111 protein-coding genes and 1 tRNA gene (1 of these 112 running past the window's edge) are annotated in these 115,343 nt (G+C 38.7%); 26 read left to right on the top strand and 86 right to left on the bottom strand.

Annotated elements, in window-relative coordinates; translation table 11 throughout:
* From purF to GQR52_RS13090, 10 genes are all read right to left on the bottom strand, one after another.
* Window positions 1-1,007, bottom strand: the 5' portion of a protein-coding gene (gene purF, locus GQR52_RS13135; RefSeq protein ID WP_007580920.1) for an amidophosphoribosyltransferase. The gene continues 520 nt to the left of window position 1, outside the view; 1,007 of the gene's 1,527 nt are visible here — the first part of the coding sequence; the start codon lies at window positions 1,005-1,007; its stop codon lies off the left edge, out of view.
* 18 nt (window positions 1,008-1,025) lie between these two features.
* On the bottom strand, window positions 1,026-1,520 hold the full coding sequence (locus GQR52_RS13130; RefSeq protein ID WP_007376853.1) for a CvpA family protein: 495 nt from the start codon (window positions 1,518-1,520) through the stop codon (window positions 1,026-1,028).
* A gap of 195 nt (window positions 1,521-1,715) precedes the next feature.
* Window positions 1,716-2,357, bottom strand: a complete 642-nt coding sequence (locus tag GQR52_RS13125) for an SPOR domain-containing protein (RefSeq protein WP_165725402.1) — start codon at window positions 2,355-2,357, stop codon at window positions 1,716-1,718.
* Between the two features lie 11 nt (window positions 2,358-2,368).
* Window positions 2,369-3,634 (bottom strand): bifunctional tetrahydrofolate synthase/dihydrofolate synthase, encoded by a 1,266-nt coding sequence (gene folC, locus GQR52_RS13120; protein WP_165728735.1) that lies wholly within the window; start codon window positions 3,632-3,634, stop codon window positions 2,369-2,371.
* A gap of 25 nt (window positions 3,635-3,659) precedes the next feature.
* Window positions 3,660-4,535, bottom strand: coding sequence for an acetyl-CoA carboxylase, carboxyltransferase subunit beta (gene accD / locus GQR52_RS13115; protein ID WP_007376856.1), 876 nt, complete (start codon window positions 4,533-4,535; stop codon window positions 3,660-3,662).
* Window positions 4,536-4,675: 140 nt separating this feature from the next.
* Window positions 4,676-5,473, bottom strand: coding sequence for a tRNA pseudouridine(38-40) synthase TruA (truA, locus tag GQR52_RS13110; protein WP_007584098.1), 798 nt, complete (start codon window positions 5,471-5,473; stop codon window positions 4,676-4,678).
* A 148-nt stretch (window positions 5,474-5,621) separates the two neighbouring features.
* Window positions 5,622-10,424 carry a FimV/HubP family polar landmark protein gene (locus tag GQR52_RS13105; RefSeq protein ID WP_165728734.1) on the bottom strand — a complete coding sequence of 1,601 codons (4,803 nt, stop codon included), beginning with the start codon at window positions 10,422-10,424 and terminating at the stop codon, window positions 5,622-5,624.
* A gap of 354 nt (window positions 10,425-10,778) precedes the next feature.
* Window positions 10,779-11,795: an aspartate-semialdehyde dehydrogenase gene (locus GQR52_RS13100; protein ID WP_007586655.1), complete on the bottom strand. Its 1,017-nt coding sequence runs from the start codon at window positions 11,793-11,795 to the stop codon at window positions 10,779-10,781.
* Window positions 11,796-11,843: 48 nt separating this feature from the next.
* Window positions 11,844-12,965 carry a 4-phosphoerythronate dehydrogenase gene (locus tag GQR52_RS13095; protein WP_165728733.1) on the bottom strand — a complete coding sequence of 374 codons (1,122 nt, stop codon included), beginning with the start codon at window positions 12,963-12,965 and terminating at the stop codon, window positions 11,844-11,846.
* 265 nt (window positions 12,966-13,230) lie between these two features.
* Complete coding sequence (locus tag GQR52_RS13090; protein WP_024594059.1) at window positions 13,231-15,453, bottom strand: TonB-dependent receptor; 2,223 nt, start codon at window positions 15,451-15,453, stop codon at window positions 13,231-13,233.
* Window positions 15,454-15,861: 408 nt separating this feature from the next.
* Here GQR52_RS13090 and GQR52_RS13085 point away from each other — a divergent pair, with 408 nt between their 5' ends.
* Complete coding sequence (locus tag GQR52_RS13085) at window positions 15,862-16,452, top strand: LuxR C-terminal-related transcriptional regulator (protein ID WP_010553852.1); 591 nt, start codon at window positions 15,862-15,864, stop codon at window positions 16,450-16,452.
* Here GQR52_RS13085 and GQR52_RS13080 read toward each other — a convergent pair.
* The 6 genes from GQR52_RS13080 to GQR52_RS13055 form a co-directional block, all read right to left on the bottom strand.
* The gene (locus GQR52_RS13080) at window positions 16,442-17,293 is read right to left on the bottom strand and encodes a hypothetical protein (protein ID WP_165728732.1); all 852 of its coding nucleotides are present in this window, start codon (window positions 17,291-17,293) and stop codon (window positions 16,442-16,444) included. The genes GQR52_RS13085 and GQR52_RS13080 overlap by 11 nt on opposite strands.
* Window positions 17,283-19,691 (bottom strand): fimbrial biogenesis outer membrane usher protein, encoded by a 2,409-nt coding sequence (locus GQR52_RS13075; protein WP_165728731.1) that lies wholly within the window; start codon window positions 19,689-19,691, stop codon window positions 17,283-17,285. Before GQR52_RS13075 ends, GQR52_RS13080 begins: the two co-directional genes overlap by 11 nt.
* Window positions 19,692-19,693: 2 nt before the next feature.
* A complete protein-coding gene (locus GQR52_RS13070; protein WP_231609639.1) occupies window positions 19,694-20,335 on the bottom strand; it encodes a hypothetical protein in 642 nt (213 codons plus the stop codon).
* A gap of 74 nt (window positions 20,336-20,409) precedes the next feature.
* Window positions 20,410-21,108: a molecular chaperone gene (locus GQR52_RS13065; protein ID WP_165728729.1), complete on the bottom strand. Its 699-nt coding sequence runs from the start codon at window positions 21,106-21,108 to the stop codon at window positions 20,410-20,412.
* A 56-nt stretch (window positions 21,109-21,164) separates the two neighbouring features.
* Window positions 21,165-21,641: a hypothetical protein gene (locus GQR52_RS13060; protein ID WP_024594053.1), complete on the bottom strand. Its 477-nt coding sequence runs from the start codon at window positions 21,639-21,641 to the stop codon at window positions 21,165-21,167.
* 53 nt (window positions 21,642-21,694) lie between these two features.
* Window positions 21,695-22,165 (bottom strand): hypothetical protein, encoded by a 471-nt coding sequence (locus tag GQR52_RS13055; RefSeq protein WP_024594052.1) that lies wholly within the window; start codon window positions 22,163-22,165, stop codon window positions 21,695-21,697.
* Between the two features lie 454 nt (window positions 22,166-22,619).
* Here GQR52_RS13055 and GQR52_RS13050 point away from each other — a divergent pair, with 454 nt between their 5' ends.
* Window positions 22,620-23,750 (top strand): porin, encoded by a 1,131-nt coding sequence (locus tag GQR52_RS13050; protein WP_165728728.1) that lies wholly within the window; start codon window positions 22,620-22,622, stop codon window positions 23,748-23,750.
* 12 nt (window positions 23,751-23,762) lie between these two features.
* Window positions 23,763-24,170 (top strand): phosphate ABC transporter substrate-binding protein, encoded by a 408-nt coding sequence (locus tag GQR52_RS13045; RefSeq protein WP_024594050.1) that lies wholly within the window; start codon window positions 23,763-23,765, stop codon window positions 24,168-24,170.
* Window positions 24,171-24,610: 440 nt separating this feature from the next.
* Here the strand turns inward: GQR52_RS13045 and GQR52_RS13040 are convergent, their stop codons facing one another.
* The 8 genes from GQR52_RS13040 to rlmE form a co-directional block, all read right to left on the bottom strand.
* Window positions 24,611-26,236: a methyl-accepting chemotaxis protein gene (locus tag GQR52_RS13040; RefSeq protein WP_165728727.1), complete on the bottom strand. Its 1,626-nt coding sequence runs from the start codon at window positions 26,234-26,236 to the stop codon at window positions 24,611-24,613.
* Between the two features lie 198 nt (window positions 26,237-26,434).
* Window positions 26,435-26,519: transfer RNA gene (locus GQR52_RS13035), tRNA-Leu, on the bottom strand.
* A gap of 81 nt (window positions 26,520-26,600) precedes the next feature.
* The gene (gene secG, locus GQR52_RS13030) at window positions 26,601-26,954 is read right to left on the bottom strand and encodes a preprotein translocase subunit SecG (RefSeq protein ID WP_165728726.1); all 354 of its coding nucleotides are present in this window, start codon (window positions 26,952-26,954) and stop codon (window positions 26,601-26,603) included.
* 1 nt (window position 26,955) lies between these two features.
* Window positions 26,956-27,705, bottom strand: a complete 750-nt coding sequence (gene tpiA, locus GQR52_RS13025; protein ID WP_165728725.1) for a triose-phosphate isomerase — start codon at window positions 27,703-27,705, stop codon at window positions 26,956-26,958.
* A gap of 71 nt (window positions 27,706-27,776) precedes the next feature.
* Window positions 27,777-29,126 carry a phosphoglucosamine mutase gene (gene glmM / locus GQR52_RS13020; RefSeq protein WP_007586638.1) on the bottom strand — a complete coding sequence of 450 codons (1,350 nt, stop codon included), beginning with the start codon at window positions 29,124-29,126 and terminating at the stop codon, window positions 27,777-27,779.
* Window positions 29,123-29,971: a dihydropteroate synthase gene (folP, locus tag GQR52_RS13015; RefSeq protein ID WP_010553862.1), complete on the bottom strand. Its 849-nt coding sequence runs from the start codon at window positions 29,969-29,971 to the stop codon at window positions 29,123-29,125. The genes glmM and folP overlap by 4 nt, the downstream gene beginning before the upstream one ends.
* A gap of 78 nt (window positions 29,972-30,049) precedes the next feature.
* Entirely contained in the window at window positions 30,050-31,993 is a 1,944-nt protein-coding gene (ftsH, locus tag GQR52_RS13010; protein ID WP_165728724.1) for an ATP-dependent zinc metalloprotease FtsH, read from the bottom strand.
* A 66-nt stretch (window positions 31,994-32,059) separates the two neighbouring features.
* Entirely contained in the window at window positions 32,060-32,689 is a 630-nt protein-coding gene (rlmE, locus tag GQR52_RS13005; RefSeq protein ID WP_165728723.1) for a 23S rRNA (uridine(2552)-2'-O)-methyltransferase RlmE, read from the bottom strand.
* A gap of 88 nt (window positions 32,690-32,777) precedes the next feature.
* Here rlmE and yhbY point away from each other — a divergent pair, with 88 nt between their 5' ends.
* Complete coding sequence (gene yhbY / locus GQR52_RS13000) at window positions 32,778-33,074, top strand: ribosome assembly RNA-binding protein YhbY (protein WP_002963153.1); 297 nt, start codon at window positions 32,778-32,780, stop codon at window positions 33,072-33,074.
* An 80-nt stretch (window positions 33,075-33,154) separates the two neighbouring features.
* Here the strand turns inward: yhbY and GQR52_RS12995 are convergent, their stop codons facing one another.
* The gene (locus GQR52_RS12995; RefSeq protein ID WP_165728722.1) at window positions 33,155-33,658 is read right to left on the bottom strand and encodes a histidine phosphatase family protein; all 504 of its coding nucleotides are present in this window, start codon (window positions 33,656-33,658) and stop codon (window positions 33,155-33,157) included.
* Window positions 33,655-34,809, bottom strand: a complete 1,155-nt coding sequence (locus GQR52_RS12990) for a serine hydrolase domain-containing protein (RefSeq protein WP_165728721.1) — start codon at window positions 34,807-34,809, stop codon at window positions 33,655-33,657. Before GQR52_RS12990 ends, GQR52_RS12995 begins: the two co-directional genes overlap by 4 nt.
* Before the next feature lie 113 nt (window positions 34,810-34,922).
* Here GQR52_RS12990 and GQR52_RS12985 point away from each other — a divergent pair, with 113 nt between their 5' ends.
* The 6 genes from GQR52_RS12985 (at window position 34,923) to GQR52_RS12960 (ending at window position 40,913) form a co-directional block, all read left to right on the top strand.
* Window positions 34,923-35,726: a hypothetical protein gene (locus GQR52_RS12985; RefSeq protein ID WP_007586622.1), complete on the top strand. Its 804-nt coding sequence runs from the start codon at window positions 34,923-34,925 to the stop codon at window positions 35,724-35,726.
* A gap of 429 nt (window positions 35,727-36,155) precedes the next feature.
* A complete protein-coding gene (locus GQR52_RS12980) occupies window positions 36,156-36,938 on the top strand; it encodes a MipA/OmpV family protein (protein ID WP_010553867.1) in 783 nt (260 codons plus the stop codon).
* On the top strand, window positions 36,928-37,311 hold the full coding sequence (locus tag GQR52_RS12975) for a DUF3019 domain-containing protein (RefSeq protein WP_007586617.1): 384 nt from the start codon (window positions 36,928-36,930) through the stop codon (window positions 37,309-37,311). The genes GQR52_RS12980 and GQR52_RS12975 overlap by 11 nt, the downstream gene beginning before the upstream one ends.
* 25 nt (window positions 37,312-37,336) lie before the next feature.
* On the top strand, window positions 37,337-38,041 hold the full coding sequence (locus tag GQR52_RS12970; protein ID WP_024590954.1) for a response regulator transcription factor: 705 nt from the start codon (window positions 37,337-37,339) through the stop codon (window positions 38,039-38,041).
* A 19-nt stretch (window positions 38,042-38,060) separates the two neighbouring features.
* Window positions 38,061-39,353 (top strand): ATP-binding protein, encoded by a 1,293-nt coding sequence (locus tag GQR52_RS12965; protein ID WP_101216201.1) that lies wholly within the window; start codon window positions 38,061-38,063, stop codon window positions 39,351-39,353.
* Between the two features lie 204 nt (window positions 39,354-39,557).
* Window positions 39,558-40,913, top strand: a complete 1,356-nt coding sequence (locus GQR52_RS12960; protein WP_165728720.1) for a sodium-dependent transporter — start codon at window positions 39,558-39,560, stop codon at window positions 40,911-40,913.
* Window positions 40,914-40,992: 79 nt separating this feature from the next.
* Here the strand turns inward: GQR52_RS12960 and GQR52_RS12955 are convergent, their stop codons facing one another.
* The gene (locus tag GQR52_RS12955; protein ID WP_165728719.1) at window positions 40,993-41,442 is read right to left on the bottom strand and encodes a GNAT family N-acetyltransferase; all 450 of its coding nucleotides are present in this window, start codon (window positions 41,440-41,442) and stop codon (window positions 40,993-40,995) included.
* A 74-nt stretch (window positions 41,443-41,516) separates the two neighbouring features.
* Window positions 41,517-42,260 (bottom strand): sporulation protein, encoded by a 744-nt coding sequence (locus GQR52_RS12950; protein WP_007586609.1) that lies wholly within the window; start codon window positions 42,258-42,260, stop codon window positions 41,517-41,519.
* Window positions 42,261-42,525: 265 nt separating this feature from the next.
* On the opposite strand from GQR52_RS12950, the gene GQR52_RS12945 reads away from it, so the two are divergent.
* Complete coding sequence (locus GQR52_RS12945; protein ID WP_007586608.1) at window positions 42,526-44,100, top strand: cation:proton antiporter family protein; 1,575 nt, start codon at window positions 42,526-42,528, stop codon at window positions 44,098-44,100.
* Window positions 44,101-44,450: 350 nt separating this feature from the next.
* Entirely contained in the window at window positions 44,451-44,675 is a 225-nt protein-coding gene (locus GQR52_RS12940; RefSeq protein ID WP_007586607.1) for a DUF3820 family protein, read from the top strand.
* Window positions 44,676-44,764: 89 nt separating this feature from the next.
* On the opposite strand, the gene GQR52_RS12935 is transcribed toward GQR52_RS12940, so the two are convergent.
* The 6 genes from GQR52_RS12935 to ilvY all read right to left on the bottom strand — a co-directional run bounded on the left by GQR52_RS12935 (window position 44,765) and on the right by ilvY (window position 50,455).
* On the bottom strand, window positions 44,765-46,012 hold the full coding sequence (locus GQR52_RS12935; RefSeq protein WP_165728718.1) for an ATP-binding protein: 1,248 nt from the start codon (window positions 46,010-46,012) through the stop codon (window positions 44,765-44,767).
* Window positions 46,013-46,037: 25 nt separating this feature from the next.
* The gene (locus tag GQR52_RS12930; RefSeq protein ID WP_007584133.1) at window positions 46,038-46,730 is read right to left on the bottom strand and encodes a response regulator; all 693 of its coding nucleotides are present in this window, start codon (window positions 46,728-46,730) and stop codon (window positions 46,038-46,040) included.
* 14 nt (window positions 46,731-46,744) lie between these two features.
* Window positions 46,745-47,125, bottom strand: coding sequence for a DUF3019 domain-containing protein (locus tag GQR52_RS12925; RefSeq protein WP_197116694.1), 381 nt, complete (start codon window positions 47,123-47,125; stop codon window positions 46,745-46,747).
* Between the two features lies 1 nt (window position 47,126).
* Entirely contained in the window at window positions 47,127-47,939 is an 813-nt protein-coding gene (locus GQR52_RS12920) for a MipA/OmpV family protein (RefSeq protein ID WP_165728717.1), read from the bottom strand.
* A 447-nt stretch (window positions 47,940-48,386) separates the two neighbouring features.
* Window positions 48,387-49,433 carry a GGDEF domain-containing protein gene (locus tag GQR52_RS12915; RefSeq protein ID WP_206017489.1) on the bottom strand — a complete coding sequence of 349 codons (1,047 nt, stop codon included), beginning with the start codon at window positions 49,431-49,433 and terminating at the stop codon, window positions 48,387-48,389.
* A 116-nt stretch (window positions 49,434-49,549) separates the two neighbouring features.
* The gene (gene ilvY / locus GQR52_RS12910; protein ID WP_165728716.1) at window positions 49,550-50,455 is read right to left on the bottom strand and encodes an HTH-type transcriptional activator IlvY; all 906 of its coding nucleotides are present in this window, start codon (window positions 50,453-50,455) and stop codon (window positions 49,550-49,552) included.
* 138 nt (window positions 50,456-50,593) lie between these two features.
* Between ilvY and ilvC the strand changes: the two genes are divergently transcribed.
* The gene (gene ilvC / locus GQR52_RS12905) at window positions 50,594-52,066 is read left to right on the top strand and encodes a ketol-acid reductoisomerase (protein ID WP_024589917.1); all 1,473 of its coding nucleotides are present in this window, start codon (window positions 50,594-50,596) and stop codon (window positions 52,064-52,066) included.
* A 192-nt stretch (window positions 52,067-52,258) separates the two neighbouring features.
* Entirely contained in the window at window positions 52,259-54,178 is a 1,920-nt protein-coding gene (locus GQR52_RS12900) for a methyl-accepting chemotaxis protein (RefSeq protein WP_165728715.1), read from the top strand.
* Window positions 54,179-54,266: 88 nt separating this feature from the next.
* On the opposite strand, the gene GQR52_RS12895 is transcribed toward GQR52_RS12900, so the two are convergent.
* On the bottom strand, window positions 54,267-54,596 hold the full coding sequence (locus GQR52_RS12895) for a GIY-YIG nuclease family protein (RefSeq protein ID WP_165728714.1): 330 nt from the start codon (window positions 54,594-54,596) through the stop codon (window positions 54,267-54,269).
* 107 nt (window positions 54,597-54,703) lie between these two features.
* On the opposite strand from GQR52_RS12895, the gene bamE reads away from it, so the two are divergent.
* Entirely contained in the window at window positions 54,704-55,063 is a 360-nt protein-coding gene (bamE, locus tag GQR52_RS12890) for an outer membrane protein assembly factor BamE (protein WP_004335706.1), read from the top strand.
* Between the two features lie 133 nt (window positions 55,064-55,196).
* On the opposite strand, the gene GQR52_RS12885 is transcribed toward bamE, so the two are convergent.
* Both GQR52_RS12885 and GQR52_RS12880 read right to left on the bottom strand, forming a co-directional pair.
* Window positions 55,197-55,520 (bottom strand): RnfH family protein, encoded by a 324-nt coding sequence (locus GQR52_RS12885; RefSeq protein ID WP_007584122.1) that lies wholly within the window; start codon window positions 55,518-55,520, stop codon window positions 55,197-55,199.
* Window positions 55,517-55,957 (bottom strand): type II toxin-antitoxin system RatA family toxin, encoded by a 441-nt coding sequence (locus tag GQR52_RS12880; protein ID WP_007584120.1) that lies wholly within the window; start codon window positions 55,955-55,957, stop codon window positions 55,517-55,519. The genes GQR52_RS12885 and GQR52_RS12880 overlap by 4 nt, the downstream gene beginning before the upstream one ends.
* Before the next feature lie 147 nt (window positions 55,958-56,104).
* Between GQR52_RS12880 and smpB the strand changes: the two genes are divergently transcribed.
* Both smpB and GQR52_RS12870 read left to right on the top strand, forming a co-directional pair.
* Window positions 56,105-56,584 (top strand): SsrA-binding protein SmpB, encoded by a 480-nt coding sequence (gene smpB / locus GQR52_RS12875; RefSeq protein WP_010553883.1) that lies wholly within the window; start codon window positions 56,105-56,107, stop codon window positions 56,582-56,584.
* Between the two features lie 747 nt (window positions 56,585-57,331).
* Window positions 57,332-59,923, top strand: coding sequence for a TonB-dependent receptor (locus GQR52_RS12870; protein WP_024608153.1), 2,592 nt, complete (start codon window positions 57,332-57,334; stop codon window positions 59,921-59,923).
* Between the two features lie 59 nt (window positions 59,924-59,982).
* Here the strand turns inward: GQR52_RS12870 and GQR52_RS12865 are convergent, their stop codons facing one another.
* Both GQR52_RS12865 and fadR read right to left on the bottom strand, forming a co-directional pair.
* Entirely contained in the window at window positions 59,983-60,588 is a 606-nt protein-coding gene (locus GQR52_RS12865) for a peroxiredoxin C (protein ID WP_007378637.1), read from the bottom strand.
* A gap of 364 nt (window positions 60,589-60,952) precedes the next feature.
* Window positions 60,953-61,666 carry a fatty acid metabolism transcriptional regulator FadR gene (gene fadR, locus GQR52_RS12860; protein ID WP_004335692.1) on the bottom strand — a complete coding sequence of 238 codons (714 nt, stop codon included), beginning with the start codon at window positions 61,664-61,666 and terminating at the stop codon, window positions 60,953-60,955.
* 543 nt (window positions 61,667-62,209) lie between these two features.
* Between fadR and dsbB the strand changes: the two genes are divergently transcribed.
* Both dsbB and GQR52_RS12850 read left to right on the top strand, forming a co-directional pair.
* On the top strand, window positions 62,210-62,728 hold the full coding sequence (gene dsbB, locus GQR52_RS12855) for a disulfide bond formation protein DsbB (RefSeq protein ID WP_165728713.1): 519 nt from the start codon (window positions 62,210-62,212) through the stop codon (window positions 62,726-62,728).
* Between the two features lies 1 nt (window position 62,729).
* On the top strand, window positions 62,730-63,032 hold the full coding sequence (locus GQR52_RS12850) for a DUF6170 family protein (protein ID WP_165728712.1): 303 nt from the start codon (window positions 62,730-62,732) through the stop codon (window positions 63,030-63,032).
* 24 nt (window positions 63,033-63,056) lie between these two features.
* Here GQR52_RS12850 and GQR52_RS12845 read toward each other — a convergent pair whose 3' ends face one another.
* Entirely contained in the window at window positions 63,057-63,353 is a 297-nt protein-coding gene (locus GQR52_RS12845; protein ID WP_165728711.1) for a helix-hairpin-helix domain-containing protein, read from the bottom strand.
* Window positions 63,354-63,665: 312 nt separating this feature from the next.
* On the opposite strand from GQR52_RS12845, the gene GQR52_RS12840 reads away from it, so the two are divergent.
* Window positions 63,666-63,983 (top strand): YebG family protein, encoded by a 318-nt coding sequence (locus GQR52_RS12840; protein ID WP_165728710.1) that lies wholly within the window; start codon window positions 63,666-63,668, stop codon window positions 63,981-63,983.
* A gap of 274 nt (window positions 63,984-64,257) precedes the next feature.
* On the opposite strand, the gene putP is transcribed toward GQR52_RS12840, so the two are convergent.
* The gene (gene putP, locus GQR52_RS12835) at window positions 64,258-65,736 is read right to left on the bottom strand and encodes a sodium/proline symporter PutP (protein ID WP_165728709.1); all 1,479 of its coding nucleotides are present in this window, start codon (window positions 65,734-65,736) and stop codon (window positions 64,258-64,260) included.
* Between the two features lie 332 nt (window positions 65,737-66,068).
* Between putP and GQR52_RS12830 the strand changes: the two genes are divergently transcribed.
* On the top strand, window positions 66,069-67,295 hold the full coding sequence (locus tag GQR52_RS12830) for an HDOD domain-containing protein (RefSeq protein ID WP_007584100.1): 1,227 nt from the start codon (window positions 66,069-66,071) through the stop codon (window positions 67,293-67,295).
* A gap of 262 nt (window positions 67,296-67,557) precedes the next feature.
* On the opposite strand, the gene GQR52_RS12825 is transcribed toward GQR52_RS12830, so the two are convergent.
* The 10 genes from GQR52_RS12825 to ccmA are packed head-to-tail and all read right to left on the bottom strand — an operon-like array spanning window position 67,558 to window position 75,281.
* Window positions 67,558-68,289, bottom strand: a complete 732-nt coding sequence (locus GQR52_RS12825; RefSeq protein ID WP_007585858.1) for a VacJ family lipoprotein — start codon at window positions 68,287-68,289, stop codon at window positions 67,558-67,560.
* Window positions 68,290-68,298: 9 nt separating this feature from the next.
* Entirely contained in the window at window positions 68,299-69,555 is a 1,257-nt protein-coding gene (gene ccmI, locus GQR52_RS12820) for a c-type cytochrome biogenesis protein CcmI (RefSeq protein WP_165728708.1), read from the bottom strand.
* Window positions 69,556-70,017, bottom strand: coding sequence for a cytochrome c-type biogenesis protein (locus GQR52_RS12815; protein ID WP_165728707.1), 462 nt, complete (start codon window positions 70,015-70,017; stop codon window positions 69,556-69,558). It lies immediately after the preceding gene.
* A complete protein-coding gene (locus GQR52_RS12810; RefSeq protein WP_165728706.1) occupies window positions 70,017-70,586 on the bottom strand; it encodes a redoxin family protein in 570 nt (189 codons plus the stop codon). Before GQR52_RS12810 ends, GQR52_RS12815 begins: the two co-directional genes overlap by 1 nt.
* Window positions 70,583-72,553 carry a heme lyase CcmF/NrfE family subunit gene (locus GQR52_RS12805; protein ID WP_024592754.1) on the bottom strand — a complete coding sequence of 657 codons (1,971 nt, stop codon included), beginning with the start codon at window positions 72,551-72,553 and terminating at the stop codon, window positions 70,583-70,585. The genes GQR52_RS12810 and GQR52_RS12805 overlap by 4 nt, the downstream gene beginning before the upstream one ends.
* Window positions 72,554-72,555: 2 nt before the next feature.
* Window positions 72,556-73,035 carry a cytochrome c maturation protein CcmE gene (ccmE, locus tag GQR52_RS12800; RefSeq protein ID WP_007585848.1) on the bottom strand — a complete coding sequence of 160 codons (480 nt, stop codon included), beginning with the start codon at window positions 73,033-73,035 and terminating at the stop codon, window positions 72,556-72,558.
* Window positions 73,032-73,235, bottom strand: a complete 204-nt coding sequence (gene ccmD, locus GQR52_RS12795) for a heme exporter protein CcmD (RefSeq protein WP_007585846.1) — start codon at window positions 73,233-73,235, stop codon at window positions 73,032-73,034. The genes ccmE and ccmD overlap by 4 nt, the downstream gene beginning before the upstream one ends.
* 2 nt (window positions 73,236-73,237) lie before the next feature.
* Entirely contained in the window at window positions 73,238-73,975 is a 738-nt protein-coding gene (locus GQR52_RS12790) for a heme ABC transporter permease (RefSeq protein ID WP_007585844.1), read from the bottom strand.
* A complete protein-coding gene (gene ccmB / locus GQR52_RS12785) occupies window positions 73,975-74,661 on the bottom strand; it encodes a heme exporter protein CcmB (protein WP_024608159.1) in 687 nt (228 codons plus the stop codon). The genes GQR52_RS12790 and ccmB overlap by 1 nt, the downstream gene beginning before the upstream one ends.
* Window positions 74,661-75,281 carry a cytochrome c biogenesis heme-transporting ATPase CcmA gene (gene ccmA / locus GQR52_RS12780; protein ID WP_165728705.1) on the bottom strand — a complete coding sequence of 207 codons (621 nt, stop codon included), beginning with the start codon at window positions 75,279-75,281 and terminating at the stop codon, window positions 74,661-74,663. The genes ccmB and ccmA overlap by 1 nt, the downstream gene beginning before the upstream one ends.
* A 113-nt stretch (window positions 75,282-75,394) precedes the next feature.
* Between ccmA and GQR52_RS12775 the strand changes: the two genes are divergently transcribed.
* Window positions 75,395-77,854: a flagellar hook-length control protein FliK gene (locus GQR52_RS12775; RefSeq protein ID WP_165728704.1), complete on the top strand. Its 2,460-nt coding sequence runs from the start codon at window positions 75,395-75,397 to the stop codon at window positions 77,852-77,854.
* 2 nt (window positions 77,855-77,856) lie between these two features.
* A complete protein-coding gene (locus GQR52_RS12770) occupies window positions 77,857-78,165 on the top strand; it encodes an EscU/YscU/HrcU family type III secretion system export apparatus switch protein (protein ID WP_024589934.1) in 309 nt (102 codons plus the stop codon).
* A gap of 31 nt (window positions 78,166-78,196) precedes the next feature.
* Here GQR52_RS12770 and GQR52_RS12765 read toward each other — a convergent pair whose 3' ends face one another.
* From GQR52_RS12765 to GQR52_RS12615, 31 genes are all read right to left on the bottom strand, one after another.
* Window positions 78,197-78,598: a DUF2802 domain-containing protein gene (locus GQR52_RS12765; RefSeq protein WP_024589935.1), complete on the bottom strand. Its 402-nt coding sequence runs from the start codon at window positions 78,596-78,598 to the stop codon at window positions 78,197-78,199.
* A 17-nt stretch (window positions 78,599-78,615) separates the two neighbouring features.
* On the bottom strand, window positions 78,616-79,113 hold the full coding sequence (locus GQR52_RS12760) for a chemotaxis protein CheW (RefSeq protein WP_002959294.1): 498 nt from the start codon (window positions 79,111-79,113) through the stop codon (window positions 78,616-78,618).
* A gap of 24 nt (window positions 79,114-79,137) precedes the next feature.
* Window positions 79,138-79,932 (bottom strand): chemotaxis protein CheW, encoded by a 795-nt coding sequence (locus GQR52_RS12755; RefSeq protein ID WP_165728703.1) that lies wholly within the window; start codon window positions 79,930-79,932, stop codon window positions 79,138-79,140.
* 3 nt (window positions 79,933-79,935) lie between these two features.
* Window positions 79,936-80,706: a ParA family protein gene (locus GQR52_RS12750; RefSeq protein ID WP_007585827.1), complete on the bottom strand. Its 771-nt coding sequence runs from the start codon at window positions 80,704-80,706 to the stop codon at window positions 79,936-79,938.
* Between the two features lie 12 nt (window positions 80,707-80,718).
* A complete protein-coding gene (locus GQR52_RS12745) occupies window positions 80,719-81,678 on the bottom strand; it encodes a flagellar motor protein MotB (RefSeq protein ID WP_165728702.1) in 960 nt (319 codons plus the stop codon).
* Between the two features lies 1 nt (window position 81,679).
* Window positions 81,680-82,444, bottom strand: coding sequence for a flagellar motor protein (locus GQR52_RS12740; protein WP_024589938.1), 765 nt, complete (start codon window positions 82,442-82,444; stop codon window positions 81,680-81,682).
* Window positions 82,437-83,603 carry a chemotaxis response regulator protein-glutamate methylesterase gene (locus GQR52_RS12735; RefSeq protein WP_165728701.1) on the bottom strand — a complete coding sequence of 389 codons (1,167 nt, stop codon included), beginning with the start codon at window positions 83,601-83,603 and terminating at the stop codon, window positions 82,437-82,439. Before GQR52_RS12735 ends, GQR52_RS12740 begins: the two co-directional genes overlap by 8 nt.
* A gap of 58 nt (window positions 83,604-83,661) precedes the next feature.
* A complete protein-coding gene (locus GQR52_RS12730) occupies window positions 83,662-85,869 on the bottom strand; it encodes a chemotaxis protein CheA (RefSeq protein WP_165728700.1) in 2,208 nt (735 codons plus the stop codon).
* A 15-nt stretch (window positions 85,870-85,884) separates the two neighbouring features.
* A complete protein-coding gene (locus tag GQR52_RS12725) occupies window positions 85,885-86,658 on the bottom strand; it encodes a protein phosphatase CheZ (protein WP_007585814.1) in 774 nt (257 codons plus the stop codon).
* A 17-nt stretch (window positions 86,659-86,675) separates the two neighbouring features.
* On the bottom strand, window positions 86,676-87,059 hold the full coding sequence (gene cheY / locus GQR52_RS12720) for a chemotaxis response regulator CheY (RefSeq protein WP_008132609.1): 384 nt from the start codon (window positions 87,057-87,059) through the stop codon (window positions 86,676-86,678).
* Window positions 87,060-87,099: 40 nt separating this feature from the next.
* Window positions 87,100-87,810 (bottom strand): RNA polymerase sigma factor FliA, encoded by a 711-nt coding sequence (locus GQR52_RS12715; protein WP_165728742.1) that lies wholly within the window; start codon window positions 87,808-87,810, stop codon window positions 87,100-87,102.
* Between the two features lie 26 nt (window positions 87,811-87,836).
* Complete coding sequence (locus GQR52_RS12710; RefSeq protein ID WP_007585809.1) at window positions 87,837-88,697, bottom strand: MinD/ParA family protein; 861 nt, start codon at window positions 88,695-88,697, stop codon at window positions 87,837-87,839.
* Window positions 88,690-90,171, bottom strand: a complete 1,482-nt coding sequence (gene flhF, locus GQR52_RS12705) for a flagellar biosynthesis protein FlhF (protein WP_165728699.1) — start codon at window positions 90,169-90,171, stop codon at window positions 88,690-88,692. The genes GQR52_RS12710 and flhF overlap by 8 nt, the downstream gene beginning before the upstream one ends.
* 21 nt (window positions 90,172-90,192) lie before the next feature.
* Entirely contained in the window at window positions 90,193-92,304 is a 2,112-nt protein-coding gene (gene flhA / locus GQR52_RS12700; protein ID WP_010553901.1) for a flagellar biosynthesis protein FlhA, read from the bottom strand.
* Window positions 92,305-92,376: 72 nt separating this feature from the next.
* Window positions 92,377-93,507, bottom strand: coding sequence for a flagellar biosynthesis protein FlhB (flhB, locus tag GQR52_RS12695; RefSeq protein WP_007585806.1), 1,131 nt, complete (start codon window positions 93,505-93,507; stop codon window positions 92,377-92,379).
* Between the two features lie 9 nt (window positions 93,508-93,516).
* Complete coding sequence (fliR, locus tag GQR52_RS12690; protein WP_165728698.1) at window positions 93,517-94,296, bottom strand: flagellar biosynthetic protein FliR; 780 nt, start codon at window positions 94,294-94,296, stop codon at window positions 93,517-93,519.
* 2 nt (window positions 94,297-94,298) lie between these two features.
* On the bottom strand, window positions 94,299-94,568 hold the full coding sequence (gene fliQ, locus GQR52_RS12685) for a flagellar biosynthesis protein FliQ (RefSeq protein ID WP_002959325.1): 270 nt from the start codon (window positions 94,566-94,568) through the stop codon (window positions 94,299-94,301).
* Window positions 94,569-94,608: 40 nt separating this feature from the next.
* Complete coding sequence (gene fliP / locus GQR52_RS12680) at window positions 94,609-95,349, bottom strand: flagellar type III secretion system pore protein FliP (RefSeq protein WP_165725378.1); 741 nt, start codon at window positions 95,347-95,349, stop codon at window positions 94,609-94,611.
* Between the two features lie 4 nt (window positions 95,350-95,353).
* A complete protein-coding gene (fliO, locus tag GQR52_RS12675) occupies window positions 95,354-95,737 on the bottom strand; it encodes a flagellar biosynthetic protein FliO (RefSeq protein ID WP_007377952.1) in 384 nt (127 codons plus the stop codon).
* Window positions 95,734-96,132 (bottom strand): flagellar motor switch protein FliN, encoded by a 399-nt coding sequence (fliN, locus tag GQR52_RS12670; protein WP_007585803.1) that lies wholly within the window; start codon window positions 96,130-96,132, stop codon window positions 95,734-95,736. Before fliN ends, fliO begins: the two co-directional genes overlap by 4 nt.
* A gap of 20 nt (window positions 96,133-96,152) precedes the next feature.
* The gene (fliM, locus tag GQR52_RS12665; RefSeq protein ID WP_007585802.1) at window positions 96,153-97,244 is read right to left on the bottom strand and encodes a flagellar motor switch protein FliM; all 1,092 of its coding nucleotides are present in this window, start codon (window positions 97,242-97,244) and stop codon (window positions 96,153-96,155) included.
* 9 nt (window positions 97,245-97,253) lie between these two features.
* Window positions 97,254-97,784: a flagellar basal body-associated protein FliL gene (gene fliL, locus GQR52_RS12660; protein ID WP_007585800.1), complete on the bottom strand. Its 531-nt coding sequence runs from the start codon at window positions 97,782-97,784 to the stop codon at window positions 97,254-97,256.
* Window positions 97,785-97,841: 57 nt separating this feature from the next.
* Entirely contained in the window at window positions 97,842-99,938 is a 2,097-nt protein-coding gene (locus GQR52_RS12655; protein WP_165728697.1) for a flagellar hook-length control protein FliK, read from the bottom strand.
* 89 nt (window positions 99,939-100,027) lie between these two features.
* Entirely contained in the window at window positions 100,028-100,474 is a 447-nt protein-coding gene (gene fliJ / locus GQR52_RS12650) for a flagellar export protein FliJ (protein ID WP_024589948.1), read from the bottom strand.
* Window positions 100,474-101,808, bottom strand: a complete 1,335-nt coding sequence (gene fliI / locus GQR52_RS12645) for a flagellar protein export ATPase FliI (RefSeq protein WP_002959338.1) — start codon at window positions 101,806-101,808, stop codon at window positions 100,474-100,476. The genes fliJ and fliI overlap by 1 nt, the downstream gene beginning before the upstream one ends.
* An 18-nt stretch (window positions 101,809-101,826) precedes the next feature.
* Window positions 101,827-102,633, bottom strand: a complete 807-nt coding sequence (fliH, locus tag GQR52_RS12640) for a flagellar assembly protein FliH (protein ID WP_165728696.1) — start codon at window positions 102,631-102,633, stop codon at window positions 101,827-101,829.
* 3 nt (window positions 102,634-102,636) lie between these two features.
* Window positions 102,637-103,677 (bottom strand): flagellar motor switch protein FliG, encoded by a 1,041-nt coding sequence (fliG, locus tag GQR52_RS12635; protein WP_007581881.1) that lies wholly within the window; start codon window positions 103,675-103,677, stop codon window positions 102,637-102,639.
* Window positions 103,670-105,385 carry a flagellar basal-body MS-ring/collar protein FliF gene (fliF, locus tag GQR52_RS12630; RefSeq protein WP_007581880.1) on the bottom strand — a complete coding sequence of 572 codons (1,716 nt, stop codon included), beginning with the start codon at window positions 105,383-105,385 and terminating at the stop codon, window positions 103,670-103,672. Before fliF ends, fliG begins: the two co-directional genes overlap by 8 nt.
* Window positions 105,386-105,405: 20 nt before the next feature.
* Entirely contained in the window at window positions 105,406-105,738 is a 333-nt protein-coding gene (gene fliE, locus GQR52_RS12625) for a flagellar hook-basal body complex protein FliE (RefSeq protein ID WP_007581879.1), read from the bottom strand.
* 156 nt (window positions 105,739-105,894) lie between these two features.
* Window positions 105,895-107,361: a sigma-54 dependent transcriptional regulator gene (locus GQR52_RS12620; RefSeq protein WP_165728695.1), complete on the bottom strand. Its 1,467-nt coding sequence runs from the start codon at window positions 107,359-107,361 to the stop codon at window positions 105,895-105,897.
* Complete coding sequence (locus GQR52_RS12615) at window positions 107,358-108,470, bottom strand: ATP-binding protein (RefSeq protein ID WP_007581877.1); 1,113 nt, start codon at window positions 108,468-108,470, stop codon at window positions 107,358-107,360. The genes GQR52_RS12620 and GQR52_RS12615 overlap by 4 nt, the downstream gene beginning before the upstream one ends.
* A 132-nt stretch (window positions 108,471-108,602) precedes the next feature.
* Here GQR52_RS12615 and GQR52_RS12610 point away from each other — a divergent pair, with 132 nt between their 5' ends.
* A complete protein-coding gene (locus GQR52_RS12610) occupies window positions 108,603-109,199 on the top strand; it encodes a DNA-3-methyladenine glycosylase I (RefSeq protein WP_165728694.1) in 597 nt (198 codons plus the stop codon).
* 285 nt (window positions 109,200-109,484) lie between these two features.
* On the opposite strand, the gene GQR52_RS12605 is transcribed toward GQR52_RS12610, so the two are convergent.
* A complete protein-coding gene (locus tag GQR52_RS12605) occupies window positions 109,485-110,921 on the bottom strand; it encodes a sigma-54-dependent Fis family transcriptional regulator (RefSeq protein WP_165728693.1) in 1,437 nt (478 codons plus the stop codon).
* A gap of 439 nt (window positions 110,922-111,360) precedes the next feature.
* On the opposite strand from GQR52_RS12605, the gene fliS reads away from it, so the two are divergent.
* Complete coding sequence (gene fliS, locus GQR52_RS12600) at window positions 111,361-111,762, top strand: flagellar export chaperone FliS (protein WP_101162758.1); 402 nt, start codon at window positions 111,361-111,363, stop codon at window positions 111,760-111,762.
* An 8-nt stretch (window positions 111,763-111,770) separates the two neighbouring features.
* Complete coding sequence (locus tag GQR52_RS12595) at window positions 111,771-112,070, top strand: hypothetical protein (RefSeq protein ID WP_165728692.1); 300 nt, start codon at window positions 111,771-111,773, stop codon at window positions 112,068-112,070.
* 144 nt (window positions 112,071-112,214) lie between these two features.
* Here GQR52_RS12595 and fliD read toward each other — a convergent pair whose 3' ends face one another.
* From fliD to GQR52_RS12580, 3 genes are all read right to left on the bottom strand, one after another.
* Entirely contained in the window at window positions 112,215-113,645 is a 1,431-nt protein-coding gene (fliD, locus tag GQR52_RS12590; protein WP_165728691.1) for a flagellar filament capping protein FliD, read from the bottom strand.
* Window positions 113,646-113,705: 60 nt separating this feature from the next.
* The gene (locus GQR52_RS12585) at window positions 113,706-114,125 is read right to left on the bottom strand and encodes a flagellar protein FlaG (RefSeq protein WP_165728690.1); all 420 of its coding nucleotides are present in this window, start codon (window positions 114,123-114,125) and stop codon (window positions 113,706-113,708) included.
* A gap of 150 nt (window positions 114,126-114,275) precedes the next feature.
* On the bottom strand, window positions 114,276-115,343 hold a 1,068-nt coding region (locus GQR52_RS12580; RefSeq protein ID WP_165728689.1), incomplete at its 5' end, for a flagellin.

Raw genomic sequence — 115,343 nt, 5'->3', positions numbered from 1 at the left:
GGCATGATAAATGTACGACCAATATAACGGTTTTTAACAAAACCTTGGCGATACGGTAAATCAAGTACACGTGCGATTTCCAGTGCTACATCACATGAAGTTTCTGGGATTGGGATAACTACATCAATGTCTTTATCAGCCCATTCACGTGCAATTTTTTCGCCTAGTTTAGTCCCCATGTTTACGCGTGTTGCGTACACAGACATACGGTCTATTGTTGAATCAGGTCGAGCAAAATAAACAAATTCAAAAATACACGGCGAGTAAGATGCCTTATCAGCACAACTAAGTGAATGGAATTCACCTTCTTCTGTAACATATATAGCTTCACCAGGGGCTACATCACGTACAAACTCAAAACCGTCCGGTTTCAACGCAACGCTTTCTGAGGCAAACATGTACTCAGTACCTTTTTCGGTTTCGCGTTTACCAAATACAAGTGGGCGAATACCATTAGGGTCGCGAAAAGCAACAATGCCGTGGCCGATAATCATAGCAATAGTTGCATAACCACCGCTTACTTTATTGTTTACTTCGGTTACCGCAGTAAAAATATCTTCAGGGTCTAAATGCAACTTATCAGATTTGCTTAATTCATGTGCCATGATATTAAGTAAAATTTCAGAATCTGATGTTGTATTAACGTGACGACGTGCTTCTGAGAATAACTGCTCTTTTAAAGCTTCTGCATTAGTAAGGTTGCCATTATGGGCAAGTGCTATACCAAACGGTGAGTTAACATAAAAAGGCTGTGCTTCAGATGAGCTTGAAGATCCTGCTGTAGGATAGCGCACATGGCCAAGACCAATTGTACCTTGTAGTCGTTTCATATGACGTGTGTGAAAGGCATCTTTCACAAGGCCATTTGCTTTGCGCAAGCTAAACGTATTATTCTCAATGGTAATGATACCCGCGGCATCTTGACCACGGTGCTGCAAAACAGTTAAGCCATCATAAATCGCCTGATTCACAGGGGATGTTCCGACTATTCCAACGATACCACACATGTAATTTATCCTCGCCGATTAACGGTTTACTGAATTTAAAAAGCTCGAGTTGTTTTCTAGGTACGAAAAGAACCATTCAACAACAAAGCCAAATTCTGGAATCAAAATAGAATTGCCCCACCAGTGCGTATTGGGTGCACCAGTAAAAGCATCAAGAAAGAAGAGTAACGCGCTCACGACCAACACGCCTCGTAGAGCACCAAACACTATGCCAAAGACACGGTCGGTACCCGATAAACCAGTACGATGTACAAGTTCACCTAAAATGTAGTTTAGTAAACCGCCTAACAGTAGCGTCGCAAAGAATAATATGGCTATGGCCGCAGCATTTCTTAAAAGGGGTTCAGAAATGGTTGTTAGGAAGGAAGCTAAATATTGGTAAAATAAGCTAGAGATGATAAAGGCGCCAGCCCATACCGCTAATGACATTGCTTCTTTTACAAAGCCGCGTATTAAACCGATGATGGTAGACAATGCAATGATGCCAATAATGGCGTAATCAACCCAGATCATAAGAACCAATTAGTCGCTAATTTGGGGCGCATTCTATACCCAAACATCGTTAGTATGCAAGTTTAAACGGGAGATTACTGGGTTGTAGTCAATACAAAAAATTAACATTATAGAATGGGTATTGTGAGATAAAGATAATGATAAAAACAAATATAAATAAATAAAAAAAGGCTTGTGATACAAGCCTTTTTTTAATTATTTTGTTACTTCGTATTGCGTAACTTTACCATTTAATTTAGTAAGCTCTTTCAGCTGGGGAAGCTGCTTTTGTAATTCATTTTTATCAAGCGAAGGACCAACAAATACCTTGGTTAACGTCCCATTTGGGGTTTTAATCGGTTTAGTAAACGTTTTAAACCCTTCAACTTTTAATTTAGCCTGTAATGCTTTTACATTTGCAACATGTGAAAAACTACCTAATTGAATAACGTAAGCCATACTTGTTAGGTTTTCATCACTTTTACGAGGCGCAATAGGTTTTGGTTTAGCTTGAACCGGTGCCTTAGTGCTCGGTGTAGCTTTGGGTTCAATAGTCGCTTCAACAACTTTATTCTCTACAGCGTAGTCACTCTCATCCATAGCGTTTTGCTGCTCAAAAGCTTCATCGTCAGCTTGAATATCTTCAATTTCATCTTGTTTTAGTGGCTCAGCATTAGCCATGTTTTCATCAATTGACTCTTGAAGATCGATTGTTTTGAACTCAGGGCGATCAGGTATCGCTTTAAAGCCTTCTTTATAATGCACTTTTTCGCCATCGAGTATATTAGGGATAAACACAATTGCTGCGATCACTACTATACTTGTTCCGACTAAGCGATTAATAAAACTTGAGTTCACCGACATCCTCTCTATTTTTTAAAGTAATTAATAGCGCCGGCCACTGTAAAAAATGAACCAAATACAATCAACATAGTATCACTTTGTTGTTTTGGTAAAATTACACTCAGTGCCTGTGCCACACTATCATAGCTATTGATAGTATTATGATGAGATATACCCTGCAGCGCATTTTGTAAATTACTTGCAGTGTCGCCTCGCGGACCACTTAAGCTCGCTAATGACCACTCATCGACCAAGTGACTTACTTCTTTAAGTACACCCACTTTATCTTTATCAGCAAGCATAGCGGCTAATGCATGAATTTTAAAGCCTTTATCTTTATAGCTTGATAACTTATTGGCTAAATAACGCGCCGACTCAGGGTTATGTGCTACATCGGTAAAGACTAAAGGCTCAGCGCTTAACTGCTGAAACCGCCCTTCTACAACTAAATTAGCGAGGCAACTTCGTATGACTTGCTCACTTGGTAATAAGTTTAAAACGCTTAGCGCAGTTAACGCCGTTGCTGCATTTTGACACGGTATTGCTGGCTTATCTATTACAAGATTATGTTCTTTATATTGCCAATTAAAGCTCTCAGTATTCTCTTTGAAAATAAAGTCACTGCCCGACAACGTCATATTGGCATTAATTTCTTTGCCGTAATCAGTCATTGTGTGAGGAATATTTAAATCCCCTATAATAGCAGGCGTATTTTCACGAAAAATACCGGCTTTATCATAAGCCACTAACTCTCGTGTATCACCTAGGTACTCTTTATGATCTAAATCGATAGTGGTGATCACGCTTGCAAAGGGAGTTACTATATTTGTAGCATCAAAGCGCCCGCCTAGACCAACCTCTAGTAATACATAATCGACCTTACAGCGTTTAAAAATTGCCAACGCACCCAAAGTACCATATTCAAAATAAGTCAGAGGAGTGTCTTTACGGCCTTGCTCAAGCTGGTGAAAAGAATCTATATGGAGTTGGTCTGCCAGTTCTTCGCCATTAACTCGTACACGCTCGTTATAACGAATTAAATGAGGAGATGCGTAAGTGCCCACGCTAAAACCTTGCGCTAGTAATAGCGACTCTAAGCAACGTGCAGTGGTGCCCTTACCGTTTGTACCGGCAATAAGAATAATTTTACTTGGAGTGTTTAAAAGGCCAATATTGTTGGCAACATTAGCAACTCGTTCTAAACCCATTGCAATGTTAGCTGGGTGAACACTTTCTAAATAAAAAAGCCAATCATCAAGGCTTGATGATTGGCTAGGAATTGTTTTTGTCATAGCGTGTAATCAGTAAAGCTGAAATTTACGCTACTCTATGCTCTTGTTCCGTAGAAGGCAAGTTCATAAATTTAGCTAAAATGCGTGCAAGGGTATCGCGCATTTCACGGCGGTCAATAATCATGTCAATTGCACCATGTTCTAGCAAAAATTCACTACGCTGAAAACCTTCAGGTAATGTTTCGCGAACAGTCTGCTCAATAACACGAGGACCTGCAAAACCAATTAACGCTTTAGGTTCAGCAACGTTAATATCACCCAGCATAGCAAGTGATGCAGATACACCACCCATTGTCGGGTCGGTCATTACTGAAATAAATGGAAGACCTTTTTCCGTCATTTTTGCAAGTGCAGCACTTGTTTTAGCCATTTGCATAAGCGACATAAGCGCTTCTTGCATACGTGCTCCGCCTGATGCAGAAAAACAAATAAGCGGCATGTTATGCTCTAAACATTGATCAACAGCATCAACAAAGCGAGCGCCAACAACAGAAGCCATTGAACCACCCATAAATGAGAACTCAAATGCTACCGCTGCCACTGGAATACCTTTTAATCGGCCTTTCATAGCGACAAGTGCATCTTTTTCACCACTTGCTTTTTGGGCTGCACTGATACGGTCAGAGTACTTTTTAGAATCTTTAAACTTAAGAATGTCTTTAGGCTCATGTTGTGTACCAAGCTCTTGACGATCACCTTCATCTAAAAAGTGCTCTAGGCGCTTACGGCCACTAACACGCATGTGATGGTCACACTTAGGACATACGTTTAATGACTTTTCTAATTCAGCTTTATATAAAATTGAATCACACGATGTACACTTAGCCCAAACACCTTCTGGGATTTCTTTACGACCTGATGATTTTGTCGTTTTAGGTAAGATTTTTTCTAGCCAACTCATTTGCAACTCTCTTAATACTGTTCTGTGTCGCGAGCCTGCTAATAGCAATTAGCAGACAAATTTTTTCAATTAAAACATGAATTACACTAACGCGGTATAAAAAACTGGTCTTAGTAGTTAAAAGTGCTCATAAAAAGTACTTATACCACATCTATATCAGGCAAAAATAAAGGGCCTAAAGGTGTTTGAGGAATATTAAATTGCTCAGGGTAGTCAACATCCACTAAATACAAACCAGCAGCCTTAGCGGTAGCACTGGCCTTTGCGCGTTCTTTACAATCAAGTAGCTCTTTTATCCATATAGGTTGTTGTTTATGTAAACCAACATCCATTAAGCTGCCTGTGATATTACGTACCATGTGATGTAAAAATGCATTCGCTTTAATATCAATAATAACGTAAGTACCTTGGCGCTGTACCGACAGATGATGAATTGTTCTTGTCGGTGTATTCGCTTGGCAATGTATCGCTCTAAAAGAGGTGAAATCGTGTTTACCTATTAAGTACTGACACGCCTCTTGCATCTTTGTTTCATCAAGATGATGATGAAAATGCGTAACCCCCTCGTTTAATACCGCACCTCGTAGGGGGGAGTTATAAATAACATAGCGATAACGACGAGCTGTAGCACTAAAACGGGCATGAAAGTCATCAGCAACCGGTTGGGCAAAGCGAATAGCAATATCTTTAGGCATTAAAGTATTCATACCTAGTGTAAATGCGACCATATCGCGATCGGCTTGCGTTTCAAAGTGTATTACTTGGCCTGTACCGTGCACACCAGCATCTGTACGCCCTGCACATATAACTTCAACAGGATGATTACAAATACGCGACAACGCTTTTTCTACTTCTTGCTGTACGCTATTTACATGTGATTGACGCTGCCAACCACTATAACGTGCGCCGTTGTATTCAACTCCAAGTGCTACTCGCATAATTACCGTTTTACCTACTGTGCTAATGAACGAGGCATTTTATGCTATCTAACGATGCAATAAAAGGAGACCTGTCGTAATCAAACCAATACACATAAAAAAACCCGTATTTAGCTAAGCTAGATACGGGTTCTTATAAACATTTTAATTATTTTAGTTTAGCTTTTAAGCTAAGTGCTTCCTCTTGAACTTCTTCAGGACCTTTGTTAATGACATCCTCAATAACTTTAAGCGCAGAATCAAAATCATCAATTTCAATATAAGCACGCGCTAAATCAAGTTTAGCTGAGTAGCCACCACTTTCAGCATCAACATCCGTTGGGTTATCACCGGCAAGTAATGCATCAAACTCACTCAAACCGACATCCATATTAACGTCGGTGTAAGGTTCGTGTTCAAGTTCAGCGTCGTCACTTTCTTCTAATAATGAATCAATATCTACAAATTCGTCATTATCAAGTTGCTCAACATCACTACCTTCAACAAGTGACTCTTTTGTAGTTAATGAATCATCTGTCTCTAAGTCTTCTTTTAGCAAGCTGTCAAAGTCAACATCAAATTCACTGCTGTCATCAACACTTAAGTCTTCAGGCTCTGCTAACTCACTAAGTAATGAATCAAAATCAGTTTGCGTCAAATTCGACATAAACTCTTCATCAAGTTCGTCGTCAGAGCTAATATCAGTGCTACCCACTTCATCTAAGCTTGTTAACTGTGCTTCGCGCTCTGCATTTGTTTGCTCTTGCGATTCGTCTGATAACTCATCAGTTAGCGCTTGCTCTAAACTATCTTCGTCAAATTCAGCATCTAATTCAGAAAAATCATTTTCAATTAAAATCTCATCATCAAAATCATTTTCTAAACTATCTAAATCAGCATCTGCCATAAGTGCGTTTGCTAAATCTTGCTCAGCTTGGCTGGAAGCGACTCCCGGTGCCTCACCATCTAAATCATCCCCTTGTAATTCTTCAGGGGTAAATGGCAACTCACTTTCTAATGTTTCTTGAACTTCATCAAGGTTAAGAGGTTTGATGTCATCTTCAATACTTGGTGGTTCAACAGAATCAACCTCATTATTAATTTCTTGAAGTAAATCATCATCAAGCGATTCGTCTACAATCTCAGTTTCTAATTCAGAGAAGTCATTATCAATTAATAGTTCATCATCAAAATCATCTTCTAAGCTATCTTTAAAATTATCTAAACCAGCATCTGTCATAAGCGCATTTGCTAAATCTTGCTCAGCCTGACTAGAAGCTATTCCCGGTGCCTCGTCATCTAAATCATCCCCTTGTAATTCTTCAGGGGTAAATGGCAACTCACTTTCTAATGTTTCTTGAACTTCATCAAGGTTAAGAGGTTTAGTGTCCTCTTTTAAACTTGGTGATTCCGCAGATTCAATCTCATCATTAATATCTTGAAGTAAATCATCATTAAGCAACTCATCTTCAGTTTCTAATTCAGAGAAGTCATTATCAATTAAAATTTCATCATCAAAATCATCTTCTAAACTATCTAAATCACCTTCTGCCATAAGCGCATTGGCGAGATCTTTCTCTGTTTGACTAAGTGCTACTGCATTTTCATCACCCGATGCATCGTCTTTAAGCTCTTGTGGCTCAAACGAAGGCTCATCCTCTAATAATGATTGAGCATCGTCTAATTCAAGTTCAGGGTATTCATCTAACTCTTCACTTGGCGTTACAAGTTCGCTATCAAGCTGCTCTTCAATTTCAGTAAGATCTGAGTCATCGTCGCCCGCTAGCGGATCGTCACCAAGATCAACTTCTATTTCTTCAAGATCATCATCAAGCTCATCTAAAGACCAATCAGGTGTTTCTATATAGTCGTCATCAGTGGCCTGTTGTAGCTCACTTAAAAGCTCATCAACGCTCTTTAAAGTATCATCTGTGTATTCTTCAAGTGCATCTTCAGGATCAAGAAGCGACTCTGATGTGTCTGAAAAATCATCAACCGTTACATCTATAAGTTCTGGCTCTTCTTCAAGCTTAGGCTCTTCTGCAAGCTCTGGCTCTTCTTCAAGTTCTGGTTCTTCTTCAAGCTCTGGTTCTTCTTCAAGCTCAGGCTCTTCTACAAGTTCTGGTTCTTCTTCAAGCTCTGGCTCTTCTTCAAGCTCAGGCTCTTCTAAAGGCTCAAGTTCTTCTTCAAGCTCTGGCTCTTCTTCAAGCTCTGGCTCTTCTTCAAGCTCTGGCTCTTCTTCAAGCTCTGGCTCTTCTTCAAGCTCTGGCTCTTCTTCAAGCTCTGGCTCTTCTTCAAGCTCTGGCTCTTCTTCAAGCTCTGGCTCTTCTACAAGTTCTGGTTCTTCTTCAAGCTCAGGCTCTTCTAAAAACTCTGGCTCTTCTTCAAGCTCTGGCTCTTCTTCAAGCTCTGGCTCTTCTTCAAGCTCTGGCTCTTCTTCAAGCTCCGGCTCTTCTTCAAGCTCTGGCTCTTCTAAAGGCTCAAGTTCTTCTAAAAGCTCTGGCTCTTCTTCAAGCTCTGGCTCTTCTTCAAGCTCTGGCTCTTCTTCAAGCTCCGGCTCTTCTTCAAGCTCCGGCTCTTCTTCAAGCTCTGGCTCTTCTTTAAGCTCAGGCTCTTCTTCAAGCTCAGGTTCTTCTTCAAGCTCAGGTTCTTCTGCAAGTTCAGGCTCATCGTCAAGCTCGGGTTCTTCATTTAATGATGAAGCAAGCGACTCAATATCATCAACATTTAATTCTTCTTGAGCATCTGCTAAATCCTCAACTGAGTCTGCTAATGCATTATCAATTTCTGAATCTCTTACATCTGAATTTTTTAGTTCATCATCAATTAGGTTATCTATGTCGTCTAAATCAAAATCATCGCTTTGTTCAACTAATGAATCATCTACAGTATCTACTGCAGCCTCATCAATTAAGCTATCTATGTCGTCTAAATCAAAGTCGTCACTTTCCTCAACTAATGAATCATTTGCAGTATCCACTGCTGCCTCATCAATTAGGTTATCTATGTCGTCTAAATCAAAGTCATCACTTTCCTCAACTAATGAATCATTTGCAGTATCAACTGCTGCCTCATCAATTAAGCTATCTATGTCGTCTAAATCAAAGTCGTCACTTTCCTCAACTAATGAATCATTTGCAGTATCAACTGCTGCCTCATCAATTAGGTTATCTATGTCGTCTAAATCAAAGTCATCACTTTCCTCAACTAATGAATCATCTGCAGTGTCAACCGCTGCTTCATCAATTAAGCTATCTATGTCATCTAAATCAAAATCGTCGCTTTCCTCAACTAATGAATCATCTGCAGTGTCAACCGCTGCTTCATCAATTAAGCTATCTATGTCATCTAAATCAAAATCGTCGCTTTCTTCTAGAAGTTCATCTTCGTCGAGTAACTCTGCATCAATTGAGTCATCTACCACATCACTTTTTGGGTCATTCGCTTCATCAATTAAGCTATCTATATCGTCTAAATCAAAGTCGTCGCTTGTATCAAGTTCAGCTGAAGTGTTATTTGAGGTATCTAATTCTGTTGATGTTTGATCTAATAATTCATCTATATCAAAATTATCATCATCTGCAAGCTCTTCACTTAATGCCGCCATTTCATCATGGGATTCTAAGCTATCATCTTCTAAAGCTTCGTTTGTTTGCACTGCATCAAACTCAGGTAGACTGTCATCTTCATCAAACAGGCTATCTAAATCGTCATTAGTTAAAATCTCATCATTGTTTATTGGTTCATCAGATACGTCTAAATCAATATCCTCTAAACCTTCATCTGAAGGCTGATCAAACCCTTGCTGCATAAAAATATCGAGTTCATCATCGTCATCGGTATTTTCATCATCAAAAACAATGTCATCACTTAGTAGACTTTCAAGCTCATCCTGATCGAGTAAATTCTCACCACCTGAAAAATCATCTAGGCCGTCATCTAAATCATCATCAGGCAACATATCATTTTCGAGATTATCATCAAGTTGAACACTCAAGTCATCTAAAGGGTCGGGTACAATTGGATCGTCATTTAAACTTGGGCCTAAATCATCATCGCCAGTGTAAATTGGGGTTTGTGGTAAAAAGTCATCATCGTTTTGTGGCTCTTCTTGATTACTTGCTCGTTTGCGTAAAAACATAACAATTGCAAAAATAATCAGTAGCCCAGGAATAAACATTAATAAACCCAGCACTATCGGATTTGAAAATAATGAGCTTAAATCAAACGATTCTTTTGGTACTATCTCTTGTTTTTTTTGTTGTGCAATAATCTCGTTTTGCTTAACAATTAGTTCTTTTAATTGATTTTGAATCTCACTGTCTTGTCCTAACTGTAAGCGTAAGTTTTCGAGTTCGTTTGAAATACCTGATAATTGTTTTTTAAGATTATTATTCTCAACTAAAATTTCTTCTACATTACCTACAGAGTTCTTAAACTGTTGTTGTAACTCAACCAGCTTGGTACTTTGCTCTGTTTTCATTTCATTTAATTCTTTCTGTATTTCTTTTTTAGCATCATCTACGTCAATTTTACGTGCTTGAGTTACTTTGGTTTGCGCTGAGTTAATTTCACTTTGTGTAAGCGTGCCATTTTTTTTCTTTTCCCATAACGCATCATCTTGCTCTGAGCGTTGTTTTGCAAGCTGTGTATTTACACCTTTTATTTCGGCTAAAGTAGGGATTTTTAAATAGGCACCATTTTGAATATGATTAAGATTTTGTTCTAAAAATGAGTTGGGGTTTTTGTTATACAAGGCCTGCATAACTTGATAAATGCTGACGGAGTTATCTGGGCGCACTTTAGCCGCTATACGCCAAAGTGTGTCTGTTGGTTTAATTGGCCCAATAGATCGCCCTTGCGCACCATAGTCAACGCCTTTAGGCCCCTTTAATTGGGTACTGTCTTGAGAGTAAACTGGCGTTACTATCAATGCAGACGCTAATATAATAAGTGTAACTAAACCGCGCATGCTGATCCTTTAATATTTAAATATTAACAAAACACTTAAAGCTTAAGTGCATAAATATTGTTGATTATTGCTGTTATCAGCCAAATGACTGACTCGCATTTATTATTACAATCTATTTTTATTGCAAGCTCTATTCCAATTACAAACTATAAACCAGTTAAGGCTTAATATCCATCGCAACACCTTGAAAATAAATGCCTTAAAACATCTTTATAAATATTAATTTATTGAGTGTTATCAATCAGTTTTTATACTTTTAAAAATAAACGGCAAAAAACTGACAAGCTCTATAAACAAAAAGCGGCAAACAAATAATGTTTACCGCTTCTAAAATGTGTTCAGCGCTATTAACTATTACATGTAATTAGCAATAAGCTCTTCTGCAATTTGAATACTGTTAGTTGCAGCACCTTTGCGAGTGTTATCACTTACAACCCACATGTTTAATCCATGAGGATGAGAAATATCAGCACGTAATCGGCCTATATAAACAGTATCGTTACCACTAGCGTCAGACACTGCTGTAGGGTAATCACCTTCATCATCAATTAGCTCGACACCAGGCGCGTCTTTTAAAAGTTGCTTAACGTGTTCAAAGTCATAAGGCATGCGCGTTTCAATATTAATTGATTCTGAGTGACCAAAAAACACGGGAACACGTACACATGTAGGATTTACTGCAATAGTGGTATCACCCAAAATTTTATGAGTTTCATTTACCATTTTCATTTCTTCGCGTGTATAGCCATTATCCTCAAAGCTATCAATTTGAGGAATAACGTTAAATGCAATTTGCTTCGGAAATACTTTATTATCCATAGGGCGTGCATTCATTAAATTAGCTGTTTGCTTTGCAAGTTCATCAACCGCCTCTTTACCTGCACCCGATACAGCTTGGTAAGTAGATACATTTATACGGTCTATTCCGTACGCATCATAAATTGGCTTAAGTGCTAACATCATCTGAATAGTTGAACAGTTAGGGTTAGCAATAATATTACGGTTTCTAAAATCAGCTAGGCTTGAAGCATTAACTTCTGGCACGACTAAAGGAATTTCGAAGTCATTTCTAAAGTGCGATGTATTATCGATTACAATACAGCCGGCATCAGCAGCAATAGGAGCATATTTTTCAGATACACTACCACCAGCAGAAAACAAACCTATATGCGCTTGGCTAAAATCAAAGCCTTCAACGTCAAGTACTTCAATGGTCTCACCACGAAACTTTATGTCTTCACCTGCGCTGCGGCTGCTCGCAAGTAAAAAAAGCTGATCTACAGGAAACTTACGATCTGCTAGCGTTTCAATGATTTGACGGCCTACTAAACCAGTAGCGCCAAGTACGGCAACGTTATATTTTTGCGACATATTTCTTCCTCTATAAACGACATTAAAACAACATCGTTAGTTAAATAATTATTTAGCTATGCTAAAGCCAAGTTGACTAAGTGCTGCTAGTTGTGGGCTATCACCTTGTAGGAATAAGGTGCTAAATTCTCGCCTTACCGGATAGTTTTTACGTAAACTATCAAAGCCCTCACCTTCTAAATGACGAAGTAAAATTCCGTCATCGCGGCGTACGTCATAAATTAAATGCACCAAACGGGCAATATCTTGCTCGCTTAGGCTTTGCGTAACAGTTGCATTTGTAATAGCAGGTATTGGTAAAAAATCATCCAACGATTTACTCACTTCTACACCTTTTAGGTCACACAATTTTTGATACAACATTTGTGTACCTCGTGCTTTCCCCTCAAGTGTATGCCCTGCGATATGCACACTGGCATAACGCACATGCTCTAGTAATTCAGTTAGAATATTGGGCTCTTTTTCCCATACATCAAGTACTATATCTAAATCAGCCCCAGCTTCCATTACCTCAAGCAATGCTTGGTTATCAATTACATCGCCTCGGCTTGCATTAATTAGCGTGGTTCCTGGTTTAAGTGCTTGTAATCGCTCTTTATTCATCATGTGCAGCGTTTTGTGCTCGCCACTTTTAATAAGTGGAACATGAAAAGTAACAACATCTGATTGCGCTAATAACTCATCAAGCGCTACATGCTCTTGTAGTAAGCCCTGTTCGTGCTTAATTGGATCGCATAACAGTACGTCGACATTTAATACTTTTAATTTTTGCGACAAACACGTGCCAATGTTACCCATTCCTACAATACCAATTGTTTGACCACACAATGGGCGCGCATTTTCTTGGCTTAATGCAAATAAACTACTAATTACATATTCAGCTACAGCGACGGCATTACAACCAGGAGCACTGGTAAAAGCAATATTTCTATCATGTAGTAATTGCGTATCAATATGGTCAATGCCAATTGTGGCAGTGCCCACAAAGCTCAGCTTGTTAGCTTGTGCCAATAGTTCATGATTAACATTAGTCACTGAACGAGTAAGGAGTACATCTACATTTATTAATTGTTCAGGCATTAATTTACGACCATCAAAACGCTCAACCTCACCAAAGTCTGCAAAGTACTGCTCAACTAAAGGCATATTTTGATCGGCAAGAATTTTCATCACTGAGTCCGTTTGGCAATTAAGTGGCGCCATTGTAACGAACAACCAAGCCTTTACACAAACTAAAAAGGCGCATTTTAGCTGATACAAATACTTAAAAGTGGTTATGTTGATTGTTTTAAATCAGCAATTTAAATTAGGGATTTAAATTATGTGGATAATAATTTTACTATTGAATATAGTAAGGCCGAATCACAGCATGATTCGGCCTTTATTATGAAAAATAAACGTCAATTACATTGAATTTTATTTACTTGATTTTAGTTTATAGCTCAAAATCTTTTTTGAATTTCAAACCAAATTCACTGCGGTCATTACTACGCATTACACCAACAAAACCTGATTGTTGTAGGCGACCAACATCGTAAACTTCGTTTAGAACGTTTTCACCATACAGTGTAACTTCCATATCGCCATATGGATTAGTGTACGAAATATTAAAACCAACTAGTTCACGAGAATCAATGGTCTCACTTTGGTTGTAAACTGATTGACCTTGCATTTCACTGCGATACGAATAATTAGCATTAAACGCAAGTGTTGCGCCACTCTCTAAATCCATAAAGTAAGAAGGTGCAACCATGACAGTCCAGCGTGGTGTCAGTGCTGGTGAATCGCCTTTACCTATGCCTTGTACACCCTCAGCCACTTCTGTTATTTCAGAATCTAAATAACCAACTGCACTACGAATAGTAAAGTCATCGGTAATAGCAACGATTGTTTCAAGCTCAATACCTTGCGCTTTAGATTGACCTGCATTTTCTACAATTGTTACAAAGCCACCACCCGCTGTTGGATCTGAAAACGGCAATGCTAAATCGGTGTAATCAGTCACAAATACCGCAAGCATCATAGATACATTTTCGTGTACTTGGCCTTTTAAGCCCATTTCGTAGTTAATCGCTTTTGTTTCGTCAAACGATACAAATTGATCTGGTCCACCAAATGGACGCGGTGGAAAACCACCTGTTTGATAGCCTTTTTGAATCTGGCCATAAACATTCATATTATTGCTAAGCTGATAAGATGCATTTACATCCCACGTAACCGCATCAAAATCTGCACTTACATATTTACGAGTTGGAAATGATGGGAATATAGCATTTGCATCTTTTTCATCTTTTGAATAACGAAGGCCACCACCTACCGTTAAATCGTCAGTTAAATCGTAGCTAGCATTTATATATGCTGCATACGAATTAGTTTCTTGGTTAATTTCAAATTCGCCGTAACCGCCAAATGATTCTGTTACACCATCATTCAACAAGCCATTAGGTGTATTAAATGGGCTAAATACGAACGGGCCTGAACGTGTAAAGCCATCTTCATTAAAAAAGTAAAGACCAGATACAAAGTCCATATTATCGAATGTTGCATTTAGCTGAACTTCAAATGAGTACTGATCAGCACCGCCTTCCTCTGGAAACTCAGACAAGTTTAAAGGTGATGCATCATCATCTAGGCCACCTTCATACTCAGATGTACGGTAGCTTGAGATAAACTTAGTGGTATAAGTATCGTTAATTGCCCAATCGGCTGAAAACGATGTGCCCCAACCTGAGTAAGAGGTAGATTCAATACCCGCAACAGTTGTGCCTAAATCATCAGGGTCTGATGGAATTAAATCTTGAGTCAATAATGGGAAGTCGCCATTAAAAACATCATTTGAGTCTAGTGGGTCTGTCAATTCAATTGTATAAGGCGATTGGCCAGATTCGTTATCAACACCATCTAAAGAAAAAGTGAATGCTAAGTCGGTATTTGCTTGCCATTTAAGTGCAACACGACCACTAAATTCTTCTTCTTCACCAATTTCTTTTTCTGGGTTTGCTAAATTAACAGCTTCGCCCACACCATCACGTGTTTTGTACGATGCACTTGCAGACATACTTACATCATCTGTTAGTGAGTTATTAAAATAAACATCACCGGCAATACGTCCACGACTTCCCAGCTTAGCTGTAGTAGTAACAATCCCTTCATCACCAGGTTGCTTTGTAATTACATTTACAGCGCCCCCTAATGTATTACGACCATATAAAGTACCTTGCGGGCCACGAAGCACTTCAACACGCTCAACATTAGGTAATGATAAGTTAGAACCCATTTGACGACCTAAGTACACACCATCAAGATACACACCCACACCCGGATCGGTAGTTATTATGTGATCTTGCAAACCTATACCGCGGATAAATACAGACGCATGCGCAGAATTGCCCACGCCATAGCGGGTAATATTTAAATTTGGAACATATTTACCAATATCTTCTAGGTTACTCATATTGGCTTTATCAATTAGGTTAGCGCCAATTGAAGTGATAGCGGTTGGAGATTCAAACAGGCTCTCTGTACGTTTACGAGCTGTGACTTCTATCTTTTCAAATGCGTCTTGTTTAGCTGTTTTTTTAGTTTCTTCGGCGTTTACAGAGGTAGTGAGTGCAGCAAAAATTGCTAGACTTAGCTGTGAGAGGTTACGTAATTTCAAAATATTCTCCAAAGGATACCGTGTGATTTAGTTATGCATTTATACTTAAGAGTATAAATTTCAGGCATAAAAAAAGATGCGTAATGCATCTTTCCTCTGGATGGGTATTATATGACAGAATTGTGAAGAAATGTATAAATTATTTGAATAAATGTATAAAGAATAAAAGCAATTTAGACATTGTTAGCTTTAGGTGGATTATCATAAATAAAGAACATTAATATCAACCTCACTAAAAAGCTGTTTTAAAACAAAAAACCGCATAAATACAATTTTAAAAAGCACATAAAACGTACTTTACACATGTACTTTAGTGTATAAAAAAAGAGCTACAACATATTCTCCTATCATTGAAATTAACTAAAAATAAGAATATAGTACTAAAATGTAGTCTATGGATAGAATATTATGAATATTGAAAACACAGCTGATAAAAGCCTCAAATGCTTCACAAATCCAAATTACACTTCACTTTTTTGTGTTGCAGCTGACTTCAACGTTTTACTTGTTAATTATCAAGCTTTAAACGTCATTACCAATTATGAACTTATTAATCAATTCATGCTAAAAAATGGTCACCAAGGACTGGTAATTTTTGATGTCCCAAAAGACTGCGATGTACTAGCATTAAAAGAGTGGCCAAATTTAAAAGGATTGTTTTACGAAGGCACTGACGAAGTACTACTTCAACAAGGATTAGAAGCCATTGAACAAGGAAAGTTATGGTTCCCTCGTGCAGTAACCGATGATTGGATGAGGCAAATGCTAGCGAGTGAACAACAAACTACGCTGCAATCAAACAACTTAACCTGCAAAGAAATGAAAGTATTAAACTTATTATTTTCTGGCTTACATTCAAGTGCAATTGCCGACACTTTATTTATAAGTGAAGCTACTGTTCGCGTTCACCTACACAAGGTTTACCAAAAAATTGCTGTAAAAAATAAGCAACAAGCATTACTTTGGTGTCAAAAAAACTTAAATAGAATTAATAGTTAAGTGGGCTTATTTGAAACCTTATTATGTCAGAATATTCACCGGCAGCTTGCCTTTCAAAATCATTTAGCTGAATTTTTAAAGGTAATAAGTAAACGGTTTGCCCTGAATATGAGAATTTATGTTGTGATACGTTATTTAGTTCAAGCCAACTTCCTGCCAGATCTAGACTGTAATTAATTGCATATTTATCTCTATAGAGACTGTGTATTAATTTACCATTATTATCTGAACTTACAGATAATTGAATATCTGAATTAGTAACAACTTGTAAACTAGGTAACATAGTGTATTCCTTACCCGGTATTAGCTCTCCCAAATTAATAGTATTTGAAAATGTATTATACCCAAGTACAGAAAGACTTGTTCTAGGCACAATATTTTCTTGAATGCTATATTCTCGTTCATCTAACAACTTGCTCCCCTGATCGTATAATTTCATTTGGAGTCTATCTGTATAGACACCAGCTTTAATCGGTGTTCCTGATGGTATTAGTAATGACAATATCGTCGAAGAATTAGTAAAGCTCAACTTTAAAGTTGATGTGCTAACTAACTGACTCTGTATACTTTGCATTTGGTACGGAACACTTTGAAATTGCCCTTTTAACTGAGCTTGGTTCTCACTTGTAATCGCGAGCTGTAATTGACAACTCTCATCATTAATAACGCTTATACGTAACTCTTTCTTAGAGTCTATTTGCTGTAAGGCATGGTAGCTTTCAAAATCATCATAAATATGTTCAACCTTATCGAACCTAGCAGCACATTGCGCATGAATTAAAGGCGTAAAAATAAATAGTGCTAAACCACCCAATAATAAACTTACTTTTTTATTGTACATAAATAGCTCCTTTGCGCTGTAATTGTTCACCTTCAGATACTTCAATCGTAAAATGTGACTTTTCTGCATTCTTAAGTGTAATTTCATAATTACAGGCGGTTAAACCTGTTAATGCAAATCGTCCTTTTTTATTCGTAAAAAATGTATGCTCTTTCTTACTACTATTATCTAAACAAATAGCCGTTCCAACCTGTAACGATAGTGGCTTTTTTTGTTGGTCGTACAGCGTTGCAATGACTGATATGTTAGCGGCAGTCCCTATTGTAATTGCATGACCCGTTCGATAAGGTGAATAAAGAGTAATAATACCAGAACCTATATCATACCCTGGCGCTAAGTTATCAATATCGACTGCAACGTTGGTTGAGGCGTATGAACTTATATCGTTCAATAAAATAGTCTCGAAGTCTTCATTATCTGCCCTATATTCATCTTCATATTGCCCCAATATAACTTTTTTTCCTTTAAGGCTAGAGTGAGGTTTTACTAAAGCGAAGCTATCGTATATGGGTTTCCCAACAGCCCAACTATTATCTGCAAATGCTATACTTGACGCCAAGCTTAATCGGCTCTGATGGTAAGCTGAGTCCTCATTAAATTGCTCGTAAAAACTCCCATGATCAAAGTTCATAACAAAACGATTCGCGTTATATTGAGTATTTAGATCAAAAATAGCTTCATTTTGATCATTTTTTTCAAGCCCAGCTCTTACGTTCAAAGCTCCAACATAGCGCTGATTACTATCTTGAGAGAATTCTAAACGTGTTTTTTCACGCCTAGATTGATGAGATAATTTAGCCCGTCGAGTATTAGAAAACTTATAAGTGACAGACAACCTTACATCCCATTGACTTTCTTCAGCGAGACCCTCCCACTGCCCACCTAAACTATATCTCCATTGGCTATTATAGATCTCACCAGAAAGACTAACCCCAATTGATTTATCAAATTGAGCTTCATCATATGACCTTGATAAGCTTGTAAAAAAAGATGTTTGCGTATTATCGCCCCAAAAAAAACTATAATTAGCCTGAATATAATGCTCTCTTAAGCGAGAACTAGATTGAGAATCAGGCCGATAACCAAGGCCTGTAAAATATCTTGATGAGTATTCATAACCCACCGTAATGTCAGTGTTATTATCACTATGATTTCTATAGTTACTATAAACAATGCGATAAGCATGGCCTGTTTTTTCATTGAAACTTATCGCATTTTCAAACGCAATCTGTCCAATTTTAGCTGCATAAATATTTTTAAAACCAACCTGCTGAGAATACTCATCACCCTGTACTGCCGCACCAGCTGTCCAGCTAGGTGTAATGCCATAATCAAGATAAAAGCTGGCTAGTGGCTCGTCGTAATCATAATCTAGCTCACTACCTAAGCGTGAAGGAACGCCTAAATGAAACTCATATTCAAGTTGCCCTTGAGCAAAAAGATCTAAACCTGTCGTTACGTCAAAATCAACAAAACGCACAACTCCTGCTATATCAGTGATCCTCAAAGTAATATTATTGCTTCCTTCATTAAGGGGGATATCATCAAGAGAATATATACCTGCGGCTAAATTAAGTTTTTGTACTATCCGCTCGCCAACTAACACCTCTACAGAGGATGGACTCTCTAAGGTAAAGCTACGAGAAGCACTGGGTCTGATAGGTCTGTCAGAAACTAGCGAAAAATCATGTGAAAGCGACAAACCTAGTACCCGTGCTGTTGATTGAAAATAACTACCTGAGCTATAATTATCACCGACTGATATACGTAACCCACTAAGCGGTAGGTCATGTATTATACGAGTACCTAAGCGCCTAATATTTGATGAGGTAGGAGCTACTTCAGATAAATACTCCACTTCGTTTTCTAAAACCCAGCCTTCCCAGCTCACTACCATTTCAGAGCGAATAGCTAAGAGCTCATCTGTTGTGTCCTCGCCTTTATCTTGCTGATAAAAATAGCTTGAATAAGCATTAACAAATCCACTTAGTTTAGCGGGTTCCGATGCTGTTAAATTCCTTGAATCAGATTTTAAACTTAGCTGTTGAGGGCGAGTCAGTGTAAGAGGTACTGATATTTCTAAGCTAAAATCACTCATATCGAATGAAATATTATATCCAAATGACTCTAATGCTTTTGTATCAATGACATTCTTATTAACTTTAGACTCTAAAGAATCAAAATCTTCTGAAAATAAAAGTCGTTCGAATGACACTTTAATTTCACTCCATTTGAGTGATAAATTATCATTTGGGTCAACTGCAAGAGTTAATTTACCAATAGCATTTTTATTCAGTTCTGCTTCAACGCTGAGTTCGATGGTTCTTTTAGACGGGTTAATTTTTGAATAACATAATTGAGTAAAGCTCAATAAAAATATGCATAATAAAACTCGCATAACTAGCGAGCCAGCACTAAACGTAGATGATTTAAACTTCCTTCCTGTAAAGATTGTGGCATAGGGACTTTTATGACACTGGTGCTATGAGGAGCAAAAAAAACATCGTATCCGTTTGCTTTTAATTGATCTTTTAAAATTCGATCGCTCAGGGTTTTATTTTTAGTGATTTTTATTTCATAATCACTTAATCGTCCTGCCCCTTTTCCTTCATTTAATACTTCAGTGACGATAAAGCCATCCTCAACATGAGGCTCTTTTATAGTCAGTTTAGGAACTAATCGAGGTTGATCCAAATGAACAATTAAATTTATATTTAACAACATCGTAAGTTGTGACTGTTTATTTATAGACTGGTTTGCAATGGGCTGCTCAATCAAACTAACTTGATAGCTTTTATCTGTACTAGGAAGTTTTTTATCTAACCATCTAAATTGCAACTGCTGGCTTTGCCCTGGTTGCAAAAATAGCGATGGAGGAAAAACCCACAATGGAGAGTCATCTAAAGAAATTAATTTAGGCGTGCCTTGAGAAAAGTCAATTTCGTAAATTTGGATATCAAAAGCAATGTCTCTTGGTAACTGATTGTGAACCAAGCTAGAAGCGTTACTTGAACGACTATCAGGGGAGAAAGTAACCACCATAGGCGTTACTTCTACACCAAAGGTCGGTGCAATTACAATTACATATATAAGAAAGTAACTGCATATCCGCAGCATTAAAAATTGACCTCAAGATCACTGCTTGCTGCATTAAATTTTGTTGGAATTTTTATTGAGACCTCACGGCTAGATTTTGGTAATAAAATTTTTCCAGTCAGTGCTTTACTCAATTTAGCCCCTTCTAATAATAGCTCTTGATCATCGCCTTTAATAAGCCACTGTGCCTGCGATAAGCGAATATATTTATTGCCTGTATTTTCCAGAAGCACATTCCATGTTTCTGTATCTACTTGGCGTTTATTTTTAATTAATAATTTTGCCTCAGCACCTTTAGGCACCACATTAAATAAAGTCCTAAAGCTAACTGACATACCAACGCCTGACTGCCCCGCTTTCTCTAAATCAACAGATACCTGATCAATGGCTACACGGTACGCTTTCGAATTTTCTAATATTGGTTCCCCAATATATCGAACAATTACCGACTGACTTTTCCCGGACGGAATAATTGTAGTCATGGGAATAATTAAAAAGTCTTCTTCATTCGCTTTTAATGTTTCATCACCGTTAGGTGCAATTAGTAAATCAAAAGCTGATATCTCAATAGTTAAAGAACTATCTGAAGGGTTAGATATACGAATTGTTTGTTGTGATTGGCTACCTGATGATTCAAGCTCTGCGACCATTGGTTTAACTTGAAAAGCCAGTGTAGAATAAGAGCTGAGTAAAAGTATCATTAAAAAGATATAACGCATATAGAGTCCCTCCTGCTAAATTAAAAGGCAGTAATTACTGCCTTTTATTATGCTAATTAGTTAGCTGTTATTGCCAACATCAGCGTATCTGCATAAGTACCGGCATAAACGGGTGCTTGTGTTACAGTTAGTAAAATATTTCCAGCTACGCCACCTGCTGCAAGCGTTGGAGAACCAGCACGGCTTTGCGACTCAGATTTATCATTTTGGCCATTCTCAGCCGAAAGCGTAAAATCAAATGTCCCTGCAGTTAACTTGGCAGTGTAGCCGACACCACGATCTTCATGGTCAGCATTTTGCAAGTGCCCTTCAGATGTTGTTAATGACATTGTTGCACCATCAACATCATTACACTGCAAATCAAAGCCTACATTTTTAGTTGCACCATCTGATAATGTTTGAAAGAATTGTGTAGTGTTAATGTTGCTCACCCCACAAATCGATGACACTGCACCACCTACATTTAGATTTTCAGCAAATGCTGCGCCAGATGTTAGAGTTGCGATTGCTGATAACACGATTAACTTTTTCATTTTAATATTCCTTATCCATGTGACATATTTGTTTATATTTAATAGTTAGTGTTTTACCAAACTCCACCAGATACAACCGATGGTGTCATTTCTATGCGAAGCACATCCTGGTAACTTCCGGCATAAATTAAAGGCTCATCTAGTTTTAACTGTAATTTAGCTACGCTGTTAAATAAAATCTTATCAACATCAAAATTGTACATAGATTTGAGCTCAAGTGCTGTTGCAGAAACGTCGCTTGAAACCCCCTCTATTGACCAATTAATGTTATAAGCATTTATTTGAGTACTTTGCTGATGGCGCAGGCCACCATTTTCAGATTGCATTGATACTCGCATAGGTGAATTACAATTAATCACTAGCTTTGTACTCGCAAGGCCATCTGAAGAAAACTGAAGGTTGTTATTTTGAGTAGTAAAGCCGCACACTGGTGAAATATGACCTACCAGAGTTAAACTTACTTCATCGTTACTGTATGCATTCATTGCAAAGAAACATAATAAAAACCATATTACCTTCTTCATCCGCGCCATCTCCTTTGACCGACCTCGCTAAGACAGGACTGATACTATGATAAAATTGCAGTTTAGAAAGTTGTTATTTGCTTATGATTAGCTTTACTTATTGATAATTTCGACTATGTAACAATATAAAATATAAACATTTAAACTAAATAACTTATGTAAAACACTTATAATTAAATGTTAACAAATCTATATGGTAGTAAATACAATACTTACGGCTTGTAAGTTACATTAAGACGTTATAAACAAAAATCACCAGGCGTATATTTTATATCCAACCCCAGTACTAAACATTTTTAAACACAAACATTCGCACCTGATTAATTAAAAAACAAAATAATATTGACTAAAAATAAAATAAAAACCTTAAACAGTTCTGTTTATTAGATAAATACTCGTTATGCACTTATACTAATAAAGAAATCAACATTTAAATAACAAATAGGAACAACATATGAAAAAGCTATCTGTAGCAGTGGCTGTATGTGCAGTTTTAGCATCTAGCTATGCTAGTGCTGAGGTAAGAATTAATGGTTTTGCATCAATTGTCGGTGGTAAAAGTCTGGATAGTGACAGTACTTTGTACGGCTATGATGACGATATCTCTTTTAAAAATGAGAGTAAATTCGCTTTACAATTATCTGCAGACCTACATGAAAAGCTAACAGCTACGGCTCAAATTATTGCGCGTGGAGAGGATGACTTTGACGCTACATTCGAATGGGCATACATTACTTATGAATACAGCGATGAACTGCAATTTAGCGCTGGTAAAATGCGTGTTCCTTTTTACAAGTATTCTGATTTCTTGGATGTAGGTTATGCTTATCGCTGGGTACGTCCGCCAAAATCAGTATACGGTATCCCATTTTCAACTTATGAAGGAGTTAGTGTAGTTTACAGCTCTCAATTAGGTGATTGGGATTCTACGCTTCAAGGCTTTTATGGTGCATTCGATGGTGATATTGACGTATTTGGAACAGAATTACCTGCTGAATTAAATAATTTAGCCGGTATAAACTGGAGTCTATCATACGACTGGTTCAGTGCGCGAGCTGCATACATTGTGGCCGACACTAGCATTTCATCAGAGGATAGCGGCCTAATTGGTCTCGTAAGTGTATTGTCTGATAGTGGCTTAACTAATACTGCGAATGACCTAATCACTGAAGAAGATAAAACGAGTTTCGTTGGCGTTGGTTTTTCTGTTGATTATGAAAACTTTTTGTTTGATGCCGAATATACACAATTTGAGGTTGAAGACAGTATACTACCAGAACAGTCACAGTATTACGCATCAGTTGGTTACCGTATTGACAGTGTAATTGTTCATTTTACTTATGAAGACAATGATGACAAACATGACTCATCACGTTTTAATACCATTGAGTCAATACCAACCTTAAACTCGGCTGTAAATGGTGCTCTTGAAGGTCTTCGTGCACAAAGTAACGTATACACAATTGGTGCACGTTATGATTTTCACCCTTCCGCTGCTTTCAAAATCGACTTTAGTCGTTTTGAAGATGATATAACCGATACAGAGACGGATGTTGTAGCTGTTGGTGTAGATCTTGTCTTTTAATTGGAGCTTATGATGAAAAAATTAATTTTAGTAAGTGCACTTTCATTGTGCTCAATTAATGTATTTGCAGAAGTTGCTGTGATTATTAATCCAAGCAATGCTAGCACAGTAGATGCTGACACAATAAAAAAGATTTATCTGGGAAAAAGTAAGTCATTTAGTAATGGCGATAAAGTTAATCCTATAAATCAAGATGGTACATCTGTAGCTGATGAATTTAACGACAAAGTAGTAGGTAAGTCTAGCAGTCAGTTAAATGCATATTGGTCAAAGCTTGTATTTACAGGTAAAGGCACCCCGCCTGAAAAACTAACAACTGACCAAGCTGTTATTGATTTTGTTGCTGCTAATAACGATGCTATTGGCTATGTTGATAGCGCTAAAGTGACCGATAAAGTAAAAGTAATTGCTACCTTTTAGCAGTGAAATTGATATAAAAACCACCTAGAGGTTAATACTGATAGGTTAATAAATATTTAACTAATCAATAAACCGACCTTCTGGTCTGTTTATGAAGGCTTCTGAATTTATTCAGAGGCCTTTTTTTGCAGCCCACTACAACACTTTTTCTAGCCAATAGTTACGCATCCAATTCAGAAGACTTCTGTCAGCTGAGTGTTGCGAACTGTGCAATTAATATTATTAATTTAATTCAGACTATGTTTATTGAGAACTCAGGGAGTATCCCTATATAAATAGAGTAATAGTAAGCTAAAGTAGAGCATCACATATTACTAATAAAGCGAGAGTGGACATATACTAGGTATGTCAAACCAAATACCCAAACAAAAAAGCCAGTCAGCGGTTAACTAACTGGCATCACCCTAGGGTAGATTTATATACTGACTCAGTACTGAGCTTTACTCAATTCTAAACTTAGCGGTTGCATCTAATAGGTTATCAGATAGGTAATGTAGGTTTTTGGCTACGTCGCGTACAGCAAGTAGTGAGTCCATAGTATCTTCGAACGATACATGCATATTTGACACATTATCTACTACCATAGCTGCAACGGATGTTTGTTCCTCAGTCGCTGCTGCTATTTGCGAATTCATACCATTAATTTCTAACATTTGCTCTGCGATTTTCTCTATTGAAATACCTGTTTTTTCTGCGGCTGTAGCATTATCTGTTGCCATATCACGTGCTGAAGTCATAGCAGCTACAGATTCATTTGCGGCAGTCGTTAATGATCCCAATAGTTCACGTATTTCATTAGTAGAATGTGCAGTGCGAGAAGCCAGTTCACGAACCTCATCTGCCACTACAGCAAAGCCTCTTCCATGTTCACCTGCTCGTGCAGCTTCAATAGCAGCATTAAGAGCAAGTAAGTTTGTCTGATCTGCAATAGACGTAATTACATTCAAAATCTGCGATACATTTTTTGTATCGTCCGCAAGCTTATTAATAGTCCCTGCAGCTCGATTAATTTCATCACTGAGCGTACGAGAAGCGGTAACTGACATCTGTACTTGTGTACGACTTTGTTCAACTTCTTTCTCGGCCGTTTCAGCAGCGTGAGAAGCGTTAGCTGCAGATTCTGATATATCACCAACACTCTGCTTCATTTCTTCCATAGATTGCTTAACAATTTCAGCATCAGTGGTTTGCTTTGTTGTAGCACGCTCAGCTTGTTCCATACCTTGAACTAGTCGTGTTGAGTTTTCCATTAAAGGCTCACATACAGCAATAACTTCAAGAACTGTTTCTCTTAGTAAGGAAATAAATGCGTTAAAATTAATAGAGACTTGGCCAATTTCGTCTTCTGAGTTAACAGATAGCTGTGTGCTTAAAGAACCATTGCCGCTTGCTAATAAACTAAGGTTGTTAGCTGCATCACTCGCAGATGAGCCTATATTTTTAGCAATCCAAATAGCCATAAACAATAATAAAATTAATGAAATAATGGATACAGCTAACATTAGAGTTAATGCTTCATCAGAGCGCGCTTTAGTGTTGGCAACCAGTTCAAAAAAACGATTATCCGCTTTTTGTTGAGCGCCTTTAAAACTTTCTAAAACAGATCCATATAAACTTGTTTTAAGCTGCGCTTGTTGCTGAATCTTACTAAAATCAGCAGTACCGTTAACCATACCTTTAGCAATACTTGAGGATATTTTTTCATAATCTGACAACTCATTAATAATATCGTTATTAATGTAGGAGTTATTAAGTTGCGTTATTAAGGTAATATTAGACTCTAAAGTTTGATATACCTCGTCTGCTTTAACTATAAGATCTTGCTCACCAAACGTAACCGCTTGGGTATAAAGTTCATCAAGCTTTTCTAAAAGCCCTACGTTTTGCGACGTTATTTTTACAACTTTATACGATGAGTTACTCATTTCATCGAGAGAAACCTTATTATCATTCATAGCTAAATAGTTTATCAATACGATCACTATGAAAGCTACTACCGCAATGCATGTTATTGCATGTATTTTTTTTGTTATGCTTAGGTTTTGAAAAGAGAAGCCTGAAGCCATACTGTGCTACCTTATTTTATTGTCTATATCTATTATCGGCTTGATATCTATAAGTGTGAGCTAAATTTGTAATATTTCTAGTTTTTTCTAACAAATAGAAGAATTATTTAACAATAAACACACATCGCTCATAAAGCAATCACAATAAATTACAGATACAAAAAAACCAGTAACATTACTGCTACTGGTTTCTAAATTTGGTGCGGATGGGGGGACTTGAACCCCCATGCCCTAAAGCACCACCCCCTCAAGGTGGCGTGTCTACCAATTCCACCACATCCGCATTTTTTAAGCTTTCGCTTAATTGTTAAACATGTGATTTATTTGAGGACTATAAATCGTTTAACGATAGCTTTACGCTAAATTAGTTTGGTACGTCAGAGCGTTGCTCTTTAGTAGATGTTACTGGAACATCTTCTTCAACAGGAACTACTGTTTCTACTGCTGGAGCTGCTTCTAGGTTTTCCCATTCGTCAGTCTTTTTAATTTGACCAGCAGTTAGGTTTCCTAACACAATGCTTAATACAAAAAATACCGTTGCTAAGCTTGTGGTTGTTTTTGTCATAAAGTTACCTGCACCTGACGAACCAAAAACTGTGCCTGATGCACCAGCGCCAAATGAAGAACCCATATCTGCGCCTTTACCTTGTTGAATTAAAACCATTCCAACTAGAGCCAAAGCCACAACTAAATAAACTACTAATAAAATTTCGTACATCTTATACAGTCCCTTTTGCACTGTTACAGATTGCAGTAAAAGATTCTGCTTTTAGACTTGCGCCGCCAATTAAGCCGCCATCTATATCTGTTTGTGCAAATAATAATTCGCTATTTTTTTCATTAACGCTACCACCATATAAGATGGTAAGCCCTTGTGCTAAATTGCTATCAAGTGATGCAATTTTGTCACGGATAAATTTATGAACAGTTTGTGCCTGCTCTGGCGATGCAGTCTTACCTGTGCCTATGGCCCAAACGGGCTCGTATGCTATCACAGAATCTTTCAGTGCTGCTACACCTAATTTCTCTATTACTGCATCAATTTGTGCAGCAACTACTTGTTCGGTTTGACCGCTTTCTTGCTCACTTTCACTCTCGCCTACACATAATATTGGTGTTAACCCAACTTGCTGTGCTCTAGCAAACTTTTCAGCGACTGTTGCATTACTTTCGTTATAAATACTGCGGCGTTCAGAATGACCAACGAGTACGTAAGTTGCACCTAAATCTTTTATAAGCTGCGCATCAACTTCACCAGTAAATGCGCCAGGTGTATTTTCAGAAACAGTTTGAGCTCCTGTAGAAACACCGCTAGCTACCATTGCTGGTACAAGTGGGAATGGAGGAAATAAAACAATGTCCATCTCTTGTGATTTTACATCGTTAATAGCGTCAGACATTTGTTTAACTAACTCTAAAGAGCCATTCATTTTCCAGTTGCCTGCGACCATCGCCTTGCGTATTGCCATTATCCACTCCACATTAGAAAGCGGGCGAGATATTAACTTTTCTCGCCCAAAGTTACAAGAGATTATTGTTATTAATCAGTTTGTTTGCTCATAGATTCTACAACAGCTGCAATTTTTTGAGCGCTGTCTATTACAATCTTTTCTTGCTCGGCTTCAACCATAACACGAACCACAGGTTCAGTGCCTGACTTACGCAGTAAAACACGGCCTTTATCGCCTAAAGCAAGCTCTACTTCTGCTACAGCTGAAAGCACTTCTGGTGCTTTTGTCGGGTCAGTTCCAGCTGTATAACGCACGTTAATCATCTTCATTGGATACTTGGTAAAACCAGCGCCTAAGTCTTGCAATGTACGATTTTGTGCAACCATAGCAGCAAGTACTTGTAAGCTTGAAATAATACCATCACCCGTGCTAATTAAGTCTAGGTTTAGTACATGGCCTGAGCTTTCACCGCCAATTTTCCAGCCTTTTTGCTGTAGTAATTCCATAACATAGCGATCCCCCACTTTACTGCGAGCAAACTCGATACCTTTTGCTTTTAAAGCGTTTTCAAGGCCCATGTTAGACATAACAGTACCAACTACACCACCACCCAAATTATCATCTTGGGCTGCTTGGCAAGCAATAATATAAACCAGATCATCACCATCAAAAACACGGCCATTATGATCAACCATCATCACGCGGTCACCATCACCATCGTATGCAATACCTACGTCGGCTTTAAGTTCAAGCACTTTACGTTTAAGGGTATCTACGTGAGTAGCGCCACATTCATGGTTGATATTAACGCCGTTAGGCTCACACGCATGTGTTATTACTTCTGCGCCAAGTTCACGCATAACAGAAGGTGCAATATGATAAGTTGCGCCATTTGCGCAATCGACAACAATCTTAAGACCTTCTAAAGACAGGCCTTGCGGGAACTGGCTCTTACAAAACTCTATATAGCGGCCATCCGCACTGACTAAACGCGATGCTTTGCCTAATTTATCTGAAGCAACACATGTCATTTGCTCATCAAGCATCGCTTCAATTTCAAGCTCTACTGCATCATCAAGCTTTAAGCCTTGACCATTGAAAAACTTAATACCGTTATCGTAATATGGATTATGTGAGGCACTAATTACAATACCTGCCTCAGCACGAAATGTTTGCGCTAAATAAGCAACGGCCGGTGTAGGCATAGGACCCAATAATACAACATCAATACCAGCAGCAATTAAACCAGCCTCAAGTGCGGTTTCAAGCATATAGCCCGAAATACGCGTATCTTTACCAATAATTACTTTTTTAGTACCACTTTGCGATAATACACGCCCAGCAGCCCAGCCTAGCTTCATTGCAAATTCAGGGTTTATTGGAGCAGCGCCTACAAGTCCACGCACGCCATCGGTGCCAAAATATTTTCTTTCTTTCATTGTGAAATTCCTTGTTCGCAGGCTTGATATACACCAAGTACATCTGCGGTTTCTTTTACGTCATGTACACGAATAATTTTTGCGCCATTTTGCGCTGCGATTAACGCACCCGCTAAGCTGCCCGCTAACCGTTCATTTGTATTTCTGTTTAATAAATTACCTATCATCGATTTACGAGATAATCCGGCCAATAATGGCAAACCTAATTTATTAAAATCATCAAACTTAGCCAATATTTGATAGTTATGACTAAGCGTTTTTCCAAATCCAAAACCTGGGTCTAGAATAAGTCGTTCAAACTTAATCCCAGCTGTTTCACATGCTTTAATACGTTCACTAAAAAACATACTTATATCTGCAAACAAATTATCGTAATGAGGTGACGATTGCATGCTCCGGGGCTGCCCTTGCATATGCATTAAACAAATTGCTACATCTTCATACTGCGCAACCGTTTCTAAGGCGTCTATTTCTTGCAAAGCTCTAACATCATTGACTATATCTGCCCCTGCAAGTATTGCTTGCTCCATTACCTGTGCTTTACTGGTATCAATTGAAATAACGCAATCACTGTGCTGACGTATCGCTTTAATAGCGGGGATTACTCGAGCAAGTTCATCTTCTAAGCTAACATCTGGCGCGCCTGGGCGAGTAGATTCTCCCCCTATATCTAAAATTGTCGCACCGTCATCTAATAATTGCATTGCGCGTTTTAGCGCTATTTTGGGATCTAAAAACTGCCCACCATCAGAAAATGAATCCGGCGTTACATTTAATATTCCCATAATAACGGGCTTTTCAAGATTAAGTGTACGCCCTCTCGGAAGCTTTAATATGTTAGTCATTGCCAACCTTTATTCTTTTTCTAAATAGCTGATACAAAAAAGCCCCGAAGTTCGGGGCTTTCATTACTATTTTAACGATTATTCAGCTTTATCATCAAGGTTTGTTTCATCTTTTTTTGATAAATCATCAGTCTTTTGACTTTCATCAGCAACTGGTTCTTGAGGTTCTTCCGCTTTTACCGGTTTAGCTTCATGACGGTCATGTGCATCACGCGGTTCACGTACTGGTTGGCGTGCCATTAAATCATCAATTTGCTTAGCATCAATAGTTTCGTATTTCATTAACGCATCTTTCATTGAGTGAAGAATATCAATATTTTCTTTTAATATTTCTTCTGCTCTTTGATAGTTACGATCTGAAAGTAATCGAACCTCTGCATCAATTACTTTTGCCGTGTCGTCCGACATGCTAGATGAACGACTACCGCCACCACCCATATACATTTCGTTCTGATCTTCAGCATAAAGTAACGGACCTAGTTTTTCACTTAAACCCCAATGTGTAACCATTTTACGCGCTATATCTGTAGCTCGTTCAATGTCATTACTTGCACCCGTTGTTACTTTATCTGCGCCGTAAATAAGCGCTTCAGCAATACGGCCACCATAAAGGCTAGAAATCATTGATTCTAAAAGCTCTTTTGAATGGCTAACACGATCTTGTTCAGGCAAGTACATTGTTACACCCAGCGCACGGCCACGTGGAATAATAGATACTTTATAAACTGGATCATGTTCTGGCACCATACGACCAACAATTGCATGGCCAGCTTCATGGTACGCTGTCATTGCTTTTTCTTGCTCGCTCATCACCATGGTCTTGCGCTCTGCGCCCATCATGATTTTATCTTTAGCAGCGTCAAATTCAGCCATACTTACAACACGTTTATTACCACGCGCTGCATAAAGTGCAGCTTCGTTTACTAAGTTTGCTAAATCCGCGCCAGAGAAACCTGGAGTACCACGTGCTATAAGAGCAGCTTCTACGTTATCGCCTAATGGCACTTTACGCATGTGTACTTTAAGTATTTGCTCACGACCACGAATATCAGGTAAACCCACTTCAACTTGACGGTCAAAACGACCTGGACGAAGTAATGCAGGGTCCAATACATCCGGTCGGTTAGTGGCTGCGATAACGATTATACCTTCGTTACCACCAAAACCATCCATCTCTACTAGCATTTGGTTAAGTGTTTGTTCACGCTCATCGTTACCGCCGCCCATACCAGCACCACGTTTACGACCTACAGCATCAATCTCATCTATAAAGATAATACAAGGCGCCGCTTTTTTAGCTTGTTCAAACATATCACGTACACGTGATGCACCAACACCCACAAACATTTCAACAAAATCTGAACCCGAAATTGTAAAAAACGGTACTTTTGCTTCACCAGCAACCGCCTTTGCAAGTAACGTTTTACCGGTACCTGGAGGGCCAACCATCAATACGCCTTTAGGAATACTACCGCCAAGCTTTTGAAATTTTGATGGGTCACGTAAAAAGTCGACCAATTCGGTAACGTCTTCTTTCGCTTCATCACAACCTGCCACATCGGCAAACGTTGTTTTAATTTGATCTTCACTCATTAAACGAGCTTTACTCTTACCAAATGACATAGCGCCTTTACCGCCGCCGCCTTGCATTTGACGCATGAAGAATATCCACACACCTATAAGCAGTATCATTGGGAACCAAGAAATAAATATACTTGCTAAAAATGATTGTTCTTCAGGTTGTACACCCTTCACATTTACATCATTTTTAAGTAAATCATTTATTAAGTCTTCATCGTACATTGGCATCGTTGTTTGAAAACGCTCACCACTGCTCTTAGTACCAGTAATATTACCTGTACCACGGTCAATAATAACTTCTTGTAAAGAGCCGCTACGGACATCTTTAACAAATTGAGTGTAACTAGTTTGACGATCAACTTGCTCGCCGCCATTAAAGCTCTGAAAGACTGACATCAGCACAACTGCAATCACCAGCCATAGTATTAAATTTTTCGCCATATCGCTCAAGGGGTTAACCTCTTGTATCCAATTAATTTAAATTCAACTAAACGCCAAGCAACTGTACTACAATTTGTATCCAGTCGCTACTATATATACTTCCCGAGAACGGGCACGTGAGGCATCAGGTTTGCGTATTTTCACTGCTTTAAAATTATTACGTACATCTTGCAAGTATTGATCAAAGCCTTCTCCTTGGAAAACTTTAACAATAAATGCGCCATTTTTCTTTAGTACTTGACTACACATATCCAGCGCAAGTTCTACCAAATACATACTACCCGCTTGATCTACTGAGTTATTGCCACTCATATTTGGTGCCATGTCAGAGAGTACCACATCAACATTTTTACCATCAATACGTTTTAACAACGCATTTAATACAGCCTCCTCACGAAAGTCACCTTGTAAGAAGTCAACACCCGCAAGTGAATCCATCGGCAATATATCACACGCGATCACTTGGCCTTTGTCACCTACTTTTTCAGCCAAATATTGAGACCAACTTCCTGGAGCCGCCCCTAAATCAACAACTGTCATACCTGGACGAAGTATTTTATCTCTATTTTGTACTTCATCTAATTTAAAAACCGCTCGGGAACGCCAGCCTTTTTTTTGCGCTTCTTGAACATATTTATCATCAAAATGTTCTTTCAGCCATCGCTGTGAACTGGCTGACTGTTTTTTATTTGTCATAAATTAACACGCAACTAATTAGTAATATTCTCTAGATGGCGTTAGAATACCCTTAATTCAAGCCATATTCAGCAAAATTTGTATAAACATGACATTATCAAACAAACAAAAGCAGTTTTTAAAAGGTCAGGCACATAGCCTTAAGCCTGTAGTTTTACTAGGTTCTAACGGTTTAACCGAAGGCGTAGTAGTAGAAATTCAAAGTGCATTAGAAATTCACGAATTAATCAAAGTTAAAGTTCCAACTGACGATCGTGAAACAAAAGCATTAATTTTTGAAGCAATCGTACGTGAAACTGGTGCGACTAAGCTACAAACGATAGGTCACACTATTGTGCTTTATCGTCAAAGCGTTGAGAAAAAAATACATTTACCGCGTAACTAATTATTCCTGTTAAAGGATTTAGTGCGTTTAAATTAAAAAAACCAGCTTAATGCTGGTTTTTTATTATTTAACATTTTAAATCAAAAACTCATTTTATGATGGGTTACATCATATTCGCTACCATTACTACTGCGCTTCTTATTCAATATAAAGTACTGAGAAAATTGTGTTTCACTCATTGCTGGCACTTTTTCATTCGAAAGTAGCTCGGCTAGTTGCGGTGTTGTATTACTGTGCCCAATAACAACAACTACACCTTTTAGTTTTAGTAACTCATTTTTTAAATCACTTAGCTTACCTGCGTTATACACATTTATTTTGGTATTAAAATGTGCCTGCAAAGGTGCGGCTGTTTGCAACGTGCGTTTATAGTTGCTGCTAAAAAGATGTATATTTTGATGTTCTTTAAACAACGTAACTAAATTATTTGCACGTGCCTTCCCCTCTTCTGAAAGCGCTGGATTTTTACCCGTTAACTTTTCGCTATGACGAAACAAATATATCTCATCAGGTGCTGCAAACACTAAACTACAATTGAATGACATGATTAAAAAAGTGATTGCTAATATTATTTTATTATTCATATTTTTTTACCTCGTTTGTATTCTAATAGCCTGTCGATAAATTCAGTCGTTAGCTCATTGATTACGCCGGTTTCAGCATTAACTATTAAGCTAAAACCAATATTTAAGTGAGGAAATACAACCACATCACTTCTATAACCTTGCACCCAGCCACTATGATAGTAAAGTGTTTCATCAGCATAGTTATAAACGCGCCAGCCTAATCCGTAATAGGCTTCATTGAGGTGTTTTTTCCATACCCTGCGATGCATTTCTTTTTTTGTATGTGTATAAGGGCGTGTTTGTTTTGCTAGAGTATCCAATGACAAAACATCAGGATATTGGCCCAGCTGCGCTCTTAACCAAATAGCCATATCACTTGCGCTAGCGTTCACACCAGCTGCAGGTCCCACTTTATAATAATTTTTTTTAAGCTTAGCGCTATACCAGCGTTTTTTACCCCGCACATGAGGTAGAGCATAATTATTGTCATGCACCATTTGTTCAAAACCTAAGCTCGCATCACTCATTTTTAATGGCTCAAAAATAGCTTCTCGTAACCACTGTCCGTAACTTTTATCGGTGCTTTGTAATATCACATCGCCTATAAGACTAAACATAACGTTTTGATAGCCATAACATTCGCCGGGTTTGCAAATTGGTTTGACGCTAAGCAGCTTTTCAACAATACCTGGGTAATCCATACGAGATTCAATTAAATTGTCGTATGCATTAGGAACTAATCCACTTGAATGGCTCAAAAGATGAAACACCTTTAAATCATCTTGATAAACAGTCCCTTTAAAATCAGTTATGTATTCGCTAACAGGCTTATCTAATTCCAGTAGGCCGTTAGCAGCCAATTTAGCTGATAACGAGCCTGCAAATGTCTTCGAAACAGACGCGAGTCTAAACCGAGTATGCTTATTAACTTTTTGTCCATTTCGTGATTTAGTTACGCCCATGGTGTGGATGTAGTCTGAATTGTTTATATTTACAATCGAAAGCGCTGCACCGGGTATACCTTTACTTTTTAATTTTTTTTGTGCGTAACGGCCGTACTTTTTTACAAATGCATCCCAATCAGGATCCGCTTTTGCTGCAAAACCCATAGAACTAAACAGCAAACACAAAGCAGATAGGCAATACGATAAAGAGTTGAGATACTTCATTTTTTATAAAATTTATCTTTTTAACTACATCTGCGCAGATAATATCATGAAGTTTTGTTTGTACTAACGTACAATACGACGATTATTTGGTTTTAAGCGAGTGTTTAGTACTTATGCGTTTTTTAGTTGTGTCACTTTTTATTTTATTATCAACTGGTTGTGCTATTACAAAGCAACCGGCCGAACCACTGGCTATGCCATTAAAGCCAACATTAAAAAGTCAGACCTATCAACTTGAGTACACTACAGAGCACTCATCTCCAAAAGTTAAATCGGTTCAGCTTCCTGCACATAAAGTAGTTAGAAACCAAACAGTAAAAATCATTACCGATAAGGCAAGCGTAACCGATAAACTTCTATCGCAAATTAGCCAAGCACTGAACGATAAACAACTAAAAGTAACAACTAAAAATAACAGTGACTACACACTGACTATTCAGCAACTCGATTTAACTTTCACAGATGATACTAAGTACGCAATAAAGCAACCAGAGAAGCCATTTACTTTATATTCAAATGTTGCCCAGCAATACCCAACACAACAGTGCGCTGCAATATTTGCACAAGTTAGTATGCGTCTCACGCACAAGTCATCGGGTGATGTTGTTTGGTTTGCTAAATCTTCAATCGACAGTGCAAGTTTTCATCGTGAACCACTAATTTACAATTTCACCGAAGAGCAAAAAATAACAAATGAGCTTGAGGTTGTCGCTTTTATTCATCAGCAAAACACTGACGAGGCCCGAATTGAAAGACTTGGCAAAGATATTCAAATACCTCAGTACAAAACGTTGTCAAAACTATCTAGCCTTACCAAACTTAGCGGTCCATGTAATAGAACAGAAGTAAGTGCATTAACACCTATGATGCAGTTTTACTTGAGTAGTATATTAATCGATAAAATTAAAGTTCAGTAAATTAGGGTCTGTTGATCTTTACGGATTAAAATTTGTTCAAACTAGGGGCTATTTAATCGCGGCGCGAGATTTGTAACCTAGTGGGCTAAGTCAAAACCGAGCAACAAAGAGTAAATAGCCCCTAGGAAGAACCCTTTGGGCAGCGCCTGTTTGGCATTAATGCTACGTTATCGCCCATTTATGGGGAATAGCCACACTGCATAGGCTCTGCCTTACCTAAATACCAAACAGACTGCTGCAAATTTAACCTTGAAAGATCAACAGACCTAACACTTACTACATTTTTTTACAGATTAAAGGAACGAATTAACAATATACTACGCTTAATAACAAATAATAATTAGGCCCTAAGGGATGAGAAACGCTTTGCTTAACCATACTTTACTGAGCATAACACTGCTTTTTTGCTGCATTTTTAGCACGTCGAGTATGGCAAGTAACCGCTATTATGCAGATAATACGTTAGAGCCAACCCAAGGCTTTGCGTGGGATTGGAGTGCTGGTGCGGGCTTTTATATTGAAGATTCTTACCTTGTCGGCATTGAGTCTTACGATAAAGGCGTTGAGCTCGACTTAAGTCTTGCTGTTTCCTACGATAAATTTTACCTTGATTTCGATCACAATCAACTCAGTGGCGGCCTTGTAATAGGCTACAGTCTTATAGATAAATTTGATTGGGGCCTAGATATATTAGGCACAAATACTCAAGCTGGATTTGACGAAAAAGGCCTCGGATTCTATAACCATGGTGTTATAAAAGAACTCCAAGGTATAAAAAAACGTAATTACGACTTTGACGTCGGCCTTCGACTTTCTCGTCGATTTGAAAATTCTCAATTCTCTTTTGAATACCTTCATGATGTATCTGGCGCGCACAATGGCTGGGTTATAAACAGCTTTTTTAGTCACATTTTACCATGGCGAAACTGGGAGTTTAGATCTGGTGTTGGTTTAAGCGCCTACTCTGCTGACTTTACCAATTATTACTTTGGCATTGATAGCGATGAAGCCACCAGCCTTCGCCCGATTTATAGCAGCAATGCCAGTACTAGTATTATTTTTGAGTTCCATGCTGAGTACCCAATAAGCCAAGATTGGGTGTTTTTATCCGGCTGGCTTACCACATGGTTTTCAAAAGAGATTGACGACAGTCCAATTATTTCCCAAGGATATCAACACAAAGCCAAGGTAGGCCTACGTTATGTATTTTAGATGGATCTGTGTATTACTGATCTTCCCCAGTACTTTTACTGTTAAAGCTCAGGAACCTCCTGAAGCACTTATAGCAGTTCCAGACACCTGCGTTGCATTGCGCGAAGGGCGAAATTGCTATGCTGACGTAACGCTAACGTGGGAGCAACCTATCATTGGTAATTACTGCCTACGTGACGCCACCTCAAAGTACATAATGCAATGTTGGCTCAAGCAACAGAGCGGTACCTTTAATTATGCATTTGATTCACAGCAAAGTATTTCATTTGAACTATTTGACAGCAATACCTCTAAAATAATTAGTATTGCCGAAGTAAAGCTTCAATGGGTATATCAAAACAGGCAAAAAAAGCGCCGCTGGCGACTATTTTAATACCAATCGCATTAAGGATATTTTCATGGATAACTATGGCACTATTTTACTCGTTGAAGACGATGTATCACTTGCTCAATGGGTTGCTGAATACTTAACAGAGCAAGGCTACACAACGCATGTTTGTCACAGAGGTGACGAAGTAATTAGCCAAGTCAAAACGTTAAATCCAAATATCGTGCTCCTTGATATTATGCTTCCAGGGCAAGATGGTATAAGCGTGTGTAGAGAACTTCGTAGTTTTTATAATTCGCCCATCATAATGCTCACCGCACGCGATGAAGAAATGGATGAGGTCATTGGTCTAGAAGTAGGTGCAAGCGACTACATAATGAAACCTGTGCGCCCTCGTGCATTGCTAGCGCGTATAAAAGCAGCCCTTCGCCAAAACAATGAGCCAAATACCCCACACGTTAACGAGAGTGTTATTAATGTTGGTACGCTTAGTATTGATACCGAATCTAGAAATGTAAAACTCAACAAGCAAGACGTAAACATATCAAGTGCTGAGTATTTACTGCTTCATTACCTTGCGAGCAATGCAGGCCAAGTGGTCTCGCGTGACGCTGTATTTAAAGCAACCAAAGGCAGAGAATACGATGGGCTTGATAGAAGTGTTGATGTACTTATTTCTGCACTTCGTAAAAAGTTTAATGATGATCCACAAAACCCTGAAAAAATTAAAACTATTTGGGGCCGTGGATATTTACTTGTTTCTACTGCGTGGTAATAAAGTGATGAATAAATAAATGAAAAAGTTTTATATATCGCTTTTAGGCAGTGCACTTTTATCTATTGTGGTATTGGGCTGGCTTATTGATGCTTTTAGTCAACAAGCGCATACCCCACAGGATGAATTTAGTCAGCAAAGTAAAATGATTATGGGTTTTAGCAAGCAATTAGCTAACATACCCACATCTGAGCGCAGCGATTATGTAAAACAACTGGCGCTAGAATTTGATGTTTTAATTGATTATAAACCTAATGAATCACTTGCTTTACCGCCTTCTTTATTATTACAAATGCATACGCCGGGTGGGCTGATTTTAGAAGATCAGCAAGGCTTTTATATGCTTTATAGCAGCGCTGTTTTAAATCCTTTTCACTTATCAATGCGTTTAGATAAAATTTTTGATAGCGAGCAACATAACGACATTATATTAACCTTACTCTTTTACGCAGGCTTATGTGTATTTATGGGGTTTATTATTGCGCCCTTAGCTAAACGATTAACCGTGTTAAATGAAGCCGCTAAAAAGTTTGCCTCTGGTAATGTTCAAGCCCGAATAAAAGTATCGCATTTTACTTACATAAAAGACGTAGAGCTTACCTTTAACCGCATGGCCAGCCAAATAGAGAAACTTGTCGCTGAAAATAAACTAATGGCTTCAAGTTTATCTCATGATATACGCACCCCTATCGCGTGCCTGCGATTTGGTTTAGATGCGGCATTAGATAGCCATGATGAGCAAAAAGTAAAACAGTATTTAACCCGTATGGAAAATGATTTAGACCATATGGAATCGATGCTTAGTAGCTATTTAGCTTTTGCTACTTTAGAACAAAATGCTAATAAGCTGACCTATTCATCAACAAACATTAAGTCCTACCTTGAAGATATTTTAGTTCAACTTGCACCAAAACTTGAAATGCAAATGCTTAACGTACAGCTCAATAGTACAGATAAAATAATAAATGCAGATCTTCACTGGCTTGCTCGCGCAATTACTAACTTATTAACTAACGCATGTGATTTTGCAAGCCAACATATTTACCTGAGCGCAAAGTTACACGAGCAACAGCTTATAATAACGGTAGAAGATGACGGCCCGGGTATCGCTCGAGAAAATTTTAGTAATGTATTTAGCCCATTTTTTAGGGAAGAAGATCACCGTAACAGAGCTGATAAAAGTTACGGCCTTGGTCTAGCTATTGTTGAAAAAGTAGCCGACTGGCATCATGGCAGTGTTAAAGTAAGTAAAAGTACCCAGCTAGGTGGTGCGTGTTTTACTTTCACTATTGCACAGCATCATAATTCGTAAAGCAATAGTTACAGACTATAATTAACAATTATTAAACAAAATCAACTCGTTATTTTAAACGACTCGATAACAACAATTAAAATCGATGGTTATAACACACACTTTACTTATTAAATTGTGCTAGATCAGCAAATAAGCACTTTTTATTTTTTAACATTTCCAGTAGATTGTCACCGCCGTCACACAATAGAGAAGTACAATAATATGAGCGCAGTTAGAGGCGAGTTCAGCTCTCGCTTTGGTTTTATTATGGCCGCCGCGGGTTCTGCCGTTGGTTTGGGCAATATTTGGGGATTCCCTACACAAACAGCAAGTAATGGCGGTGCTGCATTTTTAGTCGCATATTTAGTGCTTGCGTTCTTTTTAGCCTACCCCGCTTTAATGGCTGAACTTATGATTGGTCGTCATGGCCAAGCAAATGCTGTTTCATCACTTCAAAAAATATCTAATAAGCCATGGCAAAAACACTTTGCCTTTATTGTTGGTTTTGGCGGTATTTTATGTGCTGGCTTTATATTAAGTTTTTACGCCATTGTTGCTGGTTGGATGCTCAGCGCTACAGCTGACCCCATAGCCACTTTAGTTGGTGCCAACACAGCATCTACATGGTTAAGCGAGCAATCACTTACCCGAAACATTATATTCACTCTCGTCTTTATCGTACTAACTGTCGCTATTATCAGTAGAGGCGTTGAGAACGGTATTGAAAAATGGTCAAAACGTTTAATGCCCGCTCTTTTGGGGATTTTATTTGCACTTATTGCTTATGTAATGACCCAAGATGGCGCAATGGAAGGTTTAAAGGCTTACTTAGTTCCTGATTTTTCGTCTATTTTTGACGCAAAACTATTAGTTAGCGCACTAGGACAAGCTTTTTTCTCTTTATCGCTAGGTACTAGCGTAATGATTATTTACGGCTCGTACATCAGCAAAAAAGAAAATCTTGTTTCTTTAGGTGCCTATGTAACCCTTATTGATGTATTTATAGCCTTTGTAGCGGGTTTACTGATTATTCCGGCTATGTATGTAGCGCAAGCTCAAGGCGTTGAAATATTCTCGGCCTCAACAGGTAAATTACTCTCTGAAGATACGTTAGTATTTCAGGTACTCCCTGCTTTATTTGATGGAATGGGCGAAGTTGGCTTATTTGTGGGCTTTTCATTTTTTGCGTTAATGAGTATTGCCGCTTTAACGTCATCTATTTCAATGTTAGAGGCGCCAGTATCATACACTGTAGAACGCTTTGGGATGAAACGCGTTCAGGCAACCTGGTTGATTGGAGCTTTAATTGCTATCGTTAGCATTATAATTGTGTGTAACCTTAGCAGCTTATTTGGCTTAGTGATTACTTTAACTACAAAAGTAGCTCAACCTTTGCTTGGCCTGATGTGTTGTATATTTGTAGGCTGGATTTGGTACAGAAGCTCATTACTTAAAGCAATTAAAGAAGGTAATCCTGAGGTCCATAACACATTGTTTTGGAAAATATGGCCTTGGTATACCAAGTTTGTGTGTCCACTTGCTATTGGTATGGTGTTTTTACACTCACTCTTGAGCTAAATAATACCTTAACCTTAAAATAGTCTTAAATTAAAATAGCCCACATTAGTGGGCTTTTTTATAGCTGCTTAAATTGGATTTACTTAGTGAGTTTTAAAATCATATCTTGATGAGGTATACCGTCTTCTAAATATTCACTTTTATAATCCTCAAAGCCAAAAGAGCGGTAAAAATCAAGTAAGTAAGTTTGTGCACCTATATAAATATCTCGCTCAGGCCATTGTGCTTTGCAGCAGTCTATAGCTTTAGTAATAAGTAAAGTAGCATACCCATTACCACGCGCTCCTTCACTCACTAGCACGCGACCTATTGCGCTGTATTGCTCACTTTTGTCATAACAACGCGCATAAGTTTGTAGTTGCTCATTATCCAATGTATATAAATGCTGTGTATTTGAAGCAATATCTACATCATCAAGTTCAGGGTAAGGACATTTTTGCTCTACAACAAACACATCAACCCGCCCACGCATAATAGTAAAAAGAGTCTGTGTATCAAGAGCGTCAAACTGCTCACATTTAAACTGCATATTAAATCCTATAAGCAAAAAACCCAGCTTAGGCTGGGTTTATTAAAATCACTCGCTAGCTTAGTTAGCTTATACTAAGTAAATAAGCGCTCTAGCTGATCACACAACTGCGATAGATTCACATGATCGTGCTCTATGGTCAAATCTACATAACCATCGCCTTTAAAGGCTCTGTCTAGCTCTATAAGCACATGTGTTTTATGTGCCTCTGGTACAAACGATAATTCAATTTCCTGAATGCCAAATAAGCTGCGGCTATTAGGTTTATACTCAAGTTCTTGGTAACACCCAGATAATGACTGAAAAGTTGAAGCCCGTAAGTGGCCTTTTTCTACGTCAGCTTTCATTAAACTAAAACCTAACTTTTCCATCGCTTGCATACACGTTTTAACCGCTTCATTAGGGTAAATGTGTAAATGATCTTTATCTGTTGGGTCAAGTGCTAAGTCTATATCTAGGCCTGTTTCTAGCCATACATGTGATTGATTATAACCTGCATTAATTTCTGTAATAGGTGTTTCAGAATGAAGACGTGCTTCAAAAGGGATGTTTTTAACTTCGCCTGGCTCAATTGTACCAATATCTGTAATTCGCCATTGCTCAATTACATGATTAGTAAAATAATCGCCATCATCACCCGCAACTTTAACACGAGTCATTAATAATAAATCTAAGCCTGCGATATCTTGGCTAACATCCCCTGCTGTGATAACTATTTGTGCGTTAAAAAGTTGACCTGGTTGTAGGTGTTCAGTTTCTAAAATAGTGTCTACTTTTGCAGCACCAATACCTACCGACGCTAAAATCTTTTTAAACATATCTCTCTCCTTAAGCTGAGCTGCTCTATTATTTGCTCTGGCTTAAACTTCTTCGTTATCGCATCTTAACCATATTTAAAAGCTAATGTCAGTGAAAAAATGTTATTTACATACTATTTACGATTAAATAAGTGTTTAATGCGCGTTTTTCATACGCAGCAAGGCAAGTAATTGATTAGACGCGTTCATTTTTAGGTCTATTATATTTTCAATGGCATAAATTTTTCGTTACACTGCAACACCAAATGAAGTGATATTAAGAATTATGGAACTAATCTATTTTGCTGCCGCGTTTGTTTGTGGTTTTGCCGTTTATCAATTAAAACTACCTCCTCTTATTGGATTTTTATTAGCAGGCTTTGCTTTAAATTTATCGGGATATAAAAGTACAGAGTTGCTCGATACAATTGCAGCACTTGGCGTAACCCTTCTTCTTTTTAGTATTGGCTTGAAACTTAAAGTTAACAGTTTAATTAAACCTCAAGTTTGGGCACCTGCAACATTGCATATCATTTTTAGCAGTGCGTTATTTAGTGGTTTTATGCTGTTACTTGGCGTATTCGCTATTCCACTATTTGTTGATTTAAGTTGGCAAAGTGCTTTATTGGTTGGGTTTGCGCTTAGCTTTTCAAGTACTGTATTTGCAGTAAAAGTACTTGAAGAGCGCGGAGAAATGGCAAGCCTACACGGCAAAATAGCCATTGGTATATTAGTAATGCAAGATATCTTTGCTGTTATCTTTTTAGCTATTAGTACCGGTAAAGTCCCAAATTTATGGGCAATTGCACTAATAATTGCTTTGCCTTTATTACGACCTGTAATGTATGGCGTGTTGAACCGATCTAAACATGGTGAACTATTACCATTGTTTGGTTTTTTCTTTGCTCTAGTTGCTGGTTATCATGCATTTGAATTTGCAGGCCTAAAAGGCGATTTAGGTGCATTAATAATAGGAATGATGTTTGCCCCTCACAAAAAGGCAGGCGAGCTATCAAAATCCCTGCTTAATTTAAAGGACATATTGCTAGTTGGCTTTTTCTTAAGTATTGGTTTGAGCGCAGAGCTAACCACTAACTCCTTGATTGTTGCTATTATACTTATTTTAGTATTACCCGTTAAAATAGCGCTTTATTATGTGTTCACTAATATATTTAAACTACGCGCGCGTACATCATTACTTACTGCTTTTAGCTTATCTAACTACAGTGAGTTTGGTTTAATTGTATGTGCAGTGGCTGCAACTACAGGCATGATCACCTCTGAATGGCTAGCTGTAATGGCAATTGCTGTTTCTATTACCTTTATAATTGCCTCCCCATTAAATAAACGTTCAAACGAGTTGTACGTCAAAATTGAGCACTGGTTATTAAAGTTCGAAAGCAAAACTCGTTTAGCTGAAGAGCTACCTGTTAACCTTAACGATACTAGAATAGTCATTTTTGGTATGGGACGTATTGGTACTGGTGCTTATGAGACTATCAACGCGACTCACCCAAATGTTGTTGCAGGTATAGATATAAAACCTGAGGTGGTAGATAAGCACGTTAACAGAGGCCGCAACGTCTTAATTGCTGATGCAACCGACCCTGACTTTTGGCAACGAGTAAATCACTCACAAGTAGAAATGGTTATGCTTGCAATGCCAAAGCATATGCAAAATATCTTTGCTCTAGAGCAGCTACAAGCCTCTGGTTATAAAGGCCAAGTAACAGCTATTGCAAACTACCCTGATCAACAAAAAGAACTAGAAGAAATGGGTGTTCATTCTACTTATAACTTTTACCTAGAAGCCGGTAGTGGTTTTGCAGAGCACGTTAAACAAGAGCTATTTAACGAATAATTACTTTTTATAACGTCTATAAATAACAAGGCCTTAATCAGTTAAGGCTTTGTTATTAGTTTTTAAATAAAAAGCAATTCTATTTACATTCCTTTACAAGCCAATTCACCACAACAATGAAAAACAGGTAGACTAACTGTGTTGGTTAAATAAGAACCCATGTTCTAATAATAACTTAATTAGATCCCAGCTAATTAAAGTTCAACTAGGTTTATATCAATCAACATAAAATTATTAAATCAGAGGGCCTACTCCCTCGCAAAATAGGCTGTTTCTTGCCCGTCACAGCCTATTTTATATCTCTAAAATCCCTTACACTTACGCATACTTTAAATACATAAGTAGTTTTTATGGATCCAAAACAACTAAAAATAGCTATTAATACCATAATGCCGTTTGGAAAATATGCAGGACGGCCATTGCTTTTACTGCCAGAGCCTTATTTAGTCTGGTTTAATCAGCAAGGGTTTCCTGACTCAAAACTAGGTAGTCAACTTGCGATGATGTATGAGGTAAAACTAAATGGCCTTGAGCAAATGTTAATGCCATTACTTGAAAAAAATAAAAATAGTTGAGAACTTTTTTAAGTACTTGCGGTCTATTGTATTGCTACTTGTTGATTTTGGTTTTTTAACCGCAAAAAAAGCGCCTCTAGGCGCTTTTTTTATGTCTTTAATTTGAGGGGTAAATATACAATAAATTTAGCACCACCTAAGCTTGAGCTTTCTGCTTTACACTCTCCTTGGTGCCACGACACAATTTTAGCAACTATAGCGAGTCCTAAACCAAAACCACCGGTATCCTTGCCTCTACTTTTATCTAGTCGAGTAAAAGGTTTAAATACATTTTCTCGCTCAGCGGGAGCTATCCCCTCACCATCATCTTCAACAATCAATACGATGTGTTTTGTCTCTTGTAGCAATGAAATTTTAACTTGTTTATGAGTGTATTTGAGCGCATTGCCAATTAAATTTTGAAATACTCGCGCCATAAAGTGACTATCACAGTAATAATTTAAATGCTCAGGGAGGTTTACAGAGAGCGTTGTTCGGGCTTCAAAGTTTAGCTTTTCAACAGTTGTTTTTACCAGCCCAGCTAAGTCACAGTTTATTGGCTGTAAACTAGGTTGTTGAGAGTCTAATCGCGCGTATTCAAGCATTTCAGAAACTAGTGACTCAAGCTCGCTAATGTCTGTTTGCATGTTTGTTAGGTATTTCTCACCTTTTTCGTCAAGCATTTGTTCTTGCAGCATTACAATTGCAAACTTTAAACGTGCTAGTGGTGTTCTAAACTCATGCGACACCGATGAGGTAAGTTCTTGCTGCGCACTAAGTAAAAACTCAATACGTTGCTGCATTACCTTTAATGTATCAGTAATAGGTAAAAAGAAAGACTTAGAAGAGTCATTTAGTTGAAAGTCTTGCAAACCCTCTACCGCTTCACACGCTTTACGTAGCTTTGCAAAGTCGCGCCATAGTAAAAAGCTCCACAGCCCAACAGGTATACCTACAATAATAAGTAGTAATAAATACGGCCAAACAGAAGATGATTCCTGCGTTAATACACCTACCGGTCCTACTTGAAGTAATGAATCATTACCGAGATCTACATACCAAACAATGCGTTGTTGCTTATCGTATAAGTATAAGTAGTGGTTTTGGTTGAGCTGCGATTGTTGTTTTTGAGGGAGTATTAAATCACGTCGTTCAATCACTTTACTTTCAAAGTTGTGCTTTAATTTTTTAAGACCATTTGGAGTTTGTGAGAGCAACCAGAGTGATTGCCCAAACTCATCATCTAAGAAGACCTGTTGTTGCGACTCTTCGTAAGGCCACAATTGCTCTATAACACCGCTTACTACAAACAAAGAAACGATGATATATAAATATAAGCTGGTAAACAGTTTTCCCATTAAAGCCGACTAACCTTAAATAGTTCTAAAGATCCCATGCATCAGAAACAAATAAGTAGCCTTGTCCCCATACAGTTTTTATACGATATGGCTTATCGCTGTTGTCGCCTAATTTTTTACGAATTCGTGATACGCGTACATCCACAGTTCTATCAAGTCCATCGTATTGGCGGCCAATCATATGCTGGTGCACATGTTCTCGACTTAGTACTTCACCCGCATTTGACGCTAATAGCCATAGTAACTCAAACTCGTGCGAAGTTAATACAATCTCCGAATCACTTAGTTTTACAATACGACTTGTTTTATCAATGACTAAATCACCAAACTGGAGCTCTTCGCTTGATTTTACCATGGGTTGTCCACGACGCAGTAATGCATTAATTCGCGCTAGTAATACACGTGGCTCTGCTGGTTTTATTACATAATCATCAGCGCCAAGCTCTAAGCCAAGTACTTGGTCGAAATCTTCACCTTTAGCAGTCAACATTAAAATTGGTAGAGTAAATTTATCTCTTACTTGGCGGCAAACGCTAAAGCCATCTTTACCTGGCAGCATAACGTCTAAAATCATTAAATCGGGTGTATTGTTTTCTAAGTAATTAAACACTTCGTCACCACGGTCTAATACTTCGACTTCAAGGCCATTATGTTCAAGGTAATCTTTTGTTAGTTGTTGTAAACCGAGATCATCTTCAACAAGTAAAATTTTTGGCATTAGTTGCTCCTAAATTAAAAAAAGCTCCACGGAGAGCGAAGCCTACGCCTATTTTTTTTAGCATGGGCGCTTTGTACTTCAACCTGTGTTTTTGCTATTAACACACCCGTATGAGGATTGATTAAGGAGTATATGGTCTCCACCTGAACACGCGCTTTATAATTAAATTGCCCAGAAAGTTGTTGCTCCCAGCATTGAAGCCGTTGCTCTTGCTGATACAAACAGACATCACTGTAGGCGTTTAATTGCCATTTAAATTGTAAATCAAGATCGCAAAAACCCTGCTGTTCAGAGACAACGCAGACTTTTGGAGAAACGCTAAAAAAAGGGGTTTGTGCCACACTAAAACCACTAAAAAAAGTGGTAATAAAGACAACTAATATTAAATACTTCATATTAAAAAGTACGATCGAATCCTATAAATGCAGTCATTGAATAAGTACGTTCGAAGAGCGGACTGCCATCCATAGCCGAATAGTCGTAATATGCTACATGAAAACGAAGAGAGTCAGCCTTACTCAGTGGCCAACGGGCGTCGATTTTAGCATAAGGTTGCCAACTACTACCAACGTCTATTTTGCCAAATTGAGTTTCACCCTCATTAAGTCCATAAAAATAGCTATTTAGTTCCGCAGATTTATAGTTTATTCCAAGTGTTGGCTTTATTTTGAGCTTTCCTATCACAGTATGATACTGCCACTGTAATGCTGCGCGTACACCTCGATAAACATCGGTTATATCATGCAGAGCCTGAACCGAAAAAACATGGTCTTCATTTACATAGTGATATGCAATACCCGCATCCAGTGCAATTTGCCGTTTATGTAAATTATCAATATTAACATAGCGAGAGGACGAGGCTTCATCTTGCATTACGAACTGATTGTTGAGGGCACTACTTTGTAGTGTAAATACATTTTTAGGGTGCCAGTCTATAAAAAAGCGAGACTCAGAGTTGAGTTCACCAACTAGATTAAAGTGATGCTTAGGGGTTTGCAAAAATGAATAACCAAGACGGCCATTATCAAAAAACCATTGCTCTGCATAAAACGCAACTTGAGGAATAAGCACGAGCGGAATATTATCTCCACCATGCAAAGGGTTGGTTATAACTCCAGCCCCCACGCTTAAACTCAAATGCAGACGATCGGTTGTTATATCTTGCTCTGTATAATCATCAGCATGCTTGCTTGCCTGTGTTGCTTGCACCGAAAGGCAAACAAACAAAGTGCTAAAACATAGAGCTGTTAATAATGAGAAGGCATACCGCATCAGCGTAAATCAAAGTATCAAAATAAGTGAGTTCCCCATACTAGCAAGGTCTTTTTAAACTAGCTCTAGCTGGTTACAATTATTCACAATTTGTATACAAAAATGTTAACTTTATGCTTTTCGGACTATTTATCTTTCAAGGTAGTTGTGTCTAAGGACTATATTTTGAGTTGCTTGTGTAATTTTTGACTAATAGTACTTTAAGATCCTTTGAAAATGAGGCACTACGTAGCAAATGCAATTATTCAAATAAAAAATTACTAAGAGCTAACTCGCTAAAGCTCTATTGGGTTTTACCTGCTTGTTTACCAAAACTGAAGTTGGATTAAATCGCCCTAAATTGAGCGGCTTTAACCCAAATAAATCAGAAACCTCTGGCACTTATTAAATATCAGGGGCTATTTCTATACGATTTCGTCCATGTGTTTTGGCAATGTATAAGGCTCTATCTGCACGCTCAACTAAAACAGAACTATTTGTAAATGGCCGTAAAATTGCTAAGCCAAAACTTGCTGAAATAGCACGTTTTGCAGTTACATCATGCTTTTTACGAATCGCCAATTTTGCTATTGCTAAACGAATACAATCTGCAAATGCTATTATATCGTTAATAGTGTCAAAGTAGGCTGTTATGCAAAACTCCTCGCTACCATATCTATACACATTTGCAGCTTCAGTTGTATTTTCTCTCACTTTTTTAGCAACTAGCCTAAGGACTTCATCACCCTTTTGATGGCCAAAATCATCGTTAAAGCGCTTAAAATGATCAATATCAAACATAATGAGTACGGCAAGAGAGTCTTCTTGCGCTTGCTCTGAGTATTCGAGGCAAAAGTTTACAATATCAGAATCAAACTTACCTCGATTATAAAAACCCGTAAGCGTGTCGGTATCGGCTGCTTCCTTTGAAATATTGAGTGCTTCTTTTAAATCTTTTATTTCATTGTAGGCAACGGCTAATTTAGTCTGAAACTCCCGAGCATAATCTTGCATTGCAATAGAATCGTCGGTTAAACGCTCAACACAACCTAGTATCTCATTGTAAGAGTTTACATCAACAAGCATATTTAATTCATTTTGTGAGTCGACTAAACTCGTCGTAAAGCTTTTAGAGTGATCAAGCGTTGTGCTTATATCTTGCTGAACTTGCTCCATAGTTGTATGAAATTTTTCAGTCATTTCTTGAAAAAAAACGAGATCGTCTTGCGTTAAATATTTATCAAAAATTTCTTTTGCTTTGTCTTGTGAACATGTTTGTTGCAGAGCAATAACATGGTCTAACTCAGCATTTAATGAAGGTTTGTTTCCTTGAATATAACAGTACCAAATTGCATAGTTGATGGGTGTAACCGGCATTCGGTATTTTACCATCAAAGGAATCGCCTTTTTTAGGCATTGAGCAGAATGAGCAAGTGATACGGCGTGGTTCATAAATAAACTCTCAAGCGTCATTGTTTTTATTATTAGCGCTCAATGTTAAGTAATAGTAAACTTATACGCAACCTATATTCATACTATTTAACTAACTTGCTTATTCTCTGCGCGCATTAAATCGCTTTTGCATCTAAAGTTTGCGCAATATTCCACAAAGCACTGATTGCAGGGTCATTTAACTCTTTCCTTAATACTGCCAAACCAATATCAAACCCATCAGGCGCTTGCATTTTTGGTGTTAGTATTTGTACTTTATCTTGCAGCGGGCTGTTATCTAGCACTATTTTAGGGACCATTGCGACACCTAATCCTAAGCTCACCATAGATACCATTGCTTCGTGCCCAGCAACTTGTGCGTAAATTTTCCCGTGAATATTATTTTTGCGCCACCAGTGTTCTAACCTTTGGCGAGAAAAACCTTGTTCTGGCACAATAAATTCTAAATCAGACCAATTAATGCCATCACTATTGTGTGTTAATTTTTCTGTGATCGGACATTGAATTTTTGGTCCAATTAATAAAAGTGGAGAATGCCCTATATCTACAAAAGCAATTTGCGCCGGTAACTTATTTGGCTTAGCTGCAATAGCCATTAATTCATGCCCATCTAACACACGGTTTATAGCAAGTGCAGGGTCGCCTGTATTTAATGTTATTTCTATATACTGATGCTGCGCACGAAGTTGCTCTAATATTTGATGTAAAAAACTATAAGATGCAGTAACCGAGCAATAAATACTTACTTTGCCGTAAATATGTTGTTGTGGGTCTTTCACATTCGTTTTAAAACGCTGCCAATTAGCAAGCGTTGCTGTGGCGTAATCAATAAACGACTCACCCTCACGCGTTAATTTAACACTGCGGTTATCGCGTACAAATAATGCAACACCTACCTCTTCTTCCAAGTGTTTTATATTGCGGCTCAAAGTGGGTGCGCTTATATGACAAAGCTCGCTTGCGCGTCCAAAATGAAGTGTTTTAGCCAGTGCTAAAAAGTAGTTTAAATGTTTATGATCCATGCCAAACCCAGTATTTCATATTATGAAACACTTTAATTCAAATATATCATTTTACGCAAGCAACGATTTTACATATGGTGTTTGTAAGCGCAATAAACCTTGCGCATCTAACAAACATGACTTTATAGGACACTAACAATGGCGAATTATTTCAATACCTTACCTTTACGCGAGCAATTAGCGCAATTAGCGCAATGTGAATTTATGGACGCAGGCGAATTTGCCGATGGCGTTGACGCACTTAAAGGTAAAAAACTAGTTATTGTAGGCTGTGGCGCACAAGGTTTAAACCAAGGCTTAAACTTACGTGACTCTGGTTTAGATGTTTCTTACACATTACGTGCTTCAGCTATTTCTGAGCGTCGCCAATCATTTTTAAATGCGTCTGAAAACGGCTTTACTGTTGGTACTTATGAAGAATTAATTCCTACCGCTGACGTAGTACTTAACTTAACACCAGATAAACAACATACCGCTGTAGTAAGTGCAATTATGCCACTTATGAAAAAAGACTCTACACTTGCTTACTCTCATGGTTTTAATATCGTTGAAGAAGGCATGCAAGTACGTGAAGACATTACTGTAATCATGGTTGCACCTAAGTGTCCTGGTTCTGAAGTACGTGAAGAATACAAACGCGGTTTTGGTGTGCCAACTCTGATCGCAGTTCACCCAGAAAATGACCCTCAAGGCCTTGGTTTAGCACAAGCTAAAGCGTATGCAGCGGGTACTGGCGGACATCGCGCAGGTGTACTTAAATCATCATTTATTGCTGAGGTTAAGTCTGACCTAATGGGCGAGCAAACCATTTTATGTGGCATGTTACAAACTGGCTCTATTTTATGTTTTGATAAAATGGTAGAAAAAGGCGTTGATGCGGGTTATGCATCAAAACTAATTCAATACGGCTGGGAAGTAATTACCGAAGCACTTAAGTACGGCGGCGTTACTAACATGCTTGACCGCCTTTCAAACCCAGCAAAAGTAAAAGCGTTTGAACTAAGTGAAGAGCTAAAACTAATTATGCGCCCGCTTTATAATAAGCATCAAGATGACATCATCGACGGCACTTTCTCACGCACTATGATGGAAGACTGGAATAACGATGACGTAAACTTACTTAAATGGCGCGCAGAAACAGCAGAAACTAACTTTGAAAAGACCCCTGCTGGCGATGTAGAAATCTCTGAACAAGAATTTTTTGATAACGGTATTTTAATGGTAGCAATGGTTAAAGCAGGTGTTGAACTTGCATTTGAAACCATGACAGCAGCCGGCATTATTGAAGAGTCGGCCTACTACGAGTCATTACACGAAACGCCATTAATCGCCAATACTATTGCGCGTAAAAAGCTTTTTGAAATGAACCGTACTATCTCTGATACTGCAGAATACGGCTGTTATTTATATAACCATGCATGTTTACCATTACTTGCTGATTTTATGAAAAACGTTGATACAGACATTATCGGTAAAGGCCTTGGCGAGCACAGTAACCAAGTTGATAACCAAACATTAATTCAAATTAACGCTGCATTGCGCGAACACCCAGTTGAAAAAGTAGGTGCTAAATTACGTGGCTACATGTCAGCAATGAAAAAGATTGTTTAACCCTAAACAATAAATGTTTCGCTTGTTAGAAACCAAGCCCGTATGCTTTTTGCATGTGGGCTTTTTTATGCCTGTTAATAAAACTTTAATCAATCTGGTATATCTTTGCCTATTCTGCTTAGCCAATATTTAGTTCCAAATAAATAATGTGCTAATATGTTTTTCTATTTAGTTGTAAAATTAATTAATATCATGACGATACAAAATCTTTCGATCACTCAAAAAATCACAGCTTTAGGCAGTGTTATTGCTATATGCGTAGCCGCACTGATTGGTTTGACTTCCCTACACAGCTCAGAGGATATTATTGAGCGACGTATGATTGAGTCAGAGCTCCCTAGTAAACTGCAAACAATCAGTAATCACATAGGCGGTGAAATCAACGAGTTACTCGGTGCTGCTCAGCAACTATCATCAAACGAATTTATTTTACAATGGGCTCAATCAAACAACCAAGACGATACATTACTATTAAAAGAATTAAATCGCGTTGCCCAGCAATACGATTTAGCCACAGCATCTTGGGCAAATAGAGACACTGCACAGTACTGGAACCAGAATGGGTTTTTGCGTGTGTTAAAAAACGATGCATCCGATGGCTGGTTCTTTGCTTTTAAGCAATCAAAACAACCTTACTCTATCAGTATTTATCAAGAGTCAGCCAATGATGTGAAAATGTTTGTAAATCATCAGCAAGCTAATGGGACTGGTTTAGCAGGTCTTGCAAAAAGCATCACTGATATGCAAAAGCTATTACAGCAATTTAAAATTGAGCAAACAGGCTTTGTATTCATTGCAGATAAAAGTGGATTGATTCAGCTTCATAAAGATGCAAGTAAAGTAGCTAAAGCAAACATTGATGATTTATATACTGCAAATATTCACAGCCAACTATTTAATAGTAATGGCTTTGCACTAGAAGAAATTAATTTAAATGGCGAACCGACACTTGTAGCTGCTATGCCTATTAAAAACACCGATTTATATGTTGTAGCCCAAGTGCCAAAAAGTGAAGTTTTCGCAAGCGTAAACACCCTGCAATGGCAAATATTTACTTTTACGGTAATTACAGCATTGGTTGCGAGTTTAATCAGTTATTTGCTTGCTCGCTCACTTTCATCTCCACTTTCTAAAATGGCTGAGTTATTTTCACGCTTAGGCTCTGGCGATGCAAATTTAGCATACCGCTTACCAGAATCGAGCCAACCAGAGCTTAACAATCTAAGTAACGGCTTTAACCAGTTTATAAATAAAATAGAAACAGCGATTACTCAAGTTGCGAGCGAAAGTCACGATATTAGAAAAAGCTCTGATCATGTATTTGAACAAGCAAAACGGAACTCCCAAGCAATAGACAACCAAAAAGAACAAACAATATCTGTCGCAGCAGCAATCAACGAAATGGGCGCTACAGTACAAGAAATAGCGCAAAGCGCAGCAAATACAGCTAAGTTAACCGATAACAGCCGCGAAAATACTATTCAAAGCCATAAACAAGTACTCCAAAGCCAAGCAACTATATCAGCCCTTGCCAGCGATATTGATGGCATAACAGAGCAAGTTACTTTGCTTTCTAAAAAAACGGTTGATATTGCAAGTATTGTTGACTCAATTAGAGGCATATCGGATCAAACTAATCTACTTGCTTTAAATGCTGCAATTGAATCTGCTCGCGCAGGTGAACACGGACGCGGCTTTGCTGTTGTTGCTGATGAAGTACGTGCACTGGCAAACCGTACATCGCAATCAACCACCGAAATTCAATCTATGATTGAAGAGCTTACAAAAATATCTGATGATGTAGTTAATGATATTAGCCAATCGAAAGATAAAGCTCAGCAAAGCGTTGGTGCAATGCAAAGCTCTGTTGAATTACTTGATACGATAACCGAAACAGCAAATCAAATAAACGATATGGCTACGCTTATAGCGACTGCAACTGAGCAGCAAAGTAATGTGGTTGCCGATGTAAGTCGTAATATTGAGCAAATTAGCGAAATTAGTGATAAAGCAATGAGCGAACAAATCAATACAGAGCAAGCGATTCGCGACTTAGCCAACAGTGCACAAACACTTGATGCGCTTGTAGCTACCTTTGAACAGCATCGCTAAGCAGCTCTGATATTACACGCCAGCTATGAGCATAAGCTATATTCGAAGATAGTTTTTGCTCATAACGAATATGCTTAATTTACACAAACTAAGTACTTTTGCTATCGCCAGTATTAAATGCTAAAACGTACGCTTCCTTTTTAGCTCTAGGGAGCTTTTTTAATTGATACTCAAGCTTACTTGCTTCACTTTTATTACCTACTTGTTGTTGATGGATAAGTAAAAGAGGCCCTTTTCCTCTAAGGTTTTTAGCCCCTTTACCAGCTTGATGAGTTGCAAAGCGTTTTTCAACATTAGTCGTGATCCCTGTGTACCAATGACCAAATCGTGTTTCAACTATATATAAAAACCAAGTAGACTCAGTTTTTAAAATATTCGTTTCAATATGCTGTAAACTTTTTTCATTATCAGTGGTCAAAACATTACCTTAACGCCCTTAACATAAAACAATTGCTTAAAAGGGTTTTACCTTCAGTGACTAATCGGTATCATGCAGATTATAAAAAATAAGGATCACAACTAACAATGCAGTCGTTAAAAACTTTTTCTCTTTGGCTTATCGTCGCTTTAACACTTAGCTCAGCAGCAGGTTGCTCTAGCTGGGTATACCGAATTAACATTCCACAAGGTAACTTTTTAGAGCAATCGGATGTTGAAAAACTTCGTGTAAATATGACCCGAGAGCAAGTTGTTTATGTATTAGGTAGACCTATTGCCGAGGACGCCTTTGATAACAATACTTGGCGCTATATTTACAGCTTTAATAAAGGCCGTAAAAACGAACAAAATAAAGAGTTAGTAATTAACTTTGAAAATGAAAAGTTAGTTTCAATCTCAGGTGATTATGACCAACCTGAAAACTTTACTACACCGCTAGAGCAATAAACGTCTCAGGTAGTAAAAAAGGTGAGCATGGCTCACCTTTTTTATTGGTTTACTTAAAAAGCTTTTACCATTTTAAAAGACGTTAGCGTGTGATTTAATCTGTTAAATTGTTCGAAGTTTATGCCGATTGGTATTACTTCTCGAGTGGGCGACCACCCGTTATTTTATTTGCACGCCCCTCTTCTTTTGCTTTTTCTGCACGTTTTCTGCGGGCATCTTTAGGATCTGCAATTAGTGGACGGTATATTTCTATACGGTCACCGTCTTTTAATTCATAGTTAGCTTTTACAGTTCGATTCCACACACCTAACGTTAGCGATGTGGCATCTATTTCTGGGCACTTTTCTATAATACCTGACTGAATAACAGCTTGCTCGACTGTAGTCCCTTGTGGCACTTCAATTGATAAACACGTGGCCGTGGTCGGTAATGCAAAGACCACTTCAACATTAATCATACTCGCGCTCCATAAACCTGTTTTGCACGTTGAGTAAATGCACTCACCATATTTTTTGCTACATCGTTAAAAATCTTTCCAAAGGCAAGCTCTATTAACTTACTTGAAAATTCAAACTCTAGGTGCAAATGAACCTTACATGCTTTGGCGTCAAGCTCTTGAAAATGCCAGCGCCCTTTTAAGGTCTTAAACGGACCATCAACAAGGCGCAGTAACACGGTTTGCTCATCAACAAAGGTGTTTTCGGTGGTAAACCACTTTTTTATACCCGCCTTAGATATTTCTAAACTCGCGGTCATGTTATTATCGTGCTGTGAAACAATTTTTGAGTCTGAGCAATTTGGTAAAAACTGTGAATAAGCTTCTACATCATTAACTAGATCAAACATCTCTTTAGTGCTGTACATAACCAGCGCACTTTTTTCTATTTGTGGCATACTCACTCCCAACTGTGTGGGCGAATTTTAGCAAGCTTTGCGCGTTTCCCCAAATTTTCATGCTGCTTAAATTAAAGCTAAATTTTTAAAAGCATTATTAAAAAAATCGATGTAAAACATCTCACATTACGTATATTATAGGGCACTATGGCTAAGAAAAATTCATCAAAATCGACAAGTAATACCATCGCGCTAAACAAAAAAGCGCGACATGAGTATTTTTTACACGATAAGTTTGAAGCGGGTGTTGAACTACAAGGCTGGGAAGTTAAAAGTATCCGAGCTGGTAAAGTAAATATCACAGAAACTTATATTCATCTTAAAAATGGCGAAGCATTTTTACTTGGCAGTCAAATTCAGCCACTTATAAGTGCATCGACCCATGTAATTTGCGACCCGCTACGTTATCGTAAATTGCTATTAAGCAGACGCGAACTTGACCGTTTATTCGGTGCAACAGAGCGCGATGGCTATTCTTTAATAGCTACAGCGATGTACTGGAAAAAATGCTGGGTAAAACTTGAGTTTCATTTGGCAAAAGGTAAGAAATTACACGACAAACGCGAAGACGGTAAAGATAAAGACTGGTCGCGTGAAAAAGAACGCTTAATGAAGCATAAAGCATAATTAAAAACGCCTAATTTATTAGGCGTTTTTAATTTCACCTATATAAAAGCTCAAATAATACCAATTCTCTTAATTAAATAATCTACTTTGAAATAAGAAAATCGTATCGATAACAAGACAAAACTTGTTATACCAATCTGCTTATATATGGGGTCTATTTAACGTTAAGAAAATTACGCTAGAACTAGGCAAAAATTTTTATATCTAGTTGTTCTAAATAAAAAATTTTTAACGACGTTATAGTGCAATTTAATTCGTTAAATTGATCAAAGATTTATGCAGGTTGGTATTACTTAGCCATTATCAGCAATTACTCCTGCATTACCCCACCTCCTGTATCTAGCAGTCGTAAATCAGAAAATTTCAATGCCTTTAGCATCAACTTTAACCCCTCAAATTGATTAAGTATTACTGCGAATTGGTATTACATAATTGAATAAATTAAAAGTATAAAAACAAACATAAGTTTTAATTTATAGAAATAAATTATTACAAATTATTTCTATAAATTAGCTATTCCACACATGGCTTCATGTAGCTATATGACAATTATTAACCCTATGTCCTATTCACGCTTAGTTTCACCTAGAAAACAAAGTATAAATAAGGTCATAAAACCCACAAAAAAGCATTGAAACTAATACTTAAATCAAAAATTAAGCTAATTGCTAACACTTAAGTTACATGATATTAATACCCGCGCTTGTTAAGCAAATAATTTTATAATATATCAACAAGGACTTAAGGATGAAGCAATCAACTGCATTTACACCAAGCATTATTGTGGGCGCAACACTCGCATTATCAGCAGGTTTTACAACAACAGCCTACGCAGCAGAAGAAGCTAAAAAAGTAGAGCGAATTCAGGTTACTGGTTCTCGTATTAAGCGAACTGATATTGAAGGGCCTTCTCCGGTACAATCAATCGGTAGAGCTGAAATCGAAAACATGGGTTACGATAATTTACAGCAACTTCTAGAAAGAATGCCTGTAGCAGGTAGCGGTACTTTCTCTACTCGTGGTAACAACCAAGATTCAACCGCTAACGGTTCAGCTGCAGTAAGCTTACGTGGCTTAGGAGCCGATGCAACACTGGTATTAATTAATGGTCGCCGTGTATCAATTAGTGCCTTTGCTGAAGGTATCACCAACTCATTTGTAGATATTAACAGTATTCCTGTTTCTGCTATTGAGCGTATCGACATACTAAAAGATGGCGCTTCAGCTATCTATGGCTCAGATGCAGTAGCGGGTGTAGTTAACGTTATCTTAAAGAAAGATATTGATGGTGTTGAGATTAACCTAGGCTATGGCGGTACGGATGGTCCAAATTATGAAGAAACAACAGCAAGCCTAGTTTGGGGTACAACAAGCGAAAAAAGTAGTGCATCTGTTATTATCGATTACTTTAAAAACACATCTCTTTCTTCTGATGAAATGGGCAGCCTTGGCACTGCAAACCAAGCACCTTATGGTGGTGAAGATTTCCGTTCATCTCGTGGTTTCCCAGGCTACTTTTATGTGGATGGCGTTAAAACAATCGACCCTGCCTGTCCTGCTGAAAATGCAACTTCAAGTGGTAGCTGTTTATTTGATTACGGCCCATATGGATATGTTGCCCCAGCATCTGAGCGTGTAGGCGCTATTTCACAATTTGAATACCGCTTTGATAACGGCATTACTGGCTTTTTAGAAATGGCTGTTCAGCATAACAGCTCTGTCGCTGCAGGTGCACCAACACCACTTGATGAAGATGCAGGCCTTACGGTACCCGCTAATCACCCAAACAATCCATTTGGTGAAGACATTCAAATTGGTCGTTACCGTACAGTAGATGCAGGCGCTCGCCAATGGGACATTGAGTCAGACACCTTACGCTTTGTTGCAGGGTTAAAAGGCGAAATAAACGATTGGAGCTGGGAGACAGCGGTACAAAAAGGTCGCAGTAAATCACTACAAACAGGCGATCGTACACAAGGCTGGGTACGCACCGATTTCTTACAACAAGAAATTGATGCCGGTAACTATAATCCATTCGGTGGCACATATAACGACCCAGCTGTAATTGACAGAATCACAACTAGCTTAGTGCGTCGCGGTGAGTCTCATATGACCTCTTTTGACGCTAACATTACAGGTGAAGCGTTTAGTTTTGGTGGCGAAGCTGTAATGATGGCCGCCGGTATTGAGTACCGTGAAGAAGATGTAAATGATATCCCTGATGATCAATTTCAACGTGGCTTAATATTTGGTACTGAATCAGTATCAGCTTCTGCTGATCGTGAACAATACGCTGCATATGTTGAGTTCTCAATCCCACTTGCTGAAAACCTCGAACTACAATTAGCCGGTCGTTACGATGATTATAGCGACTTTGGTACTACAACAAATCCAAAAATAGCTCTGCGCTGGGCACCGACTGATGAAGTAACGGTTCGTGGTTCTTGGGCGCAAGGCTTTAGAGCGCCTTCGTTAGCGCAAATAGGCTTAGGTCCATCACAAAAAAGCCAATTTTTTGTTGATACACAGCGCTGTGAACAAACAGGATTAGATTGCCAAGCACTTGATTACAACATTGAGTTCTCTGGTAACCCTGATTTACAAGCAGAAGAGTCAGAATCATGGAACGTGGGCGTTATCTGGGCACCAACAGCTGAGTTTGGTTTAAGTGTTGATGTATGGAGCATTACTCAAGATAATAAAATCGATGAAGAAGAATTTGGTCCTATTTATGCTGCAGAATGTGGTAACCAAAATAGTACCGTATGTGTTCGTTTAGCTCCTACAGGCGGAGCAAGCTTAGGCACAATACAAAAAATACACAGCACATTTAAAAATTTATCATCGCAAGAAGTGTCTGGTGTTGATGTTTCAGCAAACTATAACCACTCTCTTGATGACTTAGGTTTACTTAAATTTAATTTAGAGTGGGCATATCAAGATAAGTTTGAAAAAGATGGTCGTGATTACACGGGTGAATATGGCTACCCAGAGCATCGCTTTATTTTCTCAACCAACTGGGAAATTGGTGAGTTTAACACCAATGTAAATATCAGTTATGTAGGCGAATTTGAAGATACGCCTGATATCGACTTTGATGGCAATTTAGACTTTGATAGCAATACTTCACGTATGATTGACTCGCAAACGCTTGTTGATTTACAAACGTCGTACCGTATTACTGAATCAGCTAAAATATCTTTAGGTGTTAATAACTTATTTGATGAAGAGCCACCATTTGCAATTGGTGATGGCGATGGCGATTTATACGGTTATGCATCAGCTGTGCATAATCCTCGTGGCCGCTACTTGTACACTAAAGTAAGCTTTTCTTTCTAAATAAAAGACACAAAAAAACCGCCAATTGGCGGTTTTTTTATTTAAAACTAAGGGCTAAATTATAGCTCGCCTTCGTTTTCAGATAAGAACTTAGCAACGCCTTCAGGGCTTGCGTCCATACCTTTTTTACCTTCAGTCCAACCAGCAGGACATACTTCACCGTGTTCAGTGTGGAACGCTAGCGCGTCAACCATGCGAAGCATTTCGTCGATGTTACGACCTAGTGGTAAATCGTTCACTACTTGGTGACGTACATTGCCTTCTTCGTCGATTAAGAATGAACCACGAAATGCAACACCTGCTTCTGGATGCTCAACGTCATACGCTTTACAAATTTCGTGTTTAACATCTGCAACTAGTGCGTATTGAACTTTACCAATACCGCCGTCTGCAACAGCAGTGTTACGCCATGCGTTATGTGAGAATTGTGAATCGATAGAAACACCAATTACTTCTACGCCACGCTTTTGAAACTCTTCAAAACGCTTATCAAATGCAATAAGTTCAGAAGGACATACAAACGTGAAATCTAGTGGGTAAAAGAAGATAACTGCTTTTTTACCTTTAATTGTTTCATGAAGGTTATAGCTATCTACAATTTCACCGTTACCAAGAACAGCTGCAGCGGTAAAGTCTGGTGCCTGGCGGCCTACTAATACACCCATTTTATTCTCCAAATATTTTGAGTTTGTTTTCAATTGCTTTCGCAATGCTGGTACTTATATGGGCGCTAAAAATTAAAAACCAATAGCGAACACATATAATTAATTGGCATTCTAAAGTTATTCACTACAAAAGAACAATCGCATTTAACGATGTGAGCAATCGAAAATAACGAACACTTACAACTTGCACTAATCTGCTTGAATAATAGGTCTATTTTGAAGTGTAAATTGCGTTGTAATTAGATAGAACTTTTGACGTTACTGAAGAAAGCTTAATACATTAAATTGTTTAAAAATTCATATAATGCGGTATTAATTTTTACAGCTACAAAAAAACCTGCAAATGCAGGTTTCTCGTTTAAATTTAATCCATTATATCTGAGGGCATATCGCCTCGAATTTTTTGCCAAATCTCACCTGTTTGATGACCGTATTTACGCATCATCGAAATAGCACCATCGTGCTCTTTATTTTCTGCCAAGATTGTTAAATCTTTATAAAACTGACGAGCAAGTTCACGAGTTCCGGCATCAGAGAAGTAATGACAACCAATCTTTGAATAAAAGCCTCTAAAACCGTTGAGTATTAATACATAAATACGGTTATTACCCGCAACGGCTAATTCGTGATGAACTTTATAATCGTAGTCAGCAAATGCCTGCGCAGTGTCTTCTAGCTCATGACTTTGTGATAAAATTTCAATTACACGTTCAGGATTTAACTTAATTGCAGCACGTGTATAAATAGCACTGATATTAGTACGTGCAGATAAAAGCTGATCTGTCAGCTCTGGCATCTTGTCTTCATCTAAGCGCGCTAGTGTTTCAAGAATATTTAAGCCAGACGTCTCCCAAAAGTTATTTACTTTTGTTGGTTTACCATGCTGAATTGTTAACCAACCATCACGTGCTAAACGCTGTAATACTTCTCTCAAGGTCGTTCTTGTTACACCAATTAACTCTGAAAGTTCTCGCTCGGCAGGTAGAATTGAACCTGGAGGGAAATCGCCGTTCCAAATAGATTCAACTATATATTCTTCAGCAAATCCTGCTGGGCTTTTCGCTTTAAAAATTCTCATCCAGTTCCCACTCGAATTAATCAACACTCATCGTTTTACACGAATAACTGACTGATTGTACCAGACGAAGCATAACTAACAAGTAAAGTCAGATATATTAATAAGCAAATGAGTAGAAATTAAAGATTAATAAATAATAAAATTTAGGTTTTTCTAATATCGCTACAATGTATAAATATACAGAGCAATATTCATTGTAGGTACATTGTAATTATTGGTATTTTTATTTACACCATACTTAGCTGAATCAACTTAATACACATAAGTACATTAAAAAGGAACACCTATGCAACAGAGCGTTCTAACAGCAACTTTAAAGAAGTGATTAGGCAATGCACCAATGTTGTATAAGTAAGCGATATAACTTAGCTTATGTATCAATGGGAACTAAGTAGAGCGCCATGTAACCTCTGCTGAGGCTGTATTGAGTAGTCAATAATTTCATCTTATAAAAAGCGACTTCGGTAGCTTTTTTTTCCTTTTTGTTGCCGCATACATTATCCTAGGTCATAATCTAACATCTTATTTAAACGCGGAATTTTTATGAACTGGCTTGCGCAATTACCCACCCAACGTACCCCGTGGCTTTTATTTACAGCTATCGTTTTTTTACTTGAAGTGACCGCCCTTTTCTTTCAATACCAAATGGGATTGGCGCCTTGCATAATGTGCATATATCAACGTACCGCTGTACTGGGTTTATTAGGTGCAGGCATTGTAGGTTCGACTAAACCACAGAGCAAAGCAGTTCGTATATTAGCGTATGTAATTTGGGGTGTATCGAGTGTTTGGGGATACCTTATAGCTCGCGAGCATATTGATATGCAAACCACCACAGACCCTTTTGCATTTAGCTGTGAGTTTGAACCAAACTTCCCATCGTTTATGCCGTTACACGAATGGATACCTAGCTTTTTTCAGGCGACCGGGGATTGTGGAAATATAGATTGGCAGTTTATTGGTTTGAGCATGCCTGCTTGGATGGAAATTATATTTGCGCTATTCTCAATCACTTTGTTTGCTTTAGTGATTAGCCGCTTAATAACAAAAAAATCGATTTAATATGTTTACCTTTTTTTCAAGCCAATTAGATGATCTTAAACACTTAAAAGTGCGCAAGCGCCAGGACGTAATAGCACTTTCGTTAAGTATGTTATCGCCAACTGATAAAGTGTTACTACGTATTATTAAATTAATATTACTAAGTCCACTATTTTTAATATTCACGGTATTTAAAGGTTGGATATTAATCCCGTTTTTGATACTTGGTGGGCTTTGCTATCCGCTATTAACAACACCTATTGAAATTAACTTTGCTAAAAAGCACTTAAGCGATGCATTAAAACAATTTAATCAGGGCGCATAGCGCCCTGATTATTACTTAATAGCTTTAAAGTGAAATTTTCCCCTCTAATTTAGCTAATAGTTTTTTACCAATTCCTTTAACTTGCGATAAATCACTGACGCTTTTAAATTCACCGTTTTCTTCACGATAATCCACAATTGCCTGCGCTTTTTTCTTACCTATACCCGGTAGCTTAGCAAGCATATCTGCATCAGCATTATTTATACTAATTGTCTCAACTTGAGGCATTTGCTTGGTTACTTCCGATAGTTGTGCATATACGGTAGTTGCAGGTAGTAAGCATAATAAGCTTATGATGAGTAAATTTTTTAACGTTTTCATTAAACTTGCCCTTATTCTTCTTTTCTTAATTTTGAGTATTGCTCAGGAAATCAATAAATAAGGAACTGTAAAGTTCATCACTTAAAGTGTACCTAAGCGCATTATCACTATGATCCGAAATCCTGAAAATGCAGCTGGTACAACAAGTGATTGCTTAACTAAAGTAAAGTTACCGTTTTTTGTCAAATTTAAGACACCTAAAAATTAATACTTCGCGCTTGCAAATTTACGCCCAAACCATTACTGTACATAAAAACAGTAATCTAATGGTTTTTACAAACCACGGTGCCAAGCAATTTTGCAGGAGAAATCATGGCTGTTGTTGTTAAATATGTTGTAGAACGAAACGGAGTCGAGCGTATGACGTTTACTACCAAAAAAGAAGCTGATGCTTATGACAAGATGCTCGATATAGCAGAATCACTTGAGCTAATGCTAGAAAAGGTAGACGTACCGCTTAGTGAGCAACAAATTGAATCACTTGCTTTAGAAATAGCGAAAAGCAAAGATGACTTTATGACCATATTAAAGGGCGGCAAAGATCCAGTTGTTACCAAAGCGCCAGCAAAAAGTAAAAAGTCAGATAATGTTGCATCAATTGAAGATAGCAACGATAAAAAAGCAAGTTAATTCGTAGATTGCCCTTTCCTCGGACGGGACAAACTAAATAAAAAAGGGAGCAACTAAGTTGCTCCCTTTTTTATTATACCAATTCACTTAATTAAGTGATCTATTTTGAGGGTAAAAAAACGTGTTGATAGCTAGGCAAAAAATTCGATATTTAGTTGTTCTAAATGATAATTTTTTAACGCCAGTAGCGACACATTAGCCCCGCAAAATGATTAAGTATTATTGCGGATTGGTATTAATTACTACTCATTCAAAAATGAGTAGTAATTGCTATTTAAAGCTCTTTTTCTACTTCATCAAATAAAGCGGTAATGTTTTGCTCTGGCTCTTTTGTAGCTAAGCTAACAACAACAATTGCGATACTAGATAAAATAAAGCCAGGTACTATTTCGTACATAAAGCTACTTAAGCTTTCACCATTAATAGTAAACGGACCATAAACCCAAACAAGCACTGTAAACGCGCCTACTAACATACCCGATAACGCACCGGCAAAATTCATACGTTTCCAGTAAAGGCTGAACAGTACCAATGGACCGAAAGCAGCACCAAAGCCTGCCCATGCATTACTTACTAGGTCTAAAATAGAGCTATCTCTGTCGTAAGCTAAGTAAATAGCAAACATAGCCACTACGGCAACGCTAATTCGACCAACAGTAACTAATTCAAAGTCGCTAGCATCTTTACGTAAAAATGTTTTATATAAATCTTCAGTCAATGAACTTGAGCTTACTAGCAATTGCGATGAGATAGTACTCATGATAGCAGCCAAAATTGCAGCTAGTAAAAAGCCAGCAATAAGTGGGTGGAACAATAACTCAGAAAGAATTAGGAAAATCGTTTCAGGATCTTCAACCACAATATTATTTTCATAAGTATAAGCAGCACCAAATATACCAGTACCAACAGCACCAAGGGCAGCAACAATCATCCATGTCATACCAATACGGCGAGCTTTAGGCATATCCTTAACACTACGTACCGACATAAAACGAACGATGATATGTGGTTGACCAAAATAACCTAAACCCCATGCCATTGCAGAAATAATACCCAATGCAGAGCCTGCTCCAATCCAGTTAAGCATATCTGGATTTACACTATGTAAAGTAGATTCTAGAGGTTGTTCAAGTAAAGAGTATGCAACAGTAGGCACTAGAATCAGTGCGATGAACATAATACAACCTTGCACGAAATCAGTTAAGCTAACCGCTAAAAAACCACCAAACAAAGTGTATAAAACAACGACACCCGTTGTAATGTATAAACCCACTTCATAACTTAAACCAAATGAGCTTTCAAATAGTTTTCCGCCAGCTACAACACCAGATGATGTATAAAGAGTAAAGAAGACTATAATCACAACAGCTGATACAACACGTAATAAGTTTGACTTATCATTGAAGCGATTTGAGAAGTAATCTGGGATTGTTATAGAGTCATTTGCTTTTTCAGTGTACACACGTAATCTAGGTGCAACTAACAGATAATTTAACCAAGCACCAATCACCAAACCAATTGCTATCCATGTACTACTAAAACCAGTAACAAACATCGCACCAGGTAGGCCCATTAAAATCCAGCCACTCATGTCAGATGCACCTGCAGATAGTGCAGCAACACTTGGTGATAGATTTCGTCCACCTAACATGTAACCTGATACATCGCCAGTAGATTGCTTATATGCATATAGTCCGATACCTAACATTACAACAAAATATAATGCTAGTGAAATAATCATTCCTGTTTCCAAATTAGCCTCCGCATAATTATTAATAACAGGCTCTTGATCCGAATATTGACTCTTAAAATATTATAATAAAGACACTATTAGGATAAAAACCATTCTCGCTGACTATATCATGCCTAACAATAAAATCTCCAACTTGTTGCTTCCAGCTGATACAAAAATACTCATGTTGAATAATTTTAAAGCGAATTGGTAAAATATAATGAATTAAATAGAAGAAACACCTTAATTTATAATGATAATTTATTAATCATGCAAATATACGTAATGCTATTTTGAATCTTTTGCCATATATTATTACAATACCCAATTACATCACTCTTACGGAACTGTTTATGTATTTTTACGCTGCACGTCAACCGATTTTAGATAGAGATAAAAAACTTATCGGTTATGAGCTTTTATTTCGTGATGGCGTTGATAACGTATTTCCCGATATAGATGGTGACGAAGCAACAACACGACTTATAGAGGGTAGCCAGTTTAATTTTGGTTTAGAAGATTTAACTGACAATAAACCTGCCTATATAAACTTCACCCTAGAAACACTATCAAAGGGTTACCCTACACTACTAGGTAAAGACACTATAGTTGTAGAAATACTTGAAACTATCCAGCCTGGTAAGCGTTTATTAGCTATCGTTAAAGATTTAAAAGATAAAGGTTACACTATTGCTCTTGATGACTATATTCATCAACCTGTATGGCGTCATTTTTACCCATTTATTGATATTATTAAAATAGACTTTTTAGCATCCGATATAGATACAATAAAAACGGTTCTAAACGATTTAAAACCGCACTCACATATTAAGTTACTTGCCGAAAAAGTAGAAACCTATGAAATTTACCAACAAGCTTTAGAGCTTGGGTTTGATTATTTCCAAGGATTTTTCTTCTCAAAACCTGAAATGGTACAAAGTAAGGCTCTACCACCTTCAGAAATGGCATTAGCTGAATTACTTTACGAAACATCAAGTGTTGATATGGATCTTAAGAAAATCACTGATGTGTTTGAACGTGATGTAAACCTATCTTATAAATTACTTAGGTATTCAAATTCTGCCGCATTTGCAAGACGCGCAGAAATAAGTACCATTAAGCAAGCTCTTATAGTGCTTGGCGCCAATGAAATTAAAAAGCTATTGTCACTACTGTTTGCAGCACAAGTATCAGCAGACAAACCTGTAGAGCTAATTAGGCTATCGCTTACGCGCGCTCGATTTGCTGAATTGCTCGCTATATCCCATGGGCAGTTTAAAGATACCGGCATGGCATTTTTAACCGGTATGATGTCGCTAATGGATGCTATTTTAGATGAGAGTATGGAAAGCGTAATGAAAAAGCTTCCACTTTCTAATGATATAAAAGCAGCGCTATTAAACGATGAAGGCTTGCTAGCAAAATATTTAAACTTAGTTAAATACTACGAACAAGCAAACTGGTCAGCTGCAAACGAGCTAACGAAAGAGCTAAATCTAGGTGAAAAAGTTCCCGATGCTTATCATGAAGCGCTAGCTTGGGTTAATGAACAAATGCAGTTAGTAGTGAACGAAAAATAAACTACCTGAACTCTGGTTAAGATATTTACTAATATATTAAATCATAATGATATTTAAATTTATTTTTCTCTAGCCAGAGATTTTCAGTGAAAACAAGGCGAACTTACGCGTCAATAGTTAGCCTATTGCAAGTAAATTCAACGTAGTTAGCGCTGAAAATAACTGCTCGAGATAGATTTATTATCCAGAGTTCAGGTTAAATATATAAACAGCAAATAAAAACGCCAGCATTTAGCTGGCGTTTTTATGAGTGGCTTTTCAATTATAAACTTTCTAAAAAGTCTTCATCAAAATCAGCTGGCTCTTCTTTTATTGGTGGGTTGCCATCGTACAGCTCATAAATCTGACGCTGGAAGTAAATATCTTTTACAAATAAGTACGGATCAAGTGAATCATTTAATAACCCTTCTTGTGGGATTAATGATGCACGCGCCTCAACTGCTTTTAAAACAAACACTAGAATAGTTTGTGGAGTCGTTAGCGCAACTTCAGGTAATACAAAGTTGTCGACTACATCACCGGTCAGGTTACGTGCTGTTGTAGGACCCATGCCAGGTAGCATTAAATAAGCACCATCACCCACGCCCCATACACCTAACGTTTGTCCAAAGTCTTCATCTACAATTTCAAGACCAAGTGAACTGGCTACATCAAAAATACCAAAAATACCAACCGTAGAGTTAACTAAAAAACGCGCTAAGCTCACACTTGCATTACCCGGTTTACCTTGCAAACCCGCATTAATCATATCGACAGGTGCTGTAATATTACCTGTAAAATTAACAATACCGTTTCTTACCGGTACAGGCGTTACTTCAACATAACCTACAGCAACTGGGCGCAATAAATAAGCATCCAGTACATCCATATTAAAGTCGTATAACGGACGATTAATACTTTGCAGCGGATCTCTGTCATCTACTTTGCTTTGTGGTACTTGAGCACACCCGGCTAGTATCAATAAACATAAAAAAGTAAAACTGTGTTTTAACATCTAACGTCCTTAAGGTATTAATGTATCAATTTGAAGTTTGTAGTCACTTACACTTTCACGCTTTAACGACTCTGAATGACCTTCTAGCTCACCAGAACTTGGCATAACCGAGTCATCTATAGAAATACGCGCCGAAATAATAATATTTTCTGCACTAGATAAGTTAAGCCCTGCAACCATTGCACTACTATCACTTAACTCAACAGTAATTGGAAATGAATATTTAGCGAGTTTAACAGCAGCTAATGGCATTGGCGAACCACTTGCTGCTTTTGCAAATATAAACAAAATACCGTCTTTTGGCTGTTTATCTATAAGCTCTTTTGCAATATCTACGGTAACCGCAATCGTGCTGCTGTTACTGATAGTAGTAGGTATAACAGAGCCTTCACTTTGCATTTTCTGTTCTATATCACTAATACGCTCAGAGATCATGCTATAACGTGAGTCATTCTCTTGCATACTCGCTAATAAAACCTCAAAAGCGGCTTTGGCTTGCGGCCAATCTTTACGTTCATAAGCAATGAGTGCTAATAACGAAATTGCATCTAAATTGGTAGGCTCAACTTTTAGTACTTTTGAGAGCATACCTGCCGCGCGGGTCATATTAGCTTCACTGCCTTCTAGTAATAAAACTTGGCTGTAACTAATAAGTACCTGCATATTATCAGGGTTCATACGCAGTGCTTTATCAAATGACTGCTGCGCCATATCAAATTCATTAAGCGACATAGCCACTCGACCAAGTAGCATCCAAGCAATTTCATCATCACCAGAGCGGCTAAGCTTAGTACGAAGCGCCAATGCAAAAGCCTGCAGCTCATTTTGGCTAAGCGGCTCACCTTTTTGCATTACAGCACGCTCGCCGTAATCAGCTAAATTATCCATTGCATCATGCCAAGCCGAAATTTGCTGCTGACTACCCGTTAAACCATAAAAAACACCTGTTAGAGCAAGAACAAATGCGCCACCAGTTAAAGCAAAAATACGATTATTACCTTTGCTGTTTAGTGATTTTTCTGGTGATAACTCATTCAATAAACGGCGTTTTAATTCAATAATTGATTCTGCATGATTTACGGTATCAATACGCTGATTGTCTAAATCGGTTTGTAAATCAACTAAACGCTGCTCATAAATGCTAATTAACTCAGCATTGGCGTTATGAGTAATTGTTTGAACGCGCTCTTTTTTTAAAAAAGGCAACATCACAAACCCAAGAGCAACCAGTGTGAGTAAAGCAAAACACGCCCACATTAAAATCATTTAACTTTGCTCCTGACGTTTATTTTGTTCAATTAGCTTAGCTAACAACATTTCGTCGTCACTGCTCCACGTTTGTTTTACTGATGCTTTTCGCTGGCGAATAACAATAAAACCAAAGCCGACTATGACAATTAATACAGGTAATACCCAAAGTACTAAAGTCGCTGGTGTAACTGGTGGGTCGTAATGAACAAAATAGCCAAAGCGGTCAATCATGTAATTAATCACTTCGTCTTTGCTCTTACCTTCTTTAACCAATACGAGTACTTTATCGCGCAAGTCTTTAGCAACCACAGCGTCAGAGTCCGCAATGTTTTGATTTTGACACTTAGGACAGCGCAGCTCTTTAGTTAGCTCTTCAAACAATATTGCTTGTTTGTTGTTATCAAATTGATAGCGATCTTGCTCTGCAAACGCACAGATGCTTACAAAAAGGCTAAGCGTAAGTAGTAACCATTTCATTATTTAAGCTCCTGCATAATTGGCGCAAATTTAGCACGCCATACTCGCGGGTTTATATCGCCCGTGTGATGCAATAAAATAGTGCCGTTTTTATCGACTAAAAATGTTTCAGGCGCACCTGAAACACCTAAATCCAACGACAAAGTACGATGTAAATCTAAGATATTAAATTGATATGGGTCACCCGCACGTTGCAGCATATCGCTCACTTCACTGCGAAGTGATTGCATATCAAAAGGGCCATCAAAGTCAGCATCGTAACCTTGTACGTAATAAAGCCCAATAATTTTAACGCCTTGCTCACGTAACTTAGTTAAATAACCAAGTTCAACTAAACATGTTGGGCACCAAGTACCCCATACATTTAGTAAGTAAACTTCGCCTTTTAAAGACTCGTTGGTCCACGGCTTAATATCTTGCATTAAATCAGGTAGATTAAATGCTGGCATTTCTTGACCTAACCGACCCGTTTGAATTTCACGAGGATTAGCAAAAAGGCCTTGGTATAAAAATACACATACAAAAGCAAATACTAAAAGCGGCGCAATAGCTAAAATTTTACGGTTCATAAAACATTCTCCGATGCAGCTCTACGCGCTGTTTTAGCTGATGTGCGGTAGCGTTTATCAAATAAAATCATAAATCCAGCTAGGGAAATAAGCACACCACCAATCCACATCCAACGAACAAACGGTTTATGATAAATGCGAAGTGACCATGCACCTTGGCTCAACTGCTCACCTAACGCTAAGTATAAATCACGTGTAAAGCCTGCATCTATGGCCGCCTCGGTCATAAACTGCATACCAATATCATACTTACGTTTTTCGGCATGTAAGCGTGTTACTAGCTCATTGTTTTTAAGCACCGATACAACACCCGCATGACCACTGTAGTTCGGCCCGCGAATAGTTTTAACACCATCAAAACGGTATTCATACTCGTTAAGCTGAACTGTATCGCCTTGCTTCATCGATACGTCACGCTCAACTGAATACGCCGATGTAAGCGTTACACCTGCAATAACAAACGAAATACCAATATGCCCAAGCACCATAGCCCAGTAACTTACACCTAAGCGTTTTAAACCTTCTTTTAAGGTGCCATGCACTGCGGCTTTAGTGTAAATGTCGATCCCAGTTGATATTGCAATCCAAACCGCAAGCGTAGTGGCCAGTAGCGTAAGTGGTTTTACTAAATCGTAACTTGAAAACAACCAAGCACAGGTAATCACTACACTGGCTAATACGCCCATTAATATTTTGTTTTGTAAGAAAGCCCATTTATTTTGCTTCCAGCGTAAAAATGGTCCTATACCCATCAAAATAGCAAATGGTACTAAAATTATTGCAAACATCTTATTAAAAAATGGTTCGCCAATAGAAATACTGCCCAAGCCCATTTCTTTATGAACCATAGGTAATAACGTACCCAGCAATACGATTAATGTAGCAACTACTAAAAATATATTATTGAGCCATAACGCCACTTCGCGTGATACAAACTTGTATCGGCCTTCACTATGTACTTGCGATACACGCAGTGCATATAACGCTAAGCCACCACCTACAACGATGCCTAAAAAGGCGAGTATAAATAAGCCTCTATCAGGGTCTGTTGCAAAAGCATGCACCGATACAATAATACCCGAGCGCACAATAAAGGTGCCTAACAAGCTTAATGAAAATGCTGCGATAGCAAGTAGTACGGTCCACGATTTAAATACACCACGTTTTTCGGTTACGCTTAATGAGTGTAGTAATGCTGTAGCTACAAGCCATGGCATTAATGATGCGTTTTCGACTGGATCCCAAAACCACCAGCCGCCCCAGCCAAGCTCTGAATATGCCCACCAGCTACCAATTGTGATTCCTAGAGTTAAAAAGCCCCATGCAGTCATTGTCCACGGACGTGACCACTTAGCCCATGTGTTATCAAGCTTACCGGTTAACAACGCAGCAATAGCAAAAGAGAAAGCAACTGATAGCCCTACATAACCCATGTACAGTAATGGCGGGTGAATAATCATGCCCGGATCTTGAAGTAACGGATTTAAATCACGCCCTTCAACAGGGAAATAAGGGAGTAGGCGCTCAAACGGGCTTGAAAGTAGTAAGGTGTACATCATAAAACCTACACCTAAAAAACCAAGTACGCCCAATACGCGAGCACGTAGCACCCAAGGTAATGATTTAGAACGCGCAGCGACAACGGCAGTCCAACCAGCTTGCATTACTAACCACAGTAAAATAGCGCCTTCATGGCCGCCCCATGTAGAGGTGATTTTGTAATACCAAGGCAGTGTACTACTTGAATGATATGCCACATATGATACGGTAAAATCATCCGTTACACTGGCGTAAATAAGTGCTGCAAAAGAGATTAAAACAAAAGCGAATTGCCCAATTGCTAAAGAGGGAGCTGCACGCATTAATCGAAGATTACCGGTATGCGCGCCCCAAAGAGGAAAAATACACAGTAAAACGCTTAGCACCATGGCAAGCGTTAAAGAAAAATAACCAATTTCTGGGATCATAGCTAATTACCACTATCTAAGTTGTATTTTGGTTTTTCGTGCTTAATACCTTTAACTGCCTCTGCAACTTCTGCTGGCATATATTCTTCGTCATGCTTTGCAAGTACTTCAAATGCTTCAATAACATTAGGTTCGATTAATACGCCCTGCGCTACAATGCCTTGCCCCTCACGAAACAAGTCTGGCAATATGCCTTGATAACGCACGGTCACTAATGGACCTGTATCAATTAGCTTAAAGCTTACTTGTAAGCTCTGTTCATTACGCTCAACCGTGCCTGGTACAACCATGCCACCAATACGTAGCTTTTGGCCAATGAATGGTTTTTCTTTATTAGGCCCTTTGCCATCAATAAGTTCGCTTGGCGTATAAAAAAGATTAATATTTTCTTGAAGTGCATAAAGCACTAAACCAATTGATCCACCAATACCAAACAGTACGGCAATAATTACCAATAGGCGCTTTTTACGTCTTGGATTCATGAGGCTTGTTCCTGTTTAGCTTTTTTAATTCGCGCTTCACGTATTATTTGTTGCTCAACTGAAGCCATAATACGTTTAGTATCTCTTAAAGAGTTCACTAAAATACCAAGTAAAATAAGAGCGCATGTACCAAAAGAAAGCCAGATATAGAACCCATAGCCTCCCATTGCAATAAAATCAGAAAAAGAGTCAAACTGCATAATTACCCCTTATTTAACAACAAACGCACCCACGGTCGGTGCTTTTCGCGTTGCAAAATTTCATTTTTAAGACGAATTAAAGTTACTGTTCCTACAAAAGCAGCAAAGGCTAAAATATTAACCATAAGTGGCCAAAACATACTTGGGTCTATTGCTTTGGTGTCTAGTTTTGTAATGCTTGCGCCTTGGTGTAGCGTATTCCACCACTCAACTGAGTAATGAATAATAGGTAAGTTGATTACGCCCACAATAGCTAAAATAGAAGCCGCACGCCCTGCTGACTTCTTATCTTCAAATGCATGATAAAGCGAAAGCACGCCAAGATATAAAAATAATAAAATAAGTTCCGACGTTAAACGCGCATCCCATACCCACCAAGCACCCCACATAGGTTTACCCCATGCAGCGCCAGTAATAAGCGCTATAGCTGTAATACAAGCACCAACAGGCGCTATAGCAATAACGGCAAGTTCGGCATTTCGTAGTTGCCATACAAGTGCAACAACAGCTGCAATAGCCATTGATGAGTAAGCGCCCATAGATAAAATGGCGGAAGGAACATGAATAAAAATGATACGGTAGCTGTCTTTTTGTTGGTAATCGGCAGGTGCAAAACCAAGCCCCCATACCCATCCAACAATCATACTAACTACAGTAACTACGGCAAAATAAGGCAGTAACGTATTGCATAACTGGTATGCACGCTCTGCTTTAGCATAGGGATGTAACCACTTCCACATTAACTTACACTCACTTTTAAAGCTGACGATATGGCAATTGGTGCGCTAATAATAGCAATAAGTAACATTGCACCAAGGATGGCAAGCTGCCCACTATAATCCAGCGACATAGAGCTGGTATCGATAGCCGACGTTGCAAAAATCAAAACAGGAATATACAAAGGCAGTACGAGTAAACTCATCAAAATACCCCCTTTTTGTAATCCTACAGTAAGCCCTGCGCCTATTGCGCCAATAAAGCTCAATAGTGGAGTGCCTAATAATAATGTTAAAACAGTCGCTGTTAACGCCGTACTTTCTAGGTTTAACAACAATGCAAATAGCGGCGTCATTAATACAAGCGGTAAACCTGTTACCACCCAGTGAGCAGCCACTTTAGCAAGTACGGTTAACGATAACGGGTAAGACGATGCAATTAACTGCTCCAATGAGCCATCATTAAAATCATCTCTAAACAGTTTATCCAAGCCCAGCATGGTAGAAAGTAATGCGGCAACCCAAATAATTCCCGGTGCCATTCTCGCTAGTAAACCAGGCTCAGGCCCGATTGCTAACGGAAATAATGAAATTACAATTAAGAAGAACAAAATAGGATTTACAATTTCAGCGCGCTGGCGAAACGCAAGTTTTACATCTTTGGTAAATACCGCACTAAATAGCAACCAATAAGAATGTTGACGAGTCATTAGTGACGATACTCCAGTGTAACCGTTTGCAAGTTACTAAAATGGGTCGTTAAGTCTTGGTGAGTCGTTAATAAAATAGCACCACCGCTTTGTAAGTGTTCAGTAAATCGGTGCTGCAAAAAAGCAACACCGCTTTTATCAAGCGCGGTAAATGGCTCATCAAGTACCCATAATTTAGAATCACTTAACCAAAGCCTAACCAAAGCTACACGTCTTTGTTGTCCAGCAGATAACATTCTAACCGGTACATCTTCAAGTCCAACAAGGCCAAGTTGCGCTAAAATGGGATACAAGTCAGGCTGGTTTATGTAGCCATTAATTTGTAACCAATGACGAACATTTTCAACGGCACTAAGCTGAGTATTTACACCTGTTTTGTGGCCTATAAAGAGTAGTTCTCTGGCATACTCTTCGTAATACTTAGATATAGGCTGTTCTTGAAATAAAACAGCTCCTTCATCAGGCACAGAAAAGCCTGCGATAATACGCAATAGCGATGTTTTACCAGCCCCATTAGGGCCCGCTAATTGCATGATTTGACCGCTATTAAGGCTAAAATTAAGATCCGCAAACAAACAACGATCTTGCTTGATGCAGGTGACGGACTTAATGTGTAACAAGATGACGATTCTCTCTGCCAAAAATTAGGCGTTAGTCTACCATAATGATAGGGTAATACGAATATTGCTTTAAAATCGATTCACTTAAAATAGAGAAAACTTGATTTAAAATAATGAATACGCCAACGCAAATAACATTATCTAATTCATTGGTTATCAATCAATCGACGAACCCTCAAACCAATGAGTTATCGCAATTACCTAATGAGGTACTTGCGGCTAAAAACATTCAATTTTCGAAAGACTCGATTACGCTTGATGTATTTATTGATAAACATTGGCAGACATTAAGACTTGGCACTACAAGCGCACCTCAAAATTTACAAAAAATAGCCAGTGCTAACATACAACTTAATCCCGATGGCAAACAGCTCAACATCACGCCAAACACTACAACCCTTACTTTAAATCAACCAGTACAATTACAGCGTTTATTAAATTATGTAAGCACGGGCACTGAGGTACAAAGCCAACCAATGGATTTACAAGTGGTTATGTCCCCTACCCCAAAATTAGTAATTGATAAACTTAACGCCAGTATTGCCATAAATAAAGACGTAGCGCAGTTACTTTTAACCGAGCAGCCTTTAAAAGTAGTTGTTAGTACTACTAACAAAGGCGCACAGCTTAATGTTATTAATCGCTTTGCAGATACAATTCATACGCAACCACTTAGCCAAACTAAACTTACTAAATTACTCGTGGCCTTATTACCTAGTGCGCAACTTCAAGCAACACCTAAACTAGCTATTTTGACCCATCCTCAAAAGTCAGGTTCGTTTACAACGCCTATTACTAATCAACAAGTTAGTGAACTACCCAATACCCCCATTAAGGTAAATTTAATAAATCAGGCTGATAAATTACTTATTAAAACCGATACTAATAATATAAAAGTGACGCTTAATAACTCATTTTCTAAACCGTTTAACGAGTTACTTTTAGCGCAAAAAAGCAGTGTCCCTGAAATACCTTTTTCTGCGTCCACTATTAAAGCAAGCCCACTGCTTACACCTAATAGCCCAATAAAATCGTGGCTACAAAATAGCTTTAGTGATTTTAAAACGCGAATTAATGATGCAGTTAAATATTTTGAAAGTAAGCCCTTTGCAGCAGCAAATAAATCTGAGTTAATGCCGCCGTCTGCATCATCTGCGATACAAAGGCCGAGCTTAGTTATGCAATTAACAGTATCACCGTTGAATAGAGTGAATATTACCCAAAATGTAAGTACTGCGTTAAATAGTAATACGAGCAATACCTTACCAGAGCACTTTTCAAGACTTCCGCCACTTGTACAATTAACTCAGCAAATAAAAGGAAGTGTTAGTGTTTGGCAATCATCTACAAATATAACAACAGCTAACACGCCAACGCCAACGCCAAATAATATTACTCAAAATGGAGTGGCGAGCGCTAAGCCAAGTAATTTAAACGCGAGTCAATTGAGTGCTCTGAATATTAGTACTAACAGTAAAGTTGATACGTTAATTAAGCCTACAAGTGAAATTGTTACTAAAGGGCAAATAACCTCTTCAGTGCAACCAGTAATAAACGGCAACAATCAAAACAGTGCAAACTCAGCCACGATTAAAAACATTCTCCCATTAGCAGAGCCGTTATCTAATATTGCCTCTCGTAGTCAAATGCTACAACCAATAGAAGCAAAGCTATTAAGCACATTATTAAAGCTTCCTGATACCACAATCCCTACGGATAGATTAGCTGGTAACAAACAGCTTTTAAGTAGTCAAATTACTGACATTACAAATAGAGCAACAAAAGACACGCCCGATTTAACTCGCTTAATTAACCAAGCATTTAATCGCATGATCTCAAGTAATAATGTTAACCCTGCGACCATACAGCGTGAAGTATTAGCCACCTTACAACCATCTCAATTAACGGGTGATACACTACAAAGTAGCTTCACTAAAGGACTTGAACAAGTTGCAGTGAGTATTTTAGCAGCCCCTATAATTAGCCAATCAGTAACACCGATAAGCTTTAATAACCAAACTGGCTTAGATGCACTTTTACAAGTACTCATACCTACTTTTAAAACAGGAAACGCGGGAGCAAAAATACTTGAGCAACTGCAGCAAGCTCAAGTTCAAGCATTGGCTAGCGAAATCGTACAAGTTAAAAACACACTTACCCAAGTAAGTGTTTCAACACCAAGTCAACAACCAGACACAAACCCGCTTGCACAATTTTTATTACCAATGAAATTGCCGCCTGAGGCCGCCCAAACAGAAATAACATTGGGGCAATATAAAAAGCCAAGCGCAGATAAATTAGAAGATAAAAATGTATGGTTTGTCAGGCTAAACTTTGATTATGCACAGATTGGGCAATTACAGATTACCGCTGAGTTAATGGATAAAGCACTCGATTGCCAGCTATTAGCCTCAAGCCAAGAAGTAAGCGCAATTGCTCACCCTCACTTAGATAATTTAAGATCCAAACTAGCTAAGCATGGTTTACAGGTTGGAGAGCTCAACTTAAAGCGAGGCGATGCAAATAATCAGGCATTTTATAAATCTCATGCAATTATTAATATTAAGGTTTAGTAATGAGTGATACACCTATTAATAAGTCAGCCATTGGGCTTTTATACGAAGCTGGCAACACCCCCACTGTAAGCGTAAAAGGGTTTGGTGAGTTAGCTGACGAAATAATTGCAGCGGCAAAATTAAAAGGAATTATGATCCACGAAGATGCAGCGCTTGCTAAAACGTTGTCGCATTTAAGCTTAGGGGAAGAAATCCCTAAAGAGCTTTATTATGTAATTGCAGAGCTTATTGCGTTTTCGTATGTATTAAGAGGTCAATTTCCGCCAGGCTGGCAAGACTTTCAAGGTAAGTTAAATATTAAAGCGTGAGATTATTTACACGCTTATAACTAAAAAGGCGCTAAGCGCCTTTTTGTTTATGTAGTGAAAATAGTAATTCGGCTTCTGCTCGCGGTAATTCGCATTCGCGTATCACCTCATCGAGGTCCGCACCTAACTCAACCATTTTTACTGCACGAGAGTAAATTTTAGCATCAGGGTCATCGTATTTTTGCGCAGCTTGTTGTTGTATTAAATCTTGATTTTGTTGCTCAACCTCAAGCACTCGCTTACCAATACTTAAAAGCCCTGTTCTAAGCTCTGAAATTTCACTTCGCAAAATATGAGTTTGCTCTGAGCTATCTTTAAGCTGCTGTAATACAGCATTAACTTCATTCACTTGTTTGTTTTTTAATGCAATTATTAGCGCAAGCGATATAAGTCCTACCGCTAACGCTGATATAGCTATACTAAGTAACAGCATAATTTATTTGGTAAAGCTTATATATCGCTTAACTCATCCCATTCATCATCGCTGAGTAACTTGTTTAAATCGACTAAAATCAGTAGCTCATTATCACGATTACAAACGCCTTGAATAAACTTAGCACTTTCTTCAGTACCAACATTTGGTGCACTATCGATCTCAGAGCTGCGTAAATAAACGACTTCAGATACGCTGTCGGCTAAAATGCCGATAACTTGCTCTTCAGCTTCAATAATTAATATACGAGAATTATCGGTTGCATCAGCAGCTAACAAACCAAAACGTGCACGAGTATCAATAACAGTTACAACGTTACCGCGTAAGTTAATAATACCAATAACGTAAGAAGGTGCACCTGGTACAGGGGCTATCTCTGTATAACGAAGTATTTCTTGTACTTGCATTACATTTACGCCGTAGGTTTCTTCCTCTAGCTTAAACGTAACCCACTGTAAAATTTCATCATTATTATCTGCGTTTTTATTTGCTGACAGTAATTTATCTTGATTCATGCTATTACCCCGTAATGGTCGTTACTACTGACGGCTATCTAAGCCTTTCTCTAATAATATATTTAAATTATCTACATCTATTAAAGCACACATTTTTTCTTTTATAACACCAGCAAGCCATGGGCGCTTACTTTTATTTGTACGCCATTTTACATCTTCTTTACTCAATGTAATGTTATTTATCAACTTTTCAGCTAATAAGCCCCACTGGCTATCACCTAAGGTAATTAAATACTGATAATCTAAAGACGCCTCTAATTTATCATCATACTTTTCTGGCATTACCCAACGAGCAGTATCAACAACATTAAGCTTTTCTTCTCTGTTGAGCATAACGCCTTTAAACCACTTTGGCTTACCAAATAAATGATTTACTTCACCTAATTGATGTATACCGCCTAATGCTTTTAATGGCACAGCCAATGTTAAACCAGCAACTTCAAAAAATAATGCCTGAAATTCACCATCAAAATAGTCAGATTGGCTGGTGGTTATAATCTGTGGTTCTGGTTCTTCTGTAGTCGTACTTATCGACTCTATTACTTCATCGTCAATGGCTTTATTAACTTTTGCGGCTTCAAAAATCGGTTCAACTATTGGCTTAATTTCAGAATTAAGTAAATCTTGATCAAATATTTTTTCTGCCGCTTTTATCTGTTCTTTTGGTTTTAAATGAATATGTTCTTGCTGCGAGTCGTGTGGCATTTGCTCAAGTAATTTTGCGACTGGCTCAAGGTTATCTACAGGCTCGTCTTCACATAACAAAGCCCCTAGGTATTGTTTCATTACTTTTTCATTAGCAAATAATTGCTTACTCATTCATTAACCTTGTTCAATTAAATATTCTAGCAGTGCTTTATATGCGTATACACCACGCGAACGAGGACAATACTCTACAGGCACTTTTTGCGCAAAGCTTGCATCTCTAAATTTAGTATCTACCGGTATCACACCTGGCCAGACTTTATCACCATACGTACTTTGCAGTGTTTTATATGCTTCTAACGATGCTTTTGTTCGTTTATCATACATAGTAGGGATTATAGTATATTGATAATCTTTCGCTTGAGAGGTTTGCATTAATTCCATAGTGCGCATCATTCTATCAAGCCCTTTCAGTGCTAAAAATTCCGTTTGCACTGGCACTAAAATTCGCTCACTTGCTGCAAGCGCATTAACCATTAACACCCCTAAAACTGGGGGGCAATCTAAAATGGCATAATCGTAATGTTCACTGATTTTTGCAAGCGCTTTTTTTAGTATTAATCCCATACCTGTTTTATTACCCATGCTTCTATCAAGCGTGGCTATCGCCATTGTTGCAGGTAAAATATCTAGGTTTTCAAGTGTTGATGGACATAAAGCTTGAAGTATCTCTTCACTTTGCATGCTCGTGCCACGCGCAAAAATATCATATACACTGACTTCCAAATCTTCTGAGTCAATGCCAAAGTAATAAGTGAGTGATGCATGAGGGTCTGTATCAATAAGCAACACACGCTTACCCTGCAAAGCTAAAATACCAGCAAGGCTTACTGCTGTTGTTGTTTTACCAACACCACCTTTTTGATTTGCGACAGTCCAAATCTTCACATTACATCCTAATTACTGTTCATTGCGCGTTGTTATGCGAATACCACCATGAGGCAAACGAATTATTTTTATTGTATCGTCATCTGAAGGGAGCTCAATTTCAGGCTCTTCCGCTACTGGCTTAACAGCTTGTTCATCACCTTTAATGTCTTGTATTGATGGTAAACCATACTTAGAAAGTGCAATAACAACTTTACGATTTTCTGCTCGCCCTTGTTCTGTATCGTTACTTACAAAAGGTGAATATTGACCATAACCCTCTATCGCCATTCTGGCAGAGTTAATACCTAATGCTTCCAGCTCTACTAAAATAGATGTTGCTCTAGCAACCGAGAGTTCCCAATTTGAGCGAAATATTTCATTGCGAATACTTTCATCATCAGTATAGCCACGCACCCTAATATAGTTATCTACTGGAGCAATAATATCTTTAACAATTTTGACGACTTGCTTTGCCCTAGAGTGTGCAACTGAGCTACCACTTGAAAATAACATACCTGAGCTTAGCTCTATAATCAGCCAATCTTGATTAAGCTCTAAACTGGCTTCTCCATCACGAATTTCATCAATAAGCGCTGACTGCAGTTTAGTAAGTAAGCTATCAAGTGGTTTACCTAAATATTCCTGTTGTATGTTACTTGTATCACTTTGACCATCGAGTAACTCTGGACCTTGTTCTTCTTTTAAAATACTTTCACCATAAAGAACTTCTTGTTCAGGTGTCACTCTATCAGTCAATATTCCATTACCATTGACGCCCTCACCTTGCTGGGAGTGCTGGCGGGCAGATTTATCAAAAACGTGTTCAAGGGAGTCTGACAATATTTGAAATTGTTCTTCTTTGTTGATCGCTATCGCATACAGCACCACAAAAAAAGCAAACATAATGGTCATGTAATCGGCATACGATACAAGCCAACGCTCTGTATGTTGATTTTTTGGAGCAGAGTGACGAAGTCGTCGGCGTAGCATGTTATTCGTCCACTAAATTAGGACGCTCTACACGGTAGGCTTCAAGCTTTAATTCTATATTTACTGGGCTTTCGCCAACGCTTATCGCAATCACACCTTCGGCAAGCATTTCATGGTAAAGCATTTTTTGCTCTACACGCTGTTTTAACTTATTTGCCATAGGTAAAAACAATAAATTAGCTAAACCAACACCATAAATGGTCGCGATAAATGCCGTTGCAACGCCTGCACCAAGCATTTGTGGATCGGTAATAAACGACATTGCCTGTATTAAACCAAGCACAGCACCTAAAATACCAATGGTAGGACTGTAGCCCCCCATCGCTTCATAAACACGTGCGGCTTCAAGCAAGCGATCGCGTTCTAGCAGTAAGTCAATTTCAAGCGTGTCACGTAGTTTTTGCTCTGAGCAGCCATCTACAAGCAAGCTTAAACCTTTTGCTGCATATGCATCTGGGTGAGCTAGCGCTTCGTTTTCAAGCGCTAAGTAACCTTCTTGACGTGCCTTATGAGACCATCGCTTAACTTGATCTATTGCATCTTCAATATCATATTGTGGCGCAACAAAAACCCAAGAGCTCATATTTAGCATTTTTTTAAAGGTACTTGCTGATGTTTGCAACATAACAGCACCAAGCGTGCCGCCTAATACAATAATAAGGGCAGGACCATTAAATAAAGCAGAAACAACGCCACCTTCTAAAGAGTAACCTAAACCTATTGCGCCCAGTGCTACAAATAGTCCAAATATTGAGAGTTTATCCACAACCTACCTCTCTCTTGATACGTGCTGCAACATCGTTTAATGCTAAGCTTTCACTCGAAAGCCCCGCATTAGCAATGGCTTGAGGCATTCCATAAACAACACAGCTTTTCTCATCCTGTGCCCAAATGGTTGCACCCGTTTGCTTTAACATTCTTGCACCGTCACGTCCATCAGCGCCCATGCCTGTTAAAACGATAGCAAGCACATCGCCTTGATACGTTTTTGCTGCACTGGCAAAAGTTACATCTACACTCGGTTTATAACTTATTCTCTCGCTATGATCTTCAAATACGCGCAGTGTTCTATTTGCACCACGCCCTTCTACCATCATCTGCTGTCCGCCAGGCGCTAGATAAGCCGTTCCTGGTTGTAAGCGGTCACCTTGTTGCGCTTCTTTCACTTTTATTTGGCACAGGCCATTTAAACGTGCCGCAAATGCAGGTGTAAAAGCTGCAGGCATATGCTGAATAAGTAAAATAGGGTGAGGGAAATTAGCTGGCAATTGAGTCAGTATAGTTTGTAGTGCAACAGGGCCACCTGTAGAAGTGCCAATAGCCACAAGCTGGTATTGCTTTCCACTTGCTCGCATTGAGGCAATATTTGAACCTGACGATGTTGTAGGGGCTGCTCTTTGAAAGCTTCTATCGGGTTGTTTTATCGAAGGTGTTAGTATGTTTGTTCTTTGCGAAAGTGAGCTTGTTATCGGTTTAGTTGATATTACTGGCTTAGGTGGTGTTGCAGCTTTAAACGTTCGCGGTAAACGTCTTCGCCCTATATCTTTCACTTTATTTTGTAAAAGCTTTATAGCGTCTTCATTATTGCGAGCGATGTCTTCAAATTTTTTCGGTAAAAAATCCATTGCTCCAGCATCTAGCGCATCAAACGTTGCTGTTGCGCCATCACGTGTTAGTGATGAAAACATTAAGATCGGGGTTGGATTACTCGCCATTATCTCTTTAACTGCACTAATACCATCAAGCACAGGCATTTCGACATCCATAGTGATCATATCTGGACGTAGCTGAGCTGCTTTTTCAACAGCTTCTCTGCCATTCACAGCAAAGCCTATAACTTGTATGTCGCTATCTTGCTCAAGAATTTCGCTTACCCTGCGGCGAAAAAAGCTTGAATCATCAACAACTAAAACTTTAACGGCCATTTAGCTCTCTTATTAAATTTATGCGTAGGTATATATTAAATATATACCTACTTTATTATTAGCCTGCGTAATGTTTTAACATGTTTGGAACGTCTAAAATCAGTGCAATGCCACCATCCGAAGTTATTGTAGCACCTGCCATACCTGGTGTTCCTTGAAGTAACGCATCAAGCGGCTTAATCACTACTTCTTCTTGGCCAATTAATGAGTCAACAACAAAACCAATTTGCTGCGTACCAATTTGCACAATAACTACATGGCCTTTTGCTTTTCGCTGTGAACGATCTGAGCCTTTAACTAACCAGTGCTCGAGGTAGAATAACGGTATTGCCTTTTTACGCACAATAATTGTTAATTGCCCATCAACCACATTTGTTTTCGTTAAATCTAAGTTGAATATTTCACTAACACCTGCAAGTGGTAACGCAAATGTTTGTGCGCCAACAATTACCATTAAGGTCGGTAATATGGCTAAGGTAAGTGGTACTTTTATCTCTAAAATAGTACCTACACCTAACTCAGATTGAATACTTACAGAGCCGTTTAATTGGGTGATTTTAGTTTTCACCACATCCATTCCAACACCACGACCTGAAATGTCAGATATCTCTTCTTTTGTAGAAAAGCCAGGTGCAAAAATTAGGTTGTATGCTTCAGTGTCAGAAAGTCGACTCGCTTGATCGTGATCGAGCACGCCTTTACTAATTGCTATTTTTTTCAGTTTCTCAGCATCCATACCAGCGCCATCATCTTTAATGGTCAACAAAATATGGTCGCCTTCCTGAGACGCTGATAAAGTAACATTACCTGTTCTAGGCTTACCGGCAGCCTCACGAACAGCTGGCATTTCAATACCGTGGTCAACTGAGTTTCGAACTAAATGCACAAGCGGATCGGCTAGTGCTTCCACTAAGTTTTTATCTAAATCGGTTTCTTCACCTACAAGTTGTAAGTCAATGTCTTTGTTTAAGCTGCGTGCTAAATCGCGTACTACGCGAGGGAAACGACCAAATACCTTTTTAATTGGTTGCATTCGCGTTTGCATAACCGCGCCTTGAATATCAGCAGTCACTACATCTAAGTTAGAGATTGCTTTACCCATTGCTTCACTGTCTGAATTGGTCGCTAAACTAACCAAACGATTTCGCACAAGTACTAACTCACCAACCATATTCATAATTTGGTCAAGTCGTTTTGTATCTACGCGAACTGTCGTCTCTGCTGCTGGTGGCGCTGATTTTTTAGGCGTTGCTGGCGCTGCTTTAGCAACCGGTTTTTCTACCGGTTTAGAAGCGGGTGCTTTTACAGGTTCTGGTTTTTTTACAGGCACACTCGCTTTTGCAGCTGGTTTAGCTGGGATATTGGGCTGTTTCACAGCTGGAGTGCTTTCTATTGATTTAGGTGCAGTGCCTTTACCATGAAGTTCATCAAGAAGCGCTTCAAATTCATCATCACTAATTTCATCATCTGATGAATTAGCAGTATTTGACGCTGGTTTAGCTGGTTCTACAGGTGCTTTAACTACACTACTTTGCTCAGGTGCTTTACTCTCAACCTCACCAAAACTGCCAACTCCATGTAACTCGTCTAATAAGCTGTCAAATTCATCATCAGTAATATCACCATTAAAATCACTGCTACTTGCTACTGGCTTTTCAACTGCAGGACCTTGTCCTTTACCGTGTAGTTCATCAAGTAAGTTTTCAAATTCATCTTCAGTGATTTCGTTTATTTCAGCATCACTAACCGAAGGAGTTCCGCTAAACATTTCATCAAATGCAAATGGATCTTCCTCATCAGCTATTGGCGTATCAACTACTTCATCAAGAGGTTGTTCAACGTCAGTTTCTGAAGCGACTCCGTTAAGCTCGGCTTCTGTTGGAGGTAGGCCCAAAATATGGAGGGTTTGAAGTAACTCAGGATCTGCTGGTTCTGGCTTATCCCTATTTTGGATAGTCGCGAACATTTCATTAATGGTGTCGAGCGCTTGTAAAATAACATCCATTAACTCTGAATTGACCGTTCGCACGCCTTGACGTAGTAAATCAAATACGTTTTCAGCGCCGTGGCAAGCATCAACAAGTTCTGTCATAGCTAAAAAACCTGCACCACCTTTTACAGTGTGAAAGCCTCTAAATATGGCATTTAGTAACTCGGTATCTTCTGGATTATTTTCCAGTTCAACTAACTGTTCAGATAAAAGCTCTAGGATTTCTCCTGCCTCTACAAGAAAGTCTTGTAAAATATCTTCATCGACTTCAAACATGCAGTTACTCTCCTCTTAGAAGCCCAAACTTGATAAAAGATCATCGACTTCATCTTGATCAGATACAACATCATTACGCGATTCTTTATCAATAATAGGGCCTTCAGGACCTGCTAAAGTTTGTGTGGCAACTGGTTCTTTTATTTTTTGTTGTTCTACTTTATTCGCTGTGTTGTCACTGTCATCTTGTTCAGCAAACGCTGTTAAAAGATGAAGTAAGCTTTCTTCTACTTCTCTAACAAGTTCTATAACACGGCGAATAACTTGACCTGTTAAGTCTTGATAGTCTTGAGCCATTAGTACATTTGTCATTAAGCTTTGAAGCTCATCCGTTTTATGATGAGAGTTATTCATAAACTTATCGATACTATGGCAAAGTTGTTTAAACTCACCAAGCTCAATCTCCCGGCTCATTAAACGATCCCATGTCGGTTTGATATGAGATATTTCATCTGCAAGTTGCTGAGCTATAGGTAAACTAGCCTCAACAGCATCCATTGTTTTATTAGCCGCATTTTCTGTCATTTCTATAACATAATTAAGCCGCTTTTTAGCATCTGGAATCGCATCTGTCGTTATGTTAGTTAAGCGAGTATCAAGCTCAAAGCTTTTAAGTGCTTCGTGCAGTTGACGAGTCAACTTCCCAACTTCAGCAAATAATTTAGACTGCTCTTGCGAAGCTGTCTCTAAAATCAACTGATTAGCTTTATCTTGCTCATCGTTTTCTAAATAAATGACGAGTTGACGAGCTTGTTCTAACGTTATTTGAGGCGCAGCTGGTGCTGACATAAGCCTCTCCCCCATCATTAGCCTAAGCGTTCAAATACTTTTTCTAATTTAGTTTTTAATGTTCCAGCCGTAAATGGCTTAACAATATAACCATTAACGCCAGCTTGCGCTGCAGCTATTATTTGTTCTTTTTTAGCTTCTGCCGTTACCATCAATACAGGGATATGTTTTAACTTATCATCTGCACGAATTGCTCTTAAAAGGTCAATACCTTGCATTCCCGGCATATTCCAATCTGTAACCACAAAATCAAATACTTGATTTTGTAACATAGGCAAAGCTGTAGACCCGTCATCAGCTTCTTGAACATTAGTGAAACCTAAGTCACGTAATAGGTTTTTTATAATTCGTCTCATCGTTGAAAAATCATCAACTACAAGAATTTTCATGTTTTTATCCAAAACATCCCCCAGTGAGGTATTAACCTTAGTTTACTTACTACTAGTTTATCCAGTCATTGATTTTAGCTTTAAGCTTAATCATCGCCTGACCATGTATCTGACTTACACGCGATTCGCTTACATCGAGTATATGTCCTATTTCTTTTAAATTCATTTCATCGTTATAGTATAAAGAAAGTACCATTGCATCACGCTCTGGTAATGACTTTATTGCATTTAGCAAAGACTCATTAAACCGATCATTTTTAACATTATTAAAAGGTTTGTCTAGCGCTAAATCTTGGCCTACGGGAGTAATAACATCCTCATCTACACCAAGGTCTTCTATGCCTAATACTTTACTGGTATTAACATCATTTAAAATATGATGGTACTCATTGAGTGAAATTTCAAGTTTTTCAGCAACTTCTATATCTGTTGGTTCGCGATTCAAACTGCTTTCGAGCCCAGTAATTGCTTCTGCAACTTGTCGGCTTTTACGGTGTACTGAACGAGGAGCCCAATCACCACGGCGCATTTCATCAAGCATAGCCCCGCGAATACGAATACCGGCGAAGGTTTCAAAGCTTGCGCCTTTTGTTGCATCAAAGTTTTTTGAAGCTTCTATTAAACCTATCATTCCTGATTGAATTAAATCATCAAGCTGAACGCTAGGTGGTAATCGAGCAATTAGATGACATGCCACTTTTTTAACAAGTGATGCATGTTTCTCAACAATCACATTTAAGTTTTGTGTTGATTGATATCCCATAGCTCTATTCACCAATGTTGTCATAATTAGCCGTTTACTAGTTTCTCAATGAAAAACTCTAAATGCCCAGATGGTTGATTTGGTATTGGCCATTTAACTGCTTTTGTCGCCAGCGCTTTAAACGCGAGAGCGGCTGGCGAACTTGGAAAGAGCTCAACAATCACCTTTTGGCGACGTGTTGCTTTGCGCATATTTTCGTCATAAGGAACCGTTGCTACTAGCTCCATTGAAACATCTAAAAAGCGATCGGTAACTTTAGATAGTTTTGCAAACAATTCAGTGCCTTCACGCATACTGCGGACCATATTGGCAACAATTTTGAACTTATAAACACCGTGCTCGCGGCTTAATACTTTAATAAGTGCGTAAGCATCGGTTATTGATGTTGGTTCATCGCACACTACAACCATTACATCTTGTGCTGCTCGTGAGAAGCTTAGCACCATGTCTGAAATACCAGCGGCTGTATCTACAATTAAAATATCAAATTCGGTATTCAATTCGCTAAATGCACGAATTAGCCCGGCATGCTCAGATGGCGATAATTCAACCATACTTTGCGAGCCCGATGTAGCAGGTACAATTTTAATACCAGCAGGCCCTTCAACTAAAATCTCGTCAAGCTCACATTCACCTGACAAAACGTGTGATAAATTGCGCTCTACACGTAAACCAAGCATCACATCACAGTTTGCTAAACCTAGGTCAGCATCCAGCACTAATACTCTATTACCTTGTTGCCCTAGTGCAATAGCGGTATTTAGAGAAACATTTGTTTTCCCCACCCCACCTTTACCACCGGTTACAGCGATAACTTTTACGCCGTTGTTATTGTTTTGACTCATTTTGCGCAGGCCGCTTGCTTGATCTAATACTGTGTTAATCATACATCCCTACTGTACTTGGCGCCACTGCTTGGTGCCTTGAATGTTGTGCTTTTGCTCTTTTTAAATATAACTGCTCAGCCTTTTTCACTAGTTTTTCAGCATTTGCAACACGAATATCTTCTGGCACTCGTTGACCGTTAGTAAGATACCCTATTGGAAGGCGATTTTGAATCGCAATACTAATAATCTCACCCAAACTTAATGATTCATCTAACTTAGTGAAAATACAACCACTTAACTGTACTTTTTTAAAGTGACGTACTGTTTCTTGTAATACATTAATTTGTGCCGTCGCGCTTAGTACTAAGTAGCTGCGAATATCCACACGTTGGTTACGCATTAACGTGTTTAACTGCTCAGTTAAACGTAAATCTCGCTGACTCATACCTGCTGTATCAATTAATACTAGACGTTTATTTCGTAAATGATATAAAACTTCAGCTAATTCATTAGCATCTTTAACTTGCTTTACACCACAACCAATAATACGGCCGTAAGTAGCAAGCTGTTCATAAGCACCAATTCTGTATGTATCAGTGGTTATTAAGGCCACTTTATCAGCGCCATATTTTTGTGCGCCTAAAGCTGCAAGCTTAGCAACTGTTGTTGTTTTACCAACACCTGTTGGACCCACTAACGCATATACACCACCTTGGCGAAGTATTTCATTATTGGTTGTTTGCATTTGATCTTCGACCATCGTTAACAACGCTTTCCAGCCTTGCTTACGAGATACATCATCAGGTACAAAACATGCCATTTGTTGCGCTACTTCTTTATCAATACCCATACCGACTAAGCGGTCAACCATGCAAGCGCGTGTTGGATCGCGACGCGCCATATCTTGCTGCATTAAGCCCGATACTTGATGCTCAAGCAATTGACGAATTGCGTTCATTTCTTCACGCATTGTTGTCATTTCTTCGCTTTCATTATTGGGTGTTTGTTGGCGAGCAGTTACTGGACTATCTAAATCATCAAAGTCGCTGTCTAAATCATCAAAACCTAAGCTATCCGCTTGAGTTTGTGGACGAACTGGCGCTGCATTTTCAGGAGCAAACATATTTTTAGTACGCTGTTCCATAACTGGTTCTTGATAGTTATCTGTAGTATCAATACCTGATTGTGAAAACATTGATGCAAGTTCAGGGGAGCGAGGACGCGGTGATTGGCGCTCTAATAAAGCTTGTAGGCTGTCAGCCACTTTTGCCTGCGGCTCTGGTTTGGCACGCTGAGGCTCTGGTTTTACAAAATTATGCATACTTTGCTGTGGAGCTTGAGCACGCGGCTCTGCAGTACGTTGTGGTTGCGCTGCTACTTTAGGGGCTGCTTTGTCATAATCAACTGCCGCTACAATTTCTACACCGTTAGCCAGCTTCTTATTTGACATAATAACCGCATCAACACCTAACTCATCTTTAACTTCTTTAAGTGCTGTGCGCATATCTTTAGCAAAAAAACGTTTAATTTTCATGATTCAACCCCTGTTAAAATCTTATTGTTGGCCTACAGAGCTAACAATCTTGATCTGTCTTTCGTCTGGTACCTCTTGATAAGACATCACTCTCAATCCTGGAATGGTGTACTTAACAAAACGAGATAACACAGTGCGTAACATTCCTGACGTTAGCAATATAGAAGGTTCACCGGCCATTTCTTGATTTTGATGCGCTTGTGTCAATGACACTTGAAGTCGCTCTGCAAGTCCAGGCTCAATACCGGCACCTTCATCGCCTGCATTTTGTAATGACTGATGCAACATCTGTTCCAACTCAGGTGCCAAGGTTATGACAGGGATTTCTGATGACATGCCCACCGCATCTTGAACAATTAACCTACGCAGAGAAATACGCACTGCAGCCGTTAATACATCAGGGTCTTGGCTACGCGGACCATACTCAACAAGGGTTTGAACAATTGAGCGCATATCGCGAATAGCTACACCTTCATTCAATAAATTTTGCAGCACTTTTACAATTGCAGTTAATGGCAGCACATCAGGTACTAGTCCTTCTACTAAGCGAGGATGGCTTTTAGCAAGCATATCAAGCAGGTTTTGAACTTCTTCATGCCCTAGTAGCAACGCCGCACTGTTAGTTAATAACTGGCTAATATGAGTGGCGACTACCGTGGCTGAATCTACAACGGTATAACCTAGTGATTGCGCTTCATCTTTTTGATCAGGCTTGATCCATACTGCATCAAGGCCAAACGCAGGATCTTTAGTTTCAACCCCTTTAATAGGACCAAATACTTGCCCTGGGTTAATCGCTAGCTCGTCGCCATGTTTAAGTTCGCTTTCACCGGTTGAAACACCCATTAGCGTTATTCTGTAAGCATTTGGATCAAGCTCTAAATTATCGCGAATATGAACAGGTGGTACTAAAAAACCAAGTTCTTGAGAAAGCTTTTTACGTACACCTTTAATACGATTAAGTAGCTCACCACCTTGAGATTGATCTACCAACGGAATTAATCTGTAACCTACTTCTAGGCCAATTACGTCAACCTGCTGAACATCATCCCAACCAAGTTCTTTTTGCTCTTGTTTATTGGCAATACCTGTTGCAGCGCTTCCGCCACTGGCGGCTTCTTCGGCTTCTGCTGCAGCGGCTTTTAACTTAGTTTGCTGTGTGTAGTAAGCTAAATAACCCAATAACGCACCTAAACTTAAAAAAGCAAAATGCGGCATACCAGGCACTAAACCCATGATGATCAAAATACCTGAAGCAATAAAGAGTGATTTTTCGTTACCTAGTTGTTTCTTAAATTGATCACCCATATTGAGCGACTCATTTTGACGTGTTACAACAATCGCGGTACCAATTGAAAGCAGTAAAGAAGGGAGTTGAGCAACTAAGCCATCACCAATGGTAAGTAATGTATATACTTCCATTGCGTTGCCAAAACTCAAATTATGTTGAATCATACCGACAAATAAACCACCAACAATATTGATGATTAATATAACAATACCTGCAATGGCATCGCCTTTTACAAATTTACTCGCACCATCCATTGAGCCGTAAAAATCGGCTTCGCGAGTTACTTCCTCGCGGCGGTCACGCGCTTGCTCAGCACTGATAAAACCAGCGTTTAAATCGGCGTCGATTGCCATTTGTTTACCCGGCATTGCATCAAGGGTGAAACGTGCAGATACCTCAGAAATACGCCCAGCACCTTTGGTAATTACCACAAAGTTAATAATAATAAGGATTAAAAATACGACCAAACCAACTGCGTAGTTACCACCAATAACAACTGAGCCAAACGCTTCAATTACTTTACCGGCAGAATCACCACCATTATGACCTTCAAGTAATACAACTCGAGTGCTGGCAACGTTAAGCGCTAAACGCATAATCGTAGCGATTAGTAATACAGAGGGGAATATACCAAACTCAACCGGCTTCATCGTGTAAACAGTCACGAGTAAAACCACTAATGCGAGGGCAATATTAAACGAGAAAAGGATATCGAGTAAAAATGGCGGTAACGGTAAGATCACCATTCCCAAGGCTGCAAGCACAAGCAAAGGAGTACCTACCCCTTTGGCATAGTCTTTTTTGTCTCTGTTAAGTTGTTGTAATACCGCTTTAAAACTCATAATTCTACAATTTCAAAAAATTGACACTACGTAGAATTAGCAATAACTATTCCAAGTTACTAAGTTAACGGTTTAATACTTGTAGGCATCGGGGATTGGGAGCTTGTTATTGAGCTTAGTTGGACGTTTACCGCGCCCTTTATTAAAGCGCTTAAGCTGAAATACATACGCTAAAACTTGCGCTACTGCAGTAAATAGCTGATCAGGTATTTGCTCTCCTACTTCAGCCGTATGATAAAGCGCTCGGGTCAACATAGGGGATTCTAAAATAGGTACTTCATTCCCTATTGCTACTTTTCTAATTTGCATCGCCATTTCATCGATACCCTTAGCAAGCACTATTGGCGCTCCTGCGCGCTCTGTATCGTATTTTAATGCTACTGAGTAGTGAGTTGGGTTGGTAACAATAACATCAGCGTCAGGGACATCTTGCATCATACGATTTTGCGACATTTGCCTTTGTGTTTGCCTAATACGCGCTTTTATTTGTGGGTCACCTTCAGAGTTTTTATACTCATCTTTAATCTCTTGCATTGTCATTTTAAGTTGTTTGTTATGGTTATAACTTTGAAATGGTGCATCAATAGCCGCAATAATAATTAAAGTGCATGAAAGGCCTAAAAACATCCAGCCTAAAATCTCTAAGGCATGGATAATATTACCTGGTGCACTTTCTAAACTTAAATGCAGTATTTCATCAAAATAGGTATTAATTAAAAATATAGCAAAACTTGCAACCAAACCAAATTTTAAAAGTGACTTTACAAGCTCAATAGCCGCTTGCGGGCCAAACATACGTTTAAAGCCTTTCATTGGCGACATTTTACTTGCTTTAGGTGCAGCGGCTTCCCAGCTAAAATTAAAACCACCTAATAACGTATTACCAATAAATGCAGCCAAAACTATAATTAATACAAACATAGCCATAGGAAACATTAAAGCGTCTGCAACCTCTCCCCATACGGCAAACATTTTAGTGGTATCAAAGGCTTCGTTGCGATTTAAGCTAAGGGTTCGGCCCATTACATTGTATAAACCTTTGCCAATTTCTGGCCCATACATCAAAAGCGATATAGCCGAAAAAATAAGTACAAACATGGTGCCTAGCTCTTTTGAGCGCGCTATTTGGCCTTTCTTTTTAGATTCTTCAAGTTTTTTGGATGTGGGTTCTTCTGTTTTTTCTTGTCCTGAGTCTTCAGACATGACTTTCTCCTAAGGTGAGCAACCAACTAAAGTACACATTAGCTCAACCATTTTTAACCATTGAAACTCAAACTGAGTAACAAAGTTACCTAGTGTCGCCCAAATAATAATAAGTCCCGCTACCAAGGTAAACGGAAAACCAATAGAGAAAATATTTAATTGCGGCGCTGCACGCGTCATAATACCAAACGACATATTAATAACGAGCATCGCGGTAAGCGGTGCAAGTGAAAGTACAAGTGCTGTAGTAAACATCCAGCCGCCCCAGGTCACTATGTCCCAGTAATGATCTACAGACCACCATGTGCCATCAATGGGTAGCACTTGAAAACTATGCACCACCATTTGAATCATCATTAAATGACCGTTAAAAGCAAAAAATAATAGGGTGGCCAAAATAAGGAAAAACTGGCCCACAGCAGGCACACTCGCGCCATTAGAAGGGTCAATAACCGAAGCAAAACCTAAACCGGTTTGCATCGCGAGTATTTGCCCTGCTAACACAAAAGTATTTAATAAAAGTATAGATGCAAAACCAATAGCAACACCAATCATCATTTGTTGAATAACGACTAAAATCATCTCAAACGAAAATAAATTAGTGAATGTAGCTGGGGGCAGAACAGGAACTACAACAAAAGTTACAACAACCGATAAACCCATTTTTATACGTGTAGGAACATTTTTAGCCCCCAAACCAGCCATAATCATAATCATTGAGCTAATGCGTACCAGCGGCAACAAAAAATCGCTCAACCATTGAATAACGACAGCAAAGGGGTATTCCACGTTTAACCTGCAATTTCAGGAATAAGTAATACTAGGCGAGTAAAAAAGTCCATTAGCTCTTGAGTAAGCCAATGCCCACCCACAATAAGCGCACTAATGGTAATTAATAAACGAGGTAAAAAGCTCAATGTTTGTTCATTGATAGACGTTGCGGCCTGAAACACAGCCACAACTAAACCAATAATTAAGCCTGGGACTACAATTGCAGACACCAGCTTAATAACTAAAAAAAGAGCGTCACTTAGGATATCAACAAAAATTTCCGGTTCCATGTTGTACTCCTATTGTTGGGTCATGTTAATGCTTTGCATACTAAGTCCCTAAACCAAAGCTTTTGGCTAGAGTCCCCATCACTAAGCTCCAGCCGTCTACAAGTACAAATAACATAATTTTAAACGGTAAGGACACAATCATGGGTGAAAGCATCATCATACCCATCGCCATTAATACTGAGGCGACCACTAAATCAACAATTAAAAATGGGATAAAAAACATAAACCCTATTATAAATGCGGTTTGCAATTCACTGGTTACAAAGGCGGGTATAAGCACTATTAACGGTGTATCTTGTGGCGAATCTAGCTGATCGTAACCTGCAATTTTAGCAAACGTTTCTAAGTCTTTGAGACGCACTTGAGAAAGCATAAAGGCTTTCATTGGCTCTTTAGCCAGCTCTAAAGCTTGTACTGAAGTAACCTGCTCATTTAAGTAAGGTTCTATAGCTCGCTCGTTTACCTGCTGATAAATAGGCGACATTATAAAAATACTTAGAAAAAGCGACATCCCTAATAACACTTGGTTTGACGGTGTTTGCTGCAAACCAATCGCTTGGCGCAAAATGGCGAGTACAACAATTATTCGTGTAAAGGAGGTCATCATAATTATGGCAGCCGGTATAAAACTCAGCGCCGTCATAATTGCTAAAACTTGTAACGTTACTGAGTAATCTTGTGTGCCATCAGCGTTTGTTGTAATAGTAAGCGCATCAATTCCTTCTGCGCTTACATTTGGTACAAACACCATGGCAAAAATAATAAGCAGCCACTTTGTCATAGGTTTAATTCTTTTTATTTTGGTTTGATTGCGGGTTTAAAAGTTTACCAAATCGTTTAGCGAGTTCAGGTAGTTCTTTTTCACTTAATGGAGTTTCTAACTTGTGTAAGTAATTAATACTGTGGGGAGTTACACCAAGTAAATGCTGAGCATTATCTATCTCAACAACCATTAAACGCTCGCGAGAACCCAAAGGTAGACTTCTGACTACTTTAAATTCATCGCTGTTTGCTAAATTTGGATTAAGCTTTTTAACAAAAAATGCCAGCACAATAATTAGTACTAGCACCATTACAAGCGACAGCACCATAGAGAGTATATCTCCAGTAGGTGTTGCCACATCTGCTTTTGAAAAAACGGAACTCGTTAAAGCAACTAATAAGCTCATCGTAGTTTTTTGATCCGCTCTACTTGGCTTATCACGTCAGTTAAGCGAATACCAAACTTGTCGTTTACTACAACTACTTCACCATGGGCTATCAAAGTACCATTAACTAGCACGTCTAGCGGCTCGCCCGCAACACGGTCAAGCTCAACAACAGAGCCTTGGTTAAGTTGCAATAAGTTACGAATATTAATTTTAGAGCGTCCTACTTCCATTGAAATAGTAACGGGGATATCTAAAATAGTGTCGAGTTTTCGTTTTTCATCGCCACTCATTTCGTGTTTTGAATCACTTAACTCATCAAGCTCTGCAACATGTGCTTCGCTACTATCATCTGGAGCTTCGGCTTCTGCTAATGCTGCTGCCCATTCATCCATTGTGTCTTGATCATCGCTCATACTTTTAACCTTTTAATCAATTACCAGTCTAAGTCTACACCGTCAGAGAGGTGTAAATCATCTTCTAGTTCTGCTAATTCTGCATCTGAGTCAATTTTCTTGCCGCCTTTGGTAAATACATGCAGCTCAGATTTAACTGAATCAGGTCGTTTAATTTTTTCACTAATTTGAAGCGCAACATTATCGCGAGAGCGACCCATTTTGGCTCTAAATGTAGGTAGTTCTTCAACAAATACGGTTATATGCTCAGGCATTTCAACTGGAATAATATCACCGGCTTTGAGTTCCATAATTTGTTTTAAGGTTAAATCAACTTCAAGTAACTGAGTTGATATTTCAACCTCTACATCCATTATTTCATCGCGAAGCGCTTTGCTCCAACGTAAATCAGTATCTTCAGTATCAGACTGAACACCCGCATCTAACAGCTCTCGAATTGGCTCAAGCATTGAATACGGAAGTGCAATATGAAAATCGCCACCGCCACCATCGAGCTCAATATGGAAAGAACTAATAACCACAACCTCAGTTGGGCTTACAATATTAGCCATAGCTGGGTTTACTTCAGAATCGAGATATTCAAACGATACATCCATAACCGGTGCCCAAGCTTCTTTATAATCTTCAAAGATTATTTTAAGGAGCATTTGTACAATTCGGCGCTCTGTTGGGGTAAATTCTCGGCCTTCGATTTTTGCATGATAACGCCCGTCACCACCAAAAAAGTTATCTACCAAAATAAACACAAGTCGTGCTTCCATGGTAATCAGGCCAGTGCCTTTTAAAGGTCTAAAACGGACCATATTTAAGCTGGTTGGAACAAATAGAGTATGAATATACTCGCCAAACTTAATCATTTGCACGCCGTTAATAGACACCTCTGCAGTGCGGCGCATCATGTTAAATAGGCTAATTCGCATATGACGAGCAAAGCGTTCATTAACAATTTCCAGCGTCGGCATACGACCACGCACGATCCGATCTTGCGAAGAAAAATCGTACTGAAGCGTACTTCCCCCGCCATCTTCACCTTCGTGTATATCTTCCTCTTCAACGTCATCAACGCCATGTAATAGCGCATCAATTTCGTCTTGGGATAATAAATCGCTCACGCTAACCCCTTATTGCATCACAAAGCCGGTAAACAATACCCGCTCAATTACTTTGCTGCCTTCAACATCCATTAAGGCTTTTTGTACCTTTTCAAGTGCAGAAAAACGAAGTGTTTCTTTACCAGAGCTCGTACTTAACTCATCAGCAGTTGTAGTAGAAAACACGCTTAGTAGCGTCCCTTCTATTAGTGGAATGTGTTTTTTGGCTGTTTCTTCATTTACTTCGCCACGTACTAGTAACTGTACTTTAATTTGCACAATTCTGTCGCGACTTGAACCGGGCACGTTAAATACAAATGGGCGTGGCATTGACACATATAAAGCACTGCCTATTTCAGCTGAATCACCAACTGCAGCAGAAGGTGCATCTGCTGACATCGCAGTCTCTTCATCTAAGGTTTCAACTGGCGCATCCGAACCCGACATAAAAAAGTAACCTGCAGCACCGCCTACAATAAGTAGTACAGCTACTATGATTATTATTAGTTTCTTTTTACTTTTACCGGTTTCTTCAATTTCTAAACTTGTTTCTTCAGCCATCATGATTCCTTTAATCGCAAAGGTACTTGCTTGTTTTAGTTATTATAATAGCAGCACTTAGGCATAGTAATCTATTGATGATGAAGTTTGTTGTCGAGAACTTTGTGCAGTGTTATTTGCTTGCTCGTCGTTTTCATCATTAACTGACTTATTATTAGCCAAATTACCTTGGGGTCCACTCTCACTTTGCTCAGCAGTTTCGCCACCTGATTGCCCATAAGAAATAGTGCTTTCACCAAGCTCTAATCCTTGTTGCGCTAACATTTCACGTAAGCGCGGCATTGATTGTTCAAGTGCTTCTTTGGCTTGCTGGTTTTGTACTACAAAGTTTATATGCGCTTGTTCTGCATCGCTACGAATACGTATTTGCATACTGCCCATTTCGGGAGGATCTAGGCGAATTTCTGCTTCTTTGTTATTAATGCTCAGCATTGAGCTAACGCGCTCTTGCAGTAATTTAGCTGCATCACTTTTAACAATATTAATTGCCTGCATTACACCAGGATCAATACTTACTTGCTTAACTTGCGATGTACTTTGTAATTGTTGAGTTTGTACTATTTGGGTATCAAGTAAGCTCTGCTCATAACTTAATGAGTCGTATTGGCTTAATGTGCTCACTTGCTGAGTATTTAAAGCAGCTGTAATTTGCGTAAATATTTGTGCTACGCGTGCAGGTGTTTGTTCTGCAGTTATTTTCTTAAGGCCATCTTTTTGTAATTCTTCAAGTGATTTTAATAAATCATCACGCTTAGTTGAGGTTGTTACGGCTTTATTTAAATCAGCCTCTTCGTTTGTTGATGTCTTTAAGCTTAACTTTTGTGGATTATATACTGTGTTAGGAGTCTCTGACGCTACAAACGTTTTTGAGTCGGTCTTAGCGGTATCGGCAAGTCCTATTTCAATTGAAGCTTTTAATTCATTAACTGTTTGCTTAAGCACTGCCAATTGCTCGCCTTTAGGCTGCTCTGCTTTAATATAGGCGTTTAATTGCGTTAATAAGCTTTGTTTTTCAGTTGTATTAAGTGAATTGATTTCTGCGCTAAAAGAGTGTTTTGTTACTGTGCTCTGCGTTTTTTCATTATCAGTAATAAATTGCGCAAGCATTTGCTTAAGATTTGAAGTGCTACTAGTTGCGTTACTTTTTGAATCAGTATTTTCTAATACCTTAACTTGCGCGTTAAGTTGTGAGCGCTGCTCCGGCGTTAAACTAGCAATAACATCATTAGCTTTAATTAAGCTCTCATCTTTAGTCATTAACGTATCTATTGCTGTATTATTATCAACTTCAGTTGCGGCTAAAGAAGACTGAGTAACGCCCGCTTTGTCGGTGGGTGTTGGCAAAACTATATTATTTTTATCAGCAGACTTATTTTGTCCTATTTGCTCTTTAGAACTCATTGATGCAAATTCAGGTTTTTCTAATATAGGGTCAATGCTGTCATCGGGCTTTTTATTTATAGAATTTAATGGCCCTTCACTAGCTTCAGCTACACCACTTTTACGATGCTTGCCTTCATTTAATGGTAACGAATTCAAAGGTGGTGAGCTAAAGTTATCGCTTTTTGAATCAGTTAATTTAGCCGTTTTAGAGTCTACATTAGTAGCAATTGGATTTTGCACTACACTCGCTGTATTCGCTTCTTTAGCCGATACTTCATCACTTGTATTAGTGGATGCAATTATTGGTGTGCTTTGTAATTCTGAATTCTCTATTTCTGTATTCTCTATTTCTGTGTTTTCTATTTCGATATTCTCTGCTTGTGTAGCTTCTAGCTCTGCATTTTCTGATTCTAAACTGTTAGTTGCATCGAACGGCTTATTGACCGAAGTGCTCATTGCTTGTGCTGAATTAATTTGATCAAGCATCTCAACAGACACAAAAGTAACTTCGTCTGTTGTTACTTCATCTAGCTTTACGCTCAGATTTTCATTTTCTTCTGGCTGTTTATGCTTAGGTATGGCAATCGAATTTTCGGCATCGGGATTTTTATTGCCTTTAAGCAATGGCTCCATAGAGTTATGCGCTTCGTTTAGCTGACTTAAAAATTCATCGCCTAAATTTTCTTCGCCATTAGCTAAGCTATTGTCTTTAAAAGCTAACAGTGAATCTTTTTCAGAAGAAACTAAAAACGAAATGTTATTCATCGCCATAAATCACCTAATACCATTACGGCAATATGCCACCGCATACCGCCAAAAGTTGAATTCCACTAAGTAACAAAGCAATTAACGTGCCTGAATTACAAAGCTTTACGACGTTGAAAAAACTGATTAGCTGAAAACTCATCTAACATTTTTTGCTCATTTTTTGCCATTAACGCATTTGCTTTGAGTTTTTGATTTTCGATTAGTTTGGCAACTGCTTTAGCTTTAATTTGCTGCTTAAGCCATAGAGTTTTACGTTGAGTAACAACTTGCTTAGCGGTATTTACGGTACTTGCTTGTTGGCGAATTGCCTCTTCAATTTTAGCTATGAAAGCATGGTACTGACCAAACCCTGCACTAGATAAACCCGACTTACCTTTTAGGTGTAACTGCTGAGAGTATTCAAGTCTAAAATTGTTTAAACCTTGTAGCTTTTGTTGATTCGATTGCAAGTTTTGATTAGCTTGTAAGTAACTCATGCGCAAATTTTCTTCTTTATCATTTTCAATTTTGAGCAATAAATCGAGTTTGTTTTTAGCCATTATGCTTGTCCTAGTAACTGAGCAAGACCTTGCAGACCATCATCGTAACTAATGACATCTCGCATACCTTGTTGTAAAAATGCATTCACTCTTGGCATCATATTTATAGCTTGGTCGAGCATTTGATCTGTCCCTTTTTGATAAGCGCCTAACGTAATCATGTCTTTGTTTTGTTGATACATTGAATACACTTGTTTAAGCACTCGGGCTTGTTGCATATGCGGCTCAGAAACAACTTGAGGCATAACACGCGAAATCGACTTTTCAATATCTATAGCGGGATAGTGCCCGCTGTCGGCTAAATCACGCGATAATACAATGTGGCCATCTAAAATAGCTCGCGCTGCATCAGCAATAGGGTCTTGCATATCATCCCCTTCACTTAAAACTGTGAAAAAGGCGGTAATAGAACCTTGCCCTTCACCGCCATTACCAGCACGCTCCACCAGCGCAGGTAATTTAGCAAACACCGAAGGCGGATAACCCTTTGTAGCGGGCGGCTCGCCAACAGCAAGTGCAATTTCACGTTGTGCCATTGCATAACGCGTTACCGAATCGAGTAACAATAATACGTTTAAACCCTGATCTCTAAAATACTCTGCAATAGTTACGGCGCTCTCACAGCCTTTTAAACGCATAAGTGGTGATGAATCAGCAGGCGCTGCGACAACAACTGAGCGTTTGCGCCCTTCTACACCTAGTATTTCTTCAATAAATTCTTTTACTTCGCGGCCACGCTCCCCCACTAAGCCAACAACAATGACATCGGCTTCGCTACCTCGGGTCATCATACCGAGAAGTACTGATTTACCCACACCAGAGCCTGCAAACAAGCCCATACGCTGGCCTTGCCCTACTGTGATAACCGAGTTAATAGCACGCACACCTACATCCATAGGTTTAGTGATTGGTCTTCTTGAAAGCGGGTTTATAGTATTTTGCGCAAACTTTAAATGATGCTCAGCATTAATTTTACCTAAGCCATCTAGCGGTCGCCCTAAACCATCCACCACGCGGCCTAATAAACTCATCCCTACAGGTAAACCTAAATTATTTACTTGAGGAATAACACGCGCACCAGGTAATACACCAGAGATGTGGTCGTTAGGCATTAAGTACAAAGTTTGATCGTTAAAACCGACTATTTCGGCGTCTACAAAGCCGTTCATAGTTTCTATTTTACATTGGCTACCAACGGGTGCACGTAAACCTCTAGCCTCAAGGGTAAGGCCAACAACACGCGTTAAAATACCTGCCACAGCAGGCGCCGGGGTTTTAATATGTTGTTGATATTGAGATAAGCGTTCGCTTAAAGGTGCACGTTGAGTTGACATAACACGCCAATAAAATAGTTAGATACCACTATTATGCAAAAAACTATCCAACGTTTCTTTGACACGTGTTTTAAGGGTCATGTCGAGTGACGATTGCGCTGTTTTAACTTCACAGCCACCGCGCTCAAGAGTGGGCTCTGCCATTAATTGCCAGTTATTATCAATAATGGTTTGTTCGCCGTAGCTCTCTTTTATGAGTTCTAAGTCTTCGGGGTTTAAATGGATTCGTACTTTTTCTTGCTCCGCATTAAGTGAATCAATACTTTGCTTTAAAGTATGTAAAATCACATCTGGCGATGTTTTTACTTCTTGATAAATAACAGCTTCCGCCAACATGCTAGCAAGTTGTACTAATTGCTTCTCGGCTTGTTCGTCCACTTTATCTAGCGGTGCAGTTAACCCCTCTAAAATGGTTTTTAAACTTGTTAACTGCTCTTCAATTAATGGTTTTACGTCATCAAGGCCTTGTGTTTTACCTTGCTCTAAGCCTTCTTTGTAGCCTGCTTCTTTACCTTCACCAACACCTTTTTCAAAGCCGTCTATGTAGCCTTGCTCATGACCTTGTTTAAGGCCTTCTTCGTACGCGTCTTGTCTAATGCGTTCAAGCTCAACCATGGTAAGCGCAGGGAGTTCTGGTTCTTGTGGCTCATCAATAGGCATTTCTTCGGCTAATTCTTTTTTGTACAACTCACTAAGCGGTGTGCCATAAGCTGTAGAGCGATTGCCAAAGCTGCTCTCATCTGGTGCTACATCTGGAATAGCCCAGTTTTTTAATAATTCATCTGCTTCATCAGCCCGAAGTGTGCGTCCTTTGAGTTTGCTCATAGTTTACAGGAACTCCTCGCCACCGCCGCCGCCCAGCTGAATTTCACCTGAGTCAGATAAACGACGCGCTGTTGATAAAATCTCTTTTTGCGCCGCTTCTACTTCGCTTATACGTACCGGTGCCATAGCCTCTAAATCATCAGCAAGCATTTCGGCTGCACGCTTAGACATATTGCCCAGTATTTTGTCTTTAAGCGCATCGTCGGTGCCCTTAATTGCTTTCATTAATACGTCTTGTTGTACTTCTCGTAGGATTGCTTGAATACCACGGTCTTCAACATCCATTAAGTTTTCAAACACAAACATAAGATCTTGAATTTGCTGCGACATCTCTTCGTCATGTTCACGAATAGAGTCCATTAACTGCCCTTCTACGTTGGTATCTAGGTAGTTCATAATATCTGCAGCTGCTTTTAAGCCACCCATTTTAGCGGCTTGTGCACCTGCTTGGCCGGCAAATTGTTTTTCCATAATTTCGTTTAGCTCTTGCAGTGCTGCCGGCTGAACTTCTTCAAGGTTTGCAATACGCATGGTTAAATCTAAGCGCACTTTTTCAGGGAACTGAGCAATAATCTCAGCAGACTGCTCTGGCTCTAAGTACGATAATACAATGGTTTGAATTTGTGGATGCTCATTACGAATAATGTTTGCTACCTGCTTAGAGTCCATCCATTTTAATGAATCCAAGCCTTTAGCGCCTGAGCCCATAACAATTTGGTCAATAAGGCTAGCGGCTTTGTCTTCACCAAGTGCTGCTGTAAGCGCTTTTTTAATAAAGTCTTCTGACTGAAAACCAATGGTACTAAAGCTTTGAATTTGTTCTATAAACAAGTTGTGTACAGCGCTAATCTTAGCTTGTGATAAGTCCTGTAACCCAGCCATAGCCATACCCACTTTTTGTACCTGTTTAGGCTCTAAGTGTTTAAGGATTTGCGCGGCATCTTCTTCTGATAAACTCAAAAGTAATATAGCGGCTTTATCTACCCCATCTAGCTTATCAACATCAAAGGCTGGCGGGAGTTGTTTTTGTTCTTGATCAGTCATCTTCTGTTAACCACGCTTTGACTACTTGTGATGATAGTTCTGGTTCGTTAGCTACAAGGGCACGAATTGCTTTAAGTAAATCTTCGTCGCCATGTAAATCCGGTAACTGCAGTGTACCATCACTTGAGAAACCAACCGAAGCAGAATCAAAGTCTTTATTTAGCATATCAAGTGTATTGTCGCCAATATCTACGCCTGAACTTAATGCATCTTCGTCGTATTCTTCTAGTGTATCGTCTGGGTAAATTAAGCGTTTAAGCATTGGTTTTACTACTGCCATTATCAATACAATGATAACTAAGGCGCCTAATACAAGGCGGGCTATTTTCATAAACCAGTCTTGTTCCCACAGTGGCACTTCTATTGCTAAATTTGTTTCTTCACGTACAAACGGCACTGTTACGACTTCAAGTGCATCACCACGTTGCATATCAAAACCTACACCACCTTGTAGTAAGCGACGGATATTTGACAATGCCTCTACCGAGCGTGGAGTCATGGTTGTTTCACCGTTTTCTCCCACTTTAGCAATGTAGTCAACAGCAACTGATACGCTTATTCTACGTATTACACCACTTTGCTGGCGCTTATGAGAAATTGTAGTGTCGAGTTCATAATTACGCGTTGCTTCTTTGTGGCTGCGTGTTGGTGATGTAGCTGTGCCTGCACCACCTTGCCCCGCAACCTCAGGAATGTTCGAGTTTAACGGTGGCTGATTTGTAAGCGCACCTGGAATACCAACAGCTAGGCCGCCAATGTTATTTTCTTCAAATGTGGTTTCGCTTCTAACCGCTGGTAGGTCTGGGTTATAACGCTTTTGAGTTTCCTCAATCGAGCTAAAGTCCATACTCAAATCAACTTGAGCTGTATAGTTTGCAAGCCCAACAACCGGTATTAAAATACTGTCTATTTTTTCAAGGTACTCTTGTTCGCGCTTACGTTCTAAATCGTATTCTTTACGAGAGCGTGCTGCTAATGAGCTTTGCGAACCTGAATTTAGTAATCGACCATTTTGATCGGTAACAGTAACTCGCATAGGCTCTAAACCCTGTACTGCCGAAGCAATCATATCAACAACAGAGTCTACTTCTTCACGGTCAAGTGAGCGTCCACGTTTGAGTGTTAATACAACTGTAGCGGATGGTTTTTTCTCTCTGCGGGCAAATACGTTTTCTTTAGGAATGGCTAACAATACTTTAGCGCGAGTAATATTATTAAGCTCTTCAATGGTCCGTGCTAATTGCTGTTCACGGCCATGTTTTAGGCGTTCGCGCTCTAAGCGTTGGCTTACACCAAAGCCCATATCTTGCATAATTATATCAGAGCCAGATGCTGGCCCTTGCTCTAACCCTTCGCGGGTCATTAACAATTTAATATTTTGGTATTCGCTTTCATCAACCGACACAACGTTGCCATCTAGTTGATATTCAATTTGTTGCGCATCTAAAAAGTCGAGCGTTTGAATAAGCTCTTCAGTTTGCATTTTGCCTAACGGGCGCATATCTGGCTGACGAGCCCAAATAATAATAAAAATCGCGATAGCTAAACAAATAGCCAATGCTATAACCAATGTTACTTGGCGCAATACATCAACACCATTTAAAGCACTTAAGTAGCCTGACTTTTGTTCTTGTTGATCATCACCACCACTTTGGTCAATACCGCCACCAGCAAGTGCTAGGTCTGTAGATTGGTTAGATTGCGCCACAATAATTCTCCACTACCTAATTAAACAGGCATGTTCATGATTTCTTTATAAGCTTCAACAAGTTTATTACGAACCTGTACTGTAGCCTCAAAAGCAACTGACGATTTTTGAGAAGCAATCATCGCCTCAGCAAGCGATACACTTCGATCACCCATCTCAACTGCTGTTACTTTTTGAGCGGCATCTTGTTGTAATCCGTGCACTGAATTTAGTGCATCACTTAGCATGTCGCCAAACTGGGAAGTAGAAGTAGGTTGAACTTGAGTCGGCAATTTATTTATTTGATTATTACGGCCGGCTTCTAAAGCCATTGATTGCATTTCTTGAAATACAGCACTGTTTTGAATTTTCATAATTTATCTCTGACACGCAGTGAACTCTTATAAGTAATAAAGCACAAAGCATGCCAAATAATTAATCATTAAAATACAATAGGTTAACTTTAATTTGTGTTAGTCAGAGTTTTGACAACCCTAAGCTTGCACTGCAAACTTAGGGTTTATAGGAGGTTATGCAGGAAGTGAAATACCTAAATCGCGCATTTGCGCTAGTTTATAACGTAAAGTTCGTGGGCTTATGCCCAACGTTTCAGCAACGTCTTTACGCTTGCCTTGGCAACGCGCAAGAGTTTCTAAAATAATGCGATGCTCTTTGTCTTTAAGCTCATCTTTATAGCTACCGGTATCTGCCGCTAGTAAACCTTGCTTAGGCTCATCCTCGGCATGCGATTTTTCATCATAATATGCAGAGCTTAGCGTGCTTTTATCAACGCCTTTATCTGCGTGAGCTAATTCTGTTGGCGATACTGTTTGCGCTGGTGCCAATGATGGCTCCATAACAAAGTTATTAGATACTAAGTTTTCGATAAAAATAGCATGCTCGTTTATTGTATCGCCACTTCGCAATATAAGTGCACGCTGTATAACGTTATCAAGTTCGCGCACATTGCCAGGCCACGCATGAGCCAATAACTTTTGCTCAGCAGCTTTATCTAAATATGCCATGGGCTCTTTGCTTTTACTTATATGGCGCTCAATTAAATGCTTAGCCAATACAATAATATCGCCAGGGCGTTGGCACAATGGTCGCCACATTAGTGGAAAAACATTAAGCCTGTAATATAAATCTTCTCTAAACTGATTTTCAGACACGGCTTCTTTTAAATCACGATTACTGGTTGCCAAAATACGTACATCGAGCTGGATTGTTTTACGACCCCCTAAACGCTCTACTTCACGTTCTTGCAGTACGCGTAACAGCTTTGCTTGTAGCCCTAAGTCCATCTCAGTAATTTCATCAAGTAAAATAGTCCCGCCCTGTGCTTGCTCAAACTTACCCGGACATGCTTGAATCGCCCCCGTAAAAGCCCCTTTTTCATAACCAAATAAAGTGGCTTCGAGCATATTTTCAGGAATAGCCGCGCAGTTAATCGCCACAAATGGCTCATTACATCGGCTCGACTTATCATGAATATAACGAGCGAGTACTTCCTTACCTGAACCACTTGGGCCAAGTACCATTACACTTGCATCAGAGCGTGCTACTTTACTTGCAAGCTCCAATAATTGAATACTAGTTGGGTCGGCAACAATGGGGCCGTCGGTTTCTTTTGCTTTTTCAGGCAAATAACGACTCACCATATTTAACAGCACTTCAGGTGCAAATGGTTTAGCCATGTAGTCAATTGCACCTAGGCGCATGGCCTCTACCGCATCGTCAATTGTGGCGTAAGCCGTCATCATCAATACAGGTAAATCAGGGTGGTTTAATTTAATACTGCGTAGTAAATCAAGGCCACTCATTGCGCCCATTTGCACGTCGCTTACAACAAGCGAAAATTGATCTTTTTTAAGCAGTAACATTGCTTGCTCAGCACTGCTCGCTGCAACACATTCAATACCCGATATTTCAAGGGTATCTATTAAGGCTTCACGAAGCCCAGCGTCATCTTCGACAACTAAAATAGTGTTACTCATAATGATCCCTCTAATTTAGATGTTGCCTTAATAGGCAGTAACAAGCTAAAGCAGGCACCACCCTGCGTATTATTGGTCACATCAACACGGCCTTGGTGCGCACTAGCCACCGAACTCACTACAGCAAGTCCTAAACCTGTGCCCTGACTTTTTGTAGTAAAAAATGGTTCAAAAATTTTATCGCTTTGGCTTAAATCAACACCTGGGCCATTGTCGCTCACACTAATACGAACCATATCTAAATCTTTTAAATCTCTTTGTGCGCTAATTTTTACTTTTGCACCGCCGCCAATAACTTGAATACTATTGTGCACAAGATTTTGAATAGCACTGGCCAATGCCGTTTTATTACCGACTATTTGTATATCTGGCTCTGGTAAGCTTACATCCAGCTCACTTTCATTAAGTGCGACCATCGCATCAGCGCCCGCTTTAACTTCTGTTAAAAGCTGCTGCATTGAAACTTGCTCAACAACTTGCTGATCGCCACTTTTAGCAAATAACAGCATGTCGTTTACTTGAGTTTCTAAATCTTTTAAACGCGACATTAACTTTGTTTGAAAGTTATCGCGAGATGCTTCGGGTAAGCGCTTAGACCCTAAATTAGCAGCGTACAGCATAGCGGCTGAGAGCGGCGTACGTACTTGGTGCGCTAATGACGCAACCATTTTACCCAGCGCGCTTAATCGCTGCATATGTGCAACACGTTTTTGTAAACGGCGAGTTTCGGTTAAATCCGTCATTAAAATAAGTTGCCCAGGCTCTGGTGCTAAAGCAGTAATATCAAGTTTTATTAGGCGCCCGTCTTTTAAAGACACTTCGTGACCATCATCTTGATGTGGCCTAAAAGAGCGCTGAATAACATTAAACCAGCGTTCGCCTTCAAGTGGCTCGCCAAGCATATCAATCGCTATTTGATTCGCTTTTGCAATCAACCCTTTGCCATCAAGTACAACCACGCCTGCTGGCATGGTATCAACCAAATGCGAAAGCCAACTTGCTTGCTTGCGCAGATCGCTTAATTCACCAATGTACTCCTCTTGAAGTAAACATGGGTTATACTGATTTGCAGAAAAAAACTGTGGTTTTAGCACGCTAGCAAGGGCCATAATCAAATCTCGAATTGATGTAGATACATGTCTAAATGCACGATTTATACCAAAATTTATTTGCATACTTATCATTAAGTTACATCAATAATTTGAGCGACATAAAAATGACGCACGCAAAAAGGAATAATAATGAGTGAGCAAATAAAGTGCCGTTGCCCGTGGCTCGACACCACTAAACCCGACTACGTTATTTACCATGATGAAGAATGGGGCGCCCCCCTTTATGATGATACAAAGCTGTTTGAATTTATCACTCTTGAATCCGCGCAAGCCGGCTTAAGCTGGTACACAATTTTAAAAAAGCGCAGCGGTTACAAAAAAGCATTTGCTAATTTTGATGTAAAAAAAGTAGCACAATTCACACAGGATGACATTGAGAGACTAATGCTTAATGAGGGTATTGTGCGCAATCGCTTAAAAATTGCGGCAACTGTTAACAACGCTAAACGCTTTATAGAAATACAAAAAGAATTTGGAAGTTTTAGTAACTACCAATGGCAGTTTGTGGGTAATAAACCGATTATAAGTAATTTAAATAACGTTGAGGACTACCCAGCAATTACAGAGGCATCAACTGCATTTGCGAAAGATTTAAAAAAACGGGGTTTTAAGTTTTTAGGACCAACCACGGTTTATGCCCATATGCAGGCCTGCGGTATGGTTAACGATCACAGTAATGATTGTTTTAGAAAAGAAGAAATTATTGAGGCTTTTAGTAGTAAGTGATTAAAAGCCATAAAAGTAATTTGTTCACAAAGAGGTTAAGAGACGCTGCGCTATAGAGAAGTAACGCGTAAGTTGGCTATGGTTTCTCATTTATCCTCGTTTTTCACGCGAGCAGTCTAGCGTCTACAACAAAAGTAAAAACCGTGTAGGTGCGAATTTACTTCGCGCTCTTGCTAATATTTTTTAAGTAAAGTGCGGTATAAAACCGCACCTACAAAACGAGGGGTTATTTATCTACTGTGTTTGGCCAATTTATAACTAAACACTGACAGCTGCTTTTAAACCTTAATCTCTTGAAAGATTATACTTTTTCATTTTCTCAACGAGTGTGGTTCTGCGAACACCCAATATCTCTGCAGCGCGAGCCACAACGTAATCATAGCGCTCTAACGCTTGGGTTATTAAGCTTATTTCGAGCTCGGCTAAATAATCTTTAAGTTCAATGCCATCATCAGGCAACAGCCCACTACCCGTTTGGCTAAACTCAGCATCTGGCTCAGTTTCGTAATCGCTAAAACCGGTGCTAAATATATCGTTAAAGGCGTCTTTTTCCATTAACTCTTCAGGGTATTCAGGCTCGTAGGCTTCAACTTCAATGTAACGATATTTATTAGGTAAATCGGGAATATCAACCACTTTCTCAGGAAACATAATAACCATTCGTTCCACTAAGTTAGCAAGCTCACGAATATTACCAGGCCAAGCATGTTCTTTTAAGCTCTCAACTGCGCGCTCGGTAAACTTAGCGGTAGAACCTGTCTGGTCGTTAACACGGCGCATTAACTCTTTTAAAAGCAGCGGAATATCATCAGCACGCTCACTCAGCGATGGGTTTTCGATAGGAAATACATTTAAGCGGTAATATAAATCTTCCCTAAAACTCCCCTCTTCAATCATTGTTTCAAGATTACGGTGCGTGGCCGCAATAACGCGTACATCAGCCTGAATAGCCTTTGTACCACCAACACGCTCGTAGCTGCGTTCTTGCAATACTCGCAGCAACTTAACTTGCATTTGCAGTGGCATGTCGCCTATTTCATCTAAAAATAGCGTTCCACCTTGAGCTAGTTCAAAGCGCCCTTTACGAGCCGATATAGCACCAGTGAACGCGCCTTTTTCGTGGCCAAATAGTTCACTTTCGAGCAGCTCAGCCGGTATAGCACCACAGTTAACTGGTACAAACGGTCCATTAATACGCTTTGAAAGCAAGTGTACATTACGGGCAACCACTTCTTTGCCTGTGCCTGATTCGCCTAAAATTAAAACATTAGCGTCGGTTTTTGCCACTTGTTCAATTAAAAAGCGAACATCTTTTACAGCCTCTGTTTCACCAACAAGTCCATCAAAAATTTTATGTGGTTTAGTATGCTTATGCTCGTTTGGCAGCATACGCTGATACTGCTGGCAATCGTGAAGTAACTGAGTTGTCACTTCGTGATTAAATGGCTCGCAAATAAGCCCCACCACATTAGCTATACTTAATAGTGGTTTTAGCGTTTCGCCAATTAATAAAAACGGTAATGTTGGATAGCGTTTAATTAAGCTTTCGTGGTCAAGTGATTGCAACGCTCCTAAAATAATCATGCATTCTTGCTGCTGATATTTTTTGCATTCTTGTTCAAAGCAGTCTTCGCTTAATAGTTCAGCAGCTTCACCAATAAAGCCAAGTGAAGCATTTAATCCTATTGCGCGGTTGTTATTATTATCTAAAATCAAGATCATATTTAGCGAGCCGTACTTTCACTAATTTGTATAATTAGTTAAATTGTAAGCCAGTTCAGCATGGATGCAAGTGATAGCGGCAGTTTTTTGACATAAACGCCAAAAAACAGACGGGTTAGTTAAGTCAATCATACTTAATAGTTAATAGTTAATCATTAAGTATGGGTTATAGTTTTAACTTAGTTATTACTTAGCCATTACCTAGCTATTACTTAACTGTAACTTAGCCCTAAAAATTAATTTACTCGGCAATAAAAATGCTATTGTTAGTAAATAAACTCAATTATAAATTTAAGTTGAAGTTACAAATGCCGATATATAGATAAGTGAAAATGCTTGGCATTAATATTGCTTTGTTCTTATAAAAGTATAAAAGCTTAATTAATTTTTTGTATTAGCTTTCACATAATTTTATCGTTTTAAATTTTAGGATTTTCCCATGGCTCATGTCTCAGTAAAAAAATACAGTCAAGTTCGTGCTAGCAGCATTGCCGAAATGGCACCTTACGAACAAATAAACCTTATATTCAGTAATATTATTGGTCGTTTAGCTGCAACAAAGGGCTTTATTGAGCGCAAAGAAATAGCAAAAAAAGGTGAAAATATTTCAGCATGTATTTTGTTATTTGGTGCACTGCAAGATGCACTTAATTTAGAAGTAGAACAAGACCCTAGTATTTCTAACAATTTATTGGCACTTTACGATTACTGCCAACGTCGCTTAACGCAAGCTAACCTACATAACGATATTGAAGCAATTACTGAAGTATCAAGTATAGTTAAAGAAATTAAAGAAGGTTGGGATAATATCCCACTAGATCAACGCAACCCTGCGGTTTAATTTTAATTATGGATTCGCAAACACCAATAAGCCATGCTGAGCAGATACAAGCATTACTTAGTAACATTGAAGTGTTGGTAAATGATAATAATGCAGACGAAGCTCAGCCTCTTTTAGACACTTTAAATACTAAACTAAAGCAATGGTGCGAAAGCAGCGACGGCCCAAGTGCAGAGCAATTAGAATTAATTCAGCTTCGTATCAACACTATTTTAGTAACAGCGAATGGTGCAAAAAACGAATCTTCTAAAGCTATTATTAAACATAAAAAGTCAGGAAAGGCGATAAAAGCTTATAAAGCCATCTAGTGAATAGGTTTAATAAACTACCTTTATTCAAACTAAATACATGGCTATATCTTACTATTTGAATCAAAGAGCAATACACAAAAAAAACCGCTAAGTTTAAACTTAGCGGTTTTTTATTAAATCTATAATATTCTTACTCAGCTATTAATTTGATTGCCTAACTACGCCTGGCATGTTCTCTAATTGAGCTTGGACATAGCTGCTGGTGTTATTAAGGCTCGCCACCAATAAATCCATCGCATTATATTGAGAATATAAACGAGCTGATAACGACTCCATTTTACTTGTTAAACTTTCTCTTTGATCATCTAAATCATCTAACTGATTTGTTTTACTATCAATTCTGTTTTGGATAATACCGTCAGAATCTGTATAAAAACTAACTAAATCATCAAACGACTGTGCAAAGCCATCATCATTACTACCAACAAAAAATTGCTGTACTAAACTAACATCGGATTTAATTTGATCATTCAATGTGTCACTATCCAAGCTAAGCACACCATACCGGTCAGTTGTTACTCCTAATTGTGAAAGTGATAACGAACTCCCTCCTACATTTACTGAATCTGTTATTGTATCTCGCAGTTTAGACATTACACCACGTAATAATGAGTCCCCAGCCATTACGCCAACGCCATCTTCACCTGACGCACCTAAGGTGTTACTAAGCTCTAACAACTCGTTGTAACTACTGATAAAACTATTTAAACCTGTTTTAATATTATTATTGTTCTCAGTAACTGATATGTCGCTTATGTCGTCATCGATGTCATGCAGTTTCTTAACATTAATGTCAACACCATCAATAACATTGCTAAACTCATTAGTATTACTTGATACAGTCAACGCACCATCAATTGTTATCTGTGCATTTTGTGCAGCGTTAACTTGCGTTAGGTTAGTTGTATGATTAACAGGGTCTGCGTCTGATACATCATAAGCTAATCGAGATAATCCGCCAGTATCAGTATTATTACCGTCATCGTCTTGTACGGAAATTGTAATTGCGTTGTCTTCACCGGTTTCTTTACTTGTAAGTACTAAATGCTGACCTGTATCACTCGTGACTATAGTGGCCACAACTGAATCATTACTATCATTGCCAGTAAAAGGGCCGTTATTAATTTGGTCTCGTAAATCTTCTAACGTGTTTGTAGCCGATAAAACCGTAGAAAAACTATTTGTGCCAGAGCCTATCGTGATTACACCCGCACCTATAGCCTCGTCTGCAGCAAACGCAGGGGAAGATAACTTATGAGCTTGTGCTAATGCGTCTACTTTTACGTTATAGCTTCCAGGCTGCGCATTTTCATCTGCGCTAATAGAGATAAAGTCATCAGTACCTGATGTACTACGCTGCTGGTATTTATCACTATCCCCCAAAGCTTCCATTGAGGTTTGCACTTTTTCGAGCGCTGACTTAAGTGCGCCAACAGCTGAAATATCTGTTGTTAAATTAGCTTCTTTAGTATTTAAACGAGCTTCAGCAGGTGCTTGTTCAGCATTAACTAATGCATCAACAATATCTGATACGGCTAAACCTGAGCCTAAGCCATTAAACGAAATAGACATACTTCACCTCTTAAATACTCAAAAATAAACTAACTTATTATTAGTGATTGGAACTACTCACTAAACCGTTTGATCAATCAAAATACCTGCCGATTCAGATAATTTAGACACTAAACTTAACACTTCCTCAGAAGGATATTGTTTAATGACTTCACCACTGTTTTTATCAAGAACTTTAATTACATCGCGGCCTGAATCTTCATCAACTTTAAATTGTAAACTTCGGTTCATTTCGCCCATAAAGTCCTGCAATTGTTGCGCCATCTCTTCTAACTGTTCACGCTCTAAAGGCTGCTTTTCCGTAGGGTTTATATCGTATTGGTTTTTCTGTAATTGCTGTTGATTTTGTTTATCCACTTGATTTACATCATCAACAGCTCGTTCGGTTAAAGAGTGAACAACCGGTCCTACCTGCTTGTCATTTCCAGCGGTTAGATTAGATAACGTTGTAACCTCTGCATTTGAAGTAATTGTATTCATAACAGATTCCTATGTGTACTTAATTAAACCAACAATAGCTTAATTTTAGCCCTTGAACCATAAAAGGAGGTAGCTAAAGCCACCTCCTTTTATTGTAAAGCTAATACTGACTTTATGTACTAGCTAACCATTAAGCTAACGCTTGACCTATTAACCTAATAAGCTAAGTGCTGTTTGTGGCAACTGATTCGCTTGCGACAAAATTGATGTACCTGCTTGTTGCAATATTTGGTTTTTCGTCATTTCTGCTGTTTCTGTTGCAAAGTCAGTGTCTTGAATTCGGCTACGTGATGCAGATACGTTCTCAGAAATATTTGCTAAGTTACTTATTGTGTGGTCAAAACGATTTTGAACCGCACCTAAGCTCGCTCGTTGTGAGTCGATGTTTGCAATCGCGTTATCAATAATTGCTAGCGCATCTTGCGAGCCTTTTTGATTTGTAATATCAACTGAATCTATATCCGTTAATGTACTTGTTACAGCTGTTATGCTAGCTGCCATTGTAGTAACAGCAGTTTGAGCAGTAAATGTCTCCGCTGAATTTAACTGAATGCCACCTGTTATTGTTGTTGAGTCAAGACCACCACTTAATACAGAGATAGGTGTATCATGATCAGTACCATCATAACTCTGCGCTGTCATTTTTAAGCTAGCAGTAGTTGATACTGTCCCATCAGCTGCAGCACTTTGATAGTCATCAATTTTAATATCTTCACCAAGGTTATTACTAAACGTAAGTTCGCCATTTTCAAGCGTTGCAGTTACACCATGTTCATCAGTACCAGAGTTTACTGCCTCCGCTAATGACTGTAAGTCATCTGCTGCGACACCGCTTGTGCCAAAAGAAACTTTTTCGTCGTTCAGATCAAAGCTAACTGTATGATCGGCAGTTGTTACTGCGAATTCAACACCTGCAGCAGTTCGAGCTTGGGCTGTTACACCTGTATTAGATGTGTACTGATTAATAGCAGCTGCAGAATCTTTCGCACTTGCACCCGCAGCAATGGTTACAGTAGATGAGGCATCACCGCGACCATCTATTACTAATGAACCGCCTCCAACACCATTCGTAGTAGTAGCTGCTGCTGCGGTCGTTGCAGCACCAAAACCACCAACAGAACCATCTGCGGCTTGAAGATTTACTTGATTAGAGCCAATACTATCAGCAGCTACGCTTGAAAGTGATACATTAATCGTTTCGTTTGAATTTGAACCAAT

It is taken from the genome of Pseudoalteromonas sp. 31A1, assembly GCF_011378815.1.
In the GTDB taxonomy this organism is placed as follows: Bacteria; Pseudomonadota; Gammaproteobacteria; order Enterobacterales; family Alteromonadaceae; genus Pseudoalteromonas; species Pseudoalteromonas arctica.
Note: the sequence above shows the minus strand (reverse complement) of the source record. Positions and strands in the feature narration are given on the sequence as shown.

What these genes read in the sequence shown, in the direction of transcription:
- GQR52_RS12930 (WP_007584133.1), bottom strand. Translation starts at nt 46,730, where the DNA reads ATGCCAAAAATTTTACTTGTTGAAGATGATCTCGGTTTACAACAACTA.
- GQR52_RS12885 (WP_007584122.1), bottom strand. Translation starts at nt 55,520, where the DNA reads ATGATTAATGTTGAAGTGGTCTTTGCATTACCGACCACGGCCACGTGT.
- GQR52_RS12775 (WP_165728704.1), top strand. Translation starts at nt 75,395, where the DNA reads ATGAATACGCCAACGCAAATAACATTATCTAATTCATTGGTTATCAAT.
- accD (WP_007376856.1), bottom strand. Translation starts at nt 4,535, where the DNA reads ATGAGTTGGCTAGAAAAAATCTTACCTAAAACGACAAAATCATCAGGT.
- GQR52_RS13075 (WP_165728731.1), bottom strand. Translation starts at nt 19,691, where the DNA reads ATGCGAGTTTTATTATGCATATTTTTATTGAGCTTTACTCAATTATGT.
- secG (WP_165728726.1), bottom strand. Translation starts at nt 26,954, where the DNA reads ATGTACGAAATTTTATTAGTAGTTTATTTAGTTGTGGCTTTGGCTCTA.
- GQR52_RS12735 (WP_165728701.1), bottom strand. Translation starts at nt 83,603, where the DNA reads ATGGCCGTTAAAGTTTTAGTTGTTGATGATTCAAGCTTTTTTCGCCGC.
- truA (WP_007584098.1), bottom strand. Translation starts at nt 5,473, where the DNA reads ATGCGAGTAGCACTTGGAGTTGAATACAACGGCGCACGTTATAGTGGT.
- fliL (WP_007585800.1), bottom strand. Translation starts at nt 97,784, where the DNA reads ATGGCTGAAGAAACAAGTTTAGAAATTGAAGAAACCGGTAAAAGTAAA.
- GQR52_RS12765 (WP_024589935.1), bottom strand. Translation starts at nt 78,598, where the DNA reads ATGCTGTTACTTAGTATAGCTATATCAGCGTTAGCGGTAGGACTTATA.
- GQR52_RS13070 (WP_231609639.1), bottom strand. Translation starts at nt 20,335, where the DNA reads ATGGTGGTTACTTTCTCCCCTGATAGTCGTTCAAGTAACGCTTCTAGC.
- ccmI (WP_165728708.1), bottom strand. Translation starts at nt 69,555, where the DNA reads ATGATTTTAATGTGGGCGTGTTTTGCTTTACTCACACTGGTTGCTCTT.
- fliJ (WP_024589948.1), bottom strand. Translation starts at nt 100,474, where the DNA reads ATGGCTAAAAACAAACTCGATTTATTGCTCAAAATTGAAAATGATAAA.
- GQR52_RS12845 (WP_165728711.1), bottom strand. Translation starts at nt 63,353, where the DNA reads ATGAAAACGTTAAAAAATTTACTCATCATAAGCTTATTATGCTTACTA.
- fliG (WP_007581881.1), bottom strand. Translation starts at nt 103,677, where the DNA reads ATGACTGATCAAGAACAAAAACAACTCCCGCCAGCCTTTGATGTTGAT.
- flhB (WP_007585806.1), bottom strand. Translation starts at nt 93,507, where the DNA reads ATGTCTGAAGACTCAGGACAAGAAAAAACAGAAGAACCCACATCCAAA.
- GQR52_RS12935 (WP_165728718.1), bottom strand. Translation starts at nt 46,012, where the DNA reads ATGGGAAAACTGTTTACCAGCTTATATTTATATATCATCGTTTCTTTG.
- fliE (WP_007581879.1), bottom strand. Translation starts at nt 105,738, where the DNA reads ATGAAAATTCAAAACAGTGCTGTATTTCAAGAAATGCAATCAATGGCT.
- GQR52_RS12880 (WP_007584120.1), bottom strand. Translation starts at nt 55,957, where the DNA reads ATGCCACAAATAGAAAAAAGTGCGCTGGTTATGTACAGCACTAAAGAG.
- GQR52_RS12980 (WP_010553867.1), top strand. Translation starts at nt 36,156, where the DNA reads ATGGCAAGTAACCGCTATTATGCAGATAATACGTTAGAGCCAACCCAA.
- GQR52_RS12815 (WP_165728707.1), bottom strand. Translation starts at nt 70,017, where the DNA reads ATGAAATGGTTACTACTTACGCTTAGCCTTTTTGTAAGCATCTGTGCG.
- ccmB (WP_024608159.1), bottom strand. Translation starts at nt 74,661, where the DNA reads ATGACTCGTCAACATTCTTATTGGTTGCTATTTAGTGCGGTATTTACC.
- GQR52_RS12770 (WP_024589934.1), top strand. Translation starts at nt 77,857, where the DNA reads ATGAGTGATACACCTATTAATAAGTCAGCCATTGGGCTTTTATACGAA.
- tpiA (WP_165728725.1), bottom strand. Translation starts at nt 27,705, where the DNA reads ATGGCAATACGCAAGGCGATGGTCGCAGGCAACTGGAAAATGAATGGC.
- yhbY (WP_002963153.1), top strand. Translation starts at nt 32,778, where the DNA reads ATGACATTATCAAACAAACAAAAGCAGTTTTTAAAAGGTCAGGCACAT.
- GQR52_RS12755 (WP_165728703.1), bottom strand. Translation starts at nt 79,932, where the DNA reads ATGAGTAAGCAATTATTTGCTAATGAAAAAGTAATGAAACAATACCTA.
- GQR52_RS13040 (WP_165728727.1), bottom strand. Translation starts at nt 26,236, where the DNA reads ATGGCTTCAGGCTTCTCTTTTCAAAACCTAAGCATAACAAAAAAAATA.
- fliI (WP_002959338.1), bottom strand. Translation starts at nt 101,808, where the DNA reads ATGTCAACTCAACGTGCACCTTTAAGCGAACGCTTATCTCAATATCAA.
- GQR52_RS12925 (WP_197116694.1), bottom strand. Translation starts at nt 47,125, where the DNA reads ATGAAGTATTTAATATTAGTTGTCTTTATTACCACTTTTTTTAGTGGT.
- GQR52_RS13080 (WP_165728732.1), bottom strand. Translation starts at nt 17,293, where the DNA reads ATGTACAATAAAAAAGTAAGTTTATTATTGGGTGGTTTAGCACTATTT.
- GQR52_RS12840 (WP_165728710.1), top strand. Translation starts at nt 63,666, where the DNA reads ATGGCTGTTGTTGTTAAATATGTTGTAGAACGAAACGGAGTCGAGCGT.
- GQR52_RS12830 (WP_007584100.1), top strand. Translation starts at nt 66,069, where the DNA reads ATGTATTTTTACGCTGCACGTCAACCGATTTTAGATAGAGATAAAAAA.
- flhA (WP_010553901.1), bottom strand. Translation starts at nt 92,304, where the DNA reads ATGAGTTTTAAAGCGGTATTACAACAACTTAACAGAGACAAAAAAGAC.
- GQR52_RS13105 (WP_165728734.1), bottom strand. Translation starts at nt 10,424, where the DNA reads ATGCGCGGTTTAGTTACACTTATTATATTAGCGTCTGCATTGATAGTA.
- GQR52_RS12810 (WP_165728706.1), bottom strand. Translation starts at nt 70,586, where the DNA reads ATGAACCGTAAAATTTTAGCTATTGCGCCGCTTTTAGTATTTGCTTTT.
- GQR52_RS12825 (WP_007585858.1), bottom strand. Translation starts at nt 68,289, where the DNA reads ATGTTAAAACACAGTTTTACTTTTTTATGTTTATTGATACTAGCCGGG.
- GQR52_RS12865 (WP_007378637.1), bottom strand. Translation starts at nt 60,588, where the DNA reads ATGGGTGTATTAGTAGGCCGCCAGGCACCAGACTTTACCGCTGCAGCT.
- GQR52_RS13045 (WP_024594050.1), top strand. Translation starts at nt 23,763, where the DNA reads ATGAAAAAATTAATTTTAGTAAGTGCACTTTCATTGTGCTCAATTAAT.
- GQR52_RS12610 (WP_165728694.1), top strand. Translation starts at nt 108,603, where the DNA reads ATGAGTGAGCAAATAAAGTGCCGTTGCCCGTGGCTCGACACCACTAAA.
- GQR52_RS12620 (WP_165728695.1), bottom strand. Translation starts at nt 107,361, where the DNA reads ATGAGTAACACTATTTTAGTTGTCGAAGATGACGCTGGGCTTCGTGAA.
- GQR52_RS12715 (WP_165728742.1), bottom strand. Translation starts at nt 87,810, where the DNA reads ATGGGATATCAATCAACACAAAACTTAAATGTGATTGTTGAGAAACAT.
- ccmE (WP_007585848.1), bottom strand. Translation starts at nt 73,035, where the DNA reads ATGAATCCAAGACGTAAAAAGCGCCTATTGGTAATTATTGCCGTACTG.
- GQR52_RS13100 (WP_007586655.1), bottom strand. Translation starts at nt 11,795, where the DNA reads ATGTCGCAAAAATATAACGTTGCCGTACTTGGCGCTACTGGTTTAGTA.
- fliH (WP_165728696.1), bottom strand. Translation starts at nt 102,633, where the DNA reads ATGAGCAAACTCAAAGGACGCACACTTCGGGCTGATGAAGCAGATGAA.
- folC (WP_165728735.1), bottom strand. Translation starts at nt 3,634, where the DNA reads ATGACAAAAACAATTCCTAGCCAATCATCAAGCCTTGATGATTGGCTT.
- ccmD (WP_007585846.1), bottom strand. Translation starts at nt 73,235, where the DNA reads ATGCAGTTTGACTCTTTTTCTGATTTTATTGCAATGGGAGGCTATGGG.
- GQR52_RS12805 (WP_024592754.1), bottom strand. Translation starts at nt 72,553, where the DNA reads ATGATCCCAGAAATTGGTTATTTTTCTTTAACGCTTGCCATGGTGCTA.
- GQR52_RS12900 (WP_165728715.1), top strand. Translation starts at nt 52,259, where the DNA reads ATGACGATACAAAATCTTTCGATCACTCAAAAAATCACAGCTTTAGGC.
- fadR (WP_004335692.1), bottom strand. Translation starts at nt 61,666, where the DNA reads ATGAGAATTTTTAAAGCGAAAAGCCCAGCAGGATTTGCTGAAGAATAT.
- GQR52_RS13085 (WP_010553852.1), top strand. Translation starts at nt 15,862, where the DNA reads ATGAATATTGAAAACACAGCTGATAAAAGCCTCAAATGCTTCACAAAT.
- fliO (WP_007377952.1), bottom strand. Translation starts at nt 95,737, where the DNA reads ATGAGCTTATTAGTTGCTTTAACGAGTTCCGTTTTTTCAAAAGCAGAT.
- ilvY (WP_165728716.1), bottom strand. Translation starts at nt 50,455, where the DNA reads ATGGATCATAAACATTTAAACTACTTTTTAGCACTGGCTAAAACACTT.
- GQR52_RS12595 (WP_165728692.1), top strand. Translation starts at nt 111,771, where the DNA reads ATGGATTCGCAAACACCAATAAGCCATGCTGAGCAGATACAAGCATTA.
- GQR52_RS13130 (WP_007376853.1), bottom strand. Translation starts at nt 1,520, where the DNA reads ATGATCTGGGTTGATTACGCCATTATTGGCATCATTGCATTGTCTACC.
- GQR52_RS12940 (WP_007586607.1), top strand. Translation starts at nt 44,451, where the DNA reads ATGGATCCAAAACAACTAAAAATAGCTATTAATACCATAATGCCGTTT.
- GQR52_RS12975 (WP_007586617.1), top strand. Translation starts at nt 36,928, where the DNA reads ATGTATTTTAGATGGATCTGTGTATTACTGATCTTCCCCAGTACTTTT.
- GQR52_RS13095 (WP_165728733.1), bottom strand. Translation starts at nt 12,965, where the DNA reads ATGAAAATTCTTGCCGATCAAAATATGCCTTTAGTTGAGCAGTACTTT.
- GQR52_RS12960 (WP_165728720.1), top strand. Translation starts at nt 39,558, where the DNA reads ATGAGCGCAGTTAGAGGCGAGTTCAGCTCTCGCTTTGGTTTTATTATG.
- GQR52_RS12970 (WP_024590954.1), top strand. Translation starts at nt 37,337, where the DNA reads ATGGATAACTATGGCACTATTTTACTCGTTGAAGACGATGTATCACTT.
- GQR52_RS12710 (WP_007585809.1), bottom strand. Translation starts at nt 88,697, where the DNA reads ATGATTAACACAGTATTAGATCAAGCAAGCGGCCTGCGCAAAATGAGT.
- GQR52_RS12730 (WP_165728700.1), bottom strand. Translation starts at nt 85,869, where the DNA reads ATGTTTGAAGTCGATGAAGATATTTTACAAGACTTTCTTGTAGAGGCA.
- GQR52_RS12790 (WP_007585844.1), bottom strand. Translation starts at nt 73,975, where the DNA reads ATGTGGAAGTGGTTACATCCCTATGCTAAAGCAGAGCGTGCATACCAG.
- GQR52_RS12985 (WP_007586622.1), top strand. Translation starts at nt 34,923, where the DNA reads ATGCGTTTTTTAGTTGTGTCACTTTTTATTTTATTATCAACTGGTTGT.
- GQR52_RS12725 (WP_007585814.1), bottom strand. Translation starts at nt 86,658, where the DNA reads ATGTCAGCACCAGCTGCGCCTCAAATAACGTTAGAACAAGCTCGTCAA.
- ilvC (WP_024589917.1), top strand. Translation starts at nt 50,594, where the DNA reads ATGGCGAATTATTTCAATACCTTACCTTTACGCGAGCAATTAGCGCAA.
- GQR52_RS13065 (WP_165728729.1), bottom strand. Translation starts at nt 21,108, where the DNA reads ATGCGTTATATCTTTTTAATGATACTTTTACTCAGCTCTTATTCTACA.
- dsbB (WP_165728713.1), top strand. Translation starts at nt 62,210, where the DNA reads ATGAACTGGCTTGCGCAATTACCCACCCAACGTACCCCGTGGCTTTTA.
- fliP (WP_165725378.1), bottom strand. Translation starts at nt 95,349, where the DNA reads ATGACAAAGTGGCTGCTTATTATTTTTGCCATGGTGTTTGTACCAAAT.
- GQR52_RS12850 (WP_165728712.1), top strand. Translation starts at nt 62,730, where the DNA reads ATGTTTACCTTTTTTTCAAGCCAATTAGATGATCTTAAACACTTAAAA.
- GQR52_RS12990 (WP_165728721.1), bottom strand. Translation starts at nt 34,809, where the DNA reads ATGAAGTATCTCAACTCTTTATCGTATTGCCTATCTGCTTTGTGTTTG.
- GQR52_RS12870 (WP_024608153.1), top strand. Translation starts at nt 57,332, where the DNA reads ATGAAGCAATCAACTGCATTTACACCAAGCATTATTGTGGGCGCAACA.
- GQR52_RS12950 (WP_007586609.1), bottom strand. Translation starts at nt 42,260, where the DNA reads ATGTTTAAAAAGATTTTAGCGTCGGTAGGTATTGGTGCTGCAAAAGTA.
- fliN (WP_007585803.1), bottom strand. Translation starts at nt 96,132, where the DNA reads ATGAGCGATGATCAAGACACAATGGATGAATGGGCAGCAGCATTAGCA.
- GQR52_RS12585 (WP_165728690.1), bottom strand. Translation starts at nt 114,125, where the DNA reads ATGAATACAATTACTTCAAATGCAGAGGTTACAACGTTATCTAATCTA.
- GQR52_RS12605 (WP_165728693.1), bottom strand. Translation starts at nt 110,921, where the DNA reads ATGATCTTGATTTTAGATAATAATAACAACCGCGCAATAGGATTAAAT.
- folP (WP_010553862.1), bottom strand. Translation starts at nt 29,971, where the DNA reads ATGACTAACATATTAAAGCTTCCGAGAGGGCGTACACTTAATCTTGAA.
- GQR52_RS12915 (WP_206017489.1), bottom strand. Translation starts at nt 49,433, where the DNA reads ATGAACCACGCCGTATCACTTGCTCATTCTGCTCAATGCCTAAAAAAG.
- ftsH (WP_165728724.1), bottom strand. Translation starts at nt 31,993, where the DNA reads ATGGCGAAAAATTTAATACTATGGCTGGTGATTGCAGTTGTGCTGATG.
- GQR52_RS12965 (WP_101216201.1), top strand. Translation starts at nt 38,061, where the DNA reads ATGAAAAAGTTTTATATATCGCTTTTAGGCAGTGCACTTTTATCTATT.
- smpB (WP_010553883.1), top strand. Translation starts at nt 56,105, where the DNA reads ATGGCTAAGAAAAATTCATCAAAATCGACAAGTAATACCATCGCGCTA.
- GQR52_RS12995 (WP_165728722.1), bottom strand. Translation starts at nt 33,658, where the DNA reads ATGAATAATAAAATAATATTAGCAATCACTTTTTTAATCATGTCATTC.
- GQR52_RS13055 (WP_024594052.1), bottom strand. Translation starts at nt 22,165, where the DNA reads ATGAAGAAGGTAATATGGTTTTTATTATGTTTCTTTGCAATGAATGCA.
- GQR52_RS12945 (WP_007586608.1), top strand. Translation starts at nt 42,526, where the DNA reads ATGGAACTAATCTATTTTGCTGCCGCGTTTGTTTGTGGTTTTGCCGTT.
- GQR52_RS13060 (WP_024594053.1), bottom strand. Translation starts at nt 21,641, where the DNA reads ATGAAAAAGTTAATCGTGTTATCAGCAATCGCAACTCTAACATCTGGC.
- bamE (WP_004335706.1), top strand. Translation starts at nt 54,704, where the DNA reads ATGCAGTCGTTAAAAACTTTTTCTCTTTGGCTTATCGTCGCTTTAACA.
- glmM (WP_007586638.1), bottom strand. Translation starts at nt 29,126, where the DNA reads ATGAAAGAAAGAAAATATTTTGGCACCGATGGCGTGCGTGGACTTGTA.
- flhF (WP_165728699.1), bottom strand. Translation starts at nt 90,171, where the DNA reads ATGAAAATTAAACGTTTTTTTGCTAAAGATATGCGCACAGCACTTAAA.
- GQR52_RS12760 (WP_002959294.1), bottom strand. Translation starts at nt 79,113, where the DNA reads ATGAATCAAGATAAATTACTGTCAGCAAATAAAAACGCAGATAATAAT.
- GQR52_RS13050 (WP_165728728.1), top strand. Translation starts at nt 22,620, where the DNA reads ATGAAAAAGCTATCTGTAGCAGTGGCTGTATGTGCAGTTTTAGCATCT.
- GQR52_RS12955 (WP_165728719.1), bottom strand. Translation starts at nt 41,442, where the DNA reads ATGCAGTTTAAATGTGAGCAGTTTGACGCTCTTGATACACAGACTCTT.
- GQR52_RS12615 (WP_007581877.1), bottom strand. Translation starts at nt 108,470, where the DNA reads ATGGCCCTTGCTAGCGTGCTAAAACCACAGTTTTTTTCTGCAAATCAG.
- GQR52_RS12745 (WP_165728702.1), bottom strand. Translation starts at nt 81,678, where the DNA reads ATGCTACGCCGACGACTTCGTCACTCTGCTCCAAAAAATCAACATACA.
- GQR52_RS12655 (WP_165728697.1), bottom strand. Translation starts at nt 99,938, where the DNA reads ATGGCGATGAATAACATTTCGTTTTTAGTTTCTTCTGAAAAAGATTCA.
- fliS (WP_101162758.1), top strand. Translation starts at nt 111,361, where the DNA reads ATGGCTCATGTCTCAGTAAAAAAATACAGTCAAGTTCGTGCTAGCAGC.
- fliQ (WP_002959325.1), bottom strand. Translation starts at nt 94,568, where the DNA reads ATGGAACCGGAAATTTTTGTTGATATCCTAAGTGACGCTCTTTTTTTA.
- fliD (WP_165728691.1), bottom strand. Translation starts at nt 113,645, where the DNA reads ATGTCTATTTCGTTTAATGGCTTAGGCTCAGGTTTAGCCGTATCAGAT.
- rlmE (WP_165728723.1), bottom strand. Translation starts at nt 32,689, where the DNA reads ATGACAAATAAAAAACAGTCAGCCAGTTCACAGCGATGGCTGAAAGAA.